At 70.3% G+C, this 112226-nt stretch carries 99 protein-coding genes and 8 pseudogenes (2 of these 107 only partly in view); 46 read left to right on the forward strand and 61 right to left on the reverse strand.

All coding sequences use genetic code 11. The features are described 5' to 3' along the window. Positions 1 to 1662, reverse strand: the 5' portion of a protein-coding gene (locus tag OHA11_RS02680) for an FAD-binding dehydrogenase (protein ID WP_266491571.1). It extends 126 nt beyond the left edge of the window; 1662 of the gene's 1788 nt are visible here — the first part of the coding sequence; it begins with the start codon at positions 1660 to 1662; its stop codon lies off the left edge, out of view. 316 nt (positions 1663 to 1978) lie between these two features. On the opposite strand from OHA11_RS02680, the gene OHA11_RS02685 reads away from it, so the two are divergent. Beyond that, positions 1979 to 2371, forward strand: a complete 393-nt coding sequence (locus OHA11_RS02685; protein WP_266491573.1) for a DUF2255 family protein — start codon at positions 1979 to 1981, stop codon at positions 2369 to 2371. Positions 2372 to 2407: 36 nt separating this feature from the next. On the opposite strand, the gene OHA11_RS02690 is transcribed toward OHA11_RS02685, so the two are convergent. The 3 genes from OHA11_RS02690 to OHA11_RS02700 all read right to left on the reverse strand — a co-directional run bounded on the left by OHA11_RS02690 (position 2408) and on the right by OHA11_RS02700 (position 5679). After that, positions 2408 to 2950, reverse strand: coding sequence for an FABP family protein (locus tag OHA11_RS02690; protein ID WP_266491574.1), 543 nt, complete (start codon positions 2948 to 2950; stop codon positions 2408 to 2410). 161 nt (positions 2951 to 3111) lie between these two features. Continuing rightward, a complete protein-coding gene (locus OHA11_RS02695; protein ID WP_266491576.1) occupies positions 3112 to 4590 on the reverse strand; it encodes a DUF1996 domain-containing protein in 1479 nt (492 codons plus the stop codon). Positions 4591 to 4932: 342 nt separating this feature from the next. Continuing rightward, positions 4933 to 5679: a FadR/GntR family transcriptional regulator gene (locus OHA11_RS02700; RefSeq protein WP_266491578.1), complete on the reverse strand. Its 747-nt coding sequence runs from the start codon at positions 5677 to 5679 to the stop codon at positions 4933 to 4935. 208 nt (positions 5680 to 5887) lie between these two features. Here OHA11_RS02700 and OHA11_RS02705 point away from each other — a divergent pair, with 208 nt between their 5' ends. The 5 genes from OHA11_RS02705 to OHA11_RS02725 are packed head-to-tail and all read left to right on the forward strand — an operon-like array spanning position 5888 to position 10903. Continuing rightward, positions 5888 to 6820 (forward strand): ABC transporter substrate-binding protein, encoded by a 933-nt coding sequence (locus tag OHA11_RS02705; protein WP_266491579.1) that lies wholly within the window; start codon positions 5888 to 5890, stop codon positions 6818 to 6820. Continuing rightward, a complete protein-coding gene (locus OHA11_RS02710; protein ID WP_266491580.1) occupies positions 6817 to 7755 on the forward strand; it encodes an amino acid ABC transporter permease in 939 nt (312 codons plus the stop codon). Before OHA11_RS02705 ends, OHA11_RS02710 begins: the two co-directional genes overlap by 4 nt. Further along, positions 7755 to 8534 carry an amino acid ABC transporter ATP-binding protein gene (locus OHA11_RS02715; RefSeq protein WP_266491581.1) on the forward strand — a complete coding sequence of 260 codons (780 nt, stop codon included), beginning with the start codon at positions 7755 to 7757 and terminating at the stop codon, positions 8532 to 8534. Before OHA11_RS02710 ends, OHA11_RS02715 begins: the two co-directional genes overlap by 1 nt. Further along, the gene (locus OHA11_RS02720; protein WP_266491583.1) at positions 8534 to 9772 is read left to right on the forward strand and encodes an amidohydrolase; all 1239 of its coding nucleotides are present in this window, start codon (positions 8534 to 8536) and stop codon (positions 9770 to 9772) included. The genes OHA11_RS02715 and OHA11_RS02720 overlap by 1 nt, the downstream gene beginning before the upstream one ends. Next, entirely contained in the window at positions 9773 to 10903 is a 1131-nt protein-coding gene (locus tag OHA11_RS02725; RefSeq protein WP_266491585.1) for a PLP-dependent aspartate aminotransferase family protein, read from the forward strand. 13 nt (positions 10904 to 10916) lie between these two features. Here OHA11_RS02725 and OHA11_RS02730 read toward each other — a convergent pair whose 3' ends face one another. Then, complete coding sequence (locus OHA11_RS02730) at positions 10917 to 11126, reverse strand: hypothetical protein (RefSeq protein ID WP_266507870.1); 210 nt, start codon at positions 11124 to 11126, stop codon at positions 10917 to 10919. On the opposite strand from OHA11_RS02730, the gene OHA11_RS02735 reads away from it, so the two are divergent. Further along, positions 11035 to 13266, forward strand: a complete 2232-nt coding sequence (locus OHA11_RS02735) for a pyruvate dehydrogenase (protein WP_266506896.1) — start codon at positions 11035 to 11037, stop codon at positions 13264 to 13266. The two genes, OHA11_RS02730 and OHA11_RS02735, sit on opposite strands and share 92 nt — an antisense overlap. A gap of 147 nt (positions 13267 to 13413) precedes the next feature. Here the strand turns inward: OHA11_RS02735 and OHA11_RS02740 are convergent. The 4 genes and pseudogenes from OHA11_RS02740 to OHA11_RS02755 form a co-directional block, all read right to left on the reverse strand. Then, positions 13414 to 13524, reverse strand: a pseudogene (locus OHA11_RS02740) (pirin family protein); the annotation flags it as partial. 5 nt (positions 13525 to 13529) lie between these two features. Further along, positions 13530 to 14020: pseudogene (locus tag OHA11_RS02745) on the reverse strand (transporter); the annotation flags it as partial. Between the two features lie 412 nt (positions 14021 to 14432). Beyond that, complete coding sequence (locus tag OHA11_RS02750) at positions 14433 to 15869, reverse strand: IS1380 family transposase (protein ID WP_266506897.1); 1437 nt, start codon at positions 15867 to 15869, stop codon at positions 14433 to 14435. Between the two features lie 166 nt (positions 15870 to 16035). After that, complete coding sequence (locus tag OHA11_RS02755; RefSeq protein ID WP_266491587.1) at positions 16036 to 16692, reverse strand: class I SAM-dependent methyltransferase; 657 nt, start codon at positions 16690 to 16692, stop codon at positions 16036 to 16038. A gap of 71 nt (positions 16693 to 16763) precedes the next feature. Between OHA11_RS02755 and OHA11_RS02760 the strand changes: the two are divergent. Continuing rightward, positions 16764 to 16850: pseudogene (locus OHA11_RS02760) on the forward strand (IS5/IS1182 family transposase); the annotation flags it as partial. A gap of 112 nt (positions 16851 to 16962) precedes the next feature. Continuing rightward, positions 16963 to 17629 (forward strand): annotated as a pseudogene (locus OHA11_RS02765) (transposase family protein); the annotation flags it as partial. On the opposite strand, the pseudogene OHA11_RS02770 reads toward OHA11_RS02765, so the two are convergent. Continuing rightward, positions 17624 to 18355 (reverse strand): annotated as a pseudogene (locus tag OHA11_RS02770) (transposase family protein); the annotation flags it as partial. The pseudogenes OHA11_RS02765 and OHA11_RS02770 sit on opposite strands and share 6 nt — an antisense overlap. A gap of 601 nt (positions 18356 to 18956) precedes the next feature. Next, positions 18957 to 19922, reverse strand: a complete 966-nt coding sequence (locus tag OHA11_RS02775; RefSeq protein ID WP_266491589.1) for a pirin family protein — start codon at positions 19920 to 19922, stop codon at positions 18957 to 18959. A 120-nt stretch (positions 19923 to 20042) separates the two neighbouring features. Between OHA11_RS02775 and OHA11_RS02780 the strand changes: the two genes are divergently transcribed. From OHA11_RS02780 to OHA11_RS02790, 3 genes are all read left to right on the forward strand, one after another. Further along, a complete protein-coding gene (locus OHA11_RS02780) occupies positions 20043 to 20525 on the forward strand; it encodes a MarR family winged helix-turn-helix transcriptional regulator (protein ID WP_266491590.1) in 483 nt (160 codons plus the stop codon). After that, positions 20522 to 20977 carry a MarR family winged helix-turn-helix transcriptional regulator gene (locus OHA11_RS02785; RefSeq protein ID WP_266491592.1) on the forward strand — a complete coding sequence of 152 codons (456 nt, stop codon included), beginning with the start codon at positions 20522 to 20524 and terminating at the stop codon, positions 20975 to 20977. Before OHA11_RS02780 ends, OHA11_RS02785 begins: the two co-directional genes overlap by 4 nt. Before the next feature lie 89 nt (positions 20978 to 21066). Beyond that, complete coding sequence (locus OHA11_RS02790) at positions 21067 to 21414, forward strand: M48 family metallopeptidase (protein WP_266491594.1); 348 nt, start codon at positions 21067 to 21069, stop codon at positions 21412 to 21414. A gap of 21 nt (positions 21415 to 21435) precedes the next feature. Here OHA11_RS02790 and OHA11_RS02795 read toward each other — a convergent pair whose 3' ends face one another. The 3 genes from OHA11_RS02795 to OHA11_RS02805 form a co-directional block, all read right to left on the reverse strand. Then, on the reverse strand, positions 21436 to 22866 hold the full coding sequence (locus OHA11_RS02795; protein WP_266491596.1) for an MFS transporter: 1431 nt from the start codon (positions 22864 to 22866) through the stop codon (positions 21436 to 21438). A gap of 2 nt (positions 22867 to 22868) precedes the next feature. Then, positions 22869 to 23462 carry a winged helix-turn-helix domain-containing protein gene (locus tag OHA11_RS02800; protein WP_266491598.1) on the reverse strand — a complete coding sequence of 198 codons (594 nt, stop codon included), beginning with the start codon at positions 23460 to 23462 and terminating at the stop codon, positions 22869 to 22871. A 97-nt stretch (positions 23463 to 23559) separates the two neighbouring features. Continuing rightward, on the reverse strand, positions 23560 to 24957 hold the full coding sequence (locus OHA11_RS02805) for a PepSY domain-containing protein (protein WP_266491600.1): 1398 nt from the start codon (positions 24955 to 24957) through the stop codon (positions 23560 to 23562). 175 nt (positions 24958 to 25132) lie between these two features. Between OHA11_RS02805 and OHA11_RS02810 the strand changes: the two genes are divergently transcribed. The 3 genes from OHA11_RS02810 to OHA11_RS02820 all read left to right on the forward strand — a co-directional run bounded on the left by OHA11_RS02810 (position 25133) and on the right by OHA11_RS02820 (position 27439). Beyond that, positions 25133 to 25777 carry a hypothetical protein gene (locus OHA11_RS02810; protein ID WP_266491602.1) on the forward strand — a complete coding sequence of 215 codons (645 nt, stop codon included), beginning with the start codon at positions 25133 to 25135 and terminating at the stop codon, positions 25775 to 25777. A 335-nt stretch (positions 25778 to 26112) separates the two neighbouring features. Then, complete coding sequence (locus OHA11_RS02815; RefSeq protein WP_266491603.1) at positions 26113 to 26679, forward strand: sigma-70 family RNA polymerase sigma factor; 567 nt, start codon at positions 26113 to 26115, stop codon at positions 26677 to 26679. 100 nt (positions 26680 to 26779) lie between these two features. Continuing rightward, a complete protein-coding gene (locus tag OHA11_RS02820; RefSeq protein ID WP_266491604.1) occupies positions 26780 to 27439 on the forward strand; it encodes a peptide deformylase in 660 nt (219 codons plus the stop codon). A gap of 106 nt (positions 27440 to 27545) precedes the next feature. Here the strand turns inward: OHA11_RS02820 and OHA11_RS02825 are convergent, their stop codons facing one another. Continuing rightward, positions 27546 to 28997 carry an NAD(P)/FAD-dependent oxidoreductase gene (locus OHA11_RS02825; RefSeq protein WP_266491605.1) on the reverse strand — a complete coding sequence of 484 codons (1452 nt, stop codon included), beginning with the start codon at positions 28995 to 28997 and terminating at the stop codon, positions 27546 to 27548. A 122-nt stretch (positions 28998 to 29119) separates the two neighbouring features. Between OHA11_RS02825 and trxA the strand changes: the two genes are divergently transcribed. Continuing rightward, a complete protein-coding gene (gene trxA, locus OHA11_RS02830; protein ID WP_266491607.1) occupies positions 29120 to 29494 on the forward strand; it encodes a thioredoxin in 375 nt (124 codons plus the stop codon). Positions 29495 to 29710: 216 nt separating this feature from the next. On the opposite strand, the pseudogene OHA11_RS48465 reads toward trxA, so the two are convergent. From OHA11_RS48465 to OHA11_RS02855, 6 genes and pseudogenes are all read right to left on the reverse strand, one after another. Beyond that, positions 29711 to 29881, reverse strand: a pseudogene (locus OHA11_RS48465) (transposase); the annotation flags it as partial. Between the two features lie 139 nt (positions 29882 to 30020). After that, complete coding sequence (locus OHA11_RS02835; RefSeq protein WP_266491609.1) at positions 30021 to 31256, reverse strand: MFS transporter; 1236 nt, start codon at positions 31254 to 31256, stop codon at positions 30021 to 30023. A 249-nt stretch (positions 31257 to 31505) separates the two neighbouring features. Continuing rightward, on the reverse strand, positions 31506 to 32942 hold the full coding sequence (locus tag OHA11_RS02840) for a benzaldehyde dehydrogenase (protein WP_266491611.1): 1437 nt from the start codon (positions 32940 to 32942) through the stop codon (positions 31506 to 31508). 15 nt (positions 32943 to 32957) lie between these two features. Continuing rightward, positions 32958 to 34181, reverse strand: a complete 1224-nt coding sequence (locus OHA11_RS02845) for a 4-hydroxybenzoate 3-monooxygenase (RefSeq protein ID WP_266491613.1) — start codon at positions 34179 to 34181, stop codon at positions 32958 to 32960. Between the two features lie 18 nt (positions 34182 to 34199). Continuing rightward, on the reverse strand, positions 34200 to 35234 hold the full coding sequence (locus OHA11_RS02850; protein WP_266491614.1) for a LacI family DNA-binding transcriptional regulator: 1035 nt from the start codon (positions 35232 to 35234) through the stop codon (positions 34200 to 34202). 75 nt (positions 35235 to 35309) lie between these two features. Then, positions 35310 to 35972 (reverse strand): TetR/AcrR family transcriptional regulator, encoded by a 663-nt coding sequence (locus tag OHA11_RS02855; protein WP_266491615.1) that lies wholly within the window; start codon positions 35970 to 35972, stop codon positions 35310 to 35312. 121 nt (positions 35973 to 36093) lie between these two features. On the opposite strand from OHA11_RS02855, the gene OHA11_RS02860 reads away from it, so the two are divergent. The 6 genes from OHA11_RS02860 to OHA11_RS02885 all read left to right on the forward strand — a co-directional run bounded on the left by OHA11_RS02860 (position 36094) and on the right by OHA11_RS02885 (position 41732). Further along, complete coding sequence (locus OHA11_RS02860; RefSeq protein ID WP_266491617.1) at positions 36094 to 36657, forward strand: NAD(P)H-dependent oxidoreductase; 564 nt, start codon at positions 36094 to 36096, stop codon at positions 36655 to 36657. 162 nt (positions 36658 to 36819) lie between these two features. Further along, positions 36820 to 37674 (forward strand): HAD family hydrolase, encoded by an 855-nt coding sequence (locus OHA11_RS02865; RefSeq protein WP_266491619.1) that lies wholly within the window; start codon positions 36820 to 36822, stop codon positions 37672 to 37674. A 163-nt stretch (positions 37675 to 37837) separates the two neighbouring features. Beyond that, positions 37838 to 39280: an amidase gene (locus tag OHA11_RS02870; RefSeq protein ID WP_266506898.1), complete on the forward strand. Its 1443-nt coding sequence runs from the start codon at positions 37838 to 37840 to the stop codon at positions 39278 to 39280. A 10-nt stretch (positions 39281 to 39290) separates the two neighbouring features. Beyond that, the gene (locus OHA11_RS02875; RefSeq protein WP_266491621.1) at positions 39291 to 39509 is read left to right on the forward strand and encodes a hypothetical protein; all 219 of its coding nucleotides are present in this window, start codon (positions 39291 to 39293) and stop codon (positions 39507 to 39509) included. Positions 39510 to 39663: 154 nt separating this feature from the next. After that, positions 39664 to 41157 (forward strand): flotillin family protein, encoded by a 1494-nt coding sequence (locus OHA11_RS02880; protein WP_266491623.1) that lies wholly within the window; start codon positions 39664 to 39666, stop codon positions 41155 to 41157. 128 nt (positions 41158 to 41285) lie between these two features. After that, positions 41286 to 41732, forward strand: a complete 447-nt coding sequence (locus tag OHA11_RS02885; protein ID WP_266491625.1) for a type II toxin-antitoxin system PemK/MazF family toxin — start codon at positions 41286 to 41288, stop codon at positions 41730 to 41732. On the opposite strand, the gene OHA11_RS02890 is transcribed toward OHA11_RS02885, so the two are convergent. Continuing rightward, complete coding sequence (locus OHA11_RS02890) at positions 41717 to 42727, reverse strand: TIGR02452 family protein (RefSeq protein ID WP_266491627.1); 1011 nt, start codon at positions 42725 to 42727, stop codon at positions 41717 to 41719. The two genes, OHA11_RS02885 and OHA11_RS02890, sit on opposite strands and share 16 nt — an antisense overlap. A 266-nt stretch (positions 42728 to 42993) precedes the next feature. On the opposite strand from OHA11_RS02890, the gene egtA reads away from it, so the two are divergent. The 5 genes from egtA (at position 42994) to OHA11_RS02915 (ending at position 47879) form a co-directional block, all read left to right on the forward strand. Continuing rightward, positions 42994 to 44358: an ergothioneine biosynthesis glutamate--cysteine ligase EgtA gene (egtA, locus tag OHA11_RS02895; RefSeq protein WP_266491628.1), complete on the forward strand. Its 1365-nt coding sequence runs from the start codon at positions 42994 to 42996 to the stop codon at positions 44356 to 44358. Then, positions 44355 to 45728 carry an ergothioneine biosynthesis protein EgtB gene (gene egtB, locus OHA11_RS02900; RefSeq protein ID WP_266491630.1) on the forward strand — a complete coding sequence of 458 codons (1374 nt, stop codon included), beginning with the start codon at positions 44355 to 44357 and terminating at the stop codon, positions 45726 to 45728. Before egtA ends, egtB begins: the two co-directional genes overlap by 4 nt. Continuing rightward, positions 45728 to 46519, forward strand: coding sequence for an ergothioneine biosynthesis protein EgtC (egtC, locus tag OHA11_RS02905; protein ID WP_266491633.1), 792 nt, complete (start codon positions 45728 to 45730; stop codon positions 46517 to 46519). The genes egtB and egtC overlap by 1 nt, the downstream gene beginning before the upstream one ends. Beyond that, a complete protein-coding gene (gene egtD / locus OHA11_RS02910; RefSeq protein WP_266491635.1) occupies positions 46516 to 47478 on the forward strand; it encodes an L-histidine N(alpha)-methyltransferase in 963 nt (320 codons plus the stop codon). Before egtC ends, egtD begins: the two co-directional genes overlap by 4 nt. Before the next feature lie 185 nt (positions 47479 to 47663). After that, on the forward strand, positions 47664 to 47879 hold the full coding sequence (locus tag OHA11_RS02915; protein ID WP_266491637.1) for a dodecin: 216 nt from the start codon (positions 47664 to 47666) through the stop codon (positions 47877 to 47879). 45 nt (positions 47880 to 47924) lie between these two features. Here OHA11_RS02915 and OHA11_RS02920 read toward each other — a convergent pair whose 3' ends face one another. The 3 genes from OHA11_RS02920 to OHA11_RS02930 form a co-directional block, all read right to left on the reverse strand. Next, the gene (locus tag OHA11_RS02920) at positions 47925 to 48422 is read right to left on the reverse strand and encodes a hypothetical protein (protein ID WP_266491639.1); all 498 of its coding nucleotides are present in this window, start codon (positions 48420 to 48422) and stop codon (positions 47925 to 47927) included. Between the two features lie 429 nt (positions 48423 to 48851). After that, complete coding sequence (locus tag OHA11_RS02925; protein ID WP_266491641.1) at positions 48852 to 49643, reverse strand: sulfite exporter TauE/SafE family protein; 792 nt, start codon at positions 49641 to 49643, stop codon at positions 48852 to 48854. Between the two features lie 115 nt (positions 49644 to 49758). After that, positions 49759 to 50805, reverse strand: a complete 1047-nt coding sequence (locus OHA11_RS02930; RefSeq protein ID WP_266491643.1) for a LacI family DNA-binding transcriptional regulator — start codon at positions 50803 to 50805, stop codon at positions 49759 to 49761. Between the two features lie 110 nt (positions 50806 to 50915). Here OHA11_RS02930 and OHA11_RS02935 point away from each other — a divergent pair, with 110 nt between their 5' ends. From OHA11_RS02935 to OHA11_RS02950, 4 genes are read left to right on the forward strand one after another with little or no spacing between them, the layout of a single operon-like run. Further along, positions 50916 to 52094, forward strand: a complete 1179-nt coding sequence (locus OHA11_RS02935; protein ID WP_266491645.1) for a phytanoyl-CoA dioxygenase family protein — start codon at positions 50916 to 50918, stop codon at positions 52092 to 52094. Positions 52095 to 52111: 17 nt separating this feature from the next. After that, complete coding sequence (locus OHA11_RS02940) at positions 52112 to 52873, forward strand: SDR family oxidoreductase (RefSeq protein ID WP_266491646.1); 762 nt, start codon at positions 52112 to 52114, stop codon at positions 52871 to 52873. 32 nt (positions 52874 to 52905) lie between these two features. Further along, a complete protein-coding gene (locus OHA11_RS02945) occupies positions 52906 to 53910 on the forward strand; it encodes a Gfo/Idh/MocA family oxidoreductase (protein WP_266491647.1) in 1005 nt (334 codons plus the stop codon). Beyond that, complete coding sequence (locus OHA11_RS02950; RefSeq protein WP_266491649.1) at positions 53907 to 54926, forward strand: Gfo/Idh/MocA family protein; 1020 nt, start codon at positions 53907 to 53909, stop codon at positions 54924 to 54926. Before OHA11_RS02945 ends, OHA11_RS02950 begins: the two co-directional genes overlap by 4 nt. 106 nt (positions 54927 to 55032) lie before the next feature. On the opposite strand, the gene OHA11_RS02955 is transcribed toward OHA11_RS02950, so the two are convergent. The 4 genes from OHA11_RS02955 to OHA11_RS02970 form a co-directional block, all read right to left on the reverse strand. Further along, on the reverse strand, positions 55033 to 56052 hold the full coding sequence (locus tag OHA11_RS02955) for a Gfo/Idh/MocA family protein (RefSeq protein WP_266491650.1): 1020 nt from the start codon (positions 56050 to 56052) through the stop codon (positions 55033 to 55035). A 69-nt stretch (positions 56053 to 56121) separates the two neighbouring features. Next, on the reverse strand, positions 56122 to 57036 hold the full coding sequence (locus tag OHA11_RS02960; protein WP_266491651.1) for an ATP-binding cassette domain-containing protein: 915 nt from the start codon (positions 57034 to 57036) through the stop codon (positions 56122 to 56124). A 3-nt stretch (positions 57037 to 57039) separates the two neighbouring features. Next, complete coding sequence (locus tag OHA11_RS02965; protein ID WP_266491652.1) at positions 57040 to 58113, reverse strand: ABC transporter permease; 1074 nt, start codon at positions 58111 to 58113, stop codon at positions 57040 to 57042. Between the two features lie 5 nt (positions 58114 to 58118). After that, positions 58119 to 59135, reverse strand: coding sequence for a sugar ABC transporter substrate-binding protein (locus OHA11_RS02970; RefSeq protein WP_266491653.1), 1017 nt, complete (start codon positions 59133 to 59135; stop codon positions 58119 to 58121). Positions 59136 to 59494: 359 nt separating this feature from the next. Here OHA11_RS02970 and mmsA point away from each other — a divergent pair, with 359 nt between their 5' ends. After that, complete coding sequence (gene mmsA / locus OHA11_RS02975) at positions 59495 to 60997, forward strand: CoA-acylating methylmalonate-semialdehyde dehydrogenase (RefSeq protein ID WP_266506899.1); 1503 nt, start codon at positions 59495 to 59497, stop codon at positions 60995 to 60997. 256 nt (positions 60998 to 61253) lie between these two features. Here the strand turns inward: mmsA and OHA11_RS02980 are convergent, their stop codons facing one another. The 7 genes from OHA11_RS02980 to OHA11_RS03010 all read right to left on the reverse strand — a co-directional run bounded on the left by OHA11_RS02980 (position 61254) and on the right by OHA11_RS03010 (position 69682). Continuing rightward, a complete protein-coding gene (locus OHA11_RS02980) occupies positions 61254 to 62102 on the reverse strand; it encodes a sugar phosphate isomerase/epimerase (protein WP_266491655.1) in 849 nt (282 codons plus the stop codon). Between the two features lie 213 nt (positions 62103 to 62315). Further along, positions 62316 to 63203 (reverse strand): sugar phosphate isomerase/epimerase, encoded by an 888-nt coding sequence (locus OHA11_RS02985; RefSeq protein WP_266491656.1) that lies wholly within the window; start codon positions 63201 to 63203, stop codon positions 62316 to 62318. Beyond that, positions 63200 to 64147, reverse strand: coding sequence for an NAD(P)-dependent oxidoreductase (locus OHA11_RS02990; protein ID WP_266491657.1), 948 nt, complete (start codon positions 64145 to 64147; stop codon positions 63200 to 63202). Before OHA11_RS02990 ends, OHA11_RS02985 begins: the two co-directional genes overlap by 4 nt. Before the next feature lie 4 nt (positions 64148 to 64151). Continuing rightward, positions 64152 to 65369: a Gfo/Idh/MocA family protein gene (locus tag OHA11_RS02995; RefSeq protein ID WP_266491659.1), complete on the reverse strand. Its 1218-nt coding sequence runs from the start codon at positions 65367 to 65369 to the stop codon at positions 64152 to 64154. Further along, on the reverse strand, positions 65366 to 66166 hold the full coding sequence (locus OHA11_RS03000; protein ID WP_266491660.1) for an HpcH/HpaI aldolase/citrate lyase family protein: 801 nt from the start codon (positions 66164 to 66166) through the stop codon (positions 65366 to 65368). The genes OHA11_RS02995 and OHA11_RS03000 overlap by 4 nt, the downstream gene beginning before the upstream one ends. Then, on the reverse strand, positions 66163 to 68139 hold the full coding sequence (gene iolD, locus OHA11_RS03005) for a 3D-(3,5/4)-trihydroxycyclohexane-1,2-dione acylhydrolase (decyclizing) (protein WP_266491662.1): 1977 nt from the start codon (positions 68137 to 68139) through the stop codon (positions 66163 to 66165). The genes OHA11_RS03000 and iolD overlap by 4 nt, the downstream gene beginning before the upstream one ends. A 100-nt stretch (positions 68140 to 68239) precedes the next feature. Then, positions 68240 to 69682 (reverse strand): aldehyde dehydrogenase family protein, encoded by a 1443-nt coding sequence (locus OHA11_RS03010; RefSeq protein ID WP_266491664.1) that lies wholly within the window; start codon positions 69680 to 69682, stop codon positions 68240 to 68242. 257 nt (positions 69683 to 69939) lie between these two features. Between OHA11_RS03010 and OHA11_RS03015 the strand changes: the two genes are divergently transcribed. Both OHA11_RS03015 and OHA11_RS03020 read left to right on the forward strand, forming a co-directional pair. Next, positions 69940 to 70839 carry a 2-hydroxy-3-oxopropionate reductase gene (locus OHA11_RS03015; protein ID WP_266491666.1) on the forward strand — a complete coding sequence of 300 codons (900 nt, stop codon included), beginning with the start codon at positions 69940 to 69942 and terminating at the stop codon, positions 70837 to 70839. Between the two features lie 81 nt (positions 70840 to 70920). After that, complete coding sequence (locus OHA11_RS03020; protein ID WP_266491668.1) at positions 70921 to 72036, forward strand: LLM class flavin-dependent oxidoreductase; 1116 nt, start codon at positions 70921 to 70923, stop codon at positions 72034 to 72036. Positions 72037 to 72160: 124 nt separating this feature from the next. On the opposite strand, the gene OHA11_RS03025 is transcribed toward OHA11_RS03020, so the two are convergent. The 5 genes from OHA11_RS03025 to OHA11_RS03045 all read right to left on the reverse strand — a co-directional run bounded on the left by OHA11_RS03025 (position 72161) and on the right by OHA11_RS03045 (position 77652). Next, a complete protein-coding gene (locus OHA11_RS03025) occupies positions 72161 to 73030 on the reverse strand; it encodes a 1-acyl-sn-glycerol-3-phosphate acyltransferase (protein WP_266506900.1) in 870 nt (289 codons plus the stop codon). Positions 73031 to 73245: 215 nt separating this feature from the next. Continuing rightward, complete coding sequence (locus tag OHA11_RS03030) at positions 73246 to 74016, reverse strand: GNAT family N-acetyltransferase (RefSeq protein ID WP_266491670.1); 771 nt, start codon at positions 74014 to 74016, stop codon at positions 73246 to 73248. Between the two features lie 228 nt (positions 74017 to 74244). Then, a complete protein-coding gene (locus OHA11_RS03035) occupies positions 74245 to 74994 on the reverse strand; it encodes a succinate dehydrogenase/fumarate reductase iron-sulfur subunit (RefSeq protein ID WP_266491671.1) in 750 nt (249 codons plus the stop codon). Beyond that, positions 74991 to 76943 (reverse strand): fumarate reductase/succinate dehydrogenase flavoprotein subunit, encoded by a 1953-nt coding sequence (locus OHA11_RS03040; RefSeq protein WP_266491673.1) that lies wholly within the window; start codon positions 76941 to 76943, stop codon positions 74991 to 74993. The genes OHA11_RS03035 and OHA11_RS03040 overlap by 4 nt, the downstream gene beginning before the upstream one ends. Before the next feature lies 1 nt (position 76944). After that, complete coding sequence (locus tag OHA11_RS03045) at positions 76945 to 77652, reverse strand: succinate dehydrogenase (protein WP_266491675.1); 708 nt, start codon at positions 77650 to 77652, stop codon at positions 76945 to 76947. 94 nt (positions 77653 to 77746) lie between these two features. Between OHA11_RS03045 and OHA11_RS03050 the strand changes: the two genes are divergently transcribed. After that, on the forward strand, positions 77747 to 78631 hold the full coding sequence (locus OHA11_RS03050; protein WP_189839307.1) for a LysR family transcriptional regulator: 885 nt from the start codon (positions 77747 to 77749) through the stop codon (positions 78629 to 78631). A 208-nt stretch (positions 78632 to 78839) separates the two neighbouring features. On the opposite strand, the gene OHA11_RS03055 is transcribed toward OHA11_RS03050, so the two are convergent. Beyond that, entirely contained in the window at positions 78840 to 79919 is a 1080-nt protein-coding gene (locus OHA11_RS03055; RefSeq protein WP_266506901.1) for an IS110 family transposase, read from the reverse strand. Between the two features lie 544 nt (positions 79920 to 80463). On the opposite strand from OHA11_RS03055, the gene OHA11_RS03060 reads away from it, so the two are divergent. Then, positions 80464 to 81687, forward strand: coding sequence for an IS110 family transposase (locus OHA11_RS03060; protein ID WP_266491678.1), 1224 nt, complete (start codon positions 80464 to 80466; stop codon positions 81685 to 81687). A 220-nt stretch (positions 81688 to 81907) separates the two neighbouring features. Here OHA11_RS03060 and OHA11_RS03065 read toward each other — a convergent pair whose 3' ends face one another. The 3 genes from OHA11_RS03065 to OHA11_RS03075 all read right to left on the reverse strand — a co-directional run bounded on the left by OHA11_RS03065 (position 81908) and on the right by OHA11_RS03075 (position 86157). After that, positions 81908 to 84043, reverse strand: coding sequence for a bifunctional diguanylate cyclase/phosphodiesterase (locus tag OHA11_RS03065; protein ID WP_266491680.1), 2136 nt, complete (start codon positions 84041 to 84043; stop codon positions 81908 to 81910). Then, positions 84040 to 84852, reverse strand: a complete 813-nt coding sequence (locus tag OHA11_RS03070) for an SAM-dependent methyltransferase (protein WP_266491681.1) — start codon at positions 84850 to 84852, stop codon at positions 84040 to 84042. The genes OHA11_RS03065 and OHA11_RS03070 overlap by 4 nt, the downstream gene beginning before the upstream one ends. Before the next feature lie 312 nt (positions 84853 to 85164). After that, positions 85165 to 86157: an SCO0930 family lipoprotein gene (locus OHA11_RS03075; RefSeq protein ID WP_266491682.1), complete on the reverse strand. Its 993-nt coding sequence runs from the start codon at positions 86155 to 86157 to the stop codon at positions 85165 to 85167. Positions 86158 to 86901: 744 nt separating this feature from the next. Here OHA11_RS03075 and OHA11_RS03080 point away from each other — a divergent pair. From OHA11_RS03080 to OHA11_RS03090, 3 genes are all read left to right on the forward strand, one after another. After that, entirely contained in the window at positions 86902 to 87090 is a 189-nt protein-coding gene (locus OHA11_RS03080) for a hypothetical protein (RefSeq protein ID WP_266491684.1), read from the forward strand. Positions 87091 to 87106: 16 nt separating this feature from the next. Then, positions 87107 to 87871, forward strand: a complete 765-nt coding sequence (locus OHA11_RS03085) for a DUF4239 domain-containing protein (protein ID WP_266491686.1) — start codon at positions 87107 to 87109, stop codon at positions 87869 to 87871. A 220-nt stretch (positions 87872 to 88091) separates the two neighbouring features. Next, complete coding sequence (locus tag OHA11_RS03090) at positions 88092 to 88619, forward strand: hypothetical protein (RefSeq protein ID WP_266491687.1); 528 nt, start codon at positions 88092 to 88094, stop codon at positions 88617 to 88619. Between the two features lie 115 nt (positions 88620 to 88734). Here the strand turns inward: OHA11_RS03090 and OHA11_RS03095 are convergent, their stop codons facing one another. Next, complete coding sequence (locus OHA11_RS03095) at positions 88735 to 89223, reverse strand: hypothetical protein (protein WP_266491689.1); 489 nt, start codon at positions 89221 to 89223, stop codon at positions 88735 to 88737. Positions 89224 to 89555: 332 nt separating this feature from the next. Here OHA11_RS03095 and OHA11_RS03100 point away from each other — a divergent pair, with 332 nt between their 5' ends. After that, a complete protein-coding gene (locus OHA11_RS03100; protein WP_266506902.1) occupies positions 89556 to 90218 on the forward strand; it encodes a class F sortase in 663 nt (220 codons plus the stop codon). 74 nt (positions 90219 to 90292) lie between these two features. Here OHA11_RS03100 and OHA11_RS03105 read toward each other — a convergent pair whose 3' ends face one another. Both OHA11_RS03105 and OHA11_RS03110 read right to left on the reverse strand, forming a co-directional pair. Further along, on the reverse strand, positions 90293 to 91183 hold the full coding sequence (locus OHA11_RS03105) for a polysaccharide deacetylase family protein (protein WP_266491691.1): 891 nt from the start codon (positions 91181 to 91183) through the stop codon (positions 90293 to 90295). A gap of 101 nt (positions 91184 to 91284) precedes the next feature. Next, positions 91285 to 91536, reverse strand: a pseudogene (locus OHA11_RS03110) (amino acid--tRNA ligase-related protein); the annotation flags it as partial. Positions 91537 to 91924: 388 nt separating this feature from the next. Here OHA11_RS03110 and OHA11_RS03115 point away from each other — a divergent pair. Continuing rightward, positions 91925 to 92386: a universal stress protein gene (locus tag OHA11_RS03115; RefSeq protein WP_266491693.1), complete on the forward strand. Its 462-nt coding sequence runs from the start codon at positions 91925 to 91927 to the stop codon at positions 92384 to 92386. 4 nt (positions 92387 to 92390) lie between these two features. On the opposite strand, the pseudogene OHA11_RS03120 reads toward OHA11_RS03115, so the two are convergent. Continuing rightward, a pseudogene (locus OHA11_RS03120) lies at positions 92391 to 92651 on the reverse strand (CapA family protein); the annotation flags it as partial. A gap of 369 nt (positions 92652 to 93020) precedes the next feature. On the opposite strand from OHA11_RS03120, the gene OHA11_RS03125 reads away from it, so the two are divergent. The 3 genes from OHA11_RS03125 (at position 93021) to OHA11_RS03135 (ending at position 95086) form a co-directional block, all read left to right on the forward strand. After that, on the forward strand, positions 93021 to 93566 hold the full coding sequence (locus OHA11_RS03125) for a sigma-70 family RNA polymerase sigma factor (protein ID WP_266491694.1): 546 nt from the start codon (positions 93021 to 93023) through the stop codon (positions 93564 to 93566). 137 nt (positions 93567 to 93703) lie between these two features. Then, positions 93704 to 94219: a hypothetical protein gene (locus OHA11_RS03130; RefSeq protein WP_266491697.1), complete on the forward strand. Its 516-nt coding sequence runs from the start codon at positions 93704 to 93706 to the stop codon at positions 94217 to 94219. Positions 94220 to 94414: 195 nt separating this feature from the next. Beyond that, positions 94415 to 95086 (forward strand): anti-sigma factor, encoded by a 672-nt coding sequence (locus OHA11_RS03135; RefSeq protein ID WP_266491699.1) that lies wholly within the window; start codon positions 94415 to 94417, stop codon positions 95084 to 95086. 103 nt (positions 95087 to 95189) lie between these two features. Here OHA11_RS03135 and OHA11_RS03140 read toward each other — a convergent pair whose 3' ends face one another. Together OHA11_RS03140 and OHA11_RS03145 are read right to left on the reverse strand one after the other, a co-directional pair. Next, on the reverse strand, positions 95190 to 96053 hold the full coding sequence (locus tag OHA11_RS03140) for an Fpg/Nei family DNA glycosylase (protein ID WP_266491701.1): 864 nt from the start codon (positions 96051 to 96053) through the stop codon (positions 95190 to 95192). Between the two features lie 31 nt (positions 96054 to 96084). After that, on the reverse strand, positions 96085 to 98160 hold the full coding sequence (locus tag OHA11_RS03145) for a SpoIIE family protein phosphatase (RefSeq protein WP_266491702.1): 2076 nt from the start codon (positions 98158 to 98160) through the stop codon (positions 96085 to 96087). Between the two features lie 280 nt (positions 98161 to 98440). Between OHA11_RS03145 and OHA11_RS03150 the strand changes: the two genes are divergently transcribed. Further along, complete coding sequence (locus OHA11_RS03150) at positions 98441 to 99862, forward strand: lipase maturation factor family protein (protein WP_266491704.1); 1422 nt, start codon at positions 98441 to 98443, stop codon at positions 99860 to 99862. Here the strand turns inward: OHA11_RS03150 and OHA11_RS03155 are convergent. The 8 genes from OHA11_RS03155 to OHA11_RS03190 are packed head-to-tail and all read right to left on the reverse strand — an operon-like array spanning position 99850 to position 107805. Further along, positions 99850 to 100719 (reverse strand): amidohydrolase, encoded by an 870-nt coding sequence (locus tag OHA11_RS03155; protein ID WP_266491709.1) that lies wholly within the window; start codon positions 100717 to 100719, stop codon positions 99850 to 99852. The two genes, OHA11_RS03150 and OHA11_RS03155, sit on opposite strands and share 13 nt — an antisense overlap. Beyond that, positions 100716 to 101030, reverse strand: a complete 315-nt coding sequence (locus OHA11_RS03160; protein ID WP_266491711.1) for an L-rhamnose mutarotase — start codon at positions 101028 to 101030, stop codon at positions 100716 to 100718. The genes OHA11_RS03155 and OHA11_RS03160 overlap by 4 nt, the downstream gene beginning before the upstream one ends. Then, a complete protein-coding gene (locus tag OHA11_RS03165) occupies positions 101027 to 102043 on the reverse strand; it encodes an aldo/keto reductase (RefSeq protein ID WP_266491714.1) in 1017 nt (338 codons plus the stop codon). The genes OHA11_RS03160 and OHA11_RS03165 overlap by 4 nt, the downstream gene beginning before the upstream one ends. Continuing rightward, positions 102043 to 102798 (reverse strand): SDR family NAD(P)-dependent oxidoreductase, encoded by a 756-nt coding sequence (locus OHA11_RS03170; RefSeq protein WP_266491715.1) that lies wholly within the window; start codon positions 102796 to 102798, stop codon positions 102043 to 102045. The genes OHA11_RS03165 and OHA11_RS03170 overlap by 1 nt, the downstream gene beginning before the upstream one ends. Continuing rightward, positions 102795 to 104144, reverse strand: coding sequence for an L-fuconate dehydratase (locus OHA11_RS03175; RefSeq protein WP_266491717.1), 1350 nt, complete (start codon positions 104142 to 104144; stop codon positions 102795 to 102797). Before OHA11_RS03175 ends, OHA11_RS03170 begins: the two co-directional genes overlap by 4 nt. A gap of 49 nt (positions 104145 to 104193) precedes the next feature. Continuing rightward, complete coding sequence (locus OHA11_RS03180) at positions 104194 to 105228, reverse strand: ABC transporter permease (RefSeq protein ID WP_266491719.1); 1035 nt, start codon at positions 105226 to 105228, stop codon at positions 104194 to 104196. Then, complete coding sequence (locus OHA11_RS03185) at positions 105221 to 106723, reverse strand: sugar ABC transporter ATP-binding protein (protein WP_266491721.1); 1503 nt, start codon at positions 106721 to 106723, stop codon at positions 105221 to 105223. The genes OHA11_RS03180 and OHA11_RS03185 overlap by 8 nt, the downstream gene beginning before the upstream one ends. Further along, on the reverse strand, positions 106720 to 107805 hold the full coding sequence (locus tag OHA11_RS03190) for a sugar ABC transporter substrate-binding protein (RefSeq protein WP_266491723.1): 1086 nt from the start codon (positions 107803 to 107805) through the stop codon (positions 106720 to 106722). Before OHA11_RS03190 ends, OHA11_RS03185 begins: the two co-directional genes overlap by 4 nt. A gap of 164 nt (positions 107806 to 107969) precedes the next feature. Here OHA11_RS03190 and OHA11_RS03195 point away from each other — a divergent pair, with 164 nt between their 5' ends. Further along, the gene (locus tag OHA11_RS03195) at positions 107970 to 108692 is read left to right on the forward strand and encodes a FadR/GntR family transcriptional regulator (RefSeq protein ID WP_266491726.1); all 723 of its coding nucleotides are present in this window, start codon (positions 107970 to 107972) and stop codon (positions 108690 to 108692) included. Between the two features lie 138 nt (positions 108693 to 108830). Here OHA11_RS03195 and OHA11_RS03200 read toward each other — a convergent pair whose 3' ends face one another. Further along, entirely contained in the window at positions 108831 to 111848 is a 3018-nt protein-coding gene (locus OHA11_RS03200; RefSeq protein WP_266491727.1) for a glycoside hydrolase family 38 C-terminal domain-containing protein, read from the reverse strand. Between the two features lie 88 nt (positions 111849 to 111936). Continuing rightward, positions 111937 to 112226: the 3' end of an endo-beta-N-acetylglucosaminidase gene (locus OHA11_RS03205; protein ID WP_266491729.1), read on the reverse strand. 1726 nt of this gene lie beyond the right edge of the window; only the last 290 of its 2016 coding nucleotides appear in the window; the start codon falls outside the window, past its right edge; it ends in the stop codon at positions 111937 to 111939.

The raw sequence follows: 112226 nt of genomic DNA on the forward strand, positions 1-112226 counted from the left end.
GCCCGCCGCGTACAGACCGGGTACGGCTTCTCCGGCCGCGTTCAGGACCCGGCCGGAGAGGTCGGTCTGGAGGCCGCCGAGGGTCTTGCGGGTGAGGATGTTGAGGCGTACCGCGATCAGTGGTCCGGCGCTGGAGTCCATGATCTTGTGGGCGGCTGCCGTGCGGCTGAGGGTGTCCCCGGGGTAGGCGAGGGCGTTGCGGATGCCCATGACCTGGGCGTCCTTGGAGTAGGGGTTGTCCATCTCCCGGTCGCGTGCGTCGATCTGCCGCTGGAGATCGGCCAGGTCGATCAGGCCGTCCCCGGTCAACTTGTTCATGCCGCGGACGAGTTCGGACAGGGTCGTGGCGACGACGAAGTCCACGCCGTTCTTCTTGAACTTCTCGATCGGCTCCGGGGTCTGCCAGATGCGGGACAGCAGCATCCAGATGTTCTTCTCGGTGAGGTCCGGGTTCTGCTCGGAGCCGGAGAGCGCGAACTCCTTGGCGATGATCTTCTGGGTGGTTACGAACCAGGAGTAGTCGTACCCGGTGTCAGTGATCGACTTGAGCGTGTGGAGGGTGTCGTAGCCGGGCATGTCGGGCGCGCTGAAGCGTTTGCCGGTGGCGTCGAACCACATGGACGACGGGCCGGGCAGGATGCGGATGCCATGGCCCGGCCAGATCGGGTCGTAGTTCCTGAGGCCCTCGGTGTAGTGCCACATGCGGTCCGGGTTGACGATCCGGCCGCCCGCCTTCTCGGTGATCGCGAGCATGCGGCCGTCCACGTGGGCCGGCACGCCGGTGATCATGGTCTTGGGCGGGGTGCCGAGACGGGCCGGCCAGTTCTGCCGTACGAGATCGTGGTTGGCGCCGATACCGCCGGAGGTGACGATCACGACCGGCGCGCGCAGCTCGAACTCGCCGACGACCGTGCGGGAACTGGGCTTGCCGCGGGCGGCGCTGCTCGGCTCCAGGACCGCGCCGCGTACGCCCGTGACGGCACCGCCCGTGGTCACGAGCCCGTCGACGCGGTGGCGGAACCTGAAGGTCACCTTCCCGCTCTCGACCGCGGCCCGCACCTTCTTCTCGAACGGCTCGACGACCGCTGGTCCCGTGCCCCACGTGACGTGGAAGCGGGGCACCGAGTTGCCGTGTCCGTCCGCGAGACCGCCGCCCCGCTCGGCCCAGCCGACGATCGGGAACCACTGCACCCCGAGGCCCGCGAGCCAGGAACGCTTCTCACCGGAGGCGAAGTCCACGTACGCCTCGGCCCACTTGTAGGCCCAGTGGTCCTGGCCCTTCGGGTCGGTGATGTCACGGTCGAAGCCGGCCGTGCCCAGCCAGTCCTGCCAGGCCAGCTCATGGGTGTCCTTGATGCCCATGAGTCTCTGCTCGTCGGAGTTGACGAGGAACAGACCGCCGAAGGACCAGAACGCCTGTCCGCCGAGGTTCGTCTCCGGTTCCTGGTCGAGGAGCAGTACTCTGCGGCCCGCCGCGGCCAGCTCCGCCGTGGCGACCAGCCCGGCGAGCCCGCCGCCCACCACGATCGCGTCCGCGTCCGACGACGAGGCGGCGAAGGCGGTACCCGCCGATTGCGCGAGGGCGGTAGCGGCGAGCGCACCGCCCGCCACCGCCAGGGCGCGGCGGCGCGTGATGGCGGCCGAGGCTGCTGAATTCTCCATGGGGTGCCTTCCGGAGGAGGTGCGGAGGGGGCGGGAGACGCCGAAGATGCCGCTGCGACGGCAAGGTGTTACCGACGGTAGCCCAGGTGATCTCGGCCCGCCAGAGTGCTGCACGGTGAACCGTGAACTACCGCTGGGAGAAGGGATATTGACCGCTGAGCAGGTCTTCTCCGCTCCCCATGTCCCGGGGCTCCGCCTCCGCGGCACCCGCCGACCGGACGTCAGCCCATTGAGCGCCGTGCTGTTGCCGGTGCCGGTCGCGGCGGTGAGTCTGATTCCGGAGCCGGCACACCGGTAGCGACAAGGAGGCCCAGCGATGACGGCATGGCGGAACGACGAGCTCGCCCGGATCGGGAACGCCGAGGAGCTGCACGTTGTCTCCCTGCGGCGCGACGGGACGTCGGGCAGCTGGCGGACCATCTGGGTCGTCCGCGTCGGCGACGACATCTGCGTACGGTCCGTCAACGGGCCCTCGGCCGCCTGGTACCGGAGCACCAGGGTCCGGCGGCAGGGCCGCGTCCAGGCCGGCGGCGTGGACAGGGACGTGACCTTCGTCGACGCCGATTCCGCGCTCAACGACGAGGTCGACGCGGCCTACCGCGCGAAGTACGGCCACTACGCGGCGAACATCGTCAAGGCCATCACCGGCCCCGAGGCGAGCTCCACGACGATGCGGCTCGTGCCACGCCCGGCGGAGTCCGCCGCGTAGGGCGCGCTCTCCGCGTGAGCGGAGCCGTTCGTCGTTCTAACCCTCGCGTCGCAGCAGGGCCGAGAGATGGTGTTGCAGCGGCTGGCCGACCGCCTCCAGGTCATGCTCGAACGTGAGCGTGTCGTCGTCGGTCAACGTGTAGCGGCGGCGGGTGGCGCCGACCTTCTTGGCGGTGGGGGCGAGAGCCACCTCGTGGGTGGAGAGGTCGACCACGCGGCCGGTCGCACGGCCGACCATGATCTCCGCGATGCCGGTGGGCTGGGTGATCAGCGCCTCCACCCTGCCTTCGGGCTGGAGCCGCCACCAGCCGCTCTCCCGGGCCGACGGACGCAGCGGAGCGTCCTCGGCGTCGAGCAGCCAGGCCCTGGCCTCGTAACGCAGGAAGGGGCGGCCGTCGTGACTGAAGGTCACCTCCTGCGCGTACGCGAAGTCCCCCGTGAGCGTCGGATACCCGCCCTGGCCCCGGCCGCGCCACGAACCCAGGAGGCCGAGCACGGGTTCGAGCAGTGCGTGCGGCGCCGGCGCCTCGTTCGGCCGGTGGCCGTCGGGGTACGGAAGCTCGGGTGCGGGGTCGAACACGGTGTGCGCTCCTGGGGTGGGTGCCGGTGCCGACCGGAAGCCTAGGCCGTCGGCTCCCTTGGCGCCCCGAAAGCGCCGGGGTGGGTGCGAACGCGGCGGGGTGGGCGCCGTTCGTACGACGCCCACCCCTGCCTACCGCTGACTAGACCCGCTGTTCGGGATCAGCTGCACCTGCGTCCGGAGTTGATGCACTGCACCATCTTGTTCGTCACCTTCTGGTCGAACACGTTGATGAAGTCACCGTGGTCCGTGATCGGCTTGTGCGCCTGCTCGGGGAACCCGTCCAGGGAGAAGAAGGGCCGGGTCTTCCCGTTGTCCTTCAGGCTGGGCGCGTCCACGTCGTACACGAGCCGCTGAACCAGCTGCGGAATGGCCTTGAAGCCGGTCGGGCAGTTGCCCTTGGCGTCAGCGAAGGCCACGTGCGTACGGTGGTTGGCGCTGTCGATGTTGGAACCGTCCCAGCAGCTCTGGAACTTGAAGGTGCGCACCACGTCCCGGCCCGACGGGCAGAGGGGGTACTTGTCCTTCAGCTGCACCTTGCTCTCGAAGCCCGTGCAGCTCCAGGAGGCGTTGGCGTTGGTCGGGCCGTTCGTGAACGCCTTGGCGTCACCGGTGATGATGCGCAGGAGCTGCGGCATCGCCACGACCTTGCCGCGCGGGCTGCCCACGAAGTCCAGCGTGGCCTGCTTGGCCGTCAGGATGCGGCCGGTGTTGCCTTCGGCCCCGCCGCCCAGCCGGTCGGCGTCGAACTCCTTGGTGCCGTCCTGCAGGCGCAGCACCGGCCAGTAGTAGGACGACTTGTCGCCCTTGTTCTTGCAGCTGGTGTTGGCCTTGAGGAAGTCCTGGTCGCTGGTGAAGGCGTCGTTGTCCTGGTTGCCGATGTAGTCGTGCACGTGGTGGGCGCCGTTGGTGACACCGGGCGCGACGATGACGTTGTCGCTGTTGTACAGCTTGTTGGCGTTCACCCCGCACTTGGTGACGAAGGTGCCCCTGGACGCCTTCGACGACTTGCGCGGTGTGCTCACGTTGCGGCGGACCTTGGTGATGTCCACGTAGTCGGCGGCGACGGGCCCGTTACCGGCGGCGGGCTGACCTGCGGCGGGCTGACCCGAGGCGGGCTGGCCGGAGGCAGGCTGAGCCGAGGCCGGCTGACTGGCGGCGGGCTGGTTGCCGGTGGCGCGCAACGTACAGGGCGCCAGCGCCTCAAGGCCCTGCGGCTTGGTGCCCACACGGCCGATGGCGGTGACGATCCGGTCGATCGTCGCCTTCCGCTTGTCCTTCAGCGGATTCACGATGGCGTTCTGAGCGAAGTTGGCGTCCTGCTGAATCGCCCGCTGGGAGGTGGAGAGGCGCTGGTAGGCCTCGGACACCTGCTTGTCGAGCAGGGCCAGTTCCTTGTCGACCTGGGTCCTGGCCTGGGCGGGAACCGCCTTCAACTGCTGGCCCACGTCGGGGCAGTCGATGGTGGAGGATCCGGCCGCGAGAGCCTGATTCTGGGCCGAGCCCTTCGAAGCGCCGGTTTCACCGGCCGAGGCGTAGATGTTGGCCGCGACGAGTCCGCCGGCCCCCATGGCCAGTGCGGCCGCCGCGCCCACCACCCGAACGGTGGTCTTCGACTTCTTTCGCGTGTTGCGTCTCATCAGGCCTCTCTGAACTTCCTCGGAACCGGCGGGACTTCCGGTGTGAGCGAAACTGACCCTTGATACGGATGTGCTCACAGGATGTTCAGCGAATTCTCACATTCATAGTTTCCTCCACCCGCAAACCGGGCATTGGAACCCGACTCGGGCACCGGAACAACTGCCTCCGCTCCACCAAGTGGCCAACACCCCGTTGACCAACACAAGGGGCACGACGGCCCGTTCGGCGCGCCAAGCTCCGTACGGACGGCACACCCACGTGGCGGCCCCTTCGGTGCAGAACGGAAATGCCGACAAGGCATCCCGTCGGACGCCTCGTCACCACCGTCCGTACGCGGCTTGTCAGGAAGACAGTTCGTGGCCCGACTCGGCACGCTCCTCCAGCGCGGACCTGGCGTCGCGGAAGAGCGTCTTTCCGTAGTCGCGGTACGGGAGCGAGTGCGCGTACCGGAAGTGTTCACGCACCGCGGTCCGCGCGGCCTCGGGGTCCCTGGCCTCCAGTGCCTCGACGATCTGGTCGTGCGATCCGATGCCCCACTGCTCCCCGCTCTCCGGGTCCGGGGGGATGGAGCTGACGATGATGAGCTCCTGCAGCGGTTCGATCAGCAGCTCCAGCGCGGGCAGTCGCAGCGCTTTGATGATCGACAGGTGGAACTGCAGGTGCTCGTCGTGCGCTGTCGGCCAGTCCTCGGCCCGGACCCCGTCCTCAAAGCGCCGCAAGTGTCCGCGCATCATGCGCAAGGCCTCATCGTCACAGACACGCGCGGCCTCGGCAGCGAGCGTGGACTCAAGAGTGATGCGGGCGGCGAGGACCTCCCCGATGGTGACGCCTGATCGCTGCATTCGGAGCGTCAGGGCGGTGGTGACGATGTCGTCCCGGGGCACCGAGACGAAGATCCCGTGTCCCTGCCGGACCTCGACGAGCCCCATGGAGGACAGGGTTCGCAAGGCGTCGCGCACGACACTGAGGGAAACCCCGAGCGAATCCGACAGGGCTTCCGCTGTGGGCATCCGACTGCCCGGCGCGTATTCCTCGTGCACGATCGCCCGCCGCAGCCGTGCCACGACCTGGTCGCTGAGCCTGCCCACTTGATCTCCTCGCTCTGTCCCTCGCGCCCGACACTGCGCCCCGGAACGCCACTTACCGTGACGGCGGCACTGCCCCAAGTGATCGTGACGGCGAGGTCTTGTCAGGGAAATGCATCATACCTATGCTCCGAATGCATCATAAGTATGATGCTTCCGTAGCTCCTGGTGGGTGCTTACGCCTGTCAGGGATCAACACAGGAGTCGGCAGATGAAAGTTCTGCACGGGATCGCCGCGACAGGTGTCGCGCTGGCGGTGCTCGGGATGAGTGCATGCAGCAACAACGACAGCACCAGTACCGGCGCGCAGCCCACGAAGGCTGGTCTGCCCGCCGCGCCGCTCAAGGTGAAGAGCGCGGTGGACTCGGCGCTGCTGGGGAAGTTCCCGGACGGCGTACGCAAGAGTGGCGTACTGCGGCTCGCGGCCGACCCCAACTATCCGCCCAGCGCCTTCAAAAGCTCCTCGGGGGAGATCATCGGCGTCGGTGCCGACTTCGCCGCGGCCCTCACGGCTCGGACCGGACTGCGGGTCGAATGGGTGGAGGTGCCCTTCGACGGCATGCTCGCTGGTCTCAAGGCGCACCGATTCGACGCCAGTTGGTCGGCGTGGACGGTTACCCAGGAGCGCACTGAAGTCCTGAACCTGGTCAGCTACCTCAACGAAGGTACGTCCGCGCTGGTGAAGGCCGGCAACCCCAAGGGGATCAAGAAGTCGCTCGACCTGTGCGGGCTTACGGTCGCCGCGCAGACCGGCACGGCACAGGCTCAGGGGAACATGGACAGCCTCCAGGAAGAGTGCGCGAAGGCGGGCAAGTCCAAGGTCAAGCCGATGATCGTGCCGCAGCAGAGCAACGTCAACCAAGCGGTCGCCACCGGGCGTGCCGACGCGATGCTCGCCGACAACTCGGCGGTCGCCTACCAGGCGAAGCTCCAGCCGGATCTGTTCCAGTCCGTGGACACCATCCTGCTCAGTCCCGCGGAGGCCGGGGTGGCCGTGCCCAAGGACGAGGAGAAGCTCGCGGCGGCGCTGACGGCGTTCTACAACGGGCTGATCGCCGACGGGACGTACACGAAGATCCTCGAGCGCTGGGACATAGCGAATGCGGCGGTGAAGAAGTCGCAGGTCAATGTGGTGGCGTCATGAGCGGGAGCGCCTCGACGAGCGCCGGCGAGAAGGGGCGTACCCGCACCGACACACGTTCGGGTGACGACAGCATGGACGTGACAGCCCTTGTCGCGGCAGCTGAGCACGAACTGGTCCGCCGCCGCTCAGTCGGGCGGATGATCGCCGGTGGAACGATCCTGGTGCTCGCCGGGTTCACCATCGCGATCCTGTTCACCAACCCCGGCTTCGACTGGCCGACGGTCGGGCGCTACCTCTTCGACGTCGGCGTACTCGAAGGCATTGCCGTGACACTGGAGCTGACCGTCGCCGCGATGCTCGTCGGCATCGTCGGCGGGGTCGTGCTCGCCGTGATGCGGCGTTCGGAGAGCGCCCTGCCCCGCAACGCAGCCGGCCTGTACATCTGGTTCTTCCGCGGCACACCGGTGCTCGTCCAGGTGCTGTTCTGGGGGTTCGCGGCTTCGTTGTTCCCCCGGATCGGAATCGGCGTCCCGGGCGGTGGGTTCCTCGTGAGCTGGGACACGAACACGGTGATCCCGATCTTCGCGGCAGCGATCCTCGCGCTCGGGCTCAACGAGGCCGCGTACGTCGCGGAGATCGTCCGAGGCGGACTGCTCAGCGTGCCGCACGGGCAGTCGGAGGCCGCGGACGCACTGGGCCTGGGACGCCTCGCGACGCTGCGGTTCGTCGTACTGCCGCAGGCGATGCGGGCGATCATCCCGCCGATCGGGAACCAGTTCATCTCGATGCTGAAGATGACCTCGGTCGTGCTGGTCATCGGCGTCGGAGACCTGCTCGAGTCGGTCACACAGATCTACTCGCGCAACTACCTGCAGATCCCCATGCTGATCGTCGCGAGTATCTGGTACCTGGTCCTGACCACACTGCTCACCCTTCTCCAGGCGCGCCTGGAGAAGCGGTTCGGACGCAGCCTGACCCGAGTGGGGGAAGCGTGATGAGCTCAGGCACCGAGACCCGGCCGGTCGTCCAGGCCCACGACGTGCACAAGAGCTTCGGAGCACTGGAGGTGCTGAAGGGGATCGACCTGACGGTCGAACGCGGTGAGGTGGTCTGCCTGCTGGGGGCCTCCGGCTCGGGCAAGTCCACGTTCCTGCGCTGTATCAATCACCTGGAGACCGTGGACCGCGGGTACATCCTCGTCGGCGGCCGGCTGGTCGGTTCCGATCTCGTGCGGGGACGTCTGCACGAGGCGCGCCCGTCGGCTGTCGCGGAACGCAAGTCCCGGATCGGCATGGTGTTCCAGCAGTTCAACCTGTTTCCGCACATGACGGTCCTGGAGAACGTGACCCTGGCGCCGATGCGGGTGAAGAAGGAGAGCCGGGATGTCGCGGTCGAGCGCGGCGAAGGGCTGCTTCAACGGGTCGGTCTGGGAACCAAGCAGGACGCCTACCCGAGCCATCTCTCCGGCGGCCAGCAGCAGCGCGTCGCCATCGCCCGGGCGCTGGCGATGGAGCCGGAGCTGATGCTCTTCGACGAGCCCACGTCCGCGCTCGATCCCGAACTCGTCGGTGAGGTGCTCGACGTGATGCGTGACCTGGCCGCGTCGGGGATGACGATGATCGTGGTGACGCACGAGATGGGGTTCGCCCGTCAAGTGGCCGACACCGCGGTCTTCTTGAGCGAAGGACGCATCATCGAACAGGGGCCGCCGGACCAGGTCATCGGCGCGCCGACCCACGAACGCACCCGCTCCTTCCTGGGAAAGGTGCTGTGATGGCGCAGGACAAGCGGGCGCGGCAGGTCACCGACCGCATCGAGGCGCTCGCTCCCCAGCTGGTGGCGCTGAGCAGGAAGATCCACCGTCTGTCCGAGCTCGGGTTCGCCGAGCACCGATCGGTCGCCGCCCTGGCCGAGTTGGTGAGGGCGCACGGCAGTGAAGCGAGCGTCGGCGTGCACGGTATGGAGACGTCGCTCCAGGCGTCGGCCGGGAATCCGGACGGGCCGCGGATCGCGCTCCTGGCCGAGTACGACGCGCTTCCCGGCGTCGGCCACGGCTGCGGGCACAACGTCATCGCCGCGGCGGCGGCCGGGGCGTTTCTCGGGTTGGCCGACGTGATCGGTGACACGGGTGGCTCGGTCGTTCTCCTCGGCACTCCCGCCGAGGAGAACGGTTCCGGCAAGGAGATCATGGCCCGTGCCGGTGCCTTCGACGGGATCGACGCCGCGATCATGCTCCACCCCGCCCATCACGACGGCATCGACTTCGCCGCCCTCGGGCTGCGTTCGGTGGAGGTGACCTACCACGGGATTCCGGCTCATGCCTCGGCCCGGCCCGAGGCAGGGCGCAACGCGCTCGACGCCGTCGTCGCCGCGTACCTGGGGATCGCCGCCCTGCGTCACCACATCCCGCAGACCGACCGCGTCCACGGAGTCATCACGGAGGGCGGCGAGGCCGCGAACGTCGTGCCCGCGAGAGCCTCGCTGCGGCTGCTGATCCGGTCACCTGAGCTCGACTCACTGCTTGCGCTGGGCGAGCGGGTCCAGCGCATTTTCGAGAGTGCCGCGCTGACCACGGAGACCGAACTCGAAACGGTGTGGGACCGGATCCAGCCGTGTCTGCCGGTACGTGGCAACGACGCGCTCGCCACCCGCTTCGGAGCGCATCTTGCCGGCCGCGGGCGCACCCTTGGGCCGACGGGGGGAGCTCAGGTCTCGACCGACCTCGGCAACATCAGCCTGCGTGTCCCGGCGATCCACCCCACCCTTGCCATCGCCCCGCCGGAAGTCGCCCTGCACACCGCCGACTTCGCCGAGTACGCCGGCTCGGAGCCGGGCGACCGGGCGGTCGTCGACGGGGCAGTGGCCCTGGCCCTGACCGCGCTCGACTACCTCACCGATCCCGGGCTCCGGGAGCGCAGCCGCGCCGAGTTCGAGGCCGCCGGCGGCGTCGTGGACGTACCGGCACTGCTCACGCCCCCTGGTGGGCAGCCCGTACCAGCGGAAAGGGCCTGAATGAACCACGACGAGCGTGGGCTCGCGACAAGGCTGGTGCACGGCCGGGGAGCGAACCCGCTGGGAGCGGTCGCGACCCCGGTCTTCGACACCGCGTCCTTCGCCATGGCGGACATGGCCTCCCACGAGCGGACCGTGCGGGACCCGATGGTGCACGGCTACTACTCCCGGGTCCAGAACCCGACCGTCGCCGCTCTCGAAGAGACGCTGGCTTCGATCGACTCGGCGCCACGCGCCCTGGCCTTCTCCTCGGGGATGGCGGCGATCACCACGGCGCTGCTCGCGCTGGGTCGCCGGGGCGGCCACTTCATCGCGTCCGACCAGTTGTTCGTCAACAGCCGGGAGTGGCTGACGCACGACCTGCCGGACTTCGGATGCGAGGTGACGTTCGTCGACCTGACAGATCTGGCGGCGCTTGAGGCGGCATTCCGACCCGCCACCCGCGCGGTGTTCTTCGAGGAGTTCACCAACCCGCGGCTCGACGTCCTCGACATGGAGTCGATCGTCTCGATCACGCACGATCACGATGCCCTGGTGGTGGTGGACAACACCTTCGCCACCCCGGTGCTGTTCCGGCCGCTGGAGCTCGGCGCCGACCTCGTCATCCACAGCGCGACCAAGTACCTGGCCGGACACGGCCGGGTACTGGCCGGTACGTTGGCGGGCAGCGGGCCTGCCATGGACGCGGTTGCCTCCTTGCGCCGCAGACTCGGAACGATCATCACCCCGCACAATGCCGCTGCTGTCATCGAGGGGATCAGCACCCTCGAACTGCGAGTGGCCCGGGCGAGTGACACCGCACTGCGGCTCGCCGAACTCGCCGAAGCCCATGAAGCGACGAGCGTGGTCCATTACCCGGGGCTCCCGAGCGCACCGGCGTACGAGCTGGCCTGCCGACTCACGGGCGGGCGCCACTTCGGCGGGATGCTCTCCTTCGCGCTGCACGAGCCGGAGCGGAAGGCCGCGGTGTACGACGCGTTCACGCAGTTCGTCAGGGCCACCAGTTTCGGTGATGTCGTGAGCCTGGTGGACTCGGTCGACGACCCCGACGTCCTGCGCCTCTCCGCCGGTATCGAGAGCCCCGACGACCTGCTCTCCGACCTGTCGAAGGCGCTCGACGCCGCATCGTGACACGAGCCCCGAACTACCTGAAGAGGATGGTGCACCAAGTGAGCAGTCCGACGATCAGTCCGCCCGGAGTCACGGACGAGAACCACCTGCTGTACGAGGTGCGGAACAGGGTGCTCTGGCTGTCGACGGCCATGATCCACCATGCGAACCGGGTCCGCCCGAACGAGTCGGGCGTGAAGGTGGGCGGGCACCAGGCGTCATCGGCGTCGATGGTGTCGATCATGACGACGCTGTGGTTCCGGCATCTGCGTCCGGAGGACCGGGTGTCGGTCAAGCCGCATGCCTCGCCGGTGTTGCACGCGATCAACCACCTGTTGGGCGAGCTCGACTCCGCCTACCTGACCAGGTTGCGCGACTTCGGGGGACTGCAGAGCTACCCGAGCAGAACGAAGGACCCGGATCCCGTCGACTACTCGACCGGCTCGGTCGGCATCGGGGCCACGGCCCCGATCTGGGGCGCGCTCTCCCGCCGGTACGTGGACGGCCTGACCGGAGGGGCGGGTACCGGACGCCAGTACTCGCTGCTCGGTGACGCGGAACTGGACGAGGGCGCGGTGTGGGAGGCCGTGCTCGATCCGGCGGTCGCCGGACTCGGCGAGCTCGTATGGGTCGTCGACCTGAACCGCCAGTCGCTGGACCGGGTCGTGCCGGACATCGCGGCCGACAAGCTGCGGGGCATGTTCACCGCCGCCGGCTGGCAGGTGATCACCCTCAAGTACGGTCGGCTGCTCCAGGAACTCTTCACCCGCCCGGGTGGCGACGAACTGCGGCACCGCATCGACACGATGCCGAATCCCGAGTATCAGCGGCTTCTGCGCTGCGGAGCATCCGAGCTGCGGCAGCGGCTGCCCGGCACCGGGCCGGGCGGCGGGCAGATCGCCGACCTGGCAGCCCAGTTGGACGATGAGGCACTGCTCGCCGCGATCGCCGATCTGGCAGGTCACGACCTGGACGCGTTGGACGAGGCGTTCTCCACGATCGACGACTCCCGCCCGACGGTGATCTTCGCCTACACGATCAAGGGACATGGCCTGGCGACCAAGGGGCATCCGCAGAACCACTCGGCCCTGCTCACCGACGAGCAGCTGCGCGACATGGCCGCACGTGTCGGGGCCGATCCGGCCGATCCCTGGCGGCCCTTCCCCGACGGCAGCCCCGCACAAGCGCTGTGCCTGCGCACCGCGCGGCGCCTGCACCGGCAGGAAAGCCCTCGACTTGCCCCGCCGGACCTGCCGGTGGACATGGGCCGGACCCCGTCAGGGGTGGCGACGACGCAGGCCGCGATCGGGCGGGCCCTGCTCGACCTGGCCCGGGAAGCACCCGAAGCGGCCAGGCGAGTCGTCACGGTCAGCCCGGACGTCTCGTCGTCCACGAACCTGGGCGGCTGGGTGAACAAGGTCGGCGTGTGGTCGGCGACCGAACGCCCCAACTGGTTCGCCGACGACCGCGAGACCATCCTCCACTGGCGTGAAAGGCCCACAGGGCAACATATCGAGCTGGGCATCGCCGAGGTCAACCTGGTCGGTCTGCTCGGCGAACTGGGCGCCACCTGGAGCCGGTGGGGCCAGCCCCTCCTGCCCATCGGGGTGCTCTACGACCCGTTCGTGGAACGCGCCCTGGAACCCTGGTCGTACGGCATCTACGCGGGCGGGCAGTCGATCCTGATCGGCACCCCGTCCGGGGTCTCGCTCGCCCCCGAAGGAGGGGCGCACCAATCGATCAAGACACCGTCCATCGGCCTCGAACAACCCGGCTGCGTCAGCTACGAGCCGGCCTTCGTCCTCGACACGGAGTGGACCCTGCTGGCCGCCCTGGCGAACCTCGGTAGGCCCGACGGCTGCTCGGCCTATCTACGGACCTCCACCCGGCCGGTCGACCAGTCACTCGCCTCCATGCCCGCGGATCCCGCGGCCCGCGAGCGACGGCGTCGCCAGGTGGTGGCCGGCGCCTACCTGCTGCGCCGGACCGAGGCACCGGCCCTGAGCATCGCGGCCATGGGCGCCCTCGTGCCGGAAGCCCTGGCCGCCGCCGAGCGGTTGGAGCAGGCCGGCATCGCCGCGGACGTGATCTGCGTGACCAGCCCCGATCTGCTGTATCGGGCCGTCCGGGCACGGCAGGGTCATGAGGCGGCAGAGTCGTGGATCCTCGACCAGGTCTTCCCGGCGGATCGCGCCACACCGCTGGTCACCGTTCTGGACGGGCACCCACACACCCTCACGTTCTTGGCCACCGTCAACCGGGTGCCGACCACAGCGCTCGGCGTGACCCGGTTCGGGCAGTCCGGCTCCCTTGAGGACGTCTACCGCCACCATGGCGTCGACGCCGACAGCATCGTCCGCGCGGCGCTCGACCTCACTCGCTGAGACGGCTGACACCTGAAGATCCAGACCCATCCAGGACCAGCACACCTTCGCCTTCCACAGGGCCCAACGTTTTCGCTGGTCACAGCAGAAACGAGAACATGGCGTTGTCCCTCGGTCAGAGGCCTGCACTGGAGCTGGAACGCCAGGTCAGCGCACCAGTCCGCGCGGTTTGAGCGGCACGGGCGGGAGTTCAGGAGCAGCCAGCGGGGCCCCGTCGTAGCCCACGACCTCACCGAAGCGAGAGCCGGCCATCCACTCCGAACCACGGTCTCAAGACCGAAGTGCTCGTTGCCGAAGTACCGGTAGCGGACCAGGTCGATGCTGCACCGGTGCTCGCGTACAGCGTGCGCGTCGTAGCGGGTGGAATCGCCGGCGACACAGATCAGCCGCGGTGCGCTCACAGGGCCTGGGACGCGGCCGAGACTCCGAGCCGGTCGCGGACCAGGCCCCGGAAGGTGTCCTTGTGGGCCATGAGCCACGACATGTAGTACAGGCCATGGTCGATCACTCCGGCATCCGTACCCCGCTTGTACTCGACGATCGCCGGGGCGCCGTTCTCGTCGATCCCGAGCGAGTCGATCCGTCCGCCGTCGACGCAGTCGATCACGAACTCGCTCGCCAGGAAGCGCACCCCCAGCATCGTCTCCATGTGCGCCTCGATGAGGCTCTGTACATCGGCCTCGACGTCAGCAAGACGCGGCGTGACCTCGGCCACGCCGCATTTCGTCGTGAGGAACAGCTTCAGGCTCGACACCTTCCCCTCCTCGGCTAGGAGATCGACAACGTCGAGCGGGTGCAGATTTGTTTCCGCGCGGCCTCGGAGTCGTGAAGAAAGCGTGAGGGAGGGGCGCTCGCCCGCGCACTCTCTGCTGCCACGCACTGGACGGTGCGCGACCCAGCACGGGCGTTGCCATCCCATCCCAGCACGATCCCAGCGCGGTAGGGATGAACAGGGGTGATGACCGGTGACGAGGGCTCAGGTCTCCCACCACCATTCCAGCACGGGAAAAACTAGCCTCGCCGTTTCGGTTGGGCTGAGGCGGCGTCGCTGATCATCAACTGTTGGGTGGTCGAGGCTATTTCGTTGCCTGGGCATGGCGGAGTCCCGGCGCGCTGGTCGGGTTCTCCGGGGTCCTTCGGATCGTGGGTGAGCAGGGGACGGCTGGTCAGCCAGCTGGTCGGGGCAGCGCGGCGAGGCGGTGGAAGGCCGTGGCCAGTTCGTGTCTCCAGGGCCAGGTCGCCGAGATCCGCAGGCGGAGGCGGCGTCCGCCGCGTGTGAGGCGAGCGGCCACGTGCAGCAGCCGGTAGCGGAGTTTCTTGGGTTCGGCAGCGGCGAGTTCGCCGTCCAGCAGAAGGAAGCGGGCCCAGGAGAGGAGATCTATCGCCGCGAGACTGAGTTCGAGCCAGGTTGCGTTGACGTCGAAGTGGCGGGAGGGGAAGCGTCCGAAGCCGGTGCTCTTGCCGCACCGGATGTGGTCTTCGACAGTGGCGTGTCCTCGGTGGCGGACGTCCAGGAACTGCGCAGAGCCGACGCCGGCGTAAGGGGTATCGGTAAGGAATACCTGGTGCCGCAAGCCCTCGTCATGATCGAACAGGGACAGTTGGGCGCCGGGGTGCGGTCGTTCGCACCGCACGATGATGCGGGTGCCGGCCGGGTAGCCGGCAAGGTCGACCATGCCGGTCAGCTCGGCGACCTCGGCGCCGTCTCGCAGTGTCCCGTTCTGGTCCAGGGCCGGATGCCAGACCTGCTCAGGGAGGGTCCGGATCGCGCGGCGGACCGGCTCGGTGACCGCGTATCCGACCGAGAACCGCAGGTCCAGACCGTGTTCACGCAACGTCCGGATGTGGGCCAGGAAGGCTTTCGCGGATCCGGCGCTGTCGGCGCGGACCAGGATCTGGGTGCCATGCCGGTGAGCGTCGGGGATCTGCGCGAGGGCGTCCTCCAACACCGCGATGTGATCGGCGGCAGTGTCGGCCCCGGAGTTGCCGGGCCGCAGTCGGCCGGACACGGCCTCGCCGGTGTTCGCGAGGAAGCACAGCAGCGGATGGAAGCCGAAGCCGCCCTTGTAGGTGGGCGCGGCCTGTTCCTTTTCCGAGTGGCAGGTGATCAGCGTGGCGTCGAGGTCCAGGACCAGGCCGGGGAGTTCTCGTCCGCCGGCCCGGGCAGCGGGTATGCCCTCGCCGGTCTCGGCGGCCTGCAGCCAGGCGACTTCCCGGGCTGTGGCGCGGGCCGCTCGCAGCGAAGCGAGTACAGCCTCGTTGGTGTCGGCGAGCAACCGCCAGGCCGTGGGCGTGGAGGCGACCGGGCCGAACACCCCTGCCTGGTCCCGCAGCACGGCCAGATCCGCGATCGCCTCACCGCCGTCGGCGAGCATCACCGCGAGATCGGCGGCGGTCCGGCCCGGATCATGCCCGGTGCCGCGCGGTCGCAGCGGCCTGAGCGCAGTGGAGTACGCGGTGGTCAGACCGGTGGCCTCGGCGAGATCCGCCAGCAAACGTGCCCCGGCGTGCCCGATCACCCCCGAACCGTCAGCGGAGACCGTGAGCCTGGGACGGGAACCGATAACCTGCACGTAGAAAGTGCCTTCCGCTTGGACCGACAGAACCCCTCGACAAGGTTCATCGTCCCAGCTCAGAAGGCACTTTCGCGTTTCCGCCCCACGTCCGGCCTCAGCCCAACCGAAACTGCGAGGCTAAATGATGTCTCGTAACACAAGTGACTACCGTGCTCGTGGAGCGGACGCCGTCGTGACTACGGTGTCGCAAGGCTCAGGACTCGGCCACGGGCTTGCGTGCCAAGACGTAACCCTGCGGTGTCTTCTCGGCGAGGTCAGGCTGGCGCGTGATCGTGGCCCAGACTTCGAACCCAGCGTGTCGCAGCAGTTCGGCGATCTCGTCTGGTTGCTGCCGGTACCAGTCGACGCAGATGGCTTTGCCAAATGCCTCGGCGCGGTGACCCTGGTCGTCACCAACCTGGAAGACGAGCATCAACTGCCCACCGGGTGCGAGCACCCGGTGGAACTCGAAGAACACGTCCGATCGTCGCTCCCATGGGATGTGGATGATCGAGTAGTAAGCGAGCAACCCGCCGAGGGAAGCCTGCGGTAGACCCAGGGCCAGCATCGATCCCACCTCGAAGCGGACGTCCGGGTAGGTGCGGCGGGCCACGGCGATCATCTCGGGCGACAGATCGATACCGAACGCGTTCAGTCCCAAGCGGTGGAGTTCCGCTGTCACCTGACCGGGTCCACAACCCACATCGGCAACGGGACCGTTTCTGCCTGCCTGTGCCAGTTCAGCGAAGGCGGCCAGCAAGGCACGGTCGAGTGGCTTGGCGTCCAGGTCAGAGCCCACCTTTTCGGCGTACTCCGCGGCCATGACGTCATAGGAGGCTCTGGTCGCGGCGAGAAAGCGTTCGTCGAGCATGACCATGAAGACTAGGCGGCGCGGTGCCACCCTGCACCCTGGCTCGGGTGACGATCGCCAACGATGGTGAGGTGCAGGTGATCTCGGCATCCCGTTCGCAGTGGATTCATCCGTTCACCGGGCTGCAGCCCGTCCAGTTCCGCTGGCTGGTGCGCCTAGGTCGTTTCTGACGGCTCTTGAAACCGTCCCTGGACGGTTGCAGGCGAGCCTGACGAGACCGTCGGCGCCTCACGAGTCACCTCGCGCGGCGCCAACCGGCCGGATGATGTCCGACCAAGAGCCATCAGAAACGCCCTAGTCGCGGCCCGAGGCAGCAACGCCGTCGCCGATGGCCGGCCAGGTCGCCAGTGGGCATTGAACCTGTCAGATCGCGTGCTACTGGTGGTTGCCTACTGGCGCACCAACCTGACCGTGCGCCAGCTCGTTGTTCGGAGTGTCGCACTCTGCCGCGCACCGCGTCATCGACAGCATCAGCCCGCTGCTCACCTTGATCTCGATTCGAAGCCGCCGAACGGACCAGATTGCCATCGTCGACGGCACCTTAATCCCTACCCGGGACCGTCGACTCGCTACGCCGAGCAAGAACTACCGGTATTCCGTGAACCTGCAGGTCGCCATTGACGCCAACACCCGCCTTGTCGTCGCCCTGGGTGCCCCTCAGCCTGGCAACCGCAACGACACGATCGTCTACCGGAGTAGTGGCATCCACGACGCGCTCGCAGGTTGCACAGTGATGGCCGACGGCGGCTATCGGGGCAATGCCGAAGTGATCATCCCCTACCGCAAGCCCAGTGACGGTAGCTCCCTGCCAGAGTGGAAGGAACAATGCAACGTTCAACACCGCACCATACGTGCCCGTGTCGAACATGCCCTGGCCCGCATGAAGACCTACAAGATCCTTCGCGACTACAGACGCGCGGCAAGCACGCTCGGCGACGTTGTGCATGTGGGCGACGGCCTGGACGGCGTGATGGAGGCCGTCGCCGCGCTGCCGGCAGTCGCGGAGGATCTTGTAGTTCTTCAGGCGGCCGATGACATGTTCCACGCGGGCGCGGACCTTGCGGTGGGCGGCATTGTCGTCCTCCTCGCCCGGAAGTAGACCCCGTCCCGGGCGTTTTCGGTGCGGCACTGCCATGCCGCAGTTGAGGTAGGCGCCGTCGCCGAGCACCGTCACGCCCTCACAGTGTCGGCTCAGCCCGGACGCGCGCCAGGCGTGAGCGTCCGCCGTGGTGCCCGGCACCGGACGCGCTGCCGCGAGCACCAGCCGCGTGTCCGCGTCCACGATGACCTGCACGTTCGCCGAGAACCGGTAATTGCGGCTGGATGCGGCCACCGTCCGGTCGCGGAGCGGGATCAGCGTGCCGTCCACGATCCACATGCGTTCCGGGGCATCGGCCGGGCGGGAGGCGGGCTCGATCGCGAGCAGCGGCCCCAGCCGTTGGATGACCCGGCACACGGTGGAGGAGGAGACGCCGAACAGCGGGCCCAGCTGCCGCATCGTCAGATTGGTGCGGTAGTACACCGCGACCACCAGCACCCGCTCGGCCAGCGGCAGCGACCACGGCCGCCCCCGCAAGGTGCCGTTGCCTCCCCGCTCCCGCACCACCTTCAACAGGCGCGCAAACTGCGTCACTTGAAGTCCGGTGAACGTCTCCACCCACACCCGCTCGCTCGCACCTTCACCAAAGAACGGGAACGACTGCGGATTCGTGCCGGACGAAACAAGATCCGGGCCATTCCCGGACCAGGAAGCGATCCTGACCCCAGTTGAGGGAGTCTTCGCAGGTCAACGAGCTGCCAACCGCGTACCACCAGCAGACGAAGAATCTGTTCGTGCATGCCTCCAGGCGAGTCTGAAATGCCGGTCCGGCAGCTGCAGATCCTCAGCCGCCCAACCAACCGACCTTGCTCGGTTCATACAAACGCCACACCGCAGTGGGGCTGCTCGTCCGCTCCCCGAGGAGCTTGCCCGGGACCCGACTCAGCATAGGTCGCGACGCCGCCGAGTCAGGAGACGCCTCGCAAGCCGTGGAACAACCGGAACGTAGACCGATCTACCACTGACAGGCCGTCAGTAAAGTCAGCATTGGGTCAGCATTAGGCTGACTATGGTTGCCCACAGACGACCACACTCGGAAATCCTGGACGGCTCCAGAGAGACCGACAGAGGCCATGGTGCGGGGCCCCCGACCAGCGTGAAGGGGCGGGCAGGCAAGTCGCCGTTGCCGCGCAACCCCGCGACGGTTCCCCCGGATTTCCGCTGTTCAGCGCACCCTTCCCCGCGGTTTGAGTGGTACCGGCGGCAGTTCAGGAGCCGGCAGCGCTGCCCCGTCATACCCCTTCACCTCGCCGAACCGCACCCCGGTCATCCAGTCCGAACGGGCCTGCGCGATATCCTCCTGGGAGCGGCCGATGAAGTTCCACCACATGATCAGCTCCTCCTCGAACGGCTCGCCCCCGAGGAGCATGAGGCCCGCGTCCGACTCGGCGCGCAGGGGGAGTTCGGAGCGGCCGCAGCCGAGGTAGAGCATGGAGCCGGGCAGCAGCGGTACGCCGTCCACGTGAGCCTCGCCGGACATGGACAGCACGGCGTACTCGAAGTCGGGCTCCAGCGGAAGACGTACGTCGGCGCCCTGGGCCAGGGCCAGGTCGGCGCCGACGATCGGGGTGTACGTCGTCCCGGGCGAGGCGGCCCCGTCGACGCTGCCGAGGATGAGCGTGGCCTCGATGCCGGGCGCGGTGACGACGGGCAGTTCGGCGTGGTGTTCGAACAGCGGGTCGGTGTGGCGGCTTCCGTCGGGCAGCGCCACCCACAACTGGGCGCCGTGCAGGAAGCGGGCGTGTGACTTGGGGCTCTCCTCCGAGTGGCTGATGGCCCGGCCGGACGTCATCAGGCCCAGCTCACGCGGGCGGATGGTCTGGAGGCTGCCGGTGGAGTCGCGGTGCAGCACCTCGCCCGCATGGAGCCAGCTGACGGTCTGCAGGCCCATGTGCGGATGCGGCGGAACCTGCATGCCGGGCTCGTCGGCGATGTCGTCGGGACCGTAGTGATCGACGAAGCACCAGGCGCCCACCATGCGCCTGCCCAGGTTGGGCAGCAGACGGCGGACTTCGGTGGACTCGCCGAGCTTGACCCGGCGGGGACTGAGGAGTTCGCGCACCGGCTCCGCCACCACGAAACCCCGGCCGCCGCACAGAGCGGGAACTGCCTCGCGATCAAGATTGCTCATGGCCCACAACCTAGTCCCGCGAAGGACTTTCCGTCAGGCCATCCACCCGCCGGCCGGCGGGCACGGCGCCCGCTCCACCGATACAAGCCATGTACATAATAGCCATGTACTGTATCTCTCGTGAGCACGAACCCCGAGGGCGCGACGCCCGGCTTCCTGGTGTGGCGCCTGTCGATGAAATGGCGGGCCGCCGTGGACCGGGCGGTGGCGCCGCTCGGCCTCACCCACGCGCAGTACTCGCTGGTGGCGTCTCTGTACGGAATGCACCGGACCGGGCTCCGCCCCAGCCAGCGGCAACTCGCCGACCACACAGGACTCGAACCGCTGTACGTGTCGAAGCTCGCCCGCGCCCTGGAGGCCGCCGGCCTCGTCGAGCGCACCCGGGACCCCGCCGACCCCCGCGCGGTGCAGCTGACGCTCACCGATCAGGGCCGCGAGGTCACCCGCCGCGCGATCGGGATCGCGCACGGGCTGCTGGAACAGCTGCTGACGCCGCTCGGAGGCCTCGACGGCCCACGCACGAAGGCCTTCAGCCGCGAGCTGGCGACCCTGCTGGACGTACCACTTGATCCGCCGACCGAGAACGAGACGGAGCAGTCATGACCACCGCCACACCCATCACACCCACCGTCAACGGCCGCGTCATCGCCCTGGCCCACTACGCGGGACGCGCCGTCCTGGAGCGCGTTCTGGCGCGTACGGGCAACACGTTCTACCAGTCGGTGACCCTCAGGGTCGTCGCGATCGCGGACACCCCCATCGAGCGCGACAGGGTGGCGGCCGACGTGACCGGCTCGCTGAAGATCGAGGAGTCGGCGGTGCAGACCACCATCGACGAACTGGTGGCAGCGAAGCTGGTCGAAGAAGTCCCGTCGGACGCTTCCGGACTGCGGCTCACACCCGTCGGCCGGGAGCTGTACGAGCGGGTCACCTCCGAGACCAACAAGATCTCCGCCCGGATCTACGCGGACATTCCCGCCGGGGACCTGGCGACGGCAGGCCGCGTACTGACCCTCGTCACCGAGCGGGCGAACGCCGAACTGGCCCGGATATAGCGGCCACCGGCAGCCACCGCCGGGCACCCGCGAAGGTCGTGGAATATTCAACGAAACGGCGCCGTTCTGCCCGTCGAAGGAGGTCGGAAGTGGACACGACGTATTACGACCACGGGACGTCCGCGGAGCGGTGGGAGCGCGCCCGGATGTTCTTCGACGCCAAGGAGTACGCCGCCTCGGCGCGCATCCTCGACGGCCTGGTCGAGGAGGTGCCGGAGCAGGTGGGCCCGCGACTGCTGCTGGCCCGCGCGTACTACCACTCGGCCCAACTGCACCGCGCGGAAACCCAGTTGAGGACGCTGGTCGAGAAGGACCCAGTGGAGCACTACGCCCGCCTGATGCTGGGACGCACGCTCCAGCGCCAGGGCCGCCACGAGGAGGCCGAGCCTCATATGCGGCTCGCGTCGGCTCTCTCGGGGGACTTCGAGTCTTTGTAGTGCTGGGAGGAGTGGAGGCGCCTAGAGGCGCGCGCCACGCAGCGGCCGGCTCAGCGCGGTCGCGGCCGCGAGGACACAGACCGCGCCGCACCCGGTGAAGAAAGCGCCGGTCCCCCAGGCTGCGGCGACCAGGCCCGCGAGAGGAAAGAGAACCGGGCTGAGCCCCAAGGTGCCGAGGGACGTCACGGAGGTGACGCGCCCGAGATACCGGGGCTCGGCTTCTTTCTGCACCAGAGCGTTTCCCAGAACCATCGCGACCCCGCTGACCACGCCGAGCAGCCCTCCGAACACGACGGCTGCTCCGGGCGTCGCCGCTCGGCCGAGCACCGTGACCAGACCGGCGGTCACGAAGAGCGAGCCCGCCAGGACGGGCGCGGCACGGGGCACCCGGCGGGCGGCGGCCATCGCCAGGGCGCTCACCGCTCCGCCGACGCTGAACGCGGCGAGAATCCAGCCGAGTACGGCCGCGTCCCACTTCCGTTCATCGGCGAGAAGAACGAGTCCGGCCGCGAGCGGGCCACTGAAGCACATCTCACCGAGGGCAACGGCCAGGACGAGCCCGCGCAACCGCCGGTGGCCGCGCAGATAGCGGAGGCCGTCGCGCAGGTCTGCCGACAGGGGCCGACGCGAAATGGCTTCGACGGCCTTGCGCCGATGTGGCGGGGGCTCGACGAGCAGGCCGGGAGGGTTGGCCGGGTCCAGATGATCGGCCCAGCCCGGAGGGCTGGCCTGGTCCGGAGGGCTGGCCTGGTCCGGAGGGCTGGCCTGGTCCGGAGGGCTGGCCTGGTCCGGAGGCTCCCCCTGGTCCGGAGGGTCTGTCCGGTCCGGCCCCAACTCGACCTCTCCGTCCGCCCTCGCCGTGGCGACCGGCGCCGCGACGACCGGTCTCATGCGCACCGCCGACAACAACCCCAACGACACCCCGAACAGCACCCCCACCACGGCGAAAGCACCCGCCGCCCCCACGACGGCCAGGGCGAAGGCCCCGACCAGCGGCCCCACCGCGTTGCTGAACCGCACCGCCAACACCCGCATGCCCTGTACCCGGGCCAGCTGTCCTTGGTCCGTGAGCCTCGGCGGCAGAGCGCCCACAGCCGGTATGAACACCGCGTCGACCACACCGAAGAGCACGGACAGGGCGTACAGCAGCCAGAGTTGAGGGCCGCCTGCCCAGGTCAGGGCGGCGGCACCGAGCAGCATCCCGCACCGTACGAGGTCGCTGCCGATCAGGACGCGACGCGGGCCGAAGCGGTCGGCGAGAACGCCACCGCCGAGCATGAGGACGGCACGGGGCAACGCTCCGACTGCAAGGACGGCACCGACCTGTGCGGGACCCGCGACCCGGACAGTGGCCCAGGACAGCGCCATGAAGTAGGCGACGTCGCCGGTGACCGACGTGGTGTAGGCGCCCAGCCAGCGCAGGACGTTGGGATCGCGGAAGGCGGGCCTCACGGTCACGTGTCTTCGGCGAGCAACGGGAACATCTGTAGCTGCAGGACCACCCTCTCGGCACCCTCGACCTCAGCTCCCTCTGCCTCTGTCTCCGCCTCCTCCGCGGGCTCCCGTACCCGGAATCGCTCGATCACCCCCGCCAACTCCCGCTTCATCGCGTCGAGTTCACCGGGTGTCAGATGCAGCGTCCGGCTCATGAACGCACTGGCCCCGAACCACTCGTCGGGCAGGACCGGTACGACCTCACCGGCCACCCTGCGCAACGTCTCGCTGTCGGCCAGGGCCACAGCCTGGACGTACGCGCGGCTTTCGGCGGCGTCCGGGGACGTGGACGGGTCGTGCGTCGAGATCCGGTGCCGCGCACGCCACCATCGGTCCCGCCGCGTCCCCCGTTCCGTGTCCTCCTCTATGAGTCCGCCCGCCGCCAGACGCCTCAGGTGGTAGCTGGCCGCACCGGAGTCCAGTGCGAAATGTGTGGCCAACTGCCGCACGGTGGCGGGACCTTGCCGGCGCAGGCGGTTCAGCAGAGCGAGCCGCATGGGGTGCGCCAGTACCCGCAACGCGGCCGTGTCGAGGGTGATGTCGTCGTCCGCCATGGGACGCAGCGTAGAACGCGAAGAACTCTTCCGGAAGAGTTCTTCGCGAACATCCCTACGCGATCACGTCATTGCGCGGTCTTCGAAAATGGGCCCGTCACTTCTCGGTCGCGTACGTCCGTTTGCCGCGCCGGTACGCGATCTCGCCCAGCACGATGTCGACGGCGATGAAGGCAGCCAGTGGGATGCCCAGGAGCGGGACGAAGTAGCCGAGGGCGGCGATGAGGGCCATCGCGGGGACGAGGACGTATGGGGGGACCTGTTGCCAGGCGCCGCGTGGGACGGGGCGGCCGAAGGCTGAGGCGCGGCCTCGTTGCCACCACATGCGGTAGCCCCACAGGATCAGCAGGATCAGGCTGAGGGCCAGGGCCATCAGGACGAGCTGGTTGGCGATGCCGAACAGGACTCCGGTGTGGGCGTCGATGCCCCAGCGGGTCAGCTTCGCCAGGACCGGGTAGTCGGCGAAGCGGACCGTGTCGGTCACCTCGCCGGTCGACGGGTCCACGGCGACCGCGTCCTGCTTGGTGGGCCAGCTGCGCTGGACCTGCCTCACCACGTACCCGGACTCGGCGTCGGCGGGCGGGACGATCTCCACCGGGTCGCCCAGGCCCTCCGCCCGCGCGGACGCCAGCACCTTGTCGAGGCCGACGCCGTGCTCGACGTCTCCCTCCGCGGCGGCGGAATCGTGGCCTGAGTGTTCGCCGCCCGCGGCCACCGACACCGCGGGTGTGGCCTGGTGGAGCGAGGTGCGCAGTTCGTCGATGTGCGCGCCGGCGTACGTCGACCAGGTCAGGCCCGTCGCCGCGAGGAAGAAGAACCCGACGGCGGCCCAGACACCGACGGTGCCGTGCAGACCGAGCGTGCGTCGGCGGCCGGTGGTGCCGCGTATCGTGCGCTGCGTACGGCGGCGGCTGAACCAGAGCACCAGACCGCCGCCCGCGATCACCCACAGCCAGCTGGCGGCAAGCTCGCTGTAGAGGCGGCCGTTCTGGCCGAGCTGGAGGTTGGCGTGGAACTCGTCGATCCAGGTGCGCAGCGGCAGGGCGCCGGTGGATCCGTACTGTTCGAGCGCGCCGCGCACCTTGGCGGTGTAGGGGTCGACGAACACCGCGAGGGTGTGGGTCTCGCCGATGCCCGGGACGCCGGACAGCATCACCCTGGTGGTCGCGTCGTCCTCCGGAGAGGGGCGTACGGCCGAGACCGTGCCCTCCGGGTGGGCCTTGCGGGCGGCGGCGACCTGTTCGGATATCGGCAGTTTCTCGTCGCCGACGGGGACGGTCATCTCGTGCGAGTACAGGATCTTCTCGGCCTGGAACGACGCCGCGTACAGGAATCCGGTCGTGGCGGCGACCAGCAGGAACGGGGCGACGAGCACTCCGGCGTAGAAGTGCAGCCGCAGCACCAGGGGACGCAGCGGCGACCAGAGGCCGCGTTTCGGGGAAGGGGCGACGGCTTGCGGGGACTCGTCCGTCTCGGTCGTGGGAGCGGTGGTCATCGGCGGGCTTCTCCGGTGGGGCAGGGGACGACGGGCCGTGCTCGGCCGTTGCGGTGCAGTAGTCGGTGGGCGGGGGCATCGAGTTCCCGGAGGTTCGCGTGGTGTGGGTCACATCGCGAGGCGCATATCGGGGCTCCGGTCATCCGGGCGGTCCTGGACTGGCACGATGCTCGCCATGACCTCCGGGATCGCCTTCCGCCTCGCGCGTGCCGCCGTGTTCGCGGCCGTGTGCGTGGTGACGGCGGCCCTGGGGCACGCGCTCATGTCCGGGGCGGGGCTGCCGTGGTGGGCCGTCGGGTACGCGTTCGCGGCGACGACGGCGGCCGCGTGGTGGCTGACCGGGCGGGAGCGAGGCGTCGCGCTGGTGACCGGGGCCACGGTCGTGGCGCAGCTCGGGCTGCACCAGTTGTTCGGACTTGCCCAGAGCGCACACGCGTCGGACGCCCCCACGCCCATGGCGTCCATGGACATGGGACATTCGCACCCGATGGGCCCCGATCCGGCGGACACCCTGCTCATGGGTGGTGACGTCGGCATGTTCACGGCCCACTTGCTCGCCGCGCTCGCCTGCGGTGTGTGGCTGTGGCGCGGCGAGGAGGCCGCGTTCCGCACGGCGCGGGCGATCGCGTACCGGACCGGCCGGCTGCTCGGCACCGCGCTCTTCGAGCCGCTGCGGCGGGCGTTGCGGGTGTCGGCCGCGATGCGGCCGGTCGTGCCCGTACGGACCCGGGTGTTCGCCCCGGTGCGTCGGCTGCGCGGGGTTCTGCTGGAGTACGCCGTCGCGCGGAGAGGGCCGCCGGCCGCACCGGCCGTCCGCTGACCGTCCGTCCCGCCAACGGTGACGGGCGGGTCCGCGGCGTACGTGTGTGCCGTCGGCGTACGGCTCGCGTGCTCGGCGACCGACCCCGGTCCCGCTCCTAGGCCGTAGACCGGGTCCACCGGGTTCCGGTCCTTCTCGTACCGCGCCCAGACGTGGTCGTACGAAGTCACGCGCGCGTGCCGTTGCCGTAGGCCCACGCGCGCGTGCGGCTGCCGTAGCCCCACACGGGGTCCACGCGCGTGTGCCTCACGCGCACCCCTCCAGGGTCACGTCACGTGTGCCGTACGCCGCGCTCTCCTCACTCCGCGCTTCCCTTCACCGAAGGACCACCTGCGATGGTTTCTGCCCTGCTTCAGGCACACGACGACGAACGGGTCACCCGCTGGGCCCTGGCCGCCGGAGCCGGCGACCCCGACGCGGTCGAGCGGTTCGTACGGGCCACCCACCGGGACGTATGGCGTTTCGTGGCCCACCTCAGCGGCGATGTGCACGGCGCCGACGACCTCACTCAGGAAACGTTCCTGCGCGCGCTGACCGCACTGCCGGGCTTCTCCGCCCGCTCCAGCGCCCGCAGTTGGCTGCTGGCGATCGCCCGCCGCACGGTGGCCGACCGCTTCCGCACGGCGGCGGCCCGGCCGCGCCTGTCCGACACCGGCGACTGGCAGACGGCCGCGGAGCGCGCGCAGCCGCGCGGGCTGCCCGGCTTCGACGAGGGCGTGGCCCTCCTCGACCTCCTGGAGACCCTGGACGCCCCGCGCCGCGAGGCGTTCGTGCTGACCCAGTTGGCGGGCCTGCCGTACGCGGACGCCGCGTCGGCGGTGGGCTGCCCGGTCGGGACCGTACGGTCGCGGGTCGCGCGCGCCCGGGAGAGCGTGACGGCGTTGCTGGAGGCGGCGGGGTAGGAATCGAGGGAGGGGTCCGGAACCCAGGGAGGCGCGACGCCTTGACTCTCCTCCAGAGAGCCGCCTCGCACCCCGGCATCGTGCTTGGCATCCTGGCGCGATGGCTTCCCCCAGTGATCCCATGCCCTCGTCCCTCGGCGACCAGGTGGAGGAACTCCTCTCCCGTCCGGGCCCGTTGCCGATCGTCGCCGCCGGTGACCCGGTGCTGCGCCGCACGGCCGAGCCCTTCGACGGCCAGCTGGACCCGACGCTCCTGGCGCGTTTCGTCGCGGCCCTCCGCGACACCATGTACGCGGCACCGGGCGTCGGGCTGGCCGCACCCCAGGTGGGCGTGCCCTTGCGCCTCGCGGTCATCGAGGACCCGGCACCGGTACCGGACGAGATCCGCGAGGTACGCGGCCGCGTGCCCCTGCCCTTCCGCGTCCTGGTCAACCCGGCGTACGAGCCCCTGGGTCCGGCCCGCGCCGCGTTCTTCGAGGGCTGCCTGAGCGTGCCGGGATGGCAGGCGGTGGTGGCGCGGCCCGCCGAGGTGCGGCTCCTGGCGCAGGACGAGTTCGGCCGCACGGTGGACGAGGTGTTCGCGGGCTGGCCGGCCCGCATCGTCCAGCACGAGACCGACCACCTGAACGGCACCCTCTACCTGGACCGCGCCGAACTGCGCTCGCTCTCCTCGAACCAGGCGATGGCGGAACGATGGTGCCACCCGACACCGAGCCAGGCGGCAGCGGACCTCGGCTTCGACCTCCCCGAGGAGAGCTGAGGCCTCGCGCCCCTTGAAGGGCCGCGAGGCCCCTTCAAGGGGCGCGGGGCTGCGTCGATATGCGGCTCCGCCGCGTGGGCGCGACCAGCCACAACGAACCCGCAGACTACGACCGCACCTCCAGCGGAGCGTCCCGGTACGCCTCCAGCAGCCGCAGCCACACCTCGCTCACCGTCGGATACGACGGCACCGCATGCCACAGCCGGCTCACCGGGACCTCGCCGGCGACCGCGATCGTGGCGGAGTGGATCAGTTCGCCGACGCCGGGGCCGACGAAGGTGACCCCGCGGAGGGTTTCGGTGTCGAGGTCGACGATCATGCGGGCGCGACCGCGGTAGCCGTCGGCGTAGAGACCGGCGCCGGCGACCGAGGAGAGCTCGACGTCGACCGCGCGGACCCGGTGGCCGGTCTGTTCCGCCTCGGCGAGGGAGAGGCCGACGGCGGAGGCCTCCGGGTCGGTGAAGACGACCTGGGGGACGGCCACGTGGTCGGCCGTCGCCGCGTGGGCGCCCCAGGCGTCGGTCTCCAGGAGCGGCACGCCGGCCGCGCGGGCCGCGATGGCGGCGCCGGCGATACGGGCCTGGTACTTCCCCTGGTGGGTGAGGAGGGCGCGGTGGTTGACGTCCCCGACGGCGTACAGCCATTCGCTGCCCGTCACCCGGCAGCTGTCGTCGACCGTCAGCCAGGAGCCTGGCTCCAGCCCGATCGTGTCGAGTCCGAGGTCGTCGGTGTGCGGGGCGCGGCCGGTGGCGAAGAGGATCTCGTCGGCCTCGATGCGGTCGCCCGCGGAGGTGGTGACGACGATCGTCGTGCCGTCCCGGGTCACCGCTTCGACCGCCGTGCCCGTACGCACGTCCGCGCCCGCCTCCGTCAGCGCCTCGGCGACCAGTTCGCCGGCGAAGGGCTCCATACGGGGCAGCAGGCCCTTCCCGCGGACGAGGAGCGTGACCTGGGAGCCGAGGGCCTGCCAGGCGGTGGCCATCTCGACGCCGACGACCCCGCCGCCGACGACCACGAGGCGGCCCGGCACGGCCTGCGCGCTGGTGGCGTCGCGACTGGTCCAGGGCTTGACCTCGGCGATTCCGGGCAGGTCGGGCACGACGGCGCGGGTGCCGGTGCTGACGGCCACGGCGTGCCGGGCGGTCAGGACGTGCCGCTCACCGTCGGGGCCGTCGACCGTGACCCGGCGTGGCCCGGCGAGCCGCCCCTGTCCTCGGTAGAGGTCGGCACCTATGCCGTCGACCCACTGGACCTGGCCGTCGTCCTTCCAGTGCGAGGTGTAGTCGTCGCGATGGGCGAGGACCGCGTCGGCGTCGAGGGGGCCCTGCACGGACTGCCTGAGACCCGGCACGCGGCGTGCGTCCGCGCGGGCGATGACCGGGCGCAGCAGGGCCTTGCTGGGCATGCACGCCCAGTACGAGCACTCGCCGCCGACCAGCTCGCTCTCCACGATCGCGGTGGAGAGGCCTGCGGCGCGGGTGCGTTCGGCGACGTTCTCCCCCACAGGCCCGGCCCCGATCACCACGACGTCGTACGCGATGGATTCCGATTCCGTCATGGGGTCAGTCTGGTGGTTGGTGTGGGCCGTGGCCACACGGGTACGTGCGCGGAATACGTCACTGATCGGTGCCGTTGTGCACAGCGGCAAGGCCCCGACCCCAGGAAGAGGGATTCAACGCCATGAGCAGCACTGTGGAGCTCACCAAGGACAACTTCGACCAGACGGTCACGGACAACGGGTTCGTCCTGATCGACTTCTGGGCCTCTTGGTGCGGCCCGTGCCGCCAGTTCGCCCCGGTCTACGAGAAGGCGGCGGAGGCCAACCCCGACCTGGTCTTCGGCAAGGTGGACACGGAGGCGCAGCCGGAGCTGGCCGCGGCCTTCAACATCCAGTCGATTCCGACGCTGATGATCGTCCGTGACCAGGTGGCCGTCTTCGCCCAGCCCGGAGCGCTGCCCGAGGCCGCCCTGGTGGACGTCATCGGACAGGCCCGGAAGCTGGACATGGACGAGGTCCGCAAGTCGATCGCGGAGCAGGAACAGAAGGCCCAGTGATCTCCCGGCGCTCCAGGTCCTGTCGTCAAATATCACGCCCACATCAGCAGTGATGCGAGGGTGATGGCCGCGTGGCAGGACTCGATGGTCTTCTCGTAGCGGATTGCGATGCCGCGCCATTGCTTCAAGCGGTTGAAGCAGCGTTCGACGACATTGAGATGCCGCTAGCGGCGCTTGCCGAAGGCGGGCGGGCGCCCGCGGTGGCTGCCGAAAGCGGGTGTGCAGCGTGGCCCACGGGCCATACCGGTCGGGCACGTCCCGCCAGGCGGAGCCGGTGCGCAGCGTCCGCACGATCCCGCTGAGCACGCGGCGATCATCCATCCGTTTCCGGTCCCGCGTGGACTCAGGCAACAGCGGACGGATGAACTCCCACCCGGCATCCGACAGTTCGTGGGCGACGCGTCACCCCACCGTGATCCACCGGACAGGATCTATTGAAGGCAGGTCCTGGATCCCATCCGGGCCCACCTGATTTCGGCGGGGATCCTGCCTTGCTCCGCCCAGCTCATGAGAGGGGTACGGGCGGCTAGGCCTCAACGCGCTTCAGGCCGCGTACGGCCGGGATTGCCAGCAGCAGGGCGCAGGCGACGAGCGCCATCGACGCGGACACGTACAGCAGCGGCACCGTCCCCGCGACGACCGCGAGCGGTCCCGCCACCGCCTGCCCGACCGGCTTCATCACCAGCGAGCCGGCCGCGTCGTACGCGTGCACCCTGCCGAGGACGTCCTGCGGGATGTGCGTCTGCACGCTTGTGTGGAACATGACGATCCAGAACGCCATGCCCACGCCGCTCACCCCGTAGCACCCGGCGATGAGCGGCGCGGGAAGGCCGAGAGCGACCCCCAGCGGCATGAGCGCCCAAAGGATCATGGAGAGGGCGCCGGCCCGGAGCGGATACCGAGGGCGGAGCCTGATCGCGGCGATCCCGCCCAGCACACTTCCCGCCCCGAGGGACGACATGACCAAGCCGAACGTCGATGCTCCGTAGTCGGTGACGAGCGTGCTGTTGCCGAGGGTCATGGTGGGGCCGGCGCCGGCCAGCTGCCAGAGCATGAAGACGACGATGACGCTCCACAGCCAGGTCCTGGCCCGGAACTCCCGCCATCCCTCGACGAGATCGGCCCGGAACGACGATTCGCCGTCCCGCGCGGCCGGGCCCATCGGGACCGAGCGGATCAGGAGTAGGCAGGCGCCGCTGACCCCATAGGTCAAGGCGTCGAGGGCGACCACCGTTGCCGGTGAGGAGACCGCCAGCAGCAGGCCGGCCAGCGACGGGCCGATCACGACGGTGACGGACTCTGAGATGCGGAGGGTGCCGTTGGCCTTCTGTACGTCCTGGGCCATGCGCGGGGTGATGCTGGCGACTCCCGGCTGGAAGATTGCGCTGCCCGCCCCGATCAGGGCCAGCAGCACCAGGATCTGCCACAGCTGCGGCGTACCCAGCAGGAACAGCAGCGCGAGCACCGCCTGAGAGCACAGCCGAGCTGTGTCCGAGACGACCATCAGCCGGCGGGCGCCGAAGCGGTCGGACAGCACCCCGCCAAAGATGATCAGTGCTGCGAACGGCGCTACGAGCGCGGCGAGCGCATAGCCCACCCCACTCGCCCCGTATCCCGCCCGGATCACGGCGGCCGTGATCGCGACAGGGAGCATCGCGTCGCCCAGCAGAGAGGTGGTCCGGGCGGCGAAGAACAGCCGGAAGTCCGCTGTCCACAGCGGCGGATCAGACGCGGTCTCCTTGACTTGCAGGTCACGGGCCATGTCCGAGCCAGCCACCGCACACCGTCCCACGTATGCCGTTGATCTCGACCAGTGCGACAGTCTCTTGCCTCGGCGGTCACTCAGTCAACGGAATATGTTCGACGAGCTCAGCGCGTAAGCGCGTTTGAACACACCGCCCAGCAGGCCCAGTAGTCCGTCGGCGCCCCTGGGCCCTGTCGTCAAATTCCCGTCCGCCGGGCGACGCCCGGCCCGCTTTTCGGGCGAGCGACGGGAATTTGACGGCCGGACCTAGAAGGGGTAGCCCGCCACATCCCCGCGTACCGTCGTCCACCGCAGGTCGGTGAAGGCCTCCAGATTGGCCTCGCCGCCGAACCGGGCGCCGGTGCCGGAGGCGGCGATGCCGCCGAAGGGCGCGACGGCCTCGTCGTTGACGGTCTGGTCGTTGATGTGGACGATCCCGGTGGGGACGCGTTCGGCGAGGTCGAGGCCTCGTGCGGTGTCCCGGGTGACGATGCCCAGCGAGAGGCCGTACGGCCCGTCGGAGGCGAGGGCGGCGGCCTCGTCGACGGTGGTGAAGGAGCGGACCGGCGCGACCGGGCCGAAGACCTCCTCGGCGTACGCGGGGGTCGCGTCGTCGACTCCGGCGAGGACCGTCGGACGGTAGAACAGCCGGTCGTGGGTGCCGCCCGCGGCCAGTTTCGCGCCCTGTGCGGTGCTGGACTCCACCAGGCCGTGGATCTTGGCGAGCTGGGCGTCGTCGATGATCGGCCCGAGGTGCACCTGCTCCCGGTGCGGGTCGCCGACGGCCAGCGAGTCGGCCTTCGCGGCGAGCCGCTCGACGTACTCCTCGTACAGCGAGGCGTGCACCAGGTGGCGGCCGGTGGTCATGCAGATCTGGCCCTGGTGGAAGAACGAGCCCCAGGCCGCCGTGGAGATCACCGCGTCGAGGTCGGCGTCCGCCAGCACGACCAGGGCGGAGTTGCCGCCCAACTCCAGGTGTACGCGCTTGAGATGGCGTCCCGCGGCCTCGCCGACCGCGCGTCCGGCGGCGGTCGACCCGGTGAACGAGATCACCGGCACCTGCGGATCGGCGACCAGCGCCTGCCCGGCTTCCGGACCTCCGGGCAGCACGTGCAGCAGCCCCTCCGGAAGGCCCGCCTCGGCGAAGACCGCGGCGAGCGCGAGGCCGCCGCAGACGGCGGTGCGCGGGTCCGGTTTCAGGACGACGCCGTTGCCGAGCGCGAGCGCCGGGGCCACCGAGCGGATCGAGAGGATCAGCGGGGCGTTGAAGGGGGCGATCACTCCCACGACGCCGACCGGGATGCGCCGGGTGTACGACAGCCGGGCGGCCTCGGACGGCAGGACCTGGCCTGCCGGACGCGACGCGAGCGCGGCCGCCTCGTAGCACTCCTGGGCCGCGACGTGCAGTTCGAAGTCGGCCTTGCCGGGGATGGACCCGGACTCGCGCACGAGCCAGTCGCGCAGCTCGTCGGCGTGCGCGGTGAACAGGTCGCCGGCCTTGCGCAGGACGGCGGCGCGGACGAAGTGCGGGGCGCGGGCCCACCCGGCCTGGGCGGCGCGGGCGGCAGCGGCCGCCGGCGCGACGTCCTCGCCGGAGGCGAGCGTGACGGTGCCGAGCGGGTCGCCGGTCGCGGGTTCCGTGACGGCGTACTCACCGCCCGACAGGCTTCGGGACTGCCAGTTCTCCGGGTCGAGCAGGGGCATGACGGCTCCGATCGGTCAGTGATCGCCGGTGGGACCCATGGCTCGGGCGGTGGCCGCGAGCGGAAGTCCCGTGTAGTTCGCGGCCAGCTCGGCGGCCGCGGGGCGGGATGCCGTGATCCGGCGCAGACGCGCGAATTGCAGCCGGTCCTCGAACGCATCCCCATCTGGTTGAGCGTGCAACATCCTAGTCATGTCGTACGAGAAACGGGTGGCCTGCCAGACTCGTTCGAGGCTCAACTCCGAGTAAGCGTCGAGGAGTTGGGCCGATCCCGAGCGGTGGAGCTCGGCGAAGCCGCGGGCCAGGACGCGGACGTCGGACACGGCGAGGTTCAGCCCCTTGGCGCCCGTCGGCGGCACGATGTGCGCGGCGTCCCCGGCGAGGAAGAGCCGCCCGTGGCGCATCGGCTCGTGGACGTAACTGCGCATCGGTGTCACCGACTTGGCGGTGATGGGGCCGCGCTCCAGCCGCCAGTCGCCGTCGATCGCGAAGCGGGCGTCGAGTTCGTCCCAGATGCGTTCGTCGGGCCAGTCGTCGGCGTCGGTGCCGTTCGGGACCTGTAGATAGAGCCGCGACACCGACGTCGAGCGCATGCTGTGCAGCGCGAAGCCTCCCGGTCCGCGCGCGTAGACCAACTCCTCGCAGGAGGGCGCGACATCGGCCAGGATGCCGAGCCAGGAGTAGGGGTAGTCGTGCGCGTAGGTGCGGCTGACGACGGCCGGGAAGGTGTCGCGGGCGACGCCGTGGAAACCGTCGCAGCCGACCACGTAGTCGCAGGTGAGGGTCTGTTCGCGGCCCTCGTGAACGAAGCGCACGAGGGGTGGACCGCCGCCCGGCTCCTCGACGGCGTTCTCGATGCCGAGGACCTCGGCCTCGAACAACAGCGGCGGCCCGTCGGCGAGTTGCAGCTCCACGAGGTCTTTCACGATCTCCGTCTGGGCGTAGATCGTGACGGTACGGCCGCCGGTGAGCACCGGGAAGTCGATGCGGTGCCGCTCGCGGTCGAAGCGCAGCTCGATACCGTTGTGGATCAGCCCCTCGGTCTCCAGCCGGTCGGCGGCACCGCACTCGCGCAGGGCGTCCACCGTGCCCTGCTCCAGCATCCCGGCGCGCTGCCGCTGCTCGACGTACGCGCGGGTCCTGCTCTCCAGGACGACGCAGTCGATCCCCGTCCGGTGCAGCAGCCGGGCCAGCAGGAGCCCGGCCGGGCCCCCGCCGATGATGCCGACCTTGGTCCGCATGACGCGCCTCCCAGGTGTTCAGCTCGATTCGCGGTGCACGACCTTCGCTCCCAGCACCCCGTGCTCCTCCGGCGGCGCGGCGGGCTCGCGCACCGCGCGGTCGACCAGCTCGGCCAGCTGCCGTCCGGACGGCAGCTCGATGTGGACGGTGCTCAGCCGCGGCCGCAGCAGCCGACCCAGCATCAGGTCGTCGGCACCAATGACAGCAGTGTCGCCCGGAATGCCGATTCCCTCATCCTGAAGGGCGCGCATCAGCAGCATCGCGTACTCGTCGTTGTACGCGAATACCGCATCGAGGCCCAACGAGCGCCAGCGCGCGGCCAGTTGGGACGCCGCCTCCTCGTCGTAGGTGAGCGATACCTCGGTCACCGTCGCGTCCGAGCCGCTCAGGGCCTGCCGTACGCCTTCGAACCGGGGCTTGGAGTAGATCCCCAGGCCGGGATCCTCGGGCACCACGACTCCGACGCGGCGGTAGCCGCGGGCCAGCAGGTGGGCGCCCGCGCTCCGGCCGACCCCGTGGTGGTCCATGAGCAGCGCGTGCGCGCCCTCGACCCGTTCGGGGCCGATGGTGACGACGGCCCGGGCGCCGGAACGCTTGAGGACGGCCACGCCCTCCGGGCCGAGTGAGCTGCCGGGCACCAGCACGGCGACCGGGCGCAGTTCGGCCCAGGCGCGGGCCGCCTCGTCACCCTGGAGGCCGGCACCGCCGTACTGCACGACGGTGTAGTCGAGGCGGCTGAGCGCCCACTGGAGTTCGTTGAAGAACTGGTTGTAGAGCGGGCCCACGGGGACGTCCGGGGTGGGCATCAGGACCATGCGGCTGTGCCCGGCGCGCAGACTGCGGGCCGCGGCGTGCGGGACGTACCCGAGCTCCTTGGCCGCCTCGTGGACACGACGGCGGGTGGGCTCACTGATCCGTACGGCGCTGGTGTTGTTGAGGACATAGGAGACGGTCGCGCGCGAGACCCCCGCCAGGCGGGCCACATCGGCACTCGTCGGCACGGAGTACTGGGCGGGCGACGCAGGGGCGGATGTCTTTGGTATCTGCTCCATGACGTACGGCATCTTTGCAGAAGCCGGGAACGGCCTCGGGGCCGGGGGAACCCACGCGGACCGCAACCGGGGCGCTCACACGGGCAGTTCGGTACGCGTCACGCGTGCGACCAGGTCGATCCAGCCGGATTCCAGCCGCTCCAGCGGCATCCCGCACTCCTTGGTCAGGTGGTGGATCAGGGCCGGGTCGAGATAGCCCATCAGGCTCTGGGCGAGGAGGACGCAGTCGGCGTCGGGCAGCGCCTGGCGCAGCAGCAGGGTGACATGACCCGTGAGAAACCGCTGGGGCGGGTTGGAGAGCCGACGGGCCGGCTCCGGCTGGGCCGCCAGCTGGAGCTCCAGGTGGTCGGCCGAGTGACGCAGGACGGCCCGGCCGAACGCCCGTAGCCGCTCGACGGGCGGCGCCCCGGGGCCCAGCGGCGGCGGCCCGCTGAGGAAGGCGGCCTGGAGCTGCTGCGCGGAGTGGTCGAGCAGCGCCATCAGCAGTCCGGTGCGGTCACCGAAGCGGCGGAAGACGGTCCCCTTGCCCACCGAGGCCGCCACGGCCACCGCCTCCATCGTGACCCCGGCCGCGCCGTACTCGGCGACCAGGCGCGCGGCCGCTTCCAGCAGCCGGGCGCGGTTGCGCGCCGCGTCGGCACGCAGGCAGGGCTCGCCCTCGTTGGAGGTCAGCTCCAGCAGGACGGGCTCGTTGGTCGGCTCCTGGGACTGCGGGAAGGGCGGCAGGGAGGCGGACATGGACCCAGCCTATCGCCCCGGGAATGAAACTGGACCGCGGTCCGTTTAGCTGGTACAAACTTAAACGGACCCCGGTCCGCTTCGTTACGGCAATGTTTCAGCACCCCCCTTGGAGTTCCCCATGTCTGTTCGCATCCTCGCGCTCGTCGGCAGCCTCCGCGCCGGCTCCCACAACCGCCAGCTCGCCGAGACAGCCGTCAAGGTCGCCCCCGAGGGCGCGGAGATCGACCTGTACGAAGGCCTGGCCGAGATCCCCTTCTACAACGAGGACATCGACGTCGAGGGCAACGTCCCGGCCGCCGCCGCCCGGCTGCGCGAGGCCGCGGCCGCCGCCGACGCCCTGCTGCTCTTCTCGCCCGAGTACAACGGCACCATCCCGGCCGTCCTGAAGAACGCCATCGACTGGCTGTCCCGCCCGTACGGCGCCGGCGCCCTCACCGACAAGCCCGTCGCCGTGGTCGGCACCGCCTTCGGCCAGTTCGGCGGCGTCTGGGCCCAGGACGAGGCCCGTAAGGCCGCGGGCATCGCGGGCGCCAAGGTGCTGGAGGACATCAAGCTCTCCATCCCCAGTTCCGTGGTCCGCTTCGCCGAGACGCACCCCGCCGACGACACCGAGGTCGTCGCTCAGCTCACCGAGGTCATCGGCCGGATCCACGGCGAGGCCGGCGCGCCCGTCGCCGCCTGACGACGGCAGGCTCCCGCGGTACGCCGCGGGGGCCAGAGGGGGCTGGAACCGACCTGGTTCCGGCCCCCTCCCGTACGTTCGTCCGGTGGCCGCCTCCCGGTTCCACCGGTCCCCCACAGCCCGGCCGGCCCCTCGGTCCGGCCCGGAAGGTGCCGGTTCACGATGACGACGACGCCCGCCCCGGCCTCCTCCCCCGCCACACCGCCGAAGCTCGTGGCCACCGACCTGGACGGGACACTGCTGCGCAGCGACGGGACCCTCTCCCGGCGGACGGCGGACGCGCTGGCGGCGGCCGAGGCGGTGGGCATCCGCCTCGCCCTCGTCACCGGCCGTCCCCCGCGCAGCCTCCCCTCCCTGCACCGCGACATCGGACAGCACTTCGCCGTCACCGCCAACGGCGCCGCCGTGTACGCGCCCGACGGCACACCCGTACGCCTGTCACCGTTCCCCATCGCCTCGGTGGCCCCGCTCGTGACGCGCGTACGGGCGGCGGTGCCGGGTGTGTCCTTCGCCTTCGAGTACGAGACGGTATTCGGGCACGAACCGGCGTACCCCGCCTGGTCGTACGGTGAGTCGGCGGTCGAACCGATCGGCAGCGCCGAGGAGTTGCTCGCGCGGGCGTCCGCCCTGCCCGTCTTCAAGATCCTCGCCCATCATCCGACGCTGCCGCTGCGCGACTTCCACGAACAGGCGCGGCTCAGCGCGGGCGCCGGGGCCGAGACCACGCACTCCACGGGGCTGTCGCTGGTGGAGTTCAGCGCGCCGGGCATCACCAAGGCCAGCGCGCTGACCGCGTGGAGTGCGCAACTGGGCCTCCGCCCGGAGGACATCGCCGCGTTCGGCGACATGCCCAACGACCTGCCCATGCTCAGGGCGGTGGGCCGCTCGTACGCCATGGCCAACGCCGATCCGGAGGTCAGGCAGGCGGCGCGGTTCCACACCGCCTCGAACGACGAGGACGGGGTGGCCCGGGTACTGGAGCAGTTCGTCGGACTGGCGCGCCACCAGCCCGCGTAGGTCCCGCGCCGGCGGAGCACGGACGGGCGAATCACCGACCCGGCGGGGGAAGTCTCCCTTCCCGTATGGCGGTACGGGAAGGGGGACTTCCCGTACCGCCGGGAGCGTCCGGACGTTACCGTTCAGTAGACATCGTGCTTCCGGAGGTGGCCGCATGACTGCTGTGACTCCCGACCGTGCCGCGGGTCTCGCGGAGTGTGCCCGCGCCCTTGCCGAGGGGACGGTGACCTCGCGGAGGCTCGTCGAGGAGGCCCTCGCCCGGATCGAGGCCGGTCAGGGCACGCTGAACGCCTTCCGGCTGGTGCGTGCCGAGGCCGCGCTCGCCGAGGCCGACGCCGCGGACAAGGAGCTGGCGGCGGGCGGGCGCCGGCCGCTGCTCGGGGTGCCGGTGGCGGTCAAGGACGACATGGACGTGGCGGGTGAACCGACCGCGTTCGGCTGCCGCGGGGAGTTCCCGCCCGTGGCCGAGGACGGCGAGGCGGTGCGGCGGCTGCGGGCGGCCGGGGCCGTGGTCGTCGGCAAGACCAACACCTGCGAGCTCGGGCAGTGGCCCTTCACCGAGGGGCCGGCCTTCGGCGAGACCCGCAACCCGTGGCACACCGGGCACACACCGGGCGGCTCGTCCGGCGGCTCGGCGGCCGCGGTCGCGGCCGGCCTGGTGCCCGCCGCGCTGGGCTCGGACGGCGCGGGTTCGGTGCGGATCCCGGCCTCCTGGACGCATCTGATCGGCATCAAACCGCAGCGCGGCCGCATCTCGACCTGGCCGCGCGCGGAGTCCTTCCAGGGCATCACGGTCAACGGCACACTCGCCCGTACGGTCGAGGACGCCGCGCTGCTCCTTGACGCGGCGAGCGGCAACCACGAGCACGAGCTGCACCGCCCGGCCGCGCTGCGCGTGTCGGACGCGGTGGGCCGGGAGCCGGGGCGGCTGCGGATCGCGCTCTCGCTGAAGCCGCCGTTCACGGCGCTGCCCGCCCGGCTGTGCCCCGACGTACGGGCCCGGATCGTCGCGCTCGCGGAGCGGCTGGCCTCGCTCGGGCACGACGTCGAGGAGGCCGATCCGCCGTACGGGCAGATCGGACTGGCCTTCGTCCCGCGCGCCACTGCCGGGATCGCCGAGCGGGTCCGCGAGGCGCCGTATCCCGAGCTGCTCGACCGGCGCTCACTGGACGCCGCCAGGCTGGGCCGACTGCTCGGCGGGGCCCCACTGCGGGCGGCCCGGCGCGCCGAGGCGAGGCTGCACCGGCGCATCGGCGGGCTCTTCGACACGTACGACGTCATGCTCGCGCCCACGACCGCCGCTCCCCCGCCGCGCATCGGCGCCCTGCACGGTCTGAGCGGCTTCGGCACCGACCGCGCCATGATCGCCGCCTGTCCGTACGCCTGGCCGTGGAACGTGCTGGGCTGGCCCGGCGTCAACGTCCCAGCGGGGTTCGTCGACGGTTCCCTGCCCGTGGGCGCTCAGCTCCTCGGGCCCGCGGACAGCGAGCCGCTCCTCGTGTCGCTGGCCGCGCAGCTGGAGGCGGACCAGCGGTGGTACGAGCGCTGGCCGAGCGGTGAAGTGGACGGCGCCGTACCGCAGTTCGGGGCGCCCGCCGGGCCGTAGGCTGGGGACCATGGACGACGCGTCGATGGTGGGCCTGATGGGACGGGTTTCCGGCACGGTCGGGCCGGGGCTCGTCGGCGAGGTGATGGTCCGGGTCCGCGGCGGCGCCGAGCACTTCCTCGCGTATCCCGCCTCCCCGAAGGACCGCATCGAAACGGGCACGGTGGTGATGGTGGTGGAGTACCTGCCGCCCCGGACGGTGTACGTGTCGGCGGCGTACGACAGTTGAGCCGTCCGGGGGCCCGGGGGGCGACTGTGCCATGTGAGCGTGTCGCGCTCGTCAAAGATGCGCCAAGGACCCGTCAGCGTCTGTACCCCCGGGCCCGATCGGGCGCACACTCCCTTCGTTCGGTGCCGACAGGGCACCATCCAACAGGGGGCGTATGCCGATGGTTGTCGGCGTCGTGGCGGGGGCAGCGGTCCTCGCGCTCGTTTTCATCGTGGTGGTCTTCAAGCTCATGTGGCGTGTCGCTGAGCCCAACGAAGCGCTGATCATCTCCGGTTCCAAGCACCGCACCGAAGGCCTTGAGGAGGGCATGGGCTTCCGCATCGTCACCGGGCGCGGCACGCTCGTGCTGCCAGGCGTCCAAGCGGTGCGCAAACTCTCGCTCGACCTCAACGAGACCGAGCTGTCCGTGGACTGCGTGACCCACCAGGGCATTCCGCTCAAGGTGCGGGGCGTGGTCATCTTCAAGGTCGGCGACGACTTCGTGTCGATCGCCAACGCGGGCCGCCGCTTCCTCGACCAGCAGAAGCTGATGTCGGAGCTGGTGCACAACGTGTTCGCCGGTCATCTGCGTTCCATCGTCGGCGGGCTGACCGTCGAGGACATGATCCGCGACCGCGAGAAGCTCACCGGGCAGACCCGGGCGGCCTGCGGTACGGAGATGGAGAAGCTGGGGCTGATCGTCGACTCGCTGCAGATCCACGAGATCGAGGATCCGACGGGCTACATCAAGAACCTGGCCATGCCGCACGCGGCGGCCGTGCAGCGGGACGCCCGGATCGCTCAGGCCGAGGCCAACCGGCGGGCCACCGAGGCCGAACAGCAGGCCGCCGCGCGGATGTCGGAGGCGACCAGGGACAGCGAGATCCTGCAGGCCGGCTACCAGGCGGAGCGCGACAACGCCTCCGCCAAAGCCCGGCAGGCCGGTCCGCTCGCCGACGCGGCCGCGCGGCAGGAGGTCGTGGTCCAGGAGACGCGCGTCGCCGAACTGGAGGCGCACCGGCGCGAGCAGCAGCTCCAGGCGGACGTCCGCAAGCCCGCGGACGCGAAGGCGTACGAGAAGCGCACGCTGGCCGAGGCCGAGCGCGATGTCCGGATCTCCGCGGCGCAGGCCAAGGCGAAGGAGACGGAGCTCGCGGCGGCGGCCGAGGCGACCCAGGTCACGACCGCCGCGGGCGCCGAGGCCGAGGCGACCAGGGCGCGGGGCGCGGCCGCCGCGACGGCGACGCGGGCCACCGGTGAGGCGGAGGCCGCCGCCCAGCAGGCCAAGGGCCTCGCGATCGCCGAGTCGGCGCGGGCGAAGGGGCTCGCGGAGGCCGAGGCCATCAAGGCGCGGGCCGCTGCGCTGGCCGAGAACCAGGAGGCCGTTGTCGCGCAGCAACTCGCCGAGAACTGGCCGGAGATCGTGAAGGCGGGGGCGGGGGCGTTCGGGAACGTTGAACACATGGTGTTGCTGAACGGGGCCGATGGTATGGCGGAGATGTTCGCCAAGGCGCTGACGATGGGTGGGACGGGGCTTGGGCTGGCTCGGCAGTTGCTGTCGTCGATGGGTCAGGATCAGAACGGGCAGGTTGGTAAGGACGGTTCGGCGGTCAACGGGTATGCGCCGCCGCCTGCTTCGCAGAAGGTTCCGGTGGATGGGGAGTCGTAGTAACGCCGTTGGGGCGTAGTCACGTTGCCGGGTGCGGGTTGTGTGTGGCTGGTCGCGCAGTTCCCCGCGCCCCTAAAAGCAGGGGCCCGCGCCCCTGACCTAAAAGGGGCGCGGGCTAACGTGTGCCCGTGAATGCCTCTGCTGAGCAAGACATCCCCGGTCGTTCCGGGCCATCCGCCACCACCGAGGCCGATCCCCGCAGGGTGGGGCAGGTGCGTACCGAGTACTCGCCCGCGCACGACGGGGATCCGGACCCCGGCGAGATCGTGTGGACGTGGGTGCCTTTTGAGGAGAATGACGGGCGCGGGAAGGACCGGCCCGTGCTGGTCGTCGCCCGGGAGTCCGCGGGGACCTTTCTCGCCGTGCAGCTGTCGAGCAAGCGGCACGACGGTGACCGGGAGTGGGTGCCGATCGGCAGCGGGCCGTGGGACCGGTCGGGGCGCGACTCGTGGGTGGACGTGGACCGGGTGCTGCGACTGCACGAGAAGGGGATGCGCCGGGAGGCGTGCGCGCTGGACCGGATGCGGTTCAACTCGGTGGTGCACCGGCTGCGGGAGCGCTACGGCTGGCGCTGAGCCCCCTTTGTCTCCAGTACCTCCAGGAACGCCCGCTCGAAGGCGCTCCGCACCACCGCACCCTTCGTACGGTCCAGGACACCGAACACGATGTGCTCGAAGGAGTCGGCGAACCGGCCGCCGTCCGTGAGCAGGGTCCGGAACGCTCCCGCCACCTGCGCCGGGTCGTGTCGGAAGACGCCGCAGCCCCAGGCTCCGAGCACCAGCCGTCGGTAGCCGTGCGCCGCGGCCGTCTCCAGGACTCGCTCGGCCCGTGACGCGAGGGCGCCCGGCAGCTCGGGCGCCCGCTCCGGCGCCGTACGCAGGACCACCCCGGCGTTGGGCGCGGCGGAGGTCAGGAATCCGGCGGTGTACGGCTCGTCGAGGAGTTGTCCCCGGTCGTCGCGGAAAACCGGGACGGCGGGTGAATGGATCACCCGATCGGTGTAGAAGGCGTCGCGGTGTGTTCGGTGGTGGTCGTAGAACTCGCGGACCCCCGCCACGCATGCGTACAGCGCGGAGGCCCGGCACAGGGCCTCTTCCTGGGCCTGCGCGCCGTTCAGGTAGCCCCCGCCGGGGTTGCGGGCCGAGGCGAAGTTCAGGACCGCGACCGGGCCGGGCAGCCGGCGCGCAGCCTCCAGGCTGCTCTCGCCCGTGACCTCGAAGAACGTGTCCGGCGGGCCGACCGGAGAGGGGCCCGCGGGGCTGGGCTGTGAGGGCGCCACAGGGCTGAGCTGTGGGAGCGCCGCACGGCTGGGCCACGATGCGTCCGCGGGGCTGGTCGGCGAGGCACCTGCGGGTCCGGTCGGCGACGCGTCTGCGGGTCCGGCCCGCGGTGTCTCCACGGGGCTGATCGGCGGTATCTCCACGGGCCCTGGCCCGTACATCCGCGTGCCCTGCCGCGCGGCGGTCACCGCCGCGGCGATAGACACCTCGCGTCCGTCGGACGCGCGGTACGAACCCGCCGCGACGATCTCCTCCGTCTGCCGCGCGATCTCTCGCAGGCGCGCGCTCATGGCGTCACCCCCGTACACGCCATGAGCGCGTCCCACGCGGTCTCTCCCGGCTCCCCCGACTCCCCCGTCACATCCCCCGTCGTGCTCATGAACGCATGGTGAGCGATCCTGGTATTGCGCCGCAACAGAGTTTCCCGGCCCCAAAAGCGACGATACGCACCCTTGTGCGAGGCGCCGTAAGGGTCTTGGGTGGGACGAGCGACTGTCGGCCCGGCCCATCCGATGCCGGGTCGGCGGCATGGATGGAATCTCAGGAGGATCCCGACATGTCCGATTCGGTGAGTGACTGTTCGGAGCGTCGTCGCTCCGCCGTCACCGAGGCCGAGGTGGAGGCGCTGGTCCGCGGCATCTGCTTCAAGACCGGCCCACCCCGATTCCTCGGTGTGGAACTCGAATGGCTCGTCCACGACTCGCGCACCCCGCGACTCCCCGTACCACCGGAACGTCTCGAAGCGGCCTATGCCGCGCTGCGGGCCCTGCCCCTGAGTTCGGCGCTCACCGTCGAACCGGGTGGTCAGCTGGAGCTCAGCTCCGCTCCCGCCGCCTCCCTGATGGAGTGCATAGGGTCCGTGTCCGCCGACCTCGACGCCGTACGCGCGGTACTGCGCGAGGCGGGCCTCGCCCTCAGCGGCCTCGGGCAGGATCCCTGGAACCCGCCCGCCCGCTTCCTCCATGACCCGCGCTACGACGCCATGGAGATCTACCTCGACCGTACGGGCCCCGAGGGCCGCGCCATGATGTGCACCTCCGCCTCCGTCCAGGTCTGTCTGGACGCCGGGTACGAGGAGCCGGGCCCGCTCGGGCACGGGCGGCGCTGGTGGCTCGCGCATCAGCTGGGGGCGGTCCTGGTGGCCGCGTTCGCCCACTCCCCGATGGCCTGTGGCCGGCCCACGGGCTGGCGCTCCACCCGGCAGTCCCTGTGGACCGCGATGGATCCGGGCCGCACCAGCGCCCCGCCCCTCAACGGCGATCCCCGGACGGCCTGGGCCCGGCACGTCCTGGACGCGCCGGTGATGTGCGTCAGGGCGCCCAGCGGTCCCTGGGGCGTGCCGGAGGGGCTGAGTTTCCGTGCCTGGACCCGGTCCGACTCACCGCCCGACCGGGAGGATCTCGACTACCACCAGACGACCCTGTTCCCGCCGGTGCGGCCGCGCGGCCATCTGGAGCTGCGCATGATCGACGCGCAGCCGGGCGAGAACGGCTGGATCGTGCCGCTCGCCGTGACGGCCGCGCTGTTCGACGACGCGGAGGCCGCCGAGACCGCGTACCGGACGGTCAAGCCCCTCGCCGAGCGGGCCGGCTCGCTGCCCGCTCCGCAGAACGCGCTGTGGACGGCGGCCGCCCGCGAGGGCCTGACCGACCCCGAGCTGCGCGAGGCCGCCCTCATCTGTTTCGCGGCGGCCGCCGACGCCCTGCCCCGGATCGGCGCGAGTGCCGAGGTGCAGGAGGCGGTCGCGGAGTTCACCGACCGTTATGTGGCACGGGGCCGCTGCCCCGCCGACGACATCCTCGACCACGCCGACGGCACCGACCCACTGCTCCACGGCGCGGAACTCCCGAGCACAGAACTCCGCAGCACGGAACTCCCGAACACGGAACACCTGCACCATGGGAAGGACATCCGCACATGACCGCCCCCCAATCCCACTCCTCCTCTTCCCAGTCTTCTTCCCACTCCACCCCGACCGATCCGGAGACGCTCAGGGAGCGCGCGCTGGCGGCGCTGACCACGGCCCGCGACCGCACCGCGCTGCTGACCTCCTGTGTGGAGGATCCGGAACTGACCGCCCAGCACTCGCCGTTGATGTCGCCGCTGGTGTGGGACCTGGCGCACATCGGCAACCAGGAGGAGCTGTGGCTGCTGCGGACGGTCGCCGGCCGTGACGCGATGCGGCCCGAGATCGACGGCATCTACGACGCGTTCGAGCACTCGCGCGCCGAGCGGCCCTCTCTGCCGCTGCTGCCGCCCGCCGAGGCCCGGCTCTACGCGGCCGAGGTGCGCGGCCGGGCGCTGGACGTACTGGAGAGCGCCACGTTCCAGGAAACCGGCACGCGGCTGACCGAGGCGGGCTTCGCCTTCGGCATGATCGCCCAGCACGAACAGCAGCACGACGAAACGATGCTGATCACCCATCAGCTGCGCAAGGGTCCGGCGGCGCTGACGGCGCCGGACCCGATGCCCGACCCGGCGTTCACCGGGCCGTCCGAAGTGCTGGTCCCCGGTGGCCCGTTCACGATGGGCACGTCCACCGAGCCATGGGCCCTGGACAACGAACGGCCCGCGCACCAGCGCCTCGTACCGCCGTTCCACATCGACACGACTCCGGTCACGAACGACGCGTACCAGGCGTTCATGGCGGACGGCGGCTACACCGACCCGCGCTGGTGGACGCCCGACGGCTGGTCCCACATCCGGGCGCACGCCATCGAGGCGCCGCTGTTCTGGCGCCGCGAGGGCGGCGAATGGCTGCGGCGGCGCTTCGGTGTCACCGAGCTCGTCCCGGCGAACGAGCCCGTGCTGCACGTCAGTTGGTACGAGGCCGACGCGTACGCACGCTGGGCGGGCCGACGGCTGCCCACCGAGGCCGAGTGGGAGAAGGCGGCCCGCCACGACCCGGCGGCCGACCGTTCCACGCGCTACCCGTGGGGCGACGCGGACCCGACGCCCGAGCACGCCAACCTCGGCCAGCGTCATCTGCGCCCGGCCCCCGCGGGAAGCTACCCGGAGGGCCAGTCCCCGCTCGGCGTACGGCAGTTGATCGGCGATGTGTGGGAGTGGACGTCCAGCGATCTGCTGCCCTACCCGGGTTTCACGGCCTTCCCGTACAAGGAGTACTCGGAGGTGTTCTTCGGGCCCGAGTACAAGGTGCTGCGGGGCGGCTCGTTCGCGGTCGACGCCGTGGCCTGCCGGGGGACGTTCCGCAACTGGGACTACCCGATCCGGCGGCAGATCTTCTCCGGGTTCCGTACCGCTCGGGACGCCGCTCCGGAGACCGTCTGATGTGCCGTCATCTCGCGTTCCTGGGACCCGAGGAGCCGCTCGGCCGGCTCCTCGTGGACCCGGCGCACAGCCTCTTCCGGCAGTCGTGGGCGCCACGGCGGCAACGGCACGGGACCGTCAACGCCGATGGTTTCGGGGTCGGTTGGTATGCCGAGGGCGATCCGGTGCCGGCCCGCTACCGGCGTACCGGGCCGATCTGGGGCGACCAGTCGTTCGCCGATCTGGCGCGGGTGGTGCGCTCGGGCGCGCTGCTCGCCGCGGTGCGCGACGCGACCGTGGCGAGTGCGGACGGGGAGGCCGCGGCGGCGCCGTTCGCCGCGGACCGCTGGCTGTTCAGCCACAACGGCGCGGTCACCGGCTGGCCGCGTTCCCTGGCCCCGCTCGCCCGGACAATGCCCGCCGCGGACCTGCTGTCGATGGAGGCGCGCTGCGACTCGGCGCTCGTCTGGGCGCGTCTCCTGAACCGGCTGCGCGGCGGCGACGAGGAGGGCCAGGCGCTCGCCGACACGGTCCTCGACGTCGCGGCGGCGGCCCCCGGTTCACGGCTCAACCTCCTGCTCACCAACGGCGAGGTGATCGCCGCCACCGCCTGGGGCGACACGCTCTGGTATCTGACCGAGCCCGGCCGGCGCACCGTCGTGGCGTCCGAGCCGTACGACGACGATCCGCACTGGCAGGAAGTGCCGGACCGCACCCTGCTGGCCGCGAGCCGCACGGACGTCCTGCTGACACCGCTCAAGGACGTGGAAGAACACCTGGCATCCGCCCCACCCAAGGAGCCCCGTACGTGAGCCCGTTCCTCGTTACCCGCACCCTGCCCGAGGACGCCACGGACGCCGCCCTGCGCGCCGACGTCCTGCACGGCCTGACCCGCACACCCAAGACGCTCCCGCCGAAGTGGTTCTACGACGCGCTCGGCAGCGAGCTCTTCGAGAAGATCACCGAACTGCCCGAGTACTACCCGACGCGTGCCGAGCGCGAGATCCTCGTCGCCCGGGCCGCCGAGATCGCCGCGGCGTCCGGCGCACGCACCCTCGTCGAGCTGGGCTCGGGGTCGTCCGACAAGACCCGCCACCTGCTCGACGCCATGCCCGGCCTGCACACGTACGTGCCGGTCGACGTGAGCGAGAGCGCACTCACCCAGGCCGGCCAGGCGCTGATCGCGGAGCGTCCCGCGCTGAACGTGCACGCGCTGATCGCCGACTTCACCGGCGGTCTCGCGCTGCCCGGCACGCCCGGTCCGCGGCTCGTCGCGTTCCTGGGCGGCACGATCGGCAATCTGCTGCCCGCCGAACGCGCCACGTTCCTGGCGTCCGTACGCTCCCTGCTGTCGCCCGGCGACGCCCTGCTGCTCGGCACCGACCTGGTCAAGGACGAGTCGGTCCTCGTCGCCGCCTACGACGACGCGGCCGGGGTGACGGCCGCGTTCAACAAGAACGTGCTGACCGTGGTCGACCGCGAACTCGGCGCCGATTTCGACCCCGACGACTTCACCCATGTCGCCCTCTGGGACGCCGAGCGGGAGTGGATCGAGATGCGGCTGCGCGCCCGTTCGGCGCTGACCGTGAAGGTCCCCGCGCTCGACCTCGCCATCGACTTCGCGGAGGGCGAGGAGATGCGGACCGAGGTGTCCGCGAAGTTCCGCGAGGAGGGCGTACGCAGAGAACTGGCCGCGGCCGGACTGGACCTCACCCACTGGTGGACGGACGCCCAGGGGAGGTTCGCGCTGTCGCTGAGCACGGCTCGGTGACCCGCCCGCCCAGTGCCCCGCACCGGGCGGGAGCCCGAACGGACTCACGTCCCTCAGGCTCACGCCCCACGGGCTCACGTCCCACCGGCTCACGTCCCTCGGCCCTACATCTCGCGGTCCCCCGCCTCGTGCGGCACCGTGGAATGACGCGTGGCACACGGGCCACGGCGGAGAGGAGTACCCGCATGTCCGACCACACCTACCGGATCACCGAGATCGTCGGGAGCTCGCACGAGGGCGTCGACCAAGCGATCCGCAACGGCATCTCCCGGGCCTCGCAGACCCTGCGCAACCTCGACTGGTTCGAGGTCACCCAGGTCCGCGGGCAGATCGAGAACGGGCAGATCCAGCACTTCCAGGTCGGCCTGAAGGTCGGCTTCCGCCTGGAGGACTCGGACTGACCTCCGCGGGGCCCACCGCCGCGGCGAGCGGGAGGGGCGAACCCCTCAGGTCCGCCCCTCCCGCTCCTGCGCCGCCTTCAACGCCTCGGACGCGGCCGCCCAGCGGGCCCGTACGACGGTGAAGCCGGCCCGCTCGGCGTCCTCGCACACGAACTCGTCGTCGTCCACGAACACCCGGATCTCACGGTTCCGGGCCAGCTCGCGGAGGATCTCCAGCTTGGTGCGCCGGGCGGGCCTGCGGTCGTCGTTGCGCCGCATCCGGATGCGGCCTTCGGGCAGGCCCTGGGCGGCGATCCAGGCCGCCGTGTCCTTGCGGCAGCGCTCGGGCCGCCCCGTCAGGTAGACGATCTCGCACTCCCGCGCGTGCTCCAGCGCGAGCGCGATGCCCTCCGCGAGAGGCGGATCGTCGGGCGCCGCCGCGAAGAAGGCGTCCCAGTCACGGGGTGCGCACTCCAGGTACTTCTGCCGGTGCGCGGTGTCGGCGAGCGTGCCGTCGAGATCGAAGACCGCGAGGGGTTCGCGTGCGTCCGCCCCACGGCGCACGCCCGATCCCGAGCGTGGCTCCGCCTCACGGCGCGCGCCTGATGCGGGGAGTGGCTCCGATCCACGGCGTGCGTCCGATCCGGGACGCGGCCTGCTGTTGTTCGTCACTCCGCCCACCCTAGAGCGCCACTCTCCGCGCGGACCCGGCACGGTCTCCGCCCGGACCACAGCACGGGTCTCCGCCCGGACCACAGCACGGGTCTCCGCCCGGACCACAGCACGGGTCTCCGCCCGAACCACAGCACGGGTCTCCGCCCGAACCACAGCACGGGTCTCCGCCCGAACCACAGCACGGGTCTCCGCCCGAACCACGGCACGGGTTTCGGCGCAGGCCGCGGCACGGGTTTCAGCGCGGACCGCGGCACGGCCTCGCTGCGGCACGAGCTTCGCCTCCGGCTCCGTTACGGAGGTCGGCGTGGGCGTCGGCGTTCAGGGCGCGGTCGCGTCCCGCCACAGGCTCCACGCGAGTCCGAGCCCGGCCAGGGCGATCGCGACCCGGAGGGGCGCCTCGGGCAGGCGCCGTACGACCGCGGGTCCCATCCACGCGCCCACGAAACAGCCCAGGCCGAGCGTGACGGCCGCGTTCCAGTCGACCGGGGCGAGAAAGGCGTAGGCGACGGCCGCGGTGACGTTGGCCGCGCCGGTGGCGATGTTCTTGACCGCGTTGGTCACGGGCAGCGGCTCCGTCGCGGACAGGGAGAGCACGGCGAGCATCAGGACGCCCGCCGCGGCGCCGAAGTACCCGCCGTACAGGCCGACGAGCAGCACGGCACAGGCCAGCGGGAGCCTCGGCACGGAGGCCGGATCGGACCCGAATCGCGCGGTCAGCCGTCGCAGGGGCTCACGGGCCAGGATCAGCACCGAGCCCAGGGCCACCAACCACGGAACGACCAGCTCGAACGTCGACGACGGTGTGCCGAGGAGCAGGGCCGCGCCGAGCGCGCCGCCCAGCGCCGCCGTGACGGCCAGGCGGGCGAGCCGTCCGCGCTGCCCGCGCAGTTCCTCCCGGGATCCCACCGCGGTTCCCACGGTGTTGGAGAAGAGCGCCACGGTGTTGGTGACATTGGCCGCCACGGGCGGAAGGCCCGCGGCGAGGAGCGCGGGGTAGCTGAAGAGTGAGGCCAGACCGGCGATCGAACCGGCGAGTCCAGAGGCGACGCCGGCCGCCAGGAGCAGGAGTACGGCGCCGGGGCCCGACGGCCCGCCGAACAGCTCTTGCACGTGTCCCTCTCGTCCCCACAGGTGCGGCGGCACCCGGGCACGCCGTCATCGGCGTTCCATGACACGGTCTGCATATGCAGACGACTGGGAGCCCTCTTCCGGCCCCCAGAACCCCTCAGCCCACGAACGCCGCGAGAGGGACGCCGGGCGGCATGTTGTAGGGCGTGACCACCTGGATCGCCGAGGGCAGGAAGGGACCCTCGTCGGGAAGGGCCTTGTGGGCGCGCATGATGGTCTGGCAGACGCGGCGCATGTCCTGGCGCAGGTCGTGATGGAGTACGGCGGAGAGGCGGCGTTCGCGCAGGAACCGGGTGTTGTCGTGGTCCAGGTCGTGGGCGACGAACACCGCGCACTCCCGCCCGAGGGTGTCGAACGCGTCGAGGGTAGCGGCGTTGCCGCCACCGGCCGAGTAGACGGCGATGACGTCCTCGTCCCGCTTGAGGGCCTCCAGGACGAGGTCCCGCTGCGTGGCGTCCAGCCCGTCGCTGTCGGTGACCTCCACCAGGGAGCGCCCGGGCTGCGCGGATCGCATCGCGCTGCGGAAGCCCATCTCCCGCTCCTCCTCACCGCGGAAGGAGCCACGGCTGATCGTGGCGAGCACGTTGCCGGGCCGGTCGCCGAGCCACTGCCCGATGAGGTAGGCGGCGGTGGCGCCCGCCGCCCGGTTGTCAATACCCACGTACGCCATGCGCGCACTGCTGGGCAGGTCGCTCACCAGCGTGACGACGGGGATGCCCGCCGCGACCAGCCGGCCGACGGCGGCGCCGATCTCCGGCAGGTCGGGGGCCTTGAGGATCACCCCCTGCGAGCCGCGCTTGGCGATCTTGTCCATGGTCGCGATGAGATCCGAGGCGGGGCAGGTCTCCCGGAAGTGAAAGCGCGATCGCACCACAGCGGGGTGCAGGGACGGCAGTTCGGCTTCCAGGGCGTCCCGTACCGCGGTGGAGAATCGTTCCGGCGTCTGCATCACGATGTCGATCATGAACGTGCGCCCGCCGATGCGCACCTGGGTCCGCTGACGGTCCAAGTCCTTGATCGCCTGGTGCACCTCCATGACGGTGCTCTCCCGTACGCCGCCCCGGTCGTTGAGGACGCGGTCGACCGTGGCCTCGCTCAGGCCGGCCTGACGGGCGATCTCCCTGATGGGATATGGATGTCGCATGGCGGTCCTCGAAAGCAGGATGACGGACTTTTGATGGGTCTCTGCGGATTGAATGACGGGCTCTCGTTCACAAGACTGGCAGAAAAGCACGCATGGCGAAAGGACCGGGAATGCCCCCCACGGAGGCGGGATCTCCGACGTGGCTCAGCGAGGACGACTGCGATCTTGACGAGTTCCGCTCGTTGGTCGAGCAGCGTACCGAGCAGCACGCGTACCCCTCGGCCGAGCGGACCGAGCAGAACGTCCTGGTGTACGCCAGTGACCGGATCCGCGAGCTCGCGGTCACCCCGCAGGGGCGCCGGGACGTGCAGGCCGAGCTGGTGCGGGCCCTGCTGGACGGGCCTGGTGTGGTGGTCCTCAAGGGCGCGTTCACGGACCCCGCCGTCGTGGACGCGGCCTCCGGCGCCTTCAACGCGCTGATCGAGGAGGAACGTTCCACCAGCACGGCTCGCGGTGACCACTTCGCCAAGCCCGGCGCCAACGACCGGGTGTGGAACGCCCTGGACAAGGTGGCCGTGCGCGCGCCGGAGGTGTTCGCGGACTACTACGCGAACGACATGCTGGCGCTGATCTCCGAGGCCTGGCTCGGCCCCGGCTACCAGGTGACCTCGCAGATCAACGTGGTCAACCCGGGTGGCGCCGCGCAGCGTGTGCACCGCGACTACCACCTGGGCTTCCTGTCCCAGGAGCGGGCCGCCGCGTATCCGGCGCACGTCCACCGCCTCTCGCCCGTCCTGACTCTGCAGGGCGCGGTGGCGCACGGCGACATGCCCGTGGAGTCGGGGCCGACGCTGTTCCTCCCGCACTCGCAGAAGTACGTGCCGGGTTATCTGGCCTGGCGGCGCCCGGAGTTCATCGCGTACTTCGAGGAGCGGCACGTCCAGCTTCCGCTGGAGAAGGGGGACGCGGTGTTCTTCAACCCCGCGCTCTTCCACGGTGCGGGCCACAACCGTTCGGCGGACATCAAGCGCATGGCGAACCTGCTGCAGGTCTCCTCCGCGTTCGGCCGCGCCATGGAGTCCGTGGACCGGGAGGCCATGGCCAACGCCCTGTTCCCGGTGCTGCTGCGCCGCAAGGAGGAGGGCGCCTCGGAGAGCTGGCTGCGCCGCGTGGTCGCCGCCACGGCCGAGGGCTACCCCTTCCCCACCAACCTGGACCTCGACCCGCCGGTCGACGGTCTCGCGCCGCCCTCCCAGGCGGACACCCTCTGGCAGGCCGTTACTGAGGGCTGGGCCCCGGACCGGCTCCGTCATGAACTACAGGCGAGCGCGAAGCGCCGCCGGAGCTGAAGGAGAACAACGCACTCATGGGACTGCTTGAGGACAAAGTCGTCCTCGTCAACGGCGGCAGCCAAGGCGTCGGCGCGGGCATCGTCCAGGCCGCCGTACGCGAAGGCGCGACCGTCGTCTTCACGGGGCGGCGGGCCGAGATCGGCGAGAAACTCGCCGCGGACACCGGCGCCCACTTCGTACGCGCCGATCTGTCGGACGCCGCAGAGGCACGCGACAGCGTCCTGCGGACCGTGGAGACGCACGGGCGCGTCGACTGCCTGGTCAACGCGGCGGGGCTGACGTCACGTGGTTCGCTCCTGGACACCACGCCGGAGCTGTTCGACGCGCACATCGCGATCAACCTGCGGGCGCCCTTCTTCGCCATGCAGGCCGCGGTCGCCGACATGACGGGCCGCAAGACGCCGGGCACCATCGTGAACGTCATCTCGAACTGCGCGCACGGCGGCCCGCCGTATCTGGCGCCGTACTCCACGGCGAAGGCCGGCCTCGCCGGGCTGACCCGCAACGCGGCCCACGCACACCGCTGGGACCGGGTCCGTATCAACGGTCTCAACATCGGCTGGACCGACACCGAGGGCGAGGACGCCACCCAGCGTGCCTTCCACGGCGCGGGCGACGACTGGCGGGAGAAGGCCGCCGCGTCCCAGCCGATGGGCAAACTCGGGCAGGTCGACGAGATCGCCGATTTCGTCGTCTTCCTGCTCTCCGACCGCAGCGGTGTGGTGACCGGCTCGGTCATCGACTGGGACCAGATCGTCTTCGGCGGGCTCGACTGAACCGCCCCCTGGGCTGAAGGAGCAAGATTCTCATGCGTATTGGCATCATGGGGCTGGGCCGGATCGGCGCGTTCCACGCGGAAACCCTGTCCGGACTCGAAGCGGTGGACTCGTTGGTGGTCACCGATCCGGTGGCCGCGGCCGCCTCCTCCGCCGCGGAGCGGTTCGGAGCCACGGCGGTGGACTCCCCCGACGCGGTGCTGGCCGCCGGCGTGGACGGAGTGGTGATCGCCGCCGCGACCAACGCGCACCCCGAGCTCATCCTCGCCGCCGTCAAGGCGGGCATCCCGGTCTTCTGCGAGAAGCCCGTCGCCCTCGGCATCGAGGAGAGTCTCGAGGTGCTGCGCGCGGTGGAAGGCGGCGGGGTCGAGGTGCACATCGGCTACAACCGGCGCTTCGACGCCGGCTGTGTCGCCGCCCGCGCGGCCGTGGTGAGCGGCGAACTCGGACTGCTGCACACCGTGCGGTCCACCACCCTGGACCCCGCGCCGCCGCCGCCCGCGTACGTGGCCGTCTCCGGCGGTATCTTCCGCGACTGCAGCGTGCACGACTTCGACATCGTGCGCTGGGTCACCGGCCGCGAGGTCGTCGAGGTGTACGCGACCGGCGGCAACCGGGGCGCGGACTACATCGCGGCGGCGGGCGACGTCGACACCGCCTCCTCGCTGCTCACCTTCGACGACGGCACGATCGGCGTCATCTCCAACTCCCGGCACAACGCCCGCGGTTACGACGTCCGTCTGGAGGTGCACGGCATGAAGGACAGCATCGCCGTGGGCCTGGAGGACAAGCTGCCGCTGCGGTCCGTCGAGCCGGGAGTCACCTTCCCCGCCGGCACGCCGCACTCCTTCTTCATGGACCGCTTCGCCGGCGCCTACCGCGCCGAGCTCACCGCGTTCACCGAGGTCGTGGCGGGCTCACGCCCCTCCCCCTGCACCGTGGCCGACGCTCTCGAAGCGAGCTGGATCGCCGAGGCCTGCACGCTGTCGCTGCACGAGCGCCGGCCCGTACGACTGGAAGAGGTGCGTAAGGCATGACGGACGAGCCGCTGCGAATCGGCGTTCTGGGCGCGGCCCGGATAGCCGAGCTCGCGATCGTCGGCCCGGCCCGCGTGACCGGCCACCGCCTTGTGGCGGTGGCCGCCCGCGACCGGTCCCGCGCCGAGACCTTCGCCGCCGAGCACGATGTCGAACGGGTCCTGGACTCGTACGCCGACGTGCTCGCCGACCCCGACGTCGAGGTCGTCTACAACCCGCTCGCCAACAGCCTGCACGGGCCCTGGAACCTCGCCGCGCTCGCCGCGGGCAAGCACGTACTGACGGAGAAGCCCTCCGCGAGCATCGCGGAGGAGGCCGTGGAGGTCCGGGACGCCGTCGCGAAGGCGGGCACCGTCTTCATGGAGGGCTTCCACTACCTGTTCCACCCGGTCACCCGGCGCCTGCACGAGCTGCTGGACAGCGGGGAACTGGGCGAACTCCGGCACGTGGAAACCACGATGCTCATGCCGGCGCCGCCGGACACCGACCTGCGCTGGTCGTTTCCGCTGGCGGGCGGCGCTCTGATGGACCTGGGCTGCTACAGCCTGCACGCCCAGCGGGTGCTCGCGCCCTGGGCGGGCGGCGCACCGCGGCTCGTCGCCGCGCGCGGCGGCGAACGGCCGGGCGCGCCCGGAGTCGACGAATGGCTGGACGCCGAGCTGGAATTCCCGAACGGTGCCACCGGCACGGCCCGCTGCCACATGGCGTACCACGAGTGGGAGATGAGCTACCGGATCGTGGGTTCACTCGGTGAGGCCACGGCGACGAACTTCGTCCAACCGCACCTCGACGACCGGGTCCTGGTCCGCACAGCCTCGGGCGAGCGCACCGAGATGCTCGGCCGCCGGTCCTCGTACACCTACCAGCTCGAAGCCTTCGCGGCCCATCTGCGGCGGGGGGCGCCGCTGCGCCTGGACGCCGATGACTCGGTCGCCACCATGCGGCTCATCGACGACTGCTACCAGCAGGCCGGGTTCCCGCCCCGGCCTCGAACGGTCCTTCCGACCTCGGGCTGAGAGGAACAACGAACGGGAGAGGGCGGTGCCTGAACGGCACCGCCCTCTCCCGTTGTGCGATCCATATCTTCGCGGTCTGCCTCCGCGGTCTGCCTCCGCGGTTTGCTTACCGGTAGAAGTCGGGCCGCTCGATCAGGTCGACCTCGACGCGCCGTCCCTCCCGCTGGGCCCGCACGCCCGCCTCGCACACCGCGGCTGCCGCGTAGCCGTCCCAGACGCTGGGCCCGGTGACCTCGCCGCGCCGGGTGGCGTCCACCCAGGCACGTACCTGGCGGTCGTACGCGTCCTCGAACCGCTCGATGTAGTCCGGCGTGACGCGGCCACCCCACCGGCCGTCGGCGCTGAGCCGTGGTCCGTGCTCGTCACCGATGCCTACGACACCCCGCTCGCAGACGGCTTCGGCCCACACCTGATATCCGTAGCCGCAGTGGCCGAAGATCTCGACGTCGACGAGAGCCCCCGACTCGGTCTCGAACAGGACGAGTTGAGGGTCGCTCATGCCTTCTGGCGCCAGTGAGGACGGAGCCGGCTTGAGGACCGTGACCGCGGTGATCTCCTGATCGAGGAGCCAGCGGGTCACGTCCATCTCGTGCACCACCGAGTCGTTGATGAGCATCTCGGTGGTGAACCCCGACGGCATGGAGGGGTTGCGGTGCCGCTGATGCACCATCAGCGCCCTGCCCAACTCCCCGCCGTCGAGCAGCCGCTTGAGCTTCACGTACTCGGCGTCGTACCTGCGCATGAAGCCCACCTGCACCCGGCGGTGCCCGAGCCGCTGTTCCGCCTCCAGGATCCGTAGTGCGGAGTCCGCGTCAGGGGTGAGCGGTTTCTCGCACAGGATCGGCAGGTCACGGCCGAGGGCTTCGAGCAGGGCCGCCTCGTGGGCAGGTCCGGGAGAGGCGATCAGCACGGCGTCCACGTCCTCCGCGGCCAGCGCGACCGCGGCTTCGGTGTACGCCGTGCAACCGTCCAGCGTGTCGGCGAGGGCCTTGGACCGCTCCGCGTCGATGTCCACGACGGCGGTCACCCGCGCTCCGCTGATGACGTGCTGGAGCCTTCGGACATGATCGGCCCCCATCTTGCCGGTGCCGATGACTGCTACGCCGAGTACTCCCTGAGATGACATATATGCAGTGTCTCTCCTATGCCTGAGGATCAGTCCTGTGACTGAGGATCAGTTGCCTTCGGACGAGGGTCAGTTGCGCTGCGCGCCCACCTGAAGCTCCGCCTCTTCGGGGAGTTCTTCGACGTCCACGCCGCGGACCTGGGACAGCTCGTGCTTGAGGGCGGCCAGTTCGGCGCCGCCGGCCATGTGGTTGGTGAGTTCTTCGAGGCTGACGTCGCTGCGGGCGGCGGAGAGTTCCATGGTGCCCAGCCGCAGGACGCTGAAGTGGTCGCCGACCATGTAGGCGTGGTGCGGGTTGTGGGTGATGAAGATGACGCCCAGGCCGCGGTCGCGGGCGGCGGCGATGTACTTGAGCACCACGCCGGACTGCTTGACGCCGAGGGCGGCGGTGGGCTCGTCCAGGATGAGGACGCGGGCGCCGAAGTAGACGGCGCGGGCGATGGCCACGGACTGGCGCTGGCCGCCGGAGAGGGTGCCGATGGGCTGGTCGAGGTCGTCCAGGATGATGCCCATGTGGCGCAGTTCCTGGTCCGCGGTCTGCTTCATCTTCTCGATGTCGAGGCGGCGGATGGGCCAGGGGCCCTTGGTCATCTCGGAGCCGAGGAAGAAGTTCCGCCAGACCGGCATCAGGGGAACGGTGGCCAGGTCCTGGTAGACGGTGGCGATGCCCTTGTCGAGGGCCTCGCGCGGGTTGCTGAGCTGGACCGGTGCGCCGTCGATGAGGAACTCGCCCTCGGTGTGCTGGTGCAGCCCCGAGATGATCTTGATCAGGGTGGACTTGCCGGCGCCGTTGTCGCCGAGCACACAGGTCACCTGACTGGAATGGACAGCCAGATCCACGCTGTGCAGAGCCCGGACGTTGCCGTATGCCTTGCCCGCGTCCTTCAACTCGACGGTGGGTGTGCCGTCCGCCGATGCGGTGTTCTTGGGGGCTGTCCCGTTGGGTGAGACCGACCCGTCGGCAGCGATGGGGTTGGTGGTCATGGGTTACCTCCGGGTCGCCTGGCGGCGGACCCACAGATTGACGAGGGCGGCGAGCAGGAGCATGACGCCGAGGAAGGCCTTGAACCAGTCGGGGTTCCAGTTGGCGTAGACGATGCCCTGGGAGACCATGCCGAAGATGAAGGCACCGATGACCGGGCCGATCGCGGAGCCGTAGCCGCCGGTGAGCAGGCAGCCGCCGATGACCGCGGCGATGATGTACAGGAACTCGTTGCCCACGCCCTCGCCGGACTGGACGGTGTTGAACGAGAACAGGATGTGCATCCCGACGAACCAGGCACCCGCGCCGACGCCCATAAACAGGGCGATCTTGGTGAAGGTGACCGGCACACCCACCGCACGGGCCGATTCCTTGTTGCCGCCGGTGGCGAAGATCCAGTTGCCGAACTTGGTGCGCAGCAGCAGCCAGGTCGCCGCCGCCGCGAACACGAACCAGTAGAACACCGTGATCTTGACGTCGACGCCGCCGACGCTGATCTCGGAGGCGAAGACCTTCTTGGCCTGGTCGAAGCCGTCCATGTCGCTGATCGAGTCGGTCGCGACGTTCCCGGTGAAGATCTTGGTGATGGCGAGGTTGCCGCCCTGCAGGATCAGGAACGTACCCAGCGTGATCAAGAAGCTTGGCAGTCCGGTGCGGACCAGCAGATAGCCGTTGAACGCGCCGATCGCCAGGGACACCAGCAGCGCGACGATGACACCGGTCCACACGTTCATGGAGAGCTGGAAGCTCCACATGCTCGCGGTCAGCGCCGAGGTGGTGACCGCGACGCCGGCGGAGAGGTCGAACTCGCCGCCGATCATCAGCAGGGCCACCGGGAGGGCCATGATGCCCATCACGGAGGACTCGTAGAGCACGTTGGCCAGCGAACCGGCCTCACGGAACGGCGAGGCCACCGCGAAGAAGAAGATATAGACACCGATCGCCGCGATCAGTGCGCCGATCTCCGGACGGGCCGCCAGCCGACGGCTCAGGGACCGCTCCGAGGTCCGGCCGTCCTTGGGGGCGGCCGGCGGAGCCGACGACGAGGAACCCGTCGCCGGTACCGTTGCCTGGGACATAGAAATCACCGAGTGCCCTTCGCGGCGAACTTCGCGATGGTCTCGACGTTGGACTTGTCCACGAACGCCGGACCGGTCAGCACCGGCGCCTGGCCGCCACCGCTGAAGTTGCCGTTGGTCTTGTACAGCCACAGGGAGTCCACCGACAGGTAGCCCTGCAGGTAGGGCTGCTGGTCGACCGCGAACTGGATGTCGCCGTCCTCGATGGCGCCGATCAGGTCCTTGTTCAGGTCGAACGTGGCGACCTTGGCCTTGCTGCCCGCGTCGTCCACGGACTGCACGGCGGTCAGCGAGAACGGGGCGCCGAGCGTGACCACGTAGTCGATCGCCGAGTCCTGCTTGAGCTTGGCGGTGATCGTCGACTTCACCGACGGCATGTTCGTGCCGTTCACGTAAAGGATCTCCGTCTTGCCCTTGAAGCCTTCCTTGACACCCTTGCAGCGCGCCTCCAGGGCCACATGCCCCTGCTCCATGATCACGCAGATGTTGTGCTTGGCGCCGACGCCGTTGAGCTTCTCGCCGAAGGCCTTGCCCGCGACGTACTCGTCCTGGCCGAAGTACTCCAGCAGGCCCTGGTCCTTCCAGTCGTCGACGCCGCCGTTGAAGCCGACCACCGGGATACCGGCCGCCTTGGCCTTGGCGACCGCGGACTTCATGGCGTCAGGCTTGGCGAGGGTGACCGCGATGCCGTCGACCTTCTGGTCGATCGCGTTCTGGACCAGGTTGGACTGCTTGGCGCCGTCGGGGTTGCTGGAGTAGATCAGCTCGACGTTGTCCTTGGCGGCGGCGGCTTGGGCCCCCTTGCGGATCGTGTCCCAGAAAGTGTCACCGGGAGCCGCGTGGGTGATCATCGCGACCTTCATACGGGGGGTGCTGGCCTTGCCGGCCGACGCGGCGCCCGTGTCCTCCTCGGACTTCTTGCCGCCGGAGTCACTGGAACAACCGGTGACTATCAGGGCCGCGGTGGCGGCCGCGGCGACGAGGGCGATTCTGCGGGAACGGGGGTGGAGAGAGCGGTTCATCTTGCCGGCACCTCACTGTGCAGGGGAAAGGAGCAGCGCCCGACCGGGCAGAGGCTCCGGTCACATACCGTTAACACGGCTGTTGCCTATGACGGGATACAAGCCCTAGTTGCACCTCAGCGTCAACATATGTAAAGGCATCATTTATCCATCAAGGGAAAACGGCACAACATCTCCTTGACGGCTGTTCCGTGTGCCGTCTACACCTGAAATGGCCGGGGTCACTGTCGGCCTTTCCGATTCAGAGGTCCTCGTGTCTGGCCGAGCGCTCCATAAATCATTCGCGCGATACCGGCCTGGTCAATGTGATCGCCATGGAGCGGCTGTGAGTCAGCCTGCCCACCCATGTGAGAGGACACATCGTGAAGACCATCGCCCATTGGATCAATGGCAAGCCCGCGGAGGGCGTTTCAGGACGCCACAGCCCGGTGTTCGACCCTGCCACGGGCAGCCAGGACAAGCAGGCACCCCTCGCCTCGGTCGACGAGGTGGATGCGGCGGTCGCCGCCGCGAAGGACGCCTACGCGACCTGGGGCACCACGTCGCTGGCCAAGCGGTCCACGATCCTCTTCAAGTTCCGCGCGCTGCTGGACGCCCACCGTGACGAGATCGCCGCTCTGATCACCGCCGAGCACGGCAAGGTGCACTCCGACGCGCTCGGCGAGGTCGCGCGCGGTCTGGAGATCGTGGACCTGGCGTGCGGGATCACCGTGCAGCTCAAGGGCGAGCTGTCGACCGAGGTCGCCTCCCGGGTCGACGTCGCCTCGATCCGCCAGCCGCTGGGCGTGGTCGCGGGCATCACGCCGTTCAACTTCCCGGCCATGGTGCCGATGTGGATGTTCCCGCTGGCCATCGCCTGCGGCAACACCTTCGTCCTCAAGCCCAGCGAGAAGGACCCCTCGGCCTCCGTACGCCTCGCGGAGCTGTTCGCGCAGGCCGGACTCCCCGACGGCGTCCTGAACGTCGTACACGGCGACAAGGTGGCCGTCGACCGCCTCCTGGCCCACCCGGACGTCAAGGCCATCTCCTTCGTCGGCTCCACCCCCATCGCCCGCTACATCCACACCACCGCCTCCGCCAACGGCAAGCGCGTCCAGGCCCTGGGCGGCGCCAAGAACCACATGCTGGTCCTGCCCGACGCCGACCTGGACGCCGCCGCCGACGCGGCCGTCTCCGCCGCGTACGGCTCGGCGGGCGAGCGCTGCATGGCGATCTCGGCCGTGGTCGCGGTCGGCGCGGTCGGCGACGAGCTGGTGGACAAGATCCGCGAGCGCGCCGAGAAGATCAAGATCGGCCCCGGCAACGACCCGGCCTCCGAGATGGGCCCGCTGATCACCGCCGCTCACCGCGACAAGGTCGCCTCCTACGTCACCGGCGCCGCCGCCCAGGGCTCCGAGGTCGTCCTCGACGGCACGGGTTACACGGTCGAGGGCCACGAGGACGGCCACTGGATCGGCCTCTCGCTCCTCGACAAGGTGCCCGTCACCGCGGACGCCTACCGCGACGAGATCTTCGGCCCGGTGCTGTGCGTCCTGCGCGTGGAGACGTACGAGCAGGGGGTGGAGCTGATCAACAACTCCCCCTTCGGCAACGGCACGGCGATCTTCACCCGGGACGGCGGCGCCGCCCGCCGCTTCCAGCTGGAGATCGAGGCCGGCATGGTCGGCGTCAACGTCCCCATCCCGGTCCCCGTCGGCTACCACTCCTTCGGCGGCTGGAAGGACTCCCTCTTCGGGGACCACCACATCTACGGCAACGACGGCACCCACTTCTACACCCGCGGCAAGGTCGTCACCACCCGCTGGCCCGACCCCGCCGACGCCCCCACCGGCGTCGACCTCGGCTTCCCCCGCAACCACTGACCGCACCGCACACCCGCGTCGGGCCGTCCGGAATTCCGGGCGGCCCGACGCGTTTTCGCTGGGTTCCAGGTGCTCGTACACGCCTAGGAGCCGCGCGCCCGGCGGGCGGCGGCTGGCAGATGGCGGATGGCGGATGGCGGATGGCGGATGGCGGATGGCGGATGGCGGATGGCAGGACTGATACCGGGGTGGCGGAGACGACCGTGGTTTCGTCCCCGCCGCCCCGGCGGCCTGGTTCAGCGCCGACCCGGCGTCGCTACTTCAGCACCGCCGCAGCGGTGTTGAACGCCGCTGTGGCGGCCTCGCGCACCGGAAGCGTGCGGTGCATGTCGGACAGGATCTCCACCCCCCACGGACCGGACCAGCCGGCCGCGCGGAGCGCGGAGATGATGCCCGGCAGGTCGAAGGAGCCCTCGCCGCACAGGCGTCGGCGCCGGACCGTGTCCTCGAAGAGCGTGCCGATCACCTCACTGTCGGCGTCGTTGAGCTCCACACCCACGATGCGCGACGCGGGTACGTCCGCGAGATCGGCCGGAGGCGTGTGGGCGCGCTCGGTGTGCCAGACGTCGATGATGAGGCCACCCGCGGGATGCCCGGCGGTCTCGACCAGCCGCAGTCCGTCGTGCACGGTCTTGAGGTTGGACCAGGGCAGGAACTCGATCGCGAGCCGGGCGCCCACACCGTCGGCCTGTGCCGCCAGCGTGGCGAACTCCTCAGCCCAGTGGTCGAGTTCCCACGGCCGGTCCTCGACGTCCGGCCCGATCTTGAGGTGGCTCGCGCCGAGCGCCTCGGCGGTCCGCAGAAGATCCAGGCGGACGGCGTCCGACGCGGCACGCCGTGGTCCGTCGGCCCACCAGTCGACCAGCAGCTCCAGCTCCAGGTGGACCAGTCCGTTGTCCGCGAACAGGGACCGTACGCCGGACAGTCCGTACGTGCGCTCAGCCTCCACCAGGTCCTCGTGCAACAGGCCGAAGCCCTTGAACCCGGCGGCGCCCGCCGCTTCCACCCGCTCCCGCAGCGTCAGCGGGCTGCGCAAGTCGGGCTGCCCGGGCGCGGCATCGCCCGCGGTGGTCCAACAGGTGGCCAGCAGGTCTTCAGTAGTCATACCTGTTTCCTCTTCATAACGATTTCAGAGAATCCATCCTGACCATGGCCACCATCAAGGCCATTCCTTATCGAGGCCATTCCGATGATTCTCATGCGCGTCAATACGGCGAACAGCTGATAAATCCAAGCCGCTTGACATCAGCCCGGCTCCCTTTTGATTCCGCCCCGGAAGGCAAATCTCGGCAACCGTCAAAAACACATCACAAACACATCACAGATCCGCATCGCGCAACACGGTGCGCAGGTGTTCCGCGCTGGCCCACACGTCGTCCACGGGCCCCTTGCCGGCGGGCTCTTCGGTGAGGATGGTGTCCTGCTCAAGGACGTACCAGCCGTCGTAGCCGCGAGCCCCGAGGTGGGTCACGATGGCCCGGACGTCCACGTCACCGGCGCCGAGCGGACGGTACATGCCCTCCCGGACGGCTTCCGTATACGTGAGGCGGCCCGACTGGACCTTGGCGGCGAGGGCGGCGTTCACGTCCTTCATGTGGGTATGGGCGATTCGCTCGGGTGCCTGCCGGGTGAGCTCGGCGGGGTCGGTACCGCCGATGAGGAGGTGGCCGGTGTCGAGACAGAGGGAGATCGAGGAGTGCTCCAGCACGCGCTGGACCTCGTCGCCGTTCTCGATCATCGTGCCGACATGCGGGTGCAGCACGGCCCGTACGCCGCGCTCCGCGGCCAGCGCGGTCAGCCGGTCCAGGTTGGACAGCAACAGCTGCCAGCCGTCGGCGTCGAGCTCGGGCCGGGAGTCGTAGCCGTCCTGCCCCGTGATGGCCGACAGGACGAGGACGTCGGCCTTGGACGCGGCGTAGCTCTCCAGGAGCGTCTCGACCTCGGGCAGCGGGTCGTGCCCGGGCACGTGCAGCAGGAGCGGGGTGAAGCCGCCGACGGCACGGAGGTCGTGGTGGGCGAGGACCTGCGCCATGGCCTGCGGCTCGCCGGGCAGGAAGCCCTCGGGCCCGATCTCGGTGGCGGCGAGACCGACCTCGCGCATCTCCTTGAGGACACGCTCGGGCGTCAGCTGGTAGCCCCAGTCGGGCACTTCGCACACGCCCCACGAGATGGGCGCGCCGGCGATTCGCTGCGCTTGAGTGTTCATGCCGTGGCCTTTCGGTGGTTCCAGTCGGGGTTGGCGACCGCGGCCGGAGGTCGGCCGGCGAGCACGTCCGCGACACCGCGGGCGGCGTCGACAAAGGTAAGGGTCATGGCCCTGCTCGTCATCCCCATCAGATGCGGGGTGAGCACGACGTCGGGATGGTCGAACAGCGGGTGGTGGACAGCCGGTTCTGGATCGAAGACGTCCAGTCCGACACCGGCCAGCCGGCCGAGTTCCAGGGCGATCAGGGTGGCGTCCGGGTCGAGCAGGCCGCCCCGGCCGCAGTTGACGAGGATCGTCCCGGGCTTGACGCGGGAGAGCAGGTCCTCGCCGACCAGGTGGTGCGTGCTCTCCGTGAGCGGCACGTGCAGGGTCAGTACGTCGCTCACTTCGGCGAGTTCACCGAGATCGGCGCAGGCGACCTCGGGCGGAGGCGGGCTGTACGGGTCGTACGCCAGGGTCCGCATCCCGAAGGCGGAGGCGAGTTCACCGACCCGGCGGCCGATGCGGCCGTAGCCGACGATGCCCATGGTGGCGCCGTCGAGGTCGCCGACGGGCACGGTGTTCCGCTCCGCCCAGCGGTTCTCGCGCACCAGGTCGGTGAGCTGGCGCAGCCGCTTGGTCAGGTGCAGGGTCATGGCGAGGACGCCCTCGGCCACGGCCCGCGAGCCGCTCTGCGGGGTGATGACCACGGGGATGCCCCGGGCGGTCGCCGCGGCCACGTCGACGAGGTCCACACCGACTCCGGTGCGGGCGATGACGCGCAGCCGCGGGGCCCGTACGAGGAAGTCCTCGTCGACGTGCCGGTCGGCGCGGACGATGGCGCCTTCCGCGACCGCGAGGTCGTCGGGCGTGGGGTGGGTGACGAAGGTGACCCGGTCGCCGAGGATGCCGCCGACGGTGTCCGGGTCGACCGGCCCGAGGGCCACTACGACATGCCCGTCCATGCGATCAGCTCCGTGCCTGGTGACCGAAGGTCGCGCCGACGACGTCCGGCACCGGCTCCCAGGCGCCGCTCTCCGCGGAGGCGGCGGCCGCGGAGATCACCTCGGCGACGGCGTGCGCGTCGTCGATCGTGGAGTTGTGGTGTTCGAGGCCGGCCACGGCGGCGAGGAACTTCTTCGCCTCGATCACCTTCAGGTCGTCGTAGCCCATGCTGTTGCCGGGGCCGGGCTGGAAGCTTGCGTAGTCGCCCATGTGGCCGTTGCCGAGCACGGTGGTGTAGCCCTGGTGCGGGCCACTGCGGTCGAGGGCGACGCGCAGCTCGTTCATCCGCTCGAAGTTCCAGGTGAGCGAGCCGTCGGTGCCGTAGATCTCGAAGCCGATGCCGCACTGCGGGCCGACGATGGTGCGGGACGCCTCCAGCGTGCCGACGGCGTCACCGTGGAAGCGGACGAGGGCGGCGGTGTAGTCGTCGTTCTCGACCTGTGCCATCTCGCCGTCCTCGATGACGGCGAAGTGCGTGCCCGAGCCCATCGGGAGGATCGGGCGCTCGGTGTAGACGGTGCTGGTGAGCGCGGAGACCTCGCGGATCGGGGCGACGACGTAGCTGACCAGGTCCACGACGTGGCTCATCAGGTCGCCCAGTGCGCCATGTCCGGCCAGTTCCCGCTTGAAGCGCCAGGACAGGGCGCCCTTGGGTTCGGAGGCGTAGCCGGAGAAGAAGGTGGCGCGCACGTTGGTGATGCGGCCCAGCCGTCCCTCGGCGACGAGTTCCCTGGCCCGCTCGACCGCGGGGGCGTGGCGGTAGTTGTAGCCGATGGACGTCACCACTCCGGCGGCGCGGGCCGCGGCGGCGACCTCGGCGGTCTCCTCCGCGCCGCGTCCGACGGGCTTCTCGATCCAGAAGGGCTTGCCCGCCTTGGCGGCGGCGATGCCGATCTCGTGGTGGAGCATGTTCGGCGCGCAGATCGACACGACCTCGACGTCCGGGTCGTCCAGGACGGCGCGGTAGTCGGTGCCCGCCCTCTCGTAGCCGAGTACGTCACGGGCGTAGGCCGCGCGGTCCTCGGCCGTGTCCGCCGCGTGGACGAGCCGCGGCTTGAGGCCCAGCTCGGGGTAGACGGAGGGCAGTGCCTGGTAGGCGCGGCTGTGCAGCTTGCCCATCCAGCCGACGCTGATCAGTCCGACGCCGATCTCGCGTGCGGTGCCCGAGGGGGTCGTGGTCATGAGTGTGTCTCCTGGTGGTCCCGGGGCTCCGGCCGGGCCTCGCCGAGCGCGGCGGACAGGGCGGCTGCGAGCAGGGTCGAGTCTGATCCGATGGCGATGAACGTCCAGCCCTCGGCGCGTTTGGCGACGGCCGCCGGGCCGTCGGGTACGAGGAGGCCGCACGCCTTGCCATGTGCGGCGGCGGCCTTGCGTACGCGTTCCAGGGCCTCGCGGTAGACCGGGGCCGCGAAGTCCCCCGGCACGCCGAGGTCGTGGCTGAGGTCGCGGGGGCCGACGAACAGCACGTCGACGCCGTCCAGGGCGGCGATCGCCTCGACCTCCGCCAGGGCGCTCGCCGACTCGATCTGGACCACGCCGAGGATCTCGCCCTCACGGTCCAGAGCGGCGGAGTCGAGTCCGAAGCGACAGGCCCGGTTGTACGTGGCCACGCCCCGATCCCCCGCGGGCGGGTAACGCAGGTGCCGTAGCGCTTCCCGGACTTCGGCCGCCGTGTCGAGGCGCGGCAGCATGATCCCGGCGACGCCCAGGTCGAGGACGCGGCCGATGCGGATCCGGGCCGCGGACTCGACGCGTACGACGGTCGGGACTCCGTAGGCGGCGGCCACCGGGACGGTCTCGCGGACCTGTTCCTCTCCCCCGGCGCCGTGTTCGAGGTCGAGGAGCAGCCAGTCGGCGCCCGCGGCGGCGCACACCTCGGCCGCGACCGGGGAGGCCATCCCCACGAAGGTGCCCAAAGTGAGCTCCCCCTCGGCGAGTCGGGCGCGCAGTCGGCCGTGGTCGAGCGGTGAGCGGCTCATCCGTACCACCTCTGGGACGTCAGGCCCTCTTCGTACTCGCTGCGCAGCTGGGCGACCGACTCCTGGTCGGACACCTCGGCGGGCGCCACGTCCCACCACACGCCCGCGCCGGGCAGGTCCGCGTGCGGGATGACGGGTACGACGAGGACGACGGGGCCCGCGTGATCGCGGGTCTCGGCGAGTGCGGCGCGTACCTCGTCGGCGGTGGTGGCGCGGATGGCGCGGGCGCCGAGTCCCGTCGCGGTCTGGACGAGGTCGACCTTGAGGTAGTCGCCCTCCAGGCGGGCCGGCTTGGTGTCGCCGCCGGCCTCCGCCAGGTGGAGGCCGCCCTCCCGGTAGCGGAACTCGTTGCCGAACTCCCGCCCGTTGCGCAGCATTTGGAGGCGGTGGATCACCTGGTACCCGTGGTTCTCCGGGATCACGATGGTGAGCGGGAGCTTCTCCTGGGCCGCGGTGACCAGTTCGGTCGGCGCCATGAGGAAGGTGCCGTCGCCCAGCAGGGACAGCACGCGCTTGGCCGGGTCGGGGTTCGCGAACCGTACGCCGATCGCGGCGGGCAGTTCGTAGCCCATGCAGGAGAAGCCGAACTCCAGGTGGGCGAAGCGGCCTTCGGTGGCGTCCCACACCTTCTGCAGGTCGCCGGGCGGACCACCGGCGGCGGCGATGATCGTGTCGCCGGCCTGTGCCTGCTCCTGGAGCAGGCCGATCAACTGGCCCTGGGTGAGCACCGCGTCGGTGTCGCCTGCGACGTCCGAGTCGTCCGGTTCGGCCGCGAGGTCGAAGGGTGTGTCCGGGTCGAGGGCCGCGGCACGCCGGGCCCACCACGCCTCGTGCAGCGCGCGTGTCTTCTCCTGCCAGGCCGCGGAGGTGGTGGTGCCGTTGGCCCGGACCGCCTCCGCGAGCGCGGCGAGCGCCCGCTTGGCGTCGGCGACGATCGCGGTGGCGCCGAGGCGGCCCGCGTCGTGCACGTTGACGTTGACGGAGGCGAACCGTACGTCCGGGTTCTCGAAGATCGAGTGCGAGGCGGTGGAGAAGTCCGTCAGCCGCGAGCCCACGGTCAGCACGAAGTCGGCTTCCCTGGCGAGGGTGTTGACGGCCGGGGTGCCTTCCAGACCGATGCCGCCCAGCTGCCACCAGGCGCGGCGCTGGACCGCTCCCTTGCCGCCGAACGTCTCGGCCACGGGGATCCCCGCCGCGTCGGCCAGCGCCTCCAGCTCCTCGGTGGCACCGGAGTACACGACACCGCCACCGGCGATGATCAGTGGCTTCTCCGCCTCGGCGAGCAGGCGCGCGACCGCGGCGACCTCGTCGGCGTCCACTGCGGGCCGCCGGATCGGCCAGTCGCGCTCGGCGAAGAACTCCACCGGGTAGTCGTACGCGTGGGACTGGATGTCCTGCGGGAGGGAGACGACGACCGCGCCGGTGTCCACGTCGGTGAGGGCGCGCATCGCCGCGGGCAGCGAGGTGAGCAGCTGCTCGGGCCGGGTGATGCGGTCGAAGAACCGGGAGACGGGCCGGAAGGCGTCGTTGACGGAGGTGTCGGCCTCGATGGGGTGCTGCAGCTGCTGGAGTACGGGCCCCTGGTGGCGGGTCGCGTAGGTGTCGCCGGGCAGCAGCAGGACGGGCAGCCGGTTGACGGTCGCGAGTCCGGCGCCGGTGACCATGTTGAGGGCGCCCGGGCCGATGGAGGCGGTGACCGCCAGGGTGGCATGCCGGGTGGACGCCTTGGCGTAGGCCGTCGCGATGTGGACGAGGGCCTGCTCGTTGCGGCCCTGGACGAAGGGGAGTTCGTCGCTGAGCTGGTCCAGCGCCTGACCGAGGCCGGCCACGTTGCCGTGACCGAAGATGCCCAGGGCGGCGGGGATCAGGCGGCGTCGCTCGCCGTCGGCCACGGAGTGCTGGCGGGAGAGGTAGGTGACGAGTGCCTGGGCCACGGTGAGGCGCACGGTGCGCCGGGTCGTCGGGTCAGTCATGGTCGGGCTCCTGTTGGGGGGATGCCCACGGCCCTGGGGCGGCGTGGATGTCCAGAATCAGAATGGGAGGGGAGGGGTGGGGAATCGGAGGGCCGTGAACTCACCAGGGACGGCCGTGCAGCACGATGGTCTTCACCTCGGTCATCTCGCTGACCGCCGCGCGGGGGCCCTCCTTGCCGTAGCCACTGCCCTTGAGGCCGCCGTACGGCATCAGGTCGGCGCGCCACAGCGGCGTCCAGTTGATGTGCACCGAGCCCGCGTCGATCTCCCGTACGGCCCGGATCGCGCCGGCCACGTCGGAGGTGAACACGCCCGCCCCAAGGCCGTACGCAGTGCCGTTGGCCTGGGCGATCGCGGACTCCCAGTCCGCGGCCGAGCTGACGGCGACGGCGGGTCCGAACAGCTCCTGCTGGCTGAAGGCGGAGTCGGGGTGGACGTCGGCCACGACGGCGGGGCTCACGACGGCTCCGTCGCGCTCGCCGCCGGTCAGGATCCGGGCGCCGTCGGTGGCGGCCTGGGCGATGGCCCGCTCCACGCGCTCCGCCTCGGCGGTCGTGATCAGCGTGCCCATCGTCGTCTCGGTGGACGACGGGTCGCCGGTCTGGATGGCCTCGACCTTGGGGACGAGCGCGTCGAGGAAGTCGGAGGTCACCGAGGGGTGGGTGATGACCCGCTGGACGGAGATGCACACCTGCCCGGCGTTCACATAGCCGCCCAGCGCGACCGCGCTCGCGGCGAGTTCGAGATCGGCGTCCGGCAGGATCACGACGGGGCAGGAGGCGCCCAGTTCGAGGGAGAGCTTCTTCACCCCGGCGACCCGCGCGATGTGCTCGCCGGTGGTGGTGGAACCCGTGAAGGAGATCTTCCGCACCCGGGGGTCCGTGACGAGCAGGTCCCCGAGCACCCCGCCGGAGCCGACGAGCACCGAGAGCACGCCCTCGGGAAGCCCTGCGTCGACGAAGCAGGAGGCGAGTTCCAGCGCGGTCAGCGGGGTCGAGGTGGCCGGCTTGAGGACGACGGCGTTGCCTGCCGCTAGCGCCGGTGCCAGTTTGTGCAGGACGAGCAGGGCGGGGTAGTTGAAGGGCGTGATCGCCACCACGACACCGCAGGGCTGGCGCAGGGTGAAGCCGACCTTGTCGAAGCCGGTGCCGCGGTTCGCGTCCAGCGGCAGCGTCTCGCCGTAGAGCTGGGTCCCCTCGAAGGCCGCGAGCCGGATCAGGTCGCCGGAGCGCGATGCCTCGCCGGTGGCCTCGGTGATGGTCTTGCCCGACTCCGCGCTGATGGTCTGCGCGATCTTGCCGGCTCGCTCGTCGGCCAGTTCGGCGGCCCGCAGCAGGATGGTCATCCGCTCGTGGGCGGGTGTGCGCCGCCACACCGCGGCTCCTCGTTCGGCCGCGGCCAGGGCCGTCTCGACGTCCTCGGGGCCCGCGAGTGCCACGGTACCGACGGGCGAACCGTCGAAGGGCGATTTCACTTCCCGGGTCCGTCCCGACCCTGTCGACGCTTGCCACCGGCTTCCGATGAGCAGTTCCGTCGGCTCCATCGCCTTCTCCCTTCAGACAACCGTCAGCTCTGGACCGTGGCTCCCACGAGGTCCCGCGGGCGAGCGGGAAGAGAGCGGGAATCCGACAGCCAGGCCGTTTACGTGGGCGCAACGTTAGGTGTGTACGGGCGGAATACTGAAGAGGCGGGATCCATCAATAGTCCGTCATCGGTGCCGTCTTTTTCCCCTCATCGACTCCCGGACGGGGTCTCACGGGGCGGACGGTGCACGGTGTCGTAATGTCGGGTGTCATGCGTATGTCAGCCGATCAGTCCCTCACCATCGCCTTTCTCGGTCTCGGCATCATGGGCGCGCCCATGGCCGCCAATCTCGTACGGGCCGGTCATACGGTCGTCGGGTACAACCGGAGCCGTCCGCCGGTGGACCGTCTCGTCGAGGCGGGCGGCCGGGGTGCGGACAGCGTCGCGGCCGCGGTCGCCGACGCGGATGTCGTCATCACGATGCTTCCCGCGGACCCGCAGGTGACCGAGGTGGTCCTCGGCGAAGGCGGTGTCCTGGCGCACGCCCGCCCCGGCACCCTTCTCATCGACATGAGCAGTGTCGGCCCGCGGACGGCTGTCGCGATCGCCGAGGCGGGCCGGGCCAAGGGCGTGCGCGTCCTGGACGCGCCGGTGTCGGGCGGCGAGGCGGGCGCCGTGGACGCCGTGCTGTCCATCATGGCCGGGGGCGACGCGGACGACTTCGCCGCCGCGGAGCCGCTCTTCCGTGCCCTCGGCACCACGGTCGTCCACGTCGGTCCGCACGGCGCGGGCCAGACCGTCAAGGCGGCCAACCAGCTCATCGTCGCGGTCAACATCCAGGCGCTGGCCGAAGCGGTCGTCTTCCTGGAGAAGGCGGGCGCCGACCTGCCCGCCGCCCTGGAGGTCCTCGGCGGCGGACTGGCCGGTTCCACCGTCCTCACCCGTAAGAAGGACGCCATGCTGAACCGGGACTTCAAGCCCGGCTTCCGTATCGACCTGCATCACAAGGACATGGGCATCGTCACCGAAGCGGCGCGCGCCAACGGCGCCGTCCTGCCCCTCGGCTCGCTCGCCGCCCAGCTCATGGCCTCCGCGCGCGCCAGCGGCGACGGCGCACTGGACCACTCGGCCCTGCTGCGTGGCGTCGAGCGCCTCTCGGGCCGGGCCACGGACTGAGTGCGACCGCCCGGCGGTGCGGAAGAAATCGGCGCGACGACGGTTGAGAGAACAGAGCGCAGTTCTTCCAGCGGAGTAGCCATGCCGAACGAGCAGGATCACGGAACCCGACAGGACCCGGGCTCACATGCCCACCAGGACTCAGGCTCTCGTGCCCGCCGAGACCCGGGCTCTCATCTCCGCCAGGACCCGGGCCCTCGTGCGGCGGCGACCCGGTTCTCCGTCCTCGACCGCTCGCGCACCCGGGAGGGGCACGAGGCCCCCGAGGCGCTGCGCGACACCGTCCGGCTGGCGCGGGAGCTGGAGGGGCTCGGCTACCACCGGATCTGGGTCTCGGAGCACCACGGCGTGCCGGGAGTGGCCGGTTCCGCGCCGACCGTGCTGGCCGCCGCGGTCGCCGCCGCGACGCGCACGATCCGGGTGGGCACGGGCGGGGTGATGCTGCCCAACCACCAACCCCTGGTGGTGGCTGAGCAGTTCGGTGTGCTGGAGTCCCTGTTCCCCGGGCGCGTCGACATGGGCCTGGGCCGTTCGGTCGGGTTCACGGACGGCGTACGGAAGGCGCTGGGCCGGGGCAAGGACGTCGCCGACGACTTCGCGGCGCAGCTCGACGAGCTGCTCGGCTGGTTCCGCGGGACGTCCCCGACCGGCGTGCACGCACGCCCCGCCGAGGGCCTGACCGTGCCGCCGTTCGTGCTGGCCATGGGCGAGGGCGCGACGATCGCCGCCCGGGCCGGTCTCCCCATGGTGATCGGCGACCTCAGGAACCGCGAGAAGATGCGCCGCGGCATCGACCACTACCGCGAGACGTTCCGGCCGTCCGCCTGGGCGCGGGAGCCGTACGTGGTCGTCTCCGGCACGGTCGCGGTCGCGGAGACTCCGGAGGAGGCCCGGCGCCTGCTGGTCCCGGAGGCCTGGTCGATGGCGTACTCGCGCACGCACGGCACGTTTCCGCCGCTGCCGCCCGCCGAGCGCGTCGAGGCACTGGCGATGACGGAGAAGGAGCGCGGCCTCTACGAATCCGGCCTCTCCGGCCACCTCGCCGGCACCGAGGAGCAGGTCGCCCACGAGCTGGAGACGGTACTCAAGGAAACCGCGGCGGACGAGGTCCTGGTCACGACCAGCACGTACGACCGGGACGGACTCCTGGACTCGTACCGACGGCTGGCCGGGGTCGCGGGACTGTCGGCGGCCTAAGTTCAGTCGGCGATCTGGATTCGCCCCGGCGGAGTCGCACGGGTGCAGGCAAGCAGGAGACGGCTCCCTGCCTCACCCGTGCGCTGTCCCCGGACTCCTCCTGCCCCGTCCTTGTGATGATGCGTCAGAGATGTGCGGACGCTTGCGAGTTCACACACATTCGGTGGGTTGCAGCCCTTCGAGCCCCGGCTGTCGCGGCGGTCGCGGTCCCGGCCATGGTCGTCTCGGCGGCGAGGGCGAGCGCTCGGCGGTCGGGGGCGGTGCCCGGCGGGAGCACCGGCTGTACGCGTACCTCGGCCACGAGGCCGCGGGCCGACACGACCCGCCACACCGACGTGAGCAGCGAGTCGCTCCCGACGAACGCGGGCACGGTGGTCGCCGCTCCCCCGTCGAACCGGTAGTGCAGGTGCACCGGCTGGACGGGTACGGCCGCGTCCAGGGCGGCCTGGAAGACGGCCCTGCGGAACCGGCCCTGGGCTCGGCCGCACCAGGTGCTGCCTTCCGGGAAGACCACGACCGCCGAACCGTTGCGCAGGCCGTCCGCGATCCGTGCGACCGTCCCCGGCAGCGCGCGCAGCCGGTCACGGTCGATGAACAGCGCGCCGCTGATCGCGGTCAGCACCCCCGCCACGGGCCACTTCCTGATCTCCGCCTTGGCGAGCATCCGGCCGGGCCGGACGGCCGCGAGCAGCGGGATGTCCATCCAGGAGATGTGGTTGGCGACGAGGAGCAGGCCGCCGCCGGGCGGGGCCGCTCCGGTGATCCGCAGCCGTACGCCCGCGACGCGCACGATCGTGCGGCACCACGCCCTGGTGAGCCGGTCGCGCGGCCCGCCGGAGAGCAGCCCGACGACCGGGATCAGCACGATCCCGACGAGGAGCACGACCAGGAGCGAGGCCAGCCGCAGCAGGGCGCGCGGTACGGCGGACAGCGACCCGACGGACTCCACGCAGACCCGCGGGGTGCACGGGGCACTGGGCAGCCACGCGCTCACCGGGGGCGTCACGCCGGGACGGGCCCCGGCCCCGGTGAACACACCACCACGCCGCGGGCGCGGCGCCTTCCCGAGGCGCGGCGGCAGCACCGGCGTGCCCGCGCCCGGGCTCAGGAGCGTCGTGGTGCCGCCGCGACGCGGGCGGAGCAACACGGCCACGCGCGACACACCGGTCGCGCTCGTCGTACCCGTCGCACCCGTGCGGGTCATGTTCGTCATGCCGGCACGAGCGACAGGAAGTGCCGCAGATAGCGCGGGTTGACCCGGCGCATCGACAGCAGCACGTACATGTCGGCCACGCCGAAGTCGGCGTCGTGGGCCGGTTCCGCGCAGACCCAGGCGCCGAGGCGGAGGTAGCCGCGCAGCAGCGGGGGCAGTTCGGTGCGGGCGGGGCGGGTGATGCCCTCGGCGCTCCACGGCAGCAGCGGCCGTACGCGGTACTCCTCGGGCGCCAGGTACTTGTCCCGTACTCGGTCCCAGGTGCCCGCGGCGAGCGCGCCGCCGTCGGCGAGCGGGATGGAGCAGCAGCCCGCCAGCCACTCGTGGCCGCCCTCGACCATGTAGCGGGCGATTCCGGCCCAGATCAGACCGATGACCGCGCCGTCGCGGTGGTCGGGGTGGACGCAGGAGCGGCCGACCTCGACGAGCCCGGGGCGGATCGCGTCCAGCGGTCCGAGGTCGAACTCGCCCTGCGAGTAGAGCCGTCCGGCGACCGCGGCCCGCTCGGGCGGCAGCAGCCGGTAGGTGCCGACCACCTGCCCGGTCGTGGTGTCGCGGACGAGCAGGTGGTCGCAGTACGCGTCGAACGAGTCGATGTCGAAGCCCGGCTGCGGGGAGGAGAGCAGGGCGCCCATCTCTCCGGCGAAGACGTCGTGACGCAGCCGCTGTGCGGCGCGGACGTCTGCCTCGTCGCGGGCGAGGGTGACGGTGTAGCGGATGGGGGCCGTCGACAGTGGGGGGCTGTCGAGCGTGGAAACGCCGGTCATGGCACTCTCCTGGTCACGGGCCGGTTCGGCGGAGCGGCGGCGGACCGTTTCTTCGCGGTCTGCGCGCTCCTGTTCTTCCGATGCCGATTGGCGTGCGCGTGACCCACGCCAAGAGCCAGGATGTGAGCTTGTTGAATGCCAGGGGGCGCCGTGGACGCGAGACGGGACCGGGGCTGAGCACCACCCCCGGTCCCGCCCGTCCGCACCTTACCGGCGAACGACGTACGGCTAACGCCCGCCCGACTTACGGGTCGCGCGCAGCCACTCCTTGTTCATGCCGGTGATGGAAACCAGCGGGATTCCCTTGGGGCAGGCGGTGGCGCACTCGCCGGTGAGCGTGCAGCCGCCGAAGCCCTCCTCGTCCATCCGCGCCACCATGTCGAGCACCCTCGTCTCCCGCTCGGGCGCGCCCTGCGGCAGGACGTTGAGGTGGTTGATCTTCGCCGAGGTGAAGAGCATCGCGGCGCCGTTCGGGCAGGCCGCCACGCACGCCCCGCAGCCGATGCATTCGGCGTGCTCGAAGGCGAAGTCGGCGTCCGGTTTCGGCACGGGCGTCGCGTGGGCCTCGGGCGCGGCTCCGGTCGGCGCGGTGACGTAGCCGCCGGCCTGGATGATCCGGTCGAAGGCCGACCGGTCGACGACCAGGTCCTTGACGACCGGGAAGGCGGCGGCCCGCCACGGTTCGATGTCGATCGTGTCGCCGTCCTCGAAGGACCGCATGTGCAGCTGGCAGGAAGTCGTGCGCTCCGGCCCGTGCGCGTCGCCGTTGATGACGAGCGAGCACGCGCCGCAGATGCCCTCGCGGCAGTCGTGGTCGAAGGCGACCGGGTCCTCGCCCTTGAGGATGAGCGCCTCGTTGAGGGTGTCCAGCATCTCCAGGAAGGACATGTCGGCCGAGATGTCGTCCACTTCGTACGTGGACATCGCTCCGTCGGCGTCGGCGTTCCGCTGCCGCCAGACGCGCAGGGTGAGCTTCATGCGTAGCTCCGCTGGGTGGGGTGGACGTACTCGAAGACGAGGTCTTCCTTGTGCAGGACGGGGGCTTCGCCGGTCACGGTGAACTCCCAGGCGGCCGCGTACGAGAAGTCCTCGTCCCTGCGGGCCGCCTCGCCGTCCGGGGTCTGGGACTCCTCGCGGAAGTGGCCGCCGCAGGACTCGTCGCGGTGCAGCGCGTCGAGGCACATCAGCTCGGCGAGTTCCAGGTAGTCGACGATGCGGTTGGCCTTCTCCAGCGACTGGTTGAACTCCTCGCCGGTGCCCGGGACCTTGATGCGCCGCCAGAACTCGTCGCGGATCTGCGGGATGCGCTCCAGGGCCTTGCGCAGCCCCGAGTCCGTACGGGCCATTCCGCAGAACTCCCACATCAGTTCGCCGAGTTCGCGGTGGAAGGAGTCGGGGGTGCGGTCGCCGTCGACGGCGAGGAGCAGCCGCAGGCGGTCCTCGGTGTCGGCCAACAGCTCCTGGACGACGGGGTGTTCGTCGGTGACGTCCTCGTGGTGCGGGTTGCGGGCGAGGTAGTCGTTGATCGTCGACGGAAGGACGAAGTAGCCGTCGGCGAGGCCCTGCATCAGAGCGGACGCGCCGAGCCGGTTCGCCCCGTGGTCCGAGAAGTTGGCCTCGCCGATCGCGAACAGACCCGGGACGGTGGTCTGGAGGTCGTAGTCGACCCAGAGGCCGCCCATCGTGTAGTGCACGGCGGGATAGATCCGCATGGGGACCGTGTACGGGTCCTCGGCGGTGATCCGCGCGTACATGTCGAAGAGGTTGCCGTACTTCTCCTCGACGGCCCCCCGGCCCATGCGCCGGATGGCGTCGGCGAAGTCGAGGTAGACGCCCTGGCCGCCGGGGCCCACTCCCCTGCCCTCGTCGCAGACGTTCTTCGCGGCGCGGGAGGCGATGTCGCGGGGCACGAGGTTGCCGAAGGAGGGGTAGATGCGCTCCAGGTAGTAGTCGCGCTCGTCCTCGGGGATCTCGTTCGCGGGGCGGTGGTCGCCCTTCGCCTTCGGGACCCAGATCCGGCCGTCGTTGCGCAGCGACTCGCTCATCAGCGTGAGCTTGGACTGGTGCTCTCCGGTGCGCGGAATGCAGGTGGGGTGGATCTGCGTGAAGCACGGGTTGGCGAAGTAGGCGCCGCGCCGGTGGGCCCGCCAGATCGCGGTGGCGTTGGAGTTCATGGCGTTCGTCGACAGGTAGAAGACGTTGCCGTAGCCGCCGGAGGCGAGGACGACGGCGTCGGCGTAGTACGTGTCGATCTTCCCGGTGATCAGATCGCGGGCGACGATGCCGCGCGCCCGTCCGTCGACCACGACCAGGTCGAGCATCTCGGTGCGCGGGTGCATCTCGATGTTCCCGGCGGCGATCTGGCGGGACAGCGCCTGGTACGCGCCCAGCAGGAGCTGCTGGCCCGTCTGGCCGCGGGCGTAGAAGGTGCGGGACACCTGGACGCCGCCGAAGGAGCGGGTGTCGAGGAGGCCGCCGTACTCGCGGGCGAAGGGCACGCCCTGCGCGACGCACTGGTCGATGATCTCGACGGAGATCTGGGCGAGCCGGTGGACGTTCGACTCGCGTGCCCTGAAGTCGCCGCCCTTGACGGTGTCGTAGAACAGCCGGTGGACCGAGTCGCCGTCGTTGCGGTAGTTCTTGGCGGCGTTGATGCCGCCCTGCGCGGCGATCGAGTGGGCGCGGCGCGGGGAGTCCTGGTAGCAGAACTGCACGACGTGGTAGCCCTGTTCGGCGAGTGTGGCGCCGGCGGAGCCGCCCGCGAGGCCCGTGCCGACGACGATCACGGTGTGCTTGCGCCGGTTGGCGGGGTTGACCAGTTTGGCCTCGAAGCGGCGGGTGTCCCAGCGCTCGCTGACCGGTCCCTCCGGGGCCTTGGTGTCGACGACCGGCTCTCCGGTCGTGTACGCGGCGAATTCAGCGGTCATGTCAGCTCACCACTCCGGTCATCACGCCCACGGGTACGGAGACGAAGCCCACCGTCAGCACCAGCGCGAGCACGTTGGCGATGGTCTTGAAGGCCCGGTCGCGGGTGCGGCTGCCCACTCCGAGGGTCTGCGCCGCGCTCCAGAAGCCGTGCCGGACGTGCAGGCCGAGCGCGAGCACGGCGACGATGTAGACGACGTTGCCGTACCAGGTGGAGAAGGTGTCGATCACGTTCTGGTAGGGGTGTCCGGGCTGGAAGCCGTTCGGGTGCGCGGTGCCGGTCGTCAGGTCGAGGATGTGCCAGACGATGAACAGGCCGAGGATGATGCCGCCCCAGCGCATGGTGCGCGTGGCGTAGCTCGCCCGCCGCTTCTTGTGCGCGTACGGGGTGGGGCGCGCCCTGATGTCGCGGCGGCTCAGCTGGTACGCGGAGACGGCGTGCGCGACGACAGCGGCGACCAGGACGACGCGGATGATCCACAGCGCCCACTCGTAGTGCAGGAAGGGCTCGCCGATGGTGCGCAGCCAGTGCGCGTAGTGGTTGAACTCGTCGGACCCGAAGAAGATCTTGAGGTTGCCCAGCATGTGGACGACCAGGTACGACAGCATGATCAGGCCGCTGACGGCCATCACGGTCTTCTTGCCGACGGACGAGTCCCACATGGTGCGCGTCATGGACGGTTTTCGGGCCGTCCGCGTTGCCAGAGCCATGGAACGCACGCTAGGGCCGGGAGGGCCGATCGGTCCAAGACATGGTCCAGCTCGTTTCGATAGGCCTGGCCTATCGTGGGCGTATTCTTGAGGGATGCAGTTCCAGCAGCTCCAGTACTTCGTGGCCGTCGCCGAGACCCGGCACTTCACCCGGGCCGCCGATCTGGTCCACGTGGCGCAGCCGTCGCTCTCCCAGCAGATCAAGGCGCTGGAGCGGGAGTTGGGCGCCGATCTCTTCCTCCGGGCGCGCGGGAACATCACGCTCACGGACGCGGGCGAGGCGCTGCTGCCGCTGGCCCGCCGCATCCTGGCCGACGCGGACACGGCCCGGCACGAGGTCCAGGAGCTGGCCCAGCTGCGCAGCGGGCGGGTCCGGCTGGGCGCGACGCCGAGCCTGTGCACGGGGCTGCTGCCGGATGTACTGCGTGCCTTCCACGACCGGTATCCCGGTATCCGGCTGCTGATCGAGGAGGGCGGCTCGCACGATCTCGTACGGGAGCTCGCGCGTGGGGCGCTCGATCTGGCCCTCGTGGTGCTGCCGCTGCCGACGCCGTCGCCCGCGCTGACCACGGTGGAGGTGCTGCGGGAGGACCTGGTGGTGGTGTCGTCTCCGGAGGCGTCGGCGCCGGGGGGTGGGCGGCGGTCCGTGCGGGTTTCCGACCTGGAGGGTGAGCGGCTGGTGATGTTCCGGCACGGGTACGACCTGCGGGAGCTGACCGTCGCCGCGTGTCGCTCCGCGGGGTTCGAGCCGGATTTCGCGGTGGAGGGTGGGGAGATGGACGCGGTGTTGGGGTTTGTCCGGGCGGGGCTGGGGGTGGCTGTGGTGCCGCGGATGGTTGCTGCGCGGACCGGACGGGGGTTGCGGGTGACGCCGTTGGCCCGGCCTGGGCTGGCTCGGACCATCGCGCTGGCGCATCGCAGTGATGTGGCTCCGCCGCGGGCTGCGCGGGAGCTTCAGCGGATGTTGTTGGAGCGGTGAGGCTCCGTCGGGGGGCCGTGCCCGGGGCGCCGTTTTGGTGGAGCGACGTTCGGGTGTGCGGGTTCGTTGTGGCTGGTCGCGCAGTTCCCCGCGCCCCTAAAGGCAAAAGCCAGGGGCGCAGCCCCGCTTTTCAGGGGCGCGGGGAACTGCGCGACCAGCCACAGTCGACCCGCACCCCAAAACGGCGCCCCGAGGCTGCTATATCGCGTCAAGCCGCTTGGTCGAGATTCTCGGAGTTCGTGACGGCGTTCTCTCGGCCGGAATGCTCGAGGATCTTGAAGAGCTGACGGCAGATTGCTCGCTTGAGGCAGCGTTGCGCGTCGCGAGAGGTCTTCCCCTCGGCGACTCTGCGGGCGACGTACGCCTTCGTGGTCGGGTCGAGCCGCATACGGATCAGCGAGATGGTGTGCAGAGCCCGGTTGAGCTGCCGGTCGCCGCTGCGGTTGAGCCGGTGCCGGTTGGTCAGCCCGGAGGAGGCGGGTATCGGCGATACTCCGGCGAAGGACGCGAAGGCGGCCTCGGACCTGAACCGGCCGGGATGGGACCAGCTGACCAGGATCTGGGTCGCTGTGATCGGCCCGACGCCGAGCAGGTCCAGGAGCTCCGGCGCAACCCCGCGGACCAGGATGAGCATTTCGTTCTCGAGCTCTTTGGCCTCGGCCTGCAGGGCTTGGATGCGTTGTGCGGTGGATCGCAGGGCCCGCGCGGTCATGCGATGCTCGACGTCCTGTGCCGGGCGGTCTCGCAGCTGAGCACAGCGGGCAATCTGGACCGGCCGCTTGAGTTTCCGCAGCTCGGCGCGGAGCTCGTCCGGCGCGGACACGATCAGCGACTTGAGCTGATTGATCGCGGCGGTGGAGGCGAGGACGGCACTGTGGCGGGTGGCGAGCAGGACGCGCAGGGCCTCGCGCCAGCCGCGGAGCCGGGGCTGGATCAGATGTTCGGTGGCCAGGGCTTCCTTGGCCGCGCGGATCGCATCGATCATGTCGGTCTTGCGCCCGCCACGGACAGCGGGGCGCTTGGGCCGGCAGACTTCCACGACCTGTTCACCGGCTTGATTGAGGAAGATGGCCAGACCGGCGCCGTAGCTGCCAATGCCTTCCAGGGCCCAGCAACGACGGCCGGGGATGTGCTGGCGGGCGAAGTCCAGCAGCCGCCGGTAGCCACGGGCGTTGGTGGGGGCATCAGTGCTGGCCAGGACGGCGCCAATGGGGCTGACGGCCGCAGCGGCGAGGGTGTCACGGTGGGTGTCGACGCCGATGACGCCGTCGACCTGTTCTGCGAGCATGGTCACGTGGTTGTTCTCCTTCGTGGGCGGGACGGCCGTGGTCGGCGTCGGCCTGGGTGGAGTCACCGCGTGGCAGAACTGTGATGAGTCACGTCGAAATGGCGGACAAGCTGCTGATCAAGCCAACGGGGTGGGCCAGGCCGACGCCGACGTCCAGCAGACATCTCGGGGGCACGACAAGCTCTGACGAGCCGTCAGTTACCTTGTGAGTCATGCCGGAACGTCGGCGTCGATCCTGACAGCAGCCCAACCCGGGCCGCAGCTCTACTCTCACAGTTACCTTTTTCGTGGCCCCGCAATGGGGCGCCTGGCCCCCGGGTCCGGTATGGCTGTGTGCCCCCTGTCGAAGTGGATGACCTGGGGGGTGTTGCCGCCGGGCTTCGGGGCACCGCTTGACCGCTGATGAGGGGCCTGACGACCGCCTGGTCCGGCGCAAATGCCGGGCCGCTTTACGGGCGGCATGTCTGCGTAACGTGGTTGCCGGCGTGTGGTGCCACAGGGACGGCCAGGAGTTGAGGAGACGAGTGGCGAGGGGCACGCGCACATGGTCGACACGACCGCGATAGATCTCTTCCTCGGCCTGGACCTGGGCAAGGAGTTCCACCACGCCCACGGCCGGACCGAGGACGGCACAACCGTGCACGACAAGCGGCTGCCCAACACCGAGCCGGAACTGCTGGAACTGTTCACCAGGCTGGTGGCGAAGTTCGGCACTGTCCTGGTGATCGTGGACCAGGTCGCCAACATCGGCGCGCTGCCGCTGACGGTGGCCCGCGCGGCGGGCTGCCGGGTGGCCTACCTGCCCGGTCTGTCGATGCGGCGGGCCGCCGACCTGCACCCGGGCGAGGCCAAGACCGACGTCCGCGACGCGTTCGTGATCGCCGAGACCGCCCGCACCATGCCGCACACCCTGCGCGCGGTGGACCGCGACGACGAGGTGCTGGCCGAGCTGACCATGCTCACCGGCTACGACAACGACCTGGCCGGCGAGGTCAACCGCGCCACCAACCGGCTGCGCGGCTTGCTCTCCCAGATCCACCCCTCTCTCGAGCGCGTGCTCGGCCCGCGCCTGGCCTACCCCTATATCCAGGCCCTCCTCCAACGGCACGGCTCCCCGGCGAGACTGAAGAAACTCGGCCGGGCCCGCTGCGAGGCCCTGCTCAAGGCACACGGCTCGCGCAAGGCCCACCACCTCACCACCGAGATCTTCGACGCGCTCGCCGAGCAGACCCTGGTCGTTCCCGGCACCGAGGCATCCGCGCTGATCGTGCCCGGCCTGGCCGCCCAGCTCGCCGCCGCCCACACCCAGCGCCGGGCCACCGAGCAGGAGATCGCCGCCCTGCTGGAGGCCCTCCCTCTTTTCCACCTCCTGACGTCTCTGCCCGGCCTCGGCGTCAGGACCACAGCGGCCGTGATCGTCGCGATCGGTGACGGCACCGGCTTCCCCACCGCCGGACACCTCGCCTCCTACGCCGGACTCGCCCCGGCCACGAAGTCCTCGGGCACCTCGATTCGCGGCGAGCACGCACCCCACCGCGGCAACCGGCTCCTCAAACGAGCCCTGTTCCAGGCCGCGTTCGCCGCGATCGGCTGCAAAACCGACCCGTCCTCCCGGACCTACTACGACCGGCAACGCGCACGCGGCAAGACCCACACCCAGGCAATCCTCCGCCTCGCCCGGCAACGCGTGAACGTCATCCACGCGATGATCCGCACCGGCGCCCTCTACGAACCACACACCCCCAGCGACGTCGACCTCGTAGCCTGACGACCCTGCCCTTGGCGACCCCGTCCCGCCCGCACACCGGCACGGCCACGAGCCGAGCCGCCCACCAGGCTGCCCAACAAGCACCTGATCCACCGGGGACATCCCGCTTCGCCAGACGTCCCCGAAAACCCGGATCAACCCCTACAAGTCAGCCCCACCAGGGTTGACGAAACAGATAGGGGCACCCCCCCGGCACGGCGCCCCCGACGAGCGGCCACGCTCAACCCACCGCGTCCACCAACGCCAGCTGGTGGAGGCGGTCCGGTGGGCCCGGGCGGGCGTAGTACCAGCCCTGGGCCGTGTCGCAGCCCAGTATGCGGAGTTGCTCGGCCTGGGCCGCCGTTTCCACGCCCTCTACCGTGACCGCGAGGTCCAGGCTGTGGGCGAGGGAGACGATCCCTTCGACGATCTTGAGGTCGACGGGATCGGCGGGGAACTGCTGCATGCCCTGGGTGAAGGAACGGTCCAGCTTGAGAATGCTCACAGGGAGACGGCGCAGGTTGGCGAGGTTCGAATAGCCCGTGCCGAAGTCGTCGAGGGCGATGTCGACCCCCATCTCGGCGAGCCGGCGCAGCGGCTTGAGCAGATCGTCGTCGGCGCCGATCAGGGCCGACTCCGTGACCTCCAGGCAGAGCGAGGACGGTTCCAGTCCGACGCGCTCCAGGATGTCGACCGTGTCGGAGACCAGGCCGGGATGGGTCAGCTGGCACGGCGAGAGGTTCACGTTGATGCGCAGCGGGCCCGCGTCGGCGTGGCGTTCCTGCCATTCACGGGCCTGGCGGACCGACTGTTCCAGGACCCAGCGGCCGAGCGGCACGATCAGGCCGGTGTGTTCGGCGAGCGGGATGAACCGGTCGGGTCCGAGCACGCCGTGCTGCGGATGCAGCCAGCGCACGAGGGCCTCGGCGCCGCGCACGCTGCCGTCGCCGAGGTGGACGAGCGGCTGGTACTCGATGAAGAACTCGCCCCGGTCCAGGGCCGCGGGCAGCGCCGTGGTGAGCCCGTGCCGGGTGATGGCACGGGCGTCGGCCTCGGGGTCGGCGAGCTCGTAGCGGTTGCCGCCCGCCGACTTGGCGCGGTACATGGTGATGTCGGCACTGCGCAGCACCTCCGCGGGGCCGCGCTCGCCCACCGGGCCCTCCACTATGCCGATGCTGCCGCGGACAGTCAGTTCGCGGCCCTCGATCCGCACCGGCGTGATCAGGGCGTTCATGATGCGGTCGGCGAGCGCGTCGACCTCGCTCTCGGTGTCGGGCCCGGTGGTCAGGGCGACGAACTCGTCGCCGCCGAGCCGGGCGACCATCTCCCCGGGCGCGGTCGCGCAGGACTGCAGCCGGTCGGCGACCTCGACGAGCAGCCGGTCGCCCGCCGCGTGCCCGAGGCTGTCGTTGATGGTCTTGAAGCCGTCGAGGTCGAGGTAGCAGAGACCGAAGCGCATGCCCTCGCCCGCGGCGAGCGCCTTTTCGAGCCGCTCGAAGAACAGCGTCCGGTTGGGCAGCCCGGTGAGCGCGTCGTGCGTGGCCTCGTACCGCAGCCGCAGGTTGAGCAGGCGGCGCTCGGTGGTGTCCTCCATGAGGGCGAGCTGGTACTGGGGACGGCCGTCCGCGTCACGCAGCAGGGAGACGGTGAGGTTGGTCCACAGGACCGTGCCGTCGGGGCGGTAGAAGGCCTTCTCCACGTGGTAGTGCTCGCGGTTGCCGCTCACCAACTCCTCGTAGAGCCGCCAGACTTGAGGGGCGTCCTCGGGGTGGGTCCACTCGGTGACGTTGCGGCCGCGCACCAGTTGCTCGGTGCCGCCGAACATGCGCAGCAGAGCGTTGTTCACTTGCAGGATGTTGCCGTCGAGGTCGGCGACACCGATGCCTATGGCGGCGCCCTCGAAAACCGCGCGGAAGCGTGCCTCGGTGGCGTGCAGCGCGTCCGCCACCACGCCCTGGGCCTGGAGGGCGGCGCGCGCGATGGTCTCCTGCTCGGCGAGCGTCCGCTCCCGAAGTGCGTGCGCGAACCCGGCGGCCATGGCGTGCTGGAGCCTCGACGAGCGGGTGCGCAGGGCCTCTTGGGGCCCGTCCCCGCCGCAGTAGAGCACCAGGTAGGCGTCGACGCAGTCGAGTGTGCGGGTGAGTGCTTCGGGTTCTGTGCAGTGCGCGTCGATGAGCGCGGCGCCGACGGCCTGGCCCTCGGCCGCGTCATACGTCCTGGCCCGCAGCGCCTCGCTGAGCCGCCGGGCGAGCGGCACCAGGCGCTGCTCGAACTCCGGCCGGGTCAGGGACGTCGCGGTCGCCGGGAACACGGCCCGGCTCCAGATCGTCGCGAACCTGCGCAGTCTGTCCTCCGGCCCGTCCGGCTCGGCGGTCACGCCGTGCGCCCCACGCCCGCGAAACCCGAGTAGGAATAAGGATCCTCGTCCTCCGACGCCGAGTCGGGCCGCCATTTCGGCATAGGCACCAGTCCGGGTTCCACCATGTCGTACCCCTCGAAGAACCGCGCGATGTCGTCGCGCGTGCGCATGATCAGCGGGTTGCGGATGTCCTTGTAGACGTCGACGGCGCCCTGGGCCCGCTCCCTGGAGAGCGGGATTCCCTCGTACGAGGCGTGCGAGACGACCAACAGGCTGCCGGGCGCAAGCGCGTCCCTCAGCTCTGCCACCGCCCCGTACGGGTCGTCCTCGTCCTCCACGAAGTGAAGTATGGCAACGAGAAGGAGGGCGACTGGCTGATTCAGGTCTATCAGGCGCTGGACCTGAGGGCTCGCCAGGATCTCCTGGGGCTTGCGGAGGTCGGCGGTGACGACGTCCGCCTCCTCGTTCCCTGCCAGTACAGCCGTGCTGTGGGCGACGGCCACCGGGTCGTGGTCGACGTAGACGACGCGTGCGCCCGGGCGGACACTCTGAGCCACCTCGTGGACGTTGCCGAAGGTGGGGATGCCCGAACCGATGTCCAGGAACTGGGTGATGCCCTCGTCGGCCGCGAAGCGCACGGCGCGGCTCAGGAACGCGCGGTTCGCCTGCATGATCTTGGGCAGTCCCGGCATGAACCCCATGGCCCTGCGCGCGGCTTCCCGGTCGACCTCGAAATTGTGCGATCCGCCCAGGTAGTAGTCGTAGACGCGGCTCACGCTGGGCACCGAGATGTCGATGCCACGCGGGGCCCAGGCGGGACGCTCCATCTATCTCTCCAAGGCGTAGACGATCCGGTGTTCGAGCTGAGGCTACTGATCGCTCGCCAAAGGAGCGAGTGGAAACGGAAATTGACCGTCCGTTCCAGGTCACTGCCTCCGGCACGTGCCGAATTGACTGCCTCACGAAATCGCACCGAAGCATTCCAAAGAGTTCCGGGAAAACTGCGCAGCGTTACGAAGAAGCGTGCGGGAAACCGTTCACGTGACCGGGTCCGGCCGGATGTGAAAAAGCCGGTTCGCCCCCTCCGTACGGTGCGGAGGGGGCGAACCGGTGATTTCGTGAAGCGGTTGTCTACTTGGCTACTTCGGCTTGCCGAGCGGCTTGCCCTCCGGGGAGATGGCGTACCACGTGCCGCCGACACCCTGGCCGTTGGTGTCGCCGGGCTTCTTGTCGCCCGCGAAGGTGTAGAGCGGCCAGCAGTCGATGCTCTGCTGCTTGAGACCGTCAGGACGGTTCAGGACGACGTAGCCCCGCCGGCCGTCGTTCTTGTTGTCGATGCCCTTGGTGTCGGCGGCGTCCACCGGCGAGACGACCGGCCACTTCTCCAGGCACTCACCGACACAGGCCGACTTCATCGGCCACGGGGTGTCCTTCTCGAAGCGGTAGACCGTCATACCGTTCTTGTCGACGACGACCTCACCGAGCTCGGGGTCGTTACGGGTCGACAGACCGGGCAGGTCGGCAGCCTCGGCGCTACCGCCGGCCGCAGCGGCCCCGCCACCGGCCGCCTTCTTGCCGTCGGGGGCCGTCGCGTACCAAGTGCCGTTCACACCCTGGCCGTTGGTGTCACCGGCCTTGGTGTCCTTGGCGAACCGGTACAGCGGCCAGCCCTCGTAGGTCAGCTGCTTGGTGCCGTCGGTACGGGTGACCTCGCCGAGCAGGGTCTTGTCAATGCCGATCGGGGCGGTGGCACCCGAGGCCGGAACCGGCGGCCAGGCAGTGGCGCAGTCGCCGTCACAGTTCGACTTCGGCGGCTCGGCCGTGTCCTTGTCGAACCGGTAGAGGGTCATTCCCGCGCTGTCGGTGACGACCTCGCCGAGCTTGTCGGTGTCCGCCACGGCAAGCTGTCCGGCGCTCTGCGTCTTGGCCCCGGTGTTCTGACCAGTGGCGCCGGCCCCGGTGCTCGGGCTGGCCCCGACTCCTGCCGAACCGTAGCCATTGGCCGCGGGCGCCGCGCCCACGTTCTGGCTGCCGGTCGAAGTCTCCGCCTTGTCCTGACCGCACGCCGTCGTCAGCACCAGCACTGCCGCAGCTGACGCTACGAGTGAGGCGCTCCGCCAGGAGGTCTTCATTGGTAACTCCCGCTGTCTGCTTAGGTGTTGCGATGCTCCTCGGCACCGCGCATGGCCCTAGGTACGGGCGGGAGTGCGTCAAGCGTTCAAAGCGCCTACAAATTTCTTTCTGGTAACGCCCGGGAAGCCTGCTCTTCATGGGACCCGAGAGGCAGGTCGGGACGCCTGGCGGCAAGCGCGTGAAGCTCGTACGGCACGTGCGTGAAGCTCCGTTCCACGGCAAGCGCGTGATGCTCCGTTGTCCCTCCTTCGGGGCAATACCGGGGCACCCTCGCGCGCGCGAGCGCGCGAAGCCCCATGATCGCCGTCGTGTCTGGACCACTGAAAAACCCACCACGAAGCCGGTGCCGCCTCGTCATACGTCTGCTGACCCTGCTCGCGCTGACCTGGATCGCCGGTGGTGCGCCGGCTCCGGCGACCGCCGGCTCCTGCGCGTACGCGACCACGGGGCCCGGCGGCAACGAGCGCGTGGCGGTGGCCGTCGCGGGGACCTGTCCCACCCCCACGCCGACGCCACCGCCGCCCAGCCCGATTCCGGAACCGTCCCCTCCGCCGAAGCCCCCGCCCAAGCCGACCCCGAAGCCCCCGCCTCCACCTCCGCCCAGGCCCGCACCCGACCCGCCGCCTCCTCGGCCACGGCCCGTCCCCGCCCCGCCGGCGGTTCCACGGCCCGCGCCCGTCACACCACGGCCCGCTCCCGTCACACCACGGCCGGTCCCCGTCGCTCCGCGACCGGCGGCTCCCGTGCCCACCCCGAAGGCGACGCCCACGCCCACCGTGCGTGTCAGCCCCTCGCCGACTCCGGTGAGTTACCCGCCCTACCGCGTCAGGGCACGCAAGGCGCCGCCCCGCGGCGGCCCGTCCCTGGTCTCGCTCACCCTGCTCATCACCGCGCCCGCCGTGCTCGCCGTCGCCGCGCTGCGTCCGCGCTGACCCCTGGAGGAATCCTTTGTCGGAATGGCTTGTTCTCGCCCTCGCGATGGCCGCGGCGAGCGTCGTCGTCCTCATCGTCACCTTCGTGCGGCACCACACGGCCGCCGATGACGACGATCCGTCCGAGACTCCGGACGTGATCGAGTACATGACGATGATGATCGGCGTGGTGTACGCCATCGTGCTCGGCCTGGCCATCGCCGGTGTCTGGGAAGCTCGGGGCATCGCCCAGGACCACGTCCAGACCGAGGCACAGGCGCTGCACGAGATCTCCGAGCGCGTACGGGTCTACCCGCCCGACGCGCGCGATCGCATCCGGGACGACGTCAACGCCTATGTCGGCCACGTCGTGACCACCGAGTGGAAGGCCATGGCCGACGACGGCCAGGTCACGGAGCGGGGTACGAAGCTGCTGGACAAGGTCCGCCACGACGTCACCGACTACGAGCCGAAGACGGACTTCGAGGCCCAGGCCTACCAGCCGCTGCTCGACCAGGTGACCGCGGCGAGCAACGCGCGCACGTCGCGCGCGGATTCGACGGCCCCGACCATGCCGGGGGTCGTGTGGTTCGGTCTGATCTCCGGGGCCGTGGTCACCGTCGGGCTGATCTTCGCGCTGCAGATCCGCCGCACCCTGCGCGAGGTGATCCTGGCGGGCCTGTTCGCCGCCCTGATCGCCTTCCTGCTCTTCCTGATCTGGGACTTCGACGCGCCCTACAGCCGTGGCATCACGGCGACGGCCGATCCGTTCCTGACGCTCTTCCCGAAGGCCGGTGAGTGACGGGCCCTCACCAGTGGGTTTCCCCGGGGGCGGGCGCCACGCCGCGTCCGTCCCCGGGCCGACGGACGTCCGGTACCCGGTTCGGCCCACACCGTTGCGCCATTCGCGCGACTGCGATCGCGCCCGTGCCCGCGCCTTCCTAGCGTTCGATCATCGAGGTGCATGTACGGCGCAGCGGAAAAGGTCCGCGGCTGCTCCTCGGGGACCCGGAGGACTCACCATGCGCGCGATACGCGTCGCTTCGGCCGCACTGCTGGGCATGACCGCCCTGACCCTCACCGCACCCGTCGCCGCCGCCCGGAACGACGGTGAGCGCGACATCACCTCGTTCGGCTTCGACGTCTCGCCCACGACCATCGCGGCGGGCGGCCGCGTCACGCTGTCGGTCAACGGCTGCAGATCGGACGCCAAGGTCTCCTCGGGCATCTTCGACACGGTGACGATCCCCAAGGGGCACGGCTCGGCCACGGCCACCGTCGACTGGGACGCCAAGCCGGGCGCGGTGTACGAGGTGACCTTCCAGTGCGGGAAGGAGTCCGGCCACACGGACCTCACCATCGCCACCGGCCGCCCGAACCACCCGACGCACACCCCCGTCCCCGTCCACCGGGGCGTCAACGCGGGCATCGGCGGCGGCGCGGGCGGCTTCGACCTGGGTGAGATCGGCCTCGGCGCCGCGCTCGTCGCGGGCTCGGTCGGCACGGCGTACTACTGGTCGCGGCGGCGCGCCGGCGAACACGGCGGCTGACGCACCGGACAGCCCTTCGCCCCGGAACCCTTGAGGGTCCGGGGCGAAGGGCTGTTCACGTGCGATCCGGGCTGTTCACGTGCGATCCGGCTCCGAGGGTTCGTTTCCGGGAGCCTCAGATCTTGCTCTCGGAGCGGCGGCGCATCCAGAACACCCCGCTGCCGATGAGCGCGAGACCGACGAGACCGCCGCCGATCGCCATGTCGGCCGGTGTGGCACCGATGGAGCTGCTGCCGCCGAGACCGCCCCGGACACCACCGATGACGGTGAAGGCCTGCGGCTTGGTGAGGGTCTTGCCGCTGCAGTTGACCGTGATGTCGTACGAGCCGGGGGTGGCCGAGCTGTTGATCGTGGCGGTCCCCTTCGACATCTGGGTGTTGCTGTTGTTGACCGGCGAGAGGTTGGCCTGGGGGAACGCCGTCGACGTCATGGTGCCGCCGTTGGGGCAGCCGTCGACGGTGACCGTCACCTGGCCTCCCCGGGCGATGACGCTGGGCATGACGACGATGTTGCTCGGGTTGTCCCAGGCCGCGGCCGTGGGAGCGGCGAGTCCGACGGCGGCGAACGCCACCGCAGAGACCGCCAGGGCACGAGTGGTACGCATGTGATCCTCCGCGGAAGGCGCCCCGGGAACCGTCCCCGAGTCGATCGGCGAGAAAACGCCTCCCAGACAGACCCTCAGTTGCCGTGCGCAGGGCCGCATTTCGAGAATGGTCCGTCCTGGTGAGAGGACACGCCGACAGAAAGGATCACATTCGGATATTGCCGCAGGTCACGCACCGTCAGAAATTTCCTTGCGGTAGCAACTCGGATGGCGCACGGCGACGGGCACCGCCACCCGTTCGCGCTTCTCCCGTCGCCCTGTGAGCGTGCTGCACTTAGCGTTCTCGTATGCGCGACGGACGTGGCGACGGCCGCGTCGAGAGGGGATGGCGAATGTCCGTGTCCGAGCTGGCCGAAGAGGAGGAGCGCCCCAAGAAGCGCGTTCCTTGGGGCGTGATAGCGCTTGTCCTGCTGACCGGCCTGGCTCTCCTCCGGAATGGTTCGGGAGAGTTCGACGTGGGGCCCCCGCAACCCGCGACGGCCGCCGCCGCGGACAGCCGCACCACCGACCTGGCCCGCACGAGCGCTCCGGTTCCGCTGACGTTCTCCGTGGCCGACCGCATCAGGATTCCGGCGATCCGGGTCGACGCTCCCGTCACGCCCGTGGGCCTCGACATGGCGGGCTGGGTGGACGCGCCGCCGCCGGAGGACCCGAACCTCGCGGGCTGGTTCTCGGGCGCGGTCTCGCCCGGCGAGAAGGGCACGGCCGTCATGGTCGGCCATGTCGACAACAAACAGGGCCCCGCCGTCTTCTACGGTCTCGGGGCCATGAAAAAGGGACATCAGGTGGAGGTCCTGCGCAAGGACGGAAAGACCGCCGTATTCGAGGTCTACGGCATCGAGGTGTTCGAGAAGAACAACTTCCCCGGAGACCGTGTCTACGGAAACACCGGAAATCCCGAATTGCGTGTCATCACGTGCGGCGGCGGTTTCTCCAAGCAGAACGGCTACGACGGGAACGTCGTCGTGTTCGCCCGCCTGACCGAGGTGCGCTGAGCGCATCCCGGCCGGGTGGGCCAAAGCCCGCGGAGTTCCACGGAACCTCTCCCTGTTCCGTGGAACTCCGCGTTTTACGTGAACCGCCGCCGGGGCACGGTGACGTGATATCCCGAGTCCAGCAGCCGGGGCAGATAGTCGCGCAGCGCTTTCACGCTCTGCGAGCGGTCCCCGCCCGCGTCGTGGCCGAGGACGACGACCCCCGGGGCCGCGCCCTTGATGACCCGGCTCTCGATCGCGCGGGCGCCCGGCGACATCCAGTCGAGGGTGTCGACGGTCCAGGCCAGGGGCTCCATGCCGAGTTCGGCGCCGATCTGGAAGGCGGCCCGGTTCCAGGCCCCGTACGGCGCCCGGAACCAGCCGGGCCGCTCTCCGCACCCCTCCTCGATGACATCGCAGGTGCGCTCCATCTGGGAGCGGATCTCGGACCGGGTCAGCCGGGTCAGCAGCGGGTGGGACCAGGTGTGGTTGCCGACCACGTGTCCCTCGTCGGCCATCCGGCGCAGCATGTCCAAGTTGCCGACCGCCATTTCGCCGCACACGAAGAACATGGCGCGCACGTCGTGGGCCTTGAGCGCGCGCAGGACCTGCGGGGTGTAGCGGGGGTCCGGCCCGTCGTCGAAGGTCAGCACCATGGTCCGGCCGCGCCCGGACATGCGCAGGAACGGCTCGTGCCGTACGAGGGTCCTACGGGCCGGGCCGCGGACCGGCCCGTATCCGGCGATGGGCTGGAGACGGTAGGCGGAGGGTCTCAGGGCCGCGCGGTTCGCATTGGCGCCGGCACCTGCACCGGCACCTGCACCGGCACCTGCACCGGCACCAGCGGCGGGAGCTGTGGCGGACCGGACCGGGGAGCCCGGGTCGGCGGTGAGCACGTGTACCGTGCCGGCCGCCCCCGCCGCTCCCAGCACGGCGGCGCCGGCCAGCAAGGCCCGGCGCCGCGAGAGGAACTGATCCTTTTTCATGAGTAATCAGTCGCCCGACCGGCGTGCGACTCAGCACAGAGACACCGGAGCGGACGCACGAAAGCACCCGTTGGGACCAGCCCCCGGCGACCGGGAGCGGCTCAGCGGCGGCGTACGAGCGGGAAGGGCAGCGTCTCGCGGATGGTGAGCCCGGTGAGGAACACGACGAGCCGGTCGACGCCGATACCGAGCCCTCCGGTGGGCGGCATGGCCTACTCCAGCGCGTCGAGAAAGTCCTCGTCCAGCTCCATCGCCTCCGGGTCTCCCCCGGCGGCGAGCAGTGACTGCGCGGTGAGGCGCTGGCGCTGCTCGACGGGGTCGGTCAGCTCGGAGTAGGCCGTGCTCAGCTCGGTGGAGAAGAACAGCGGGCGGGACGGCCGCCCGTCGAAGACGCCGCCCGAGATGAGTCCGCCGCAGACCCGGCCGGCGGCCCACAGCAGCCGCCGGCCGCGCGGCAGGGTGATCAGAGGTAGGCGACGACCAGCCACCAGGCGATTTTCCGAATCCCTCGGGCACCTTGCTGAGCGGACCGCCCCGTGACGGCCGTATCGGCCCTTTGGTGTCCTTCGCAGTTGCTGCCTCTGGTTGTCCTTCGCACTTGCTGCCTCGGCGCCGGCACTCATGCTGTCGACTGCAGGAAGAGCGGGGCCGTGCCGCCTGTCGAGCACGGCCGTCCGCGCGGCCCGACGGCAGCGGGACCGGACGGCTGCCGGACCCGTTGCTTCCGATAGCCTCGGCGCCGTGACGGAACACCACCCCCACCAGTTCGAGCGGGGCACCGACGGGCCCAAGGTCATCGTGGTCGGCGTGGACGGCTCCGACTCCTCGCTGCGTGCCGCGGCCTACGCGGCGGGTCTGGCCCGGCGCCAGCGGGCGCTGCTCGCGCTGGTGTACATCCAGCCGGTGATGGCGGCCGGCGCCGCACTCGGTGTTCCGGTCGCCGCGACGACCGACGAGATCGCCGAGGACCTGGTCCGGCAGATCCGGGAGGGGACCGAGCAGGTCAAGGGCATATTCGATGTGCGCTGGGAGTTCCACACCTTCCACGGCGACCCCTACAACGGGCTCGTCTCGGCGGCGGACCAGCTGAAGGCGGACGCCGTCGTGGTGGGTGCGTCCGAGCAGGCGGGGCACCGGATCATCGGTTCCGTCGCGATCCGGCTGGTGAAGGCGGGGCGGTGGCCGGTGACGGTGGTGCCGTAGAGCAGGACACGACCACGACGTCGGCGCCTGCCTTCCTGACGGCCCGGGCGTCCGCGACGATCCGGTCGGGGTGGATGAGGTTGACGGCCCAGGGTTTCCCGGCCGACAGCCGGAAGCCGTTCGTGCCGTACGTGTACGCGAGGTGGGCGACCGTGGCGGAGCCCGTCTGCCTGATCGTGGGCGCGCTCGCCTCGGCCGCGCTGCGGGCGGCCCACGCGTGCCGCACCCCGGCCCGGTCGAGCACATCGAGGGTGCGGTGGATGCCGCGAAGACAGATCGCCAGATCGGCTCGGGCCTCGACACAGCACATGACCGCGCGAGCGGCTGTTGTCTGTCGGGTGCGCGGTGCCCTCGACATCCTCGGCCTCGCCCCCATACGACCCATTGCGGTCATATCGAAGCAGGAACTGACATGTGGCCACATAACGGCGCCAGTGAGAGTCAAGAAGGCGCCACTGTCACTGCCCCGTACGGCGTTTCAGGACGGGGCCATTAGGGCGAACCGGGGCGCGTAGGCGGAGGCATCCCTCCCGGTTGACCGTTCGTCGTACCGTTCGTCGACGGGTTCGACCGTCTGCCGACGAGCCGTGTCCATGGCCTGTCCCGGCGGGTCGCCCTGCGCTGGCATACGGCCATGACGGCCGCCACGACCATGACCAGCAGGACGACCGCCGAGCACGAGCTGGCCGATTTGCAGCGGGAGCACGGCGCACCGCTCTTCGCCCTGATGCTGAGGCTCTCCGACGGGGACCGCCAGCGCGCCGAGGATCTGGTGCAAGAGACGTTCGTGCGCGCCTGGCAGCACCCAGAAGCGCTGCGCGCCGACGACTTCGACTCCGTACGCCCCTGGCTGCTGACGGTGGGTCGGCGGCTGGCCATAGACGCGCGGCGGGCCCGTCAGGCGCGGCCCGCCGAGGTCGGGGACGCCGTACTGGAAAGCGCGCGGGTTGCCGCCGATCACGCGGAACGCTCCGTGGCGACCCTCGATGTGCGAGAGGCTGTGAAGACACTCACTCCCGAGCACCGGGAAGTCCTGGTGCAGGTGTATTTCCGGGGGGCGAGTGTGGCGGAAGCCGCCGAGGCCCTGGGGATTCCGCCCGGTACGGTGAAGTCTCGCGCGTACTACGCGCTGCGCGCCCTGCGCCGGGTTCTTCCGGGATACGCGGCCGACCTGCGGTGAAACCGAAGGCCGAGTCAAACCTCCGTAAAGCGCCTTGCCGTGGACCATGGTTGAGCAATCAGCTTGTCTTCATCCGTGTTCCGGACTGGGGGCCCGGGTTCGGGCTACGCGCACGCACCGGAGGAAGGCAGGAAGGGATGCTGCACAGAGGTCAAGAGAGCACGGACGGCGCGGGTGGTGGTGAACTCACCGTCCCCATGGCGTGGTTGTACGCCGAGTACATCGCCGACGAACTGCTGCGGACGGGCGACCTGATGCCGCCCACGTCCTTCGAGTTCCGCGCCGGGCGCGACGCCCTGGCGCTCACCATCTTCCTGTCGGACACGAGCGGTGAGCTCTCCGGCATCCGGGTCGTCTCGCAGCTGGAGACATGGCTGTCGCTCACGGCGTACGACCAGCCGTGGCAGGACTGGGTGCGCGAGCGCATGGCCAAACTCGCCACAGAGGCGATCGATGCGGGTGGTCCGGCGCCGGACCTGGACCTGGCGACGGCGGCCTGGCGCTGGCTGGAGGAGACCGAGCTGCTCGCACCCGACCTGGACGCCGTACCGGGCGGCGGTCCGGTCATCGGGGAGGACGACGGCCCGAAGGTCTGGACACCCGCCTGGCAGCTGGGGCTGCCGCTGGGGCACCTGGCGATCCATCTTTTCTGAGCGGTTTTCCGACACACGTCCCCCACCAACTACCCTGACCAGTTTTTTCTGAACCTCGACCAATCCGCGGGCCCGTCCGCTCCGAATCTCTTCGTTCGTTTCCTACGGGACTTGAGTGATTCGGCAGTCTCCTGCGTACCGGTGGGCAAGCAACTACTCCCCGCACACACACCCCATCGGCACCGAGGATTTGGTATGAGGTCGCTGGAACGCCACCGCGACGTCGGCGCATATGCGCTCGGCGTGCTGGACGAGGCGGATGCCTTCCGCTTCGAGGACCACCTCACGGAGTGTCCCCAGTGTGCGGTTCAGATACATGAACTGGCAGCCACCACACGGTCGTTGCGGGCATACGCCCAGGCGACGCCCCGTGCGGTGCATCCCATGACGCAGGCCGGGCCGGCCCTGCTGGACCGGCTTCTGGACGATGTCGTCTCGACGCGCCGCAGCGGACGCAGGCGCTGGCTGTACGCGGTCGCCGCCGCCGTGGTGTTCGCCGTCGGCGGGCCCGCGGTCGCGGTCTTCACCGGGGACGAAACTTCGAACGGCGAGACGGTCGCTGCGACCGACCCGTCGTCGGGGATGTGGGCCGAGGTCACCACCCTGAACCGCGCCTGGGGCAGCGAAGTGGACCTGAAGGTCAAGAACGCGCCCAGTCTCCTGCGCTGCCAACTCGTCGCCGTCGGCCGCGACGATTCGGAGCAGGTCGTACTGAGCTGGACCGTGCCCGAGAAGACCGGCGCGGCGGCCGACGCCAAGCCGTCCGAGCCCATGCAGGGCGCTGCGGCGCTGCATGCCGACGAGGTCGCCCGCTACGAGGTGCGCAACCCGGACGGGGAGCCGCTGGTGACGCTCAAGGCTCGCTGAGGCGGGGTCCGAGACCTCGTACGGCTCCGTACGGCCCCGTACGGAGCGGGTGTCCGAGACTCGTGCTCGGGCGCCTGACGGCCGGTCGCGGTCGGCCGTGGGCTTACTTCAGGAACTTGGACATCCGGCGGTCCGCGAGGGGCTTGCCGCCCGTCTGGCAGGTCGCGCAGTACTGGAGGGACGAGTCGCTGAAGGAGACCTCGCGGATGGTGTCGCCACAGACCGGGCAGGGCTCTCCCGTGCGGCCGTGGACGCGCAGGCCGCTCTTCTTCTCGGCCTTGAGCCGGCCCGCGGCGATTCCGTGGGAGCGCTCGACGGCGTCGGCGAGGGTCGTCCGCAGCGCCTCGTACAGCCGCCCTGTCTCCTGAGGCGTCAGGGCCGAGGCGAGTTTGAAGGGCGACATCTTCGCGGCGTGCAGGATCTCGTCGCTGTAGGCGTTCCCCACTCCCGCGATCAGGCTCTGGTCGCGCAGGGCGCCCTTCAACTGCCGCCGCTCGCCGTGCAGGAGCTTCGCGAACCGGGCCTCGTCGAAGTCGGCGGCCAGTGGGTCCGGGCCGAGCCGGGCGACACCGGGGACCTCGCCCGGATCCCGGACGACGTACACCGCAAGCCGCTTCTGGGTGCCGGCCTCGGTGAGGTCGAAGCCCTCGCCGGTCTCCAGGGCGACGCGCATCGCCAGCGGGCCCTTGCCGGGCCGCGGCTGTCCGTCGGGGAGCCGGTCCTTCCAGTGCAGCCATCCCGCGCGCGCCAGATGCGTCACGAAGCGGGGCCCGCCGTCCGTCTCCAGATCCAGAAACTTCCCGTGCCGGTGCACGGCCACGACCTCATGCCCTTCGAGAGCGCTGAGCGGCGGCTCGTACGTCTTCAGCACACTGATCGCGACGGGCAGCACCCGCACGATCTCGTGACCGACCAGATGATCGGCCAGGAAATCCTTCAACGCTTCGACCTCGGGAAGCTCCGGCATGAAACCAGGGTGCCACCCGTCGGCCCTCCGCTCACTCCCGGTCGGGCACCAGGAACTCGCACCACACGCACTTGCCACCGCCCCGGGCCTCCACCCCCCACACGTCCGCGAGCCGGTCGACCAGGAGCAGCCCCCGCCCGGAGACCCCGGACTCCCCCGCCTCCCGCCGCCGCGGCAACGCACTGGACACGTCCTCGACCTCCACACGCAGCCGCCGGTCGGGCCCGGCGAGGACGCGCAGGGTCACGATGGCGGAACCCTCCGTATGCATCAGGGTGTTGGTGATCAGCTCGTCGGCGACGAGCTCGATCTCGTCGGCCTTCTCCCGCGCCCCCCAGGCACGCACGGCCGCACGGATCATGTGCCGCGACTCGGCGAGCGCCTCGGGGTCGCCGGGCCCGACGTGCTGCTGGAGCCGGCCTCCGGAGCGCTGCGCGTCGAGGCCGAGGCGCCGCATCAGGAGCAGCGCCACATCGTCCTCGCCGCCGCGTTCCTCCGCCACGTCGATGAGCCGGTCCGCGAGGTCGCGTACGTCGTCGGGGCCGGTGGAGATGAGCGCGCGCAGGGTCTGCATGCCGTCGTCGAGGTCGATCCCGGGCTGTTCGACCAGGCCGTCGGTGCACAGGAGGAGGGTCTGGCCGGGGTCGAGTTCGAGGGTGTTGACCGGGTATTCGAGGCGCCCGAACAGGGCGGACAGGCCGAGCGGCAGGCCCCCTTCGACCTGCAGTCTGCGGCAGCTGCCGTCGGGGTCGCGGACGAGCGGGTCGATGTGGCCAGCCCGGACGACCTGCATCACACCGGTGGACAGGTCGACCTCCGCGTACAGGCAGGTCGCGAAGCGCTCGGTGTCGAGTTCGTGGAGGAAGACGGAGGCGCGGGCCATCACCGTGGCGGGGGTGTGGCCCTCGGCGGCGTAGGCGCGCAGGACGATGCGCAGCTGACCCATGACGGCCGCCGCGTGGGTGTCGTGGCCCTGCACGTCGCCGATGACGGCCCCGACGCGGCCGCCGGGCAGCGGGATCACGTCGTACCAGTCGCCGCCGATGTCCCGGCCGAGGGAGCCGGAGCGGTAGCGGACCGCGATGTCGGCGCCGGGGACGCTGGGGATGGAGCGCGGCAGCATGGCCTGCTGGAGGCCCTGGGCGAGGTCCTTCTCCTGCTCGTAGAACATGGCCCGCTGGAGGCTCTGCGCGATGCTGCTGCCGAGCGCGACCAGGACGTTGCGCTCGTCGGCCGAGAAGCCGTTGCGGTCGTTGTAGAGCAGCCCTATGGCGCCGATGGGTCTGGCCTGCACGATGAGCGGCAGATAGGCGGCCGAGGTGATCTCCAGACCGGTGATGTGCGGCCAGAGCAGCGGGTACGACTCGGCGAACTCCTCCGGCGACTCGATGAAGCGCGGGGTGAGCGTGCGCACGGCCTCGCTCATCGGGTACTGCTCGTCTATCCGGGTGACCAGCGTGCCCGGCACGAAGCTGCCCTGGGGGCCCTCGGCGACCAGCCGGATGCGGCCGGCCTCGACCAGGCCCATGACGAGGCTCGTCGCGCCCAGGTGGCTGACCCCGTGGGTGTCCTTGAGGACGTCGATGACGTCCTGGACCGTGTGGGCGTGCGCGAGGGCCGCGGTGGTGATCTGGACGACGTTCGTCTGCTGGCGGCGGGCCTCATCCAGGGCGGCCCGCTCGCGGCGGGCCTCGGCCTCGCTGAGTTCCTGCGTGGCGTCGCGGATGATGCCGATGATGCGGCGCGGGCGGCCCGTCTCGTCGCGCCTGATGTAGCCCTGGGTGTGGGTCCAGCGCAGGGTGCCGTCGCGGCGGCGGACGCGGAAGTACGCCCCGTAGTTCTCGCTGCCGTCCTTGATGGCCCGGGAGACGTGGGCGTCGAGGCGGCGGCCCTCGGTCGGCGGCATCCTGGTGTTCAGCGTCTCGGGACGGCCGTCGTATTCGTCGGGGCGCACGTCGAAGATCTCGTGGGCCAGGGCATCCATCTGGAAGATTCCGGTGTCCAGGTCCCAGTCGAAGCTGCCCATGTGGTTGAGCGCCAGGATCGGGTCCGGGTGGGCGGGCCAGTCGTCCGGGAGTGACAGGGCGCTCGCTCCCCGATCAACCATGGGCCCACCTTGCCAGGATTTGGGTGATTATTCGACCCGTGGGACGCCGCCGGGGCCGCTCGGCCGACGGACGTACGAAGGGTTCCGACGGACGTACGAAGGGTTCCGCACGGGCGCGCCTAGTCGGGGATCAGGCCGCCACCGTCGGTCCATTCCGGACCATTCCGGTCCACCTCGGCCCGTCCGAGCAATATGTCCACCATTGTCTGCGTCGGTCCTGGGAACCCCGCAAGCCGGAGGGACATACAGCGTCACCATGGAAGGGAAGGGAGCAGACTCCGTGGAGTGGTTCACAGCCCCCGAGTACTGGATGAGCCGGCTGGTCCTCCAGAAGGCTCTGGCCGTGATCTATCTCGTCGCGTTCCTGGGCGCGGCGCTGCAGTTCCGTGCGCTGATCGGCGAGCGCGGGATGCTTCCGGTGTCCCGGTTCGTGGCGCGGGTGCCGTTCCGGCAGGCGCCGAGCGTGTTCCATCTCCACTACTCCGACCGCTTCTTCGCGGCCTGGGCGTGGACCGGCTGCGCGGTGTCGGTGGCGCTCATCGCCGGGCTGGACGGTCAACTGCCGCTCTGGGGCGGCATGGTGCTCTGGCTGATGCCCTGGGTCCTGTATCTGTCGATCGTGAACGTCGGCCAGACCTGGTACTCCTTCGGCTGGGAGTCCCTGCTCCTGGAGACCGGCTTCCTCGCCGTCTTCCTGGGCAACGACGAGGTCGCCCCGCCGATCGTGGTGCTCTTCCTGCTGCGCTGGATCCTGTTCCGCGTCGAGTTCGGGGCGGGCCTGATCAAGATGCGCGGCGACGCGTGCTGGCGCAAGCTCACCTGCCTGGACCACCACCACGAGACCCAGCCGATGCCGGGCCCGCTGAGCTGGTTCTTCCACCATCTGCCGAAGCCGCTGCACCGGGTGGAGGTCGCCGCCAACCACTTCACCCAACTCGTCGTGCCCGTCCTGCTGTTCGCCCCCCAGCCCGTCGCCACGGCCGCCGCGTCGCTGATGATCCTCACTCAGCTGTGGCTGATCCTGTCCGGCAACTTCTCCTGGCTGAACTGGATCACGATCGTGCTGGCCTTCTCGGCTCTGGAGCTCCCCGGCTCGGCCCCGGACGTCCCGGGCGCCCCGCTCTGGTACGAGGTCGTGGTCCTCGCGGTCGCCGCGCTGCTCGTGACGCTGAGCTACCACCCGGTGCGCAACATGATCTCCCGCCGCCAGATCATGAACCGCTCCTTCGACCCACTCCACCTGGTGAACACCTACGGGGCGTTCGGCAGCGTCAGCCGTATCCGGTACGAGGTGGTGGTCGAGGGCACGGCCGACGCCGTACCCCACGATGACTCCGACTGGCGGGAGTACGAGTTCAAGGGCAAGCCCGGCGATCCACGGCACTGGCCGCGCCAGTTCGCCCCGTACCATCTGCGGCTCGACTGGATGATGTGGTTCGCCGCGCTCTCCCCCGCGTACGCCGGAACGTGGTTCGGCGTCCTGGTGGAGCGGCTCCTGGAGAACGACCGGGACACGTTGCGGCTCCTGCGCCGCTCCCCGTTCCCCTCGGACGCGCCGCCCCGGTACGTCCGCGCCCGTCTGTTCCGCTACCGATACACCACCTGGCGGGAGCTGCGGGAGACGGGCGCCTGCTGGGAGCGGACGTACGTAAGGGAGTTCCTGCCGCCGACACGGCTGGACGTGGTGGCTCAGAGGCGGTAGACGCGCTTGGCGGTGCCCTCGAAGACCTGTGTGCGGTCGTCGCCGCTCAGGTCCGGCGTGAGACCGTCGGCCATGAGCGCGACTCCGCCGTACGTCGTCGCCAGCGTGCAGACCGGCCAGTCGGAGCCGAACATGAGGCGTCCCGGGCCGAAGGCGTCCAGCACGGTGTCCGCGTAGGGCAGCATCTCCCGCCGCCGCGCCTGCGCCGACCGCCGCTGCGTCCGGTCCGTCTCCGTCACCATCCCCGACAGCTTGCACACCGTGTTCGGCAGGGCGGCGAGCGCCCTGATGTCGGAGGCCCATGGCTCCAGTTCGCCCGAGGCGATGGGCGGCTTCCCCAGGTGGTCGAGGACGAAGGTGAGACCTGGCAGTGCCGCGGCCGCCTTGACGCAGGCGGGGAGCTGATGGGGAAGTACCACGAGGTCGTACACGAGTCCGGCCCCCGCCACCGCGCTCAGTCCTCGCTGAACATCCGGGCGCAGCAGCCACTCGGGGTCCGGTTCGCCCTGGACCTGGTGGCGGACGCCCTTCAGGTACCGGCCGCCCGGCAGCTCGCGCAGGCGGGCCAGCTCGTCCGCGACACCAGAGCGGGTGAGGTCGGTCCAGCCGACGACCCCGCCGATCAGGTCGTGCTCCTCCGCTAGGGCCAGGAACTCCGGGGTCTCCTCCGCCACCGTGACCGTCTGGACGAGGACGGTCCGGGTGACCCCGGCGGCGCGTGCCTCCGGCGCCAGGTCGTCCATAGTGAAGTTCCGTCTGATGGGCGCCAGTTCGGGGCCGGTGATCCAGTCCTGGTCCCGTACGGAGAGGTCCCAGACGTGGTGGTGGGCGTCGATGGCGCCCGTGTGTACCGTCACGGCAGTTCCCACACGACCGGCAGCTCCGCCTCCGAGCCCTCGGACGAGTAGTCGTGCACGACGTCCAGCAGGTCCGCCATCCGGGCCTGCCAGGCGATGTTGATCGGCACTTTCTCCAGTTCGAGAAGGAGTCGCGGGTAGTCCTCGCACTCCAGGACATGGAAGAGGTCGGTGCCGCTGCGCCAGATCGTCCAGGAGGTGGCTCCGGCGGCACGGATCGCGTCCGTGAGGTCCTTGGGAACCTCGCGGTGGGCGGTCTCGTACGCGGTGACGCGGTCGGCGCGGACCTTGGTGTGCAGGGCCACTCTCATGACGGCTCCTTCGCCTTCGACGAGCTCTCGCCTGGTACGGGGGCGTCGGCCGGCAGCAGCTCCGTGTCCCGCAGTTCCTGCCAGAAGGCCGCGGGCACGGGGGCCGTGAACTGCCTGACGATGTCGTGGACCTGGTCCGCCGAGCGGGTGCCGACGAGGACGCTCGCGACGGCCGGGTGAGCGAGCGGGAAGGCGAGGGCGGCGGCGCGCAGGGTGGTGCCATGGCGTTCGGCGACAGCCTTGATCCGCAGGGCCTGGTCCAGCATCTCCTGGGACGCGGACGTGTAGTTGTACGTCGCTCCCGGCTTCGGGTCGGCCAGGAGACCGGAGTTGAAGGCGCCGCCGATGACGACGGACGTGCCGCGTTCCTCGGCGGACGGCAACAGTTCGGCGAGGGCCCGCTGGTCGAGGAGCGTGTAGCGGCCCGCGCACAGCACCACGTCGACGTCGGTGTCGCGGACGAAGCGCGTGAGCATCTCGGCCTGGTTCATGCCGGCGCCGATCGCGCCGACCACTCCTTCGGATCGCAGCCTTTCCAGCGCGGGGTAGGCCTCGCCGAAGGCCTGGGAGGCATGGTCGTCCGGGTCGTGCAGATAGACGACGTCGACCCGGTCCAGTCCGAGCCGTTCCAGGCTCTCCTCCAGGCTGCGGCGTACGCCGTCGGCACTGAAGTCCCAGACACGGCGGTGGGTGGCGGGCACGGCGAAGCCGTGATCGAGGTCGTCGCCTCCTCCGCCGAAGGGCTCCAGAAGGCGCCCCACCTTGGTGGAGACCGTGTACCCGGACCGGCCGCGCAGCATCGCTCCGAGGCGCCGCTCGGACAGGCCGACCCCGTAGTGCGGTGCCGTGTCGAAGTAGCGGATCCCCGCGTCCCAGGCGGCGTCCAGGGCGGCGTACGCCTGCTCCTCGCTCACCGGCCGGTAGAGGCCGGCGATGCCCGTGGCGCCGAAGGCCAGCTCGGTGACGTGGACGCCGGACCGCCCCAGGGCTGCGGACCGCGCCGGGGTGCCCATCAGGACCCCACCGGACGCAGTCGCAGCCCCTGCATCCCGCCGTCCACGGCGAGCGCGGTGCCGGTGGTGGCGCCGGACAGCGGGCTCGCCAAGTAGGCGACGGCGCCCGCGACTTCGGACGCCGAGACGAGGCGGCCGGTGGGCTGGCGGGCCTCCAGGGCGGCCCGTTCGGCGGTGGGGTCCGTCGCGGCGTCGAGGAGGCGGCCGACCCAGGGGGTGTCGACGGTGCCGGGGTTCACGCAGTTGACGCGGATGCCCTCGCGGACGTGGTCGGCGGCCATGGCGAGGGTCAGCGACAGGACGGCGCCCTTGGACGCGGAGTACAGGGCGCGCTGCGGGAGGCCCGCGGTGGCCGCGATGGAGCAGGTGTTCACGATGGTCGCGTGCGAGGACTTCCGCAGGTGCGGCAGGGCAGCACGGGCGGTGCGGACCATGCCGACGACGTTGACGTCCAGCACGCGGTGCCAGACCTCGTCGTCGTTGTCCTCGACGGTGCCCTGCGCGCCGATGCCCGCGTTGTTGATCAGCACGTCGAGGCCGCCCAGGTCGGCGGCCGCGGCGGCGACGGCCCGGCGTACGGACTCGTCGTCGGTGACGTCGGCCTGGTAGCCGAGCAGGGGCTTCTCCACGCTCGTGGGGTCCAGGTCGAGGACGGCGACCTGGGCGCCGCGGGAGGCGAGGAGTTCCGCGGTGGCCCGGCCGATGCCGGAGGCCCCGCCCGTCACCAGGGCCTTGAGACCCTCGAAGTCGCTCATGCCGCCTGCCCCTTCTGTCGGTCGAGGTCGGCGGCCCAGAAGGTGCCGCCGGGGAACGTGAACTCCGCGATGGACTCCGGCCGCATGGTCGCCGAGAAGCCCGGTGAGGTGGGTGCCATGTAGTGACCTTCTCCGATCACCACGGGGTCGAGGAAGTGGGCGTGCAGATGATCCACGTATTCGATCACCCGGTCCTCGGTCGTGCCGGACAGTGCCACGTAGTCGAACATCGAGAGGTGCTGGACGAGTTCGCACAGGCCGACGCCGCCCGCGTGCGGGCAGACGGGGACGCCGAACTTGGCGGCGAGGAGCAGGATCGCGAGGTTCTCGTTGACGCCGCCGACGCGGGCGGCGTCGATCTGGAGGACGTCGATGGCGCCCGCCTGGAGCAGCTGCTTGAAGATGATCCGGTTCTGTACGTGCTCGCCGGTGGCGACCTTGACCGGGGCGATCGCCTTGCGGATCGCGGCGTGGCCGAGGACGTCGTCGGGGCTGGTGGGCTCCTCGATCCAGTACGGGTCGAACTCGGCGAGTGCCTGGGTCCACTCGATGGCCTCGTCGACGTTCCAGCGCTGGTTGGCGTCGATGGCGATGCGGATGTCGGGGCCCACGACGGAGCGGGCCACCCGGCAGCGGCGTACGTCGTCGGCGAGGTCCGCGCCGACCTTCAGCTTGATCTGGGTGAAGCCGTCGGCGACGGCCTGGCGGGCCAGCCGGGTCAGCTTCTCGTCGGAGTAGCCGAGCCAGCCGGGCGAAGTGGTGTAGCCCGGGAAGCCGCGCTCCTTCAGCAGCGCGGTGCGTTCCGTCGCGCCCTCCCGGCCCTCGCTCAGCAGACGGAGGGCCTCCTCGGGGGTGAGGACGTCCGCGATGTAGCGGAAGTCGACCTGGGCCACGAGCCATTCGGGCGTGGCGTCGGCGAGCAGCTGCCAGAGCGGCTTGCCGGCGCGCTTGGCGGCCAGGTCCCAGGCCGCGTTGACGACGGCGCCGATCGCCATGTGCATCACGCCCTTCTCGGGCCCGAGCCAGCGCAGTTGGCTGTCTCCCGTCAGATCCCGGCTCAACGTCCCGGGGTCCGCGCACAGTTCGTCCACCGGCCGGCCCAGGATATACGGGCGCAGCGCCTCGATCGCGGCGACCTGGACATCGTTGCCCCGCCCGATGGTGAAGGTGAACCCGTGCCCCTCAAGACCGTCGGCCGTGTCGTCGCTGTCCGTACGCAGCACGACGTACGCGGCCGAGTAGTCCGGGTCCGGATTCATCGCGTCGGAGCCGTCGAGCTCACGCGAGGTGGGGAAGCGGATGTCGTAGGTGTCAACCGCGGTGATGCGGGCGGCAGATGAGGACACGGAAGTGCCTTTCGGTCCGGGACACAGGGGCGTACGAAATCGACGGCGGTCAGTCCTGGGCGCGGCCCGTCGTAACTCGGGCGATCATCAGGGCAACCAGGATGATTCCGCCGTAGATGGCCTGGATCCAGTGAGCCTGAACCTGGGCTTGGGTGAGCACGTTGTCGACAACACCGAGCAGCAGTACGCCGGTCAGTGCGCCGAACATGGTCCCCTTTCCGCCGTCCAGGCTGATGCCGCCGATCACAGCGGCCGCGAACACGGTGAAGATCATGTTCTGGCCCTGGTTGGCGCTGATGGCGCCGACATAGCCGGTCTTCATGATGCCGCCGACCGCCGCCAGGAGGCCCGCCGTGATGAACACCCCGAGCATCACGCGGTCGACGCGGATACCGGCCGCGCGGGCCGCTTCGGGATTGCCGCCGATGGCGTAAAGAGCGCGACCCACACGGTGGTAGCGAAGTATGACGCCCGCGACGGCGAAGGCCACCGCTGCCAGCCATACGGAGATCGGCACGTGCAGGAACGTGGTGGTGGCCATGGAGAAGAAGGCGTCCGGCATGTCGAAGAGTGTCTTGCCCTCGGTCGCGCCGACCAGGACGCCACGCAGGATGATCAGCATCGCAAGGGTGACGATGAACGCGTTGAGCTTCAGCTTCACCACAAGGAAGCCGTTGAAGGCCCCGATGGCCGCACCGACCAGCAGAATGGCCACCATTGCGAGCCATGTGGGCAGATCGGTACCGAAACCCGACTTGGCCGCCGGTAGAACCAGCAGCGCGCCCACCGCGGGCGCGATGCCGACCACCGACTCCAGGGACAGGTCGAACTTGCCCGTGATGAGTACCAGCGCCTCGGCCAGGACCACCATCGCCAGGGCTGCCGAGGACCCGAGGATCGAGATCAGATTATTCTCGGTGAGGAATGCGTCGTTGACGATCGTCCCGATCACCATCACCACGAACAGTGCCGGTACAAGCGCGAGTTCGCGAGCCCGACGCAGCAGCACCGTCTTTGCGGCGTGTGCGTCGGGCGGCCGTACAGAGGTGGAGGCCGAGGCCGACGGGGCCTTCGTGTCAGCCATGGTGGTCCACTCCTTCGATGGAGGCGATCAGCTCGTGGTCGCGCCAGCCCGCCGGGTGCTCGGCGACGACGCGGCCGTGGAAGAGGACGAGGACGCGGTCGCAGCGGCGCAGGTCGTCGAGTTCGTCGGAGACGACGAGGACGGCGGTTCCGTCGTCACGGGCCGAGTCCATGCGTGAGAGCAGGGACTCCTTGGACTTCACGTCGACGCCGGCGGTGGGGTTGATCAGGACCAGCAGCCGGGGCTCGGAGGCGAGGGCCCGGGCCATGACGACCTTCTGCGCGTTGCCGCCCGAGAGGTCGGACACGGGCTGGTCGGGCCCCTCGGTGTGGATGTCGAGGCGGTCGATCAGCTCGTCGGCGAAGCCCCTTCTGCGCTCGGTGCCGACGAATCCGTACCGGCCGAGGCGCTCCAGGACGCTCATCGTGGCGTTGTCGCCGACGGTCATGCCGAAGACGAGACCCTGCCCGTGCCGGTCGCGCGGGACACAGCCGACCCCCGCACGCAGGGCGGCCGTCACATCGCCGAACGGCAGCTGCCTGCCCTCCAGTTGGGCCGTGCCACCGGTCGGCGTGTGCAGTCCCGCGAAGGACTCGGCCAGCTCGATCTTGCCGCTGCCGCTCGATCCGGCGAGGCCGACGACCTCACCACCGCGCACGGTGAGGTCGATGCCCTCGTACGACTCCGAGGTGAGCCCGTGCGCTTCGAGGACGACGGGCGCGCCGGCGTCCACGTCGCCACGGGCGGCCTTCTCCTCCACGGCGGCGATGGACTCCCCCGCCATGGCCTCTACCAGGGCCGCCCGCGGCAGCTCGGAAACCGGGGCGGTGGTGATCCAGCGGGCGTCGCGCAGGACCGTCACGGTCTGGCACACCTCGTACACCTCCTGGAGGTGGTGCGAGATGAACAGGAACGTGACGCCGGACTCCTGGAGCGCGCGCATGCGGGTGAAGAGGCGCTCGATCTCCCGGTTGTCGAGCTGGGCGGTCGGTTCGTCGAGGACGATGAACCGGGCGCCGAAGCTCAACGCCCGGGCGATCTCCACCATTTGGCGGTCCTCGACCTTGAGGTCGGCGGTCCGAGCCTCCGGGTCGACGCGGACGTCCCAGGTGTCGAGGACCTCGGCGGCCTCGGTCTTCAGCCTGCGCCAGCTGATGAAGCCGCCGCGGCCCTGCGGCTGGCGGTTGATGAAGAGGTTCTCGGCGACCGTCAGCTCGGGGACGACGGTGGGCTTCTGGTAGACGCAGGCCACCTTGCGCCGCCAGGCGTCCCGGTCGGTGAGCGCGGGCGCGGGCTCGCCGTCGAAGCTGACCGTGCCCTCGTCGGGGGCCTGGAGGCCGGTGAGGACGGTGACGAGGGTGGACTTGCCCGCGCCGTTGCGGCCGACGAGGGCGTGGGACTCGCCGGCGTGCACGGTCAGCCGGCCGTCGGCGAGGGCGACGGTGGGGCCGTACCGCTTGGCTATCCCCCGCGCCTCAACGAGTGGTGTGCTCATGTGACCGTGTTGCCCCACAGCTCGGGGTCGTCGACGTTCTCCTTGGTCACCAGCGGCGCGGGCAGCTGGTCCTCAAGGATGCCGCTGGGCAGCTTGACGATCTCGGAGTCGTGGTCGGTCGGGCCCGGCTTGAAGGTCTTCCCCTCCATCGCGGCCTTGATGTAGTACAAGCCGTACTTGGCGTAGAGGTCGGCCGGCTGCGAGACGGTGGCGTCGATCTGGCCCTTGCGGATGGCGTCGTACTCCTGCGGGATGCCGTCGTTCGAGACGATCGCGATGTGGCCCTTCTGGCCGACCGTCTTCAGCAGGCCCTTGGACTTCAGGGTCTGCAGTGTGGGTGCGAGGTAGACGCCGCCCGCCTGCATGTAGATGCCCTTGATGTCCGGGTTGGCGTTGAGGAGCGTGTCCAGCTTGGAGGCCGCCGTGTCGGACTCCCACTTGGCGGGGATCTCCAGGACCTTCAGCTTCGGGAACTTCTCCTTGACGCAGGTGCGGAAGGCCTCGGAGCGGTCCCGGCCGTTGACCGAGGCCAGGTCGCCCATGATCTGCACGACCTTGCCGGAGGGGATCTGCTTGCCGAGGTACTCGCAGGCCTTCTCCCCGTACGCGACGTTGTTGGCGCGTACGACCATCGCGACCTTGCCCTTCTCGGGCGCCACGTCCACGGCGACCACGGGCACGCCCTTGCGCTCGGCCTGGTCGAGCCCGGCGGAGATCGCGGCGCTGTCCAGGGGGGCCACGACGAGGCCCTTCACGCCCTGGTTGAGCTGGTTGTTGATGTCCGTGATCTGCTGCGACGGGTCGCTGTTGGAGTTCACGGTCTTGAGGGCGTCGACGTCCTCGGTCTTCGCCATCTTGGGCACGTAGTCGTTGTACGACTGCCAGAACGGCGAGGTCAGCAGGGGCAGGATCACCCCGACCTTCCCGCTGCCGTCACCTCCACCGTCACCGGACGAGGCAACGTTGTCCTTGGTGCTGCCGCATGCCCCGAGTACGAACGTGGCGCAGGCGGCCACTGCCGCCGCGCGGACCGCCCGCGAGGTGTGTCGCCCGTTCCGGTACCGCACAGTTCTGCCGGCCATCTATCGGCTCCTCATTGAGCGTGATCGAGCAGGTGCCACGCATATTTATCAGACCACTTCCCCCTAACGACACCCCTTGGCCGCGATTTTTCGCGGTTTTCATGCGTAGTGGTCCGACCACCTGAGTGGTTAGACTGCGGCGCACCCGGCGACAGGAGGACATAGTGGACGAGAGCCTGCCCCAGGGGACGACGACGGCCCCGCAGAAGGGGACCGTGACGCAGCGCGCCATCGACCAGATCAAGGCGATGATCGGCGAGGGCCGTCTGGAGCCGGGCGCACGGCTGCCGACCGAGCGCGATCTGGCGTCGCAGCTGGGCATCTCGCGCAGCTCCATGCGCGAGGCGATCCGGGCGCTCACGGTGCTGGGCGTCCTGGAGGCGCGGCACGGGTCCGGGATCTACGTCACGCAGCTGGAGGCCGGGGACCTCCTGGAGACCTTCGGTGTGGTCGCGGACCTCTCCCGGGGGCCGCGGCTGGTCGAACTCCTCGAAGTGCGGCGCATCCTGGAGTCGACGGCGACCGCGCTCGCCGCCGCTCGGATCACCGCCGACCAACTGGCCGAGGTGGAGAAGCACTTGACGGCCATGAACGCGACGGACGACCCGGAGGAGATCCTCTCCCACGACCTGGCGTTCCACCGCGCCATCGGGGTCGCCGCGGGCAACGACACGATGGCGGCCATTCTGGAGGGGCTGTCCTCGCGGACGTTCCGCGCCCGGGTGTGGCGCGGTTACCAGGAGGAGGGCGCGTTCGAGCGCACCCGTCGGGAGCATGCGGCGATCCATCGTGCGCTTGTTGCCCACGATCCGGAGGCGGCGCGGGCCGCTGCCGCGGCGCATGTGGGTGAGGTGGAGCAGTGGTTGCGGACCCAGCTCCAGCCTTAGGAGGCTGGAGCTGGGTCCGAAGGCCGGGTCGTGGGGAGTCTGCGGGCCGGTGGGGGCTTGTCGCGCCCACACGGCGGAGCCGCACATCGATACAGCCCCGCGCCCCTGAGGCATGCGCCCCTGAAGGGCGCAATGCCCTCAGACGCGCTTGAGCCTCAGCGTCACCAGTTCGAACGGGCGCAGTTTCAGCGTGACCCGGCTGCCGTCCCGTTCCGGCACGGCGGCCTCGGCCAAGGGCCGTTCCAGCAGGTCCGTCACCGTGACCGTGTCGATCTCGAAGCCCGCCGTGAGTGTGGCCCGGCTGCGGCCGCCGCGTGACTCGTGGAAGCGGACGATCACATCGCCGCTGCCGTCGTCGGCGAGCTTCACCGCGGTGACCACGACCGCGTCCTGGGCGACGGTCACCAGCGGCGCGACCTCCGAGCCCCCGCCGACGACCTTCCGCGCGGGCAGGTTGATCCGCCAGCCCTCGCGCACCGCGTCGCCGATCCCGGCACCGGGCACCAGCGCGTGCCGGAAGCGGTGGACGCCCTGGTCGGTCTCGGGGTCGGGGAACCGCGGGGCGCGCAGCAGCGAGACGCGGACCGTGGTGGTCGTCCCGCCGTCGTCGCGCACCGCACGCGTCACGTCGTGGCCGTACGTCGAGTCGTTGACGACCGCGACGCCCCAGCCGGGCTCCTCCATGTGGACGAACCGGTGGTTGCAGGCCTCGAACTTGGCCGCCTCCCAGGACGTGTTGGTGTGCGTCGGCCGGAAGAAGTGCCCGAACTGCGTCTCGGACGCGTACCGCTCGGCGTGCACATCGAGCGGGAACGCCAGCTTCAGGAACTTCTCCGTCTCGTGCCAGTCGACCTCGGTGTCGATGTCGAGCCGCCACTCCCCCGGCGCGAGCGACAGCACCTGCGTGACCTTCGACTCGCCGAAGGTCCGTACGATCCGGACCGAGACGCCGTCCTCACCGGGGGCGACCTCGTCGGCGTCGACCAGGTCGGTGACCGTGTTCCGGTAGAACTCGTCGACGTCCCAGGCGTCCCACATGTTGGGGAAGTCGGGGTGGATCTGGAGCAGGTTCGCCGCCCGGCCGGGCGCGAGGGTCTCGCGGTCCGCGGCGAGGTCGAACGCGGAGACCACGAGTCCGCGTGCGTCGATCTCGATCCGCAGCCGTCCGTTGTCCAGCACATAGCCGCCGTCCGAGCGCGGCACGAGCGTGCACTCGCCCCCGACGACCGGCGTCCGCGCACCGCCGGCGGGCACCCCGTCGCGGGTGTGCGGCGCCGAGTTGAAGACGAGGGCGGTCGTCCCCTCACCGGCCAGCGCGCGCTGGGCGGAGCCGATGATGCCGTTCAGCTCCTCGGCGACGGCCTCGTACGTCCTACGGGCCTCGCGGTGCACCCAGGCGATGGAGGAGCCGGGCAGGATGTCGTGGAACTGGTGGAGCAGCACCGTCTTCCAGAGGCGGTCCAACTCCTCGTACGGGTAGGGGAATTCGGTGCGTACGGCTGCGGTCGCCGCCCACAGTTCGGCCTCGCGCAGGAGGTGTTCGCTGCGCCGGTTGCCCTGCTTGGTCTTGGCCTGGCTGGTGAGCGTGGCGCGGTGCAGTTCGAGGTACAACTCGCCGACCCACACGGGTGCGTTGGGGTACTCGGCCTCGGCCTTCTCGAAGAACGTCTCCGGGGTCTCCCAGACCACGGTCGCCGAGCCTTCTAGGTTGCGGAGCCGGGCCGCCTTGGCGACCATCTCGCGGGTCGTGCCGCCCCCGCCGTCGCCCCAGCCGGTGGGCGCGAGGGAGTGCCGGGCGACGCCCTTGTCCTTGAAGTTCCGCGCCGCGTGGGCGATTTCACCGCCCTTCATGGAGCAGTTGTACGTGTCCACGGGCGGGAAGTGCGTGAAGATCCGGGTGCCGTCGATGCCCTCCCACTGGAAGGTGTGGTGCGGGAACTTGTTGGTCTGGGACCACGAGATCTTCTGTGTCAGCAGCCACTTGGAGCCGGCCGCCTTGATGATCTGGGGCAGTCCGGCGGCGAAGCCGAAGGTGTCGGGCAGCCACGCCTCGTCGTTCTCGATGCCGAACTCGTCGAGGAAGAACCGTTTGCCGTGCACGAACTGACGGGCCATCGCCTCGGAGCCCGGCATGTTGGTGTCCGACTCGACCCACATGCCGCCGGCCGGAACGAACCGTCCGTCGGCCACCGCCTTCTTCACCCGGGCCCACACCTCGGGCCGGTGGTCCTTCACCCAGGCCCACTGCTGGGCCTGTGACATGGCGAAGATGAAGTCCGGCTCGTCCTCAAGGAGGGCCGTCATGTTGGAGGTGGTTCTGGCGACCTTGCGGACGGTCTCGCGCAGCGGCCACAGCCACGCCGAGTCGATGTGGGCGTGGCCGATGGCGCTGATGCGGTGGGCGGAGGGGACGGCGGGCGTGGCCAGCACCCCTTCCAGGTGTGAGCGGGCCGCGGCCGCCGTGTCGCCCACGTTCTGGAGGTCGACGGCGTCGAGGGCCTTCTCGATCGCCCGCAGGATGTCCCAGCGGCGTGGGGAGTCCACCGGCAGCTCGGCCATCAGCTCGCCGAGTACCTCCAGGTCGATGACGAGCTGCCACACCGTCTCGTCGAGGACGGCGAGGTCCATGCGTTCCAGCTTGTACTGCGGTTCGCTGCCCGCCGTCTCCTTGTCGCCCAACTGCGTGGGCACGAAGGGGTGGTAGTCCATGACGACGGGGTTGGACGCGGCCTCGACGTGCAGCCGCACCTCCTCGCCGCCCTCGACTGGCGCGCCGATCCGCACCCACTGGTTGCGCGGGTTCAGGCCCTTCACCGGGGTGCCGTCGGGCCGGTAGACGAGGCCCTCGCACTGGAAGCCGGGCATGTTCTCGTCGAAGCCGAGGTCGAGGATCGCCTCGACGGTCTTCCCGGCCCACTCCTGGGGCACGGTCCCGGTCACCCGGAACCAGCTGGTGCCCCACGGAGCACCCCACCGCGCGCCCGCCTCGATCGGCTCGGGTGCGGCCGCCAGCCCCTCGGCGACCGGCACCGGCTCACCGGGCGCGTGCCACACCGCCACTTCCAGCGGTACGGACTCGGGGTACACGGCGGGTCGGATGCGCTCGTCGAGGACACGCTTGAGGCGGGCTTCGACCAGGTTGCGGTCGTCATGCATGCGGGGTGCTCCGTAACTCCGTTGTGCGGGTTGCTACTCGGTGTCGGTGATCAGCACCGGCTCTCGGTGCTGACCGCCAGGTCGGCGGTCACCAGGTGTGGGTGACGGTCGCGGGGGCCGACGCGGTGTAAAGCTCCCCCACGGCCCGCAGTTCGAACCGTGCTGTGGACTCATCGCCTTCGGGTGTCAGTCCGCCGGCGAAGAAGGCCCGCTGCGCGGTGCCGCCGAGGAAGCGCCGGGTGCCGTCGGGCAGGATCCGGTGCAGTGTGTAGTGGCGTACGTCGCCGGTGACGGCCCGCCACGCGAAGCGCAGGTCGCCGCCTGAAGCGCCGGTGATGCGCAGGTCGCCGGGGACGGCCGGGCTCTGGGCGGCCTGGT

The sequence above is a fragment of the Streptomyces sp. NBC_00878 genome (assembly GCF_026341515.1).
GTDB lineage: Bacteria > Actinomycetota > Actinomycetes > Streptomycetales > Streptomycetaceae > Streptomyces.

What these genes read in the sequence shown, in the direction of transcription:
- OHA11_RS02725 (WP_266491585.1), top strand. Translation starts at nt 9,773, where the DNA reads ATGAACCACGACGAGCGTGGGCTCGCGACAAGGCTGGTGCACGGCCGG.
- OHA11_RS02705 (WP_266491579.1), top strand. Translation starts at nt 5,888, where the DNA reads ATGAAAGTTCTGCACGGGATCGCCGCGACAGGTGTCGCGCTGGCGGTG.
- OHA11_RS02695 (WP_266491576.1), bottom strand. Translation starts at nt 4,590, where the DNA reads ATGAGACGCAACACGCGAAAGAAGTCGAAGACCACCGTTCGGGTGGTG.
- OHA11_RS03095 (WP_266491689.1), bottom strand. Translation starts at nt 89,223, where the DNA reads ATGCGTACCACTCGTGCCCTGGCGGTCTCTGCGGTGGCGTTCGCCGCC.
- OHA11_RS02950 (WP_266491649.1), top strand. Translation starts at nt 53,907, where the DNA reads ATGACGGACGAGCCGCTGCGAATCGGCGTTCTGGGCGCGGCCCGGATA.
- OHA11_RS02970 (WP_266491653.1), bottom strand. Translation starts at nt 59,135, where the DNA reads ATGAACCGCTCTCTCCACCCCCGTTCCCGCAGAATCGCCCTCGTCGCC.
- OHA11_RS02735 (WP_266506896.1), top strand. Translation starts at nt 11,035, where the DNA reads ATGATCCACCATGCGAACCGGGTCCGCCCGAACGAGTCGGGCGTGAAG.
- OHA11_RS03010 (WP_266491664.1), bottom strand. Translation starts at nt 69,682, where the DNA reads ATGGAGCCGACGGAACTGCTCATCGGAAGCCGGTGGCAAGCGTCGACA.
- OHA11_RS02935 (WP_266491645.1), top strand. Translation starts at nt 50,916, where the DNA reads ATGCCCCCCACGGAGGCGGGATCTCCGACGTGGCTCAGCGAGGACGAC.
- OHA11_RS03125 (WP_266491694.1), top strand. Translation starts at nt 93,021, where the DNA reads ATGACGGCCGCCACGACCATGACCAGCAGGACGACCGCCGAGCACGAG.
- OHA11_RS03180 (WP_266491719.1), bottom strand. Translation starts at nt 105,228, where the DNA reads ATGGCTGACACGAAGGCCCCGTCGGCCTCGGCCTCCACCTCTGTACGG.
- OHA11_RS02955 (WP_266491650.1), bottom strand. Translation starts at nt 56,052, where the DNA reads ATGTCATCTCAGGGAGTACTCGGCGTAGCAGTCATCGGCACCGGCAAG.
- OHA11_RS03040 (WP_266491673.1), bottom strand. Translation starts at nt 76,943, where the DNA reads ATGACCGCTGAATTCGCCGCGTACACGACCGGAGAGCCGGTCGTCGAC.
- OHA11_RS02845 (WP_266491613.1), bottom strand. Translation starts at nt 34,181, where the DNA reads ATGCGGACCAAGGTCGGCATCATCGGCGGGGGCCCGGCCGGGCTCCTG.
- OHA11_RS02875 (WP_266491621.1), top strand. Translation starts at nt 39,291, where the DNA reads ATGGACGACGCGTCGATGGTGGGCCTGATGGGACGGGTTTCCGGCACG.
- OHA11_RS02775 (WP_266491589.1), bottom strand. Translation starts at nt 19,922, where the DNA reads ATGAGCAATCTTGATCGCGAGGCAGTTCCCGCTCTGTGCGGCGGCCGG.
- egtA (WP_266491628.1), top strand. Translation starts at nt 42,994, where the DNA reads ATGTCCGATTCGGTGAGTGACTGTTCGGAGCGTCGTCGCTCCGCCGTC.
- OHA11_RS02805 (WP_266491600.1), bottom strand. Translation starts at nt 24,957, where the DNA reads ATGACCACCGCTCCCACGACCGAGACGGACGAGTCCCCGCAAGCCGTC.
- OHA11_RS03090 (WP_266491687.1), top strand. Translation starts at nt 88,092, where the DNA reads ATGCGCGCGATACGCGTCGCTTCGGCCGCACTGCTGGGCATGACCGCC.
- OHA11_RS02915 (WP_266491637.1), top strand. Translation starts at nt 47,664, where the DNA reads ATGTCCGACCACACCTACCGGATCACCGAGATCGTCGGGAGCTCGCAC.
- OHA11_RS03140 (WP_266491701.1), bottom strand. Translation starts at nt 96,053, where the DNA reads ATGCCGGAGCTTCCCGAGGTCGAAGCGTTGAAGGATTTCCTGGCCGAT.
- OHA11_RS03060 (WP_266491678.1), top strand. Translation starts at nt 80,464, where the DNA reads ATGGTCGACACGACCGCGATAGATCTCTTCCTCGGCCTGGACCTGGGC.
- OHA11_RS02940 (WP_266491646.1), top strand. Translation starts at nt 52,112, where the DNA reads ATGGGACTGCTTGAGGACAAAGTCGTCCTCGTCAACGGCGGCAGCCAA.
- OHA11_RS02930 (WP_266491643.1), bottom strand. Translation starts at nt 50,805, where the DNA reads ATGCGACATCCATATCCCATCAGGGAGATCGCCCGTCAGGCCGGCCTG.
- OHA11_RS02800 (WP_266491598.1), bottom strand. Translation starts at nt 23,462, where the DNA reads ATGGCGGACGACGACATCACCCTCGACACGGCCGCGTTGCGGGTACTG.
- OHA11_RS02840 (WP_266491611.1), bottom strand. Translation starts at nt 32,942, where the DNA reads ATGCCCCTGCTCGACCCGGAGAACTGGCAGTCCCGAAGCCTGTCGGGC.
- OHA11_RS03135 (WP_266491699.1), top strand. Translation starts at nt 94,415, where the DNA reads ATGAGGTCGCTGGAACGCCACCGCGACGTCGGCGCATATGCGCTCGGC.
- OHA11_RS02995 (WP_266491659.1), bottom strand. Translation starts at nt 65,369, where the DNA reads ATGACCACGACCCCCTCGGGCACCGCACGCGAGATCGGCGTCGGACTG.
- OHA11_RS02880 (WP_266491623.1), top strand. Translation starts at nt 39,664, where the DNA reads ATGCCGATGGTTGTCGGCGTCGTGGCGGGGGCAGCGGTCCTCGCGCTC.
- trxA (WP_266491607.1), top strand. Translation starts at nt 29,120, where the DNA reads ATGAGCAGCACTGTGGAGCTCACCAAGGACAACTTCGACCAGACGGTC.
- iolD (WP_266491662.1), bottom strand. Translation starts at nt 68,139, where the DNA reads ATGACTGACCCGACGACCCGGCGCACCGTGCGCCTCACCGTGGCCCAG.
- OHA11_RS02810 (WP_266491602.1), top strand. Translation starts at nt 25,133, where the DNA reads ATGACCTCCGGGATCGCCTTCCGCCTCGCGCGTGCCGCCGTGTTCGCG.
- OHA11_RS02860 (WP_266491617.1), top strand. Translation starts at nt 36,094, where the DNA reads ATGTCTGTTCGCATCCTCGCGCTCGTCGGCAGCCTCCGCGCCGGCTCC.
- OHA11_RS03030 (WP_266491670.1), bottom strand. Translation starts at nt 74,016, where the DNA reads ATGACCGGCGTTTCCACGCTCGACAGCCCCCCACTGTCGACGGCCCCC.
- OHA11_RS02755 (WP_266491587.1), bottom strand. Translation starts at nt 16,692, where the DNA reads ATGCTCGACGAACGCTTTCTCGCCGCGACCAGAGCCTCCTATGACGTC.
- OHA11_RS03020 (WP_266491668.1), top strand. Translation starts at nt 70,921, where the DNA reads ATGCCGAACGAGCAGGATCACGGAACCCGACAGGACCCGGGCTCACAT.
- OHA11_RS03105 (WP_266491691.1), bottom strand. Translation starts at nt 91,183, where the DNA reads ATGAAAAAGGATCAGTTCCTCTCGCGGCGCCGGGCCTTGCTGGCCGGC.
- egtC (WP_266491633.1), top strand. Translation starts at nt 45,728, where the DNA reads ATGTGCCGTCATCTCGCGTTCCTGGGACCCGAGGAGCCGCTCGGCCGG.
- OHA11_RS02855 (WP_266491615.1), bottom strand. Translation starts at nt 35,972, where the DNA reads ATGTCCGCCTCCCTGCCGCCCTTCCCGCAGTCCCAGGAGCCGACCAAC.
- OHA11_RS03200 (WP_266491727.1), bottom strand. Translation starts at nt 111,848, where the DNA reads ATGCATGACGACCGCAACCTGGTCGAAGCCCGCCTCAAGCGTGTCCTC.
- OHA11_RS02825 (WP_266491605.1), bottom strand. Translation starts at nt 28,997, where the DNA reads ATGACGGAATCGGAATCCATCGCGTACGACGTCGTGGTGATCGGGGCC.
- OHA11_RS03130 (WP_266491697.1), top strand. Translation starts at nt 93,704, where the DNA reads ATGCTGCACAGAGGTCAAGAGAGCACGGACGGCGCGGGTGGTGGTGAA.
- OHA11_RS02890 (WP_266491627.1), bottom strand. Translation starts at nt 42,727, where the DNA reads ATGAGCGCGCGCCTGCGAGAGATCGCGCGGCAGACGGAGGAGATCGTC.
- OHA11_RS02960 (WP_266491651.1), bottom strand. Translation starts at nt 57,036, where the DNA reads ATGACCACCAACCCCATCGCTGCCGACGGGTCGGTCTCACCCAACGGG.
- OHA11_RS03190 (WP_266491723.1), bottom strand. Translation starts at nt 107,805, where the DNA reads ATGGCCGGCAGAACTGTGCGGTACCGGAACGGGCGACACACCTCGCGG.
- OHA11_RS03045 (WP_266491675.1), bottom strand. Translation starts at nt 77,652, where the DNA reads ATGGCTCTGGCAACGCGGACGGCCCGAAAACCGTCCATGACGCGCACC.
- OHA11_RS03055 (WP_266506901.1), bottom strand. Translation starts at nt 79,919, where the DNA reads ATGCTCGCAGAACAGGTCGACGGCGTCATCGGCGTCGACACCCACCGT.
- OHA11_RS02715 (WP_266491581.1), top strand. Translation starts at nt 7,755, where the DNA reads ATGAGCTCAGGCACCGAGACCCGGCCGGTCGTCCAGGCCCACGACGTG.
- OHA11_RS02990 (WP_266491657.1), bottom strand. Translation starts at nt 64,147, where the DNA reads ATGGACGGGCATGTCGTAGTGGCCCTCGGGCCGGTCGACCCGGACACC.
- OHA11_RS02835 (WP_266491609.1), bottom strand. Translation starts at nt 31,256, where the DNA reads ATGGCCCGTGACCTGCAAGTCAAGGAGACCGCGTCTGATCCGCCGCTG.
- OHA11_RS02945 (WP_266491647.1), top strand. Translation starts at nt 52,906, where the DNA reads ATGCGTATTGGCATCATGGGGCTGGGCCGGATCGGCGCGTTCCACGCG.
- OHA11_RS02865 (WP_266491619.1), top strand. Translation starts at nt 36,820, where the DNA reads ATGACGACGACGCCCGCCCCGGCCTCCTCCCCCGCCACACCGCCGAAG.
- OHA11_RS02965 (WP_266491652.1), bottom strand. Translation starts at nt 58,113, where the DNA reads ATGTCCCAGGCAACGGTACCGGCGACGGGTTCCTCGTCGTCGGCTCCG.
- OHA11_RS02850 (WP_266491614.1), bottom strand. Translation starts at nt 35,234, where the DNA reads ATGGAGCAGATACCAAAGACATCCGCCCCTGCGTCGCCCGCCCAGTAC.
- OHA11_RS02720 (WP_266491583.1), top strand. Translation starts at nt 8,534, where the DNA reads ATGGCGCAGGACAAGCGGGCGCGGCAGGTCACCGACCGCATCGAGGCG.
- OHA11_RS03035 (WP_266491671.1), bottom strand. Translation starts at nt 74,994, where the DNA reads ATGAAGCTCACCCTGCGCGTCTGGCGGCAGCGGAACGCCGACGCCGAC.
- OHA11_RS03075 (WP_266491682.1), bottom strand. Translation starts at nt 86,157, where the DNA reads ATGAAGACCTCCTGGCGGAGCGCCTCACTCGTAGCGTCAGCTGCGGCA.
- OHA11_RS03170 (WP_266491715.1), bottom strand. Translation starts at nt 102,798, where the DNA reads ATGAGCGACTTCGAGGGTCTCAAGGCCCTGGTGACGGGCGGGGCCTCC.
- OHA11_RS03100 (WP_266506902.1), top strand. Translation starts at nt 89,556, where the DNA reads ATGTCCGTGTCCGAGCTGGCCGAAGAGGAGGAGCGCCCCAAGAAGCGC.
- egtB (WP_266491630.1), top strand. Translation starts at nt 44,355, where the DNA reads ATGACCGCCCCCCAATCCCACTCCTCCTCTTCCCAGTCTTCTTCCCAC.
- OHA11_RS03145 (WP_266491702.1), bottom strand. Translation starts at nt 98,160, where the DNA reads ATGGTTGATCGGGGAGCGAGCGCCCTGTCACTCCCGGACGACTGGCCC.
- OHA11_RS03070 (WP_266491681.1), bottom strand. Translation starts at nt 84,852, where the DNA reads ATGGAGCGTCCCGCCTGGGCCCCGCGTGGCATCGACATCTCGGTGCCC.
- OHA11_RS02685 (WP_266491573.1), top strand. Translation starts at nt 1,979, where the DNA reads ATGACGGCATGGCGGAACGACGAGCTCGCCCGGATCGGGAACGCCGAG.
- OHA11_RS02985 (WP_266491656.1), bottom strand. Translation starts at nt 63,203, where the DNA reads ATGAACACTCAAGCGCAGCGAATCGCCGGCGCGCCCATCTCGTGGGGC.
- OHA11_RS02730 (WP_266507870.1), bottom strand. Translation starts at nt 11,126, where the DNA reads ATGATCGACACCATCGACGCCGATGACGCCTGGTGCCCGCCCACCTTC.
- OHA11_RS03165 (WP_266491714.1), bottom strand. Translation starts at nt 102,043, where the DNA reads ATGGGCACCCCGGCGCGGTCCGCAGCCCTGGGGCGGTCCGGCGTCCAC.
- OHA11_RS02785 (WP_266491592.1), top strand. Translation starts at nt 20,522, where the DNA reads ATGACCACCGCCACACCCATCACACCCACCGTCAACGGCCGCGTCATC.
- OHA11_RS03015 (WP_266491666.1), top strand. Translation starts at nt 69,940, where the DNA reads ATGTCAGCCGATCAGTCCCTCACCATCGCCTTTCTCGGTCTCGGCATC.
- OHA11_RS03050 (WP_189839307.1), top strand. Translation starts at nt 77,747, where the DNA reads ATGCAGTTCCAGCAGCTCCAGTACTTCGTGGCCGTCGCCGAGACCCGG.
- OHA11_RS03185 (WP_266491721.1), bottom strand. Translation starts at nt 106,723, where the DNA reads ATGAGCACACCACTCGTTGAGGCGCGGGGGATAGCCAAGCGGTACGGC.
- OHA11_RS03000 (WP_266491660.1), bottom strand. Translation starts at nt 66,166, where the DNA reads ATGAGCCGCTCACCGCTCGACCACGGCCGACTGCGCGCCCGACTCGCC.
- OHA11_RS02815 (WP_266491603.1), top strand. Translation starts at nt 26,113, where the DNA reads ATGGTTTCTGCCCTGCTTCAGGCACACGACGACGAACGGGTCACCCGC.
- OHA11_RS02980 (WP_266491655.1), bottom strand. Translation starts at nt 62,102, where the DNA reads ATGACTACTGAAGACCTGCTGGCCACCTGTTGGACCACCGCGGGCGAT.
- OHA11_RS02820 (WP_266491604.1), top strand. Translation starts at nt 26,780, where the DNA reads ATGGCTTCCCCCAGTGATCCCATGCCCTCGTCCCTCGGCGACCAGGTG.
- OHA11_RS03160 (WP_266491711.1), bottom strand. Translation starts at nt 101,030, where the DNA reads ATGAGAGTGGCCCTGCACACCAAGGTCCGCGCCGACCGCGTCACCGCG.
- OHA11_RS02710 (WP_266491580.1), top strand. Translation starts at nt 6,817, where the DNA reads ATGAGCGGGAGCGCCTCGACGAGCGCCGGCGAGAAGGGGCGTACCCGC.